Origin of the sequence: Methylocella sp. CPCC 101449, from assembly GCF_031921685.1 — a bacterium.
Classification (GTDB): Bacteria; Pseudomonadota; Alphaproteobacteria; order Rhizobiales; family Beijerinckiaceae; genus Terripilifer.
Map to the genome: position 1 here is coordinate 223858 of NZ_JAPDHU010000004.1, position 115343 is coordinate 339200.

Consider the following 115343-nt stretch of genomic DNA (forward strand, 5'->3'; position numbering starts at 1 on the left):
ATTTTGGATTTCCGTTCGACCGTCGGCTCGTTGCTTGGGCAAGTGTCGTCCCATAGCGAGCATATGACGGTGGCGGCCGACAGCCTGTCGACCATTGCTGCGGAGAGCGCGCGTCGCTCACGCCAGGCTTCGGGCTCGACCTCGGAAGCTTCCAATTACGTGACCACGGTGGCCCGTGCGTCCGAAGAACTGTCGACGGCGATCCGCGAAATCGAAAATCAGGTGGTGCGCACCCGCAACATGGTCATCGAGGCCTCGCGCACCACGGCGATCACCAGCGAGACGATCAACGGCCTGGCCGAGAAGGCGCAGAAGATCGGCGAGATCATCGGCATCATCCAGGCGATCGCGGCGCAGACCAATCTGCTGGCGCTCAACGCCACGATCGAAGCCGCCCGCGCCGGCGAGGCAGGACGCGGCTTTGCCGTCGTCGCTCAGGAGGTCAAATCGCTAGCACATCAGACGGCCCAGGCCACCGATCGCATCGCCGAGCATGTCGCCTCCATCCAGAATGCCACCACCGGCGCCGTCGAGGCGATCGGCGCCATCGGCGCCACCATGCAGCAGGCCGAAGGCTTCACCGCCGGCATTGCCGTGGCGGTCGAGGAGCAGGCGGCGGCGACCAAGGAAATTTCCCGCAGCGCCGCTGAAGCGGCGGAGGAAACCAAGTCCGTGGCCAGCCATATGGATGGCCTGAAGACGGCCGTGGGCGAGACCGACCAGGCGGCGGCGCAGGTTCACCGTTCCGCTTCCGACGTCGCTCAGCAGGCCAAACGGCTCAACGAGACGATCGAGGGCTTCCTCCATTCGGTTTCTGGAGGCTGAGGCCGGTAACACTTGTGGCTTAGCTAACGTATTGAAAATAAGCCGCATTTAAGTGCGAGATGAGCGTGCGCGCCCAACGGTTAAGCCAGTGGCGCCCCATTTTGATGCATTTTTAAGTATTTCCACCTCTTTTTGTGACCTTGTGAGTTTTTCAAGCGTTAGGCCCTTGATTCGGGTTTCGCTGAAAGAAAGGCAGAAATTGATGCGGCGTGCCATTCTTGCTGCCGGCCTCCTTCTGATCGTTCTGGGCATCGCCGCGATGGTGAATGGCTGGTCGATCGTTCAGGTGGAGCGGGGCTGGGCGCAATTCATCGCGGGCTCGATGCTATTGTCGGCTGGCGCCATTCTTGCCGCGATTTCCGTCGTCGTGGCCCGGCTCGATGTAGTGATCCAGGGTGGTCCCCGTCCGGTGCGTCGTCCTTCGGCACCGTCCTTGGCCCGTCCGCCCGTCGTCGATCGGCGGCCGCAAGGCGTGCCTGGCGCCTTGCCCAGCCCGCAGGACATGCCGCTGCCGATGCCAACGGCCATTCCCGCGCCGCTGCCGCCCTTCGTGCCCTCGCCGGTGATCGCTGAGACCGCGATGGCTGAAGCAGCCGTTCAGGAAACCAAGCTTCCCGAAATCTCCCTGCCGGACGCGCCGGTCGAGGCCCCCGTTCACGAACCGGTGGTGGCCTATGAGGCTCCGCCGCAAGAACCTGCGGTTCATGAGCCGGTACCGCATGAGCCAGCGCCGCAAGAACCAGTCTTGCATGAACCTGTCTTGCGTGAACCTGTCTTGCAAGAACCTGTTTTACACGAACCCGTCGCACGCGAGCCGGCGGTGGAAGCGCCACGGCCCGTCTCTCCGCCGGCCTATGTAGCGCCTGAGCCTCCCCCGCCGCCGGTTATCAGGCCCGAGCCTGTGCCGCCGCCTCCGGCGGAGCCGGCCCGCAAGAGCCGCATTTCCATCGGCGCATTGGCAGGGGCTGCCGGCGCCGTTGCTGCGGGCTCTCTCTTCGGTCGCCGCTCCGAACCCGCGCGGCCTGTGGAGCCGCCACCGGCGCCCGCACCTGTTGCACCGGCTGTCGAACCGCCGCGCGCTCCGTCGATTGATCCGACGGAAACATTGAAGCGTCTGGAAGCCGAGATCGAAGGCAAGTTGTTTGGTTCGGCGCCGCCGGCACCACCGCCGCCTGAGCCCGAGGCCAAAGCCGCGGAGCCGCCGCCCGAGCCCGTCGTCGAAACACCGCCGCCGGCTCTAGACGTCGTGGAGATTCACGAAGAGGCCCACGAAACGATCGAGGTTGTGAGTGCTCCCGCCAGCGCGGAGCCCGCTCCAGCGCCAGCTCCGGTGGCCGAGAAGGATGACGTCGCGTCACTGCCGGAAACGACTGAGGTCGATGAGCTGGCTTGGCTCGACGCCGCATTGCGCGGCATCGAACTGCCGAAAGAGCCGGAGTGGGTGACGCGTCCGGAAGCGGCCGAACCACCGCCGCCGGCTCCAGAGCCCGTACCTGCGCCCGCTCCAACCGCACCGCCCGCCGCTGCCGCGCCCGATCATGCCGCGATCATGCGTTCGATCGAGGAGCGTCTCGAGCACGAACTGCTCGACGATCTGCCGGCCGAACCCGCCGTGTCAGAACAAGCGCCTGTTGTGCCGGAACCGCAGCCGGAACCCGAGAGCGAGCCGGAACCTGTCTCCGAGCCCGTGCCGCCGCCGCATGCCGAAGCGCCGGCCGCCGAACCGGAGGCAGAAGCCGCGCCTGAACCGGAGCCTGCACCCGAGCCAGAGCCAGAGCCAGAGCCAGAGGCGACCATCGTGCGTCGCTATGAATCGCAGGGCGTTGTCTACACGCTTTACGACAACGGTTCGGTGGATGCCGAAACGCCGAACGGCGTGTTCCGCTTCAATTCGCTTGACGAATTGCGTGACTTCCTGACGAAGCCGGCTTGATGAGAATGCCTCACTTGATCAGTTTCGAGACCGTTCGAAACTGATCGGTGCCGGCAACCTCCAGCCATTCGAACAGAACCATCTCGGTCGTCACGATGGTCACGCCGTTTTGGCGCAAGCGTTCGAGCGCGATGACTTTTGAGTGGTCGCTGCGCGATGACACCGCATCGGCGACCACCGCCACCTGATAGCCCGCTGCCCGAAAATCGACGGCGCTTTGCAGCACGCAGACATGGCTTTCGATGCCGCAGACGACGAGCTGCTGGCGCTGATGCACGCGGCCAAGTTCGTTGATGCGCATGGCGGTCTTTGCGTCGCGGGCGCAGGAGAAATGCAGCTTGTCGAACACGAGCGCACCATTGCCTGCCGCTTCGCGTATGTCGGCGACCGTCGCGCCGATGCCTTTCGGATATTGTTCCGATATGGTGATCGGTACGGCGAGTTCACGCGCGCCAGCGCAGAGCTTTTGCACCTGGGCGATCAAGTCCTCGGGTGCCGTCATCGCCGGCAGCAATCGTTCCTGGATGTCGACGATCAGCAGTTGCGATTGATGACGGTCGAGCAGCATCTTTAAGCTTTCAGTTGATGCTTGGCCGCCATGATGGCGAAGGCATATTCGACGGCGACCTCTTCAAGCCGCGTGAAGCGGCCGGGTGAGCCGCCATGGCCGGCGCCCATATTGGTGCGCAACAGGATCGGACCGCCGCTGGTCATTTCGCTACGCAGTTTAGCCACCCATTTCGCCGGTTCCCAATAGGTCACGCGTGGGTCGGTGAGGCCGCCCTCGGCCAGGATAGGCGGATAGTATTGCGCGCGTACGTTATCGTAGGGCGAATAGCCGCGGATCGTATCGAAGGCCGTCTTGTCGGCAATGGGGTTGCCCCATTCGAACCATTCCGGCGGCGTCAACGGCAATGTGTCGTCGAGCATGGTGTTCAACACGTCGACGAAGGGAACGGCGGCGATGATGCCGGCGAAGACCTGCGGCGCCATATTGGCAACCGCACCCATCAGCATGCCGCCGGCGCTGCCGCCAATGGCGACGACATTGCCTTCCGCCGTAAATTTCTTGCGGGCAAGATGTTTGGCGCAGGCAATGAAGTCGTGGAACGTATTGGTCTTCTTTTCGAGCTTGCCGTCGAGATACCAGTTCCAACCTTTGTCGGTGCCACCACGGATATGCGCAATGGCATAAACAAAGCCACGGTCGACCAGCGAGAATATGTTGCTGCGAAACCCCGCATCGGTCGAATAGCCGTAAGAGCCATAGCCGTTGAGAAACAGCGGCGCCTTGCCGTCGATCTTGGTCTTGCGCGCATGCAGTATTGAAATCGGCACTTCGGTGCCGTCGTGCGATGTCGCATAGATGCGGCGCGTGACGTATTTTTTGGGATCGTGGCCGGAGGGGATTTCCTGGCGTTTGCGCAGCGTGCGCTCGCGCGTCGCCATGTTGTAATCCCACGTCTCCCAGGGCGTGGTCAGCGACGAATAGCTGAAGCGCAGAACGTCGGTGTCGTATTCCAGCACTTCGCCGAGATCGAGATCATAGGCTTCTTCATCGAATGCGATGGCGTGTTCGTCACCGCTGGCGATCTCGCGGATGACGATACGCGGCAGGCCATCTTCTCGTTCCGTGCGCACCAGATGGCGTGCGAAGGCGGTCATGCCGGTGATCAGACGACCAGGCTTATGCGGGATCAAATCGTGCCACTGTTCGGACGATCGGCTTTTGAGCGGCGCCTGCACGATTTTGAAATCAACCGCGCCATCCGCATTGGTGAGGATGAATAGCGTGTCATCGTGATCGCTGACATCGAAGCGCACCCGTTCGCGCCGCTCCGCCACCCGGCGTGGCTTGGGTGCGTCCTGTGTCAGATCGATGAGACGTGTTTCGGACGTCTCGTGATCGGCCACTTCGATTTCGCCGAACCGACCCGATTGTGTCTGTGACAGATGGATGAACCAGCGCGGGTTCTTCTCCTCGAATACCAATTCGTCTTTGTCGACGGATGTGCCGAGCCGATGGCGATAGACCCGATAGGGACGATGGTTCTCATCCATACGCACGTAATAGAGCGCGTTGGAATCGGCGCTCCAGACGATGGAGCCATCGGTATCGGTGATCTGTTCGCGCCGATCCCGCTCCTTGCCGGCCTCGCGAATGCGGATGGTGAAATATTCCGAGCCTTTCGTGTCGGCCGACCAGGCGATGCGGCTGTGGTCAGGCGAATGCGCCGTGGCCTCGATGTCGAAAAAGGCTTTGCCTTTGCCAAGCTTCTCGCCATCGATGAGAATTTGTTCCTTCCCGCCCTCGCGCGGCTTACGACAGGCCAAGGGATGTTGCCCACCCTTGCGATATCGATCGTAGTAAAGCCATGCACCATCGGGGGCAGGGACTTGCGAGTCGTCCTCCTTGGTGCGTCCGCGCATCTCCTTGACGAGCTGTTTGCGCAGCGTCTTCACCGGCGCCAGCACCGCATCGGCGTATTTGTTTTCGGCTTCGAGAAAAGCGCGGATCTTTTTCGGCAGTTTGGCCGGTGTTTTCAGCACTTGTTTCCAATTGTCGGCGCGCAACCAAGCAAAATCATCACTGATGTCTTGGCCGTGAAAGGTTCTCGTCAGCGGAATGCGCTCGGGTGGTGTCGGCGCCGCCCGGCGTTTCGGCTGGCTTTTGGCAGCCTTTGGGGCCGATTTGGCGGTTTTCGGCTTGCGGCGGAGCTGGGAATGCGACGGTTTCTTCATGGGCCACCCTTGTGTCCCGTCTTTGATAGCAGAAGTGCGCGATGTCGGCGGCGATCCAGCAGGATAATCCACGGTTGTGGCGCGGACAGCAGTGAAACCATGTATTTAAGTAATAGACGTTTGATCGTGTGACGATTGAAGATGAGGCGTGAAGTTTGTCTTTGACAACTTCATTTTGCCCTTTGTTGCGAAAGTATATTGCTATAAAGGTAGCTTTGTGCCTTGGTTAGTGTAAGTTTATTGCACGACATGCATTGATTCTTAGAATATTGTTTAGGTGAAAAAATCCATGAATGACACCGACGGTTCCAACTTTATCGAACTCGCGGCGGACATTGTGTCGGCCTACGTAGGTAATAACCCCGTTCCGATGACCGAGCTGCCGAATCTGATCGCGGAAGTTCATTCCGCACTGCAGCGAATTGGCAGTTCTTCTTCGGTCCCGAAGGTTGTCGAGCCGCCCAAGCCGGCAGTATCGGCCCGTCGCTCGGTCCACGACGACTATATCATTTGTTTGGAAGACGGTAAGCGCTTCAAGTCGTTGCGCCGGCATCTGCGCTCGCAATACAACATGAGCCCCGAGCAATACCGCGAGAAATGGGGTCTGCCGACGGACTATCCGATGGTGGCGCCCAATTACGCCAAGGCACGCTCCCAGTTGGCCAAAGAAATGGGCCTGGGCCAGCAGCGTCGCGGCGGCCGATAAAACCTTGCTATACTAAGATTAAAAAAGCCGCCGTGGTTCACGGCGGCTTTTTTATTTACAGTTTTACTTCTTCAAGCGGCTGTTAGCGCGGCGTTTGCTTCCCGCCGGATACGCTCCACCATGGCGCGTACGCCGTTGGAACGCTGCGGCGTCAGATGTTCGATCAGACCCAGTTGCCGGAAGATCGCCAAAGCATCGGTTTCCAGAATGTCCCGGGCGCGGTGGCCCGAATAGATCGACAGGATGATGGCGACCAGGCCGCGCACGATATGAGCATCGCTGTCGGCGAGGAAGTTCAAGACCGGTCCGTCGGCGCCATCGGCCACGTGGGTCTGCAGCCAGACCTGGCTGGCGCAGCCATGCACCTTATTGGCTTCGTTATGGGCCTCTTCCGGCAAGGGATCGAGCGTCCGGCCGAGGTCGATGACATAGCGATAGCGATCTTCCCAATCGTCGATCAGTTCGAAATCGTCGATGATGCTCTGCAGGTCGGCCATGGGCACTTGTTGTCCTTTTCTTGGCCTATATGGAAGAGCCGACGCGCTGGCGCCAGCGACAAATCGCACGCAATTCCGATATTTTTGCTGAAATTGGGCCTGCACGGTCCAGCGAAGCCAAACGAGGTGAAAGTAAAAATACTACGGTAGAAATACTATGACGCAGAGTGAGCGTCAAAATGAATGCTAGGAAATACCTATTGCAGCCGTGGACCAGTTTGCTCGGCCAGCAATTGGGCGGCATCCGCCTCGATCAGCGATTCGATGGTCAGAACCTTGCCGGCCTTGGCCGCCACGTCCCGGCACGAGCGGGGGGAGGATTGGCAGAAACGGCTGATCTCGCCGGGAACGCTCTCGGCCGCCTGGCGCACCAGAGTTGCCGCTGCCTCGCGCGGGCCGGTCACGGCACCGTCGCCGCCGCTCCAGGGAATCCAGGAGAAGACAAGACCAAGCCAGAAGACACTGCGAGCGAGAAACAACATGTCGGCTCTCTGCGCCGCCGGAATTGGCGGACATCGCGATGATGCCGACGACCCTTCAAATTGACGTCAAATCCTTCGCGCAAATCCGACACGTGTTGGCAACGGTCCGTTCACCATGGTGATGCGCAAGCGCCATAAATCGGCAAGGTCTTCTAAACCATGCAGGCAGTTTTCGGTTCTTCGCGGGCCTAAATCCGCTGCCGGAAAGGGCTTTTCGTGGCTTCGGCCGATGGCGGTTTAGGGTTCAATAAGGTCGCCCTGCGAAGGTGAGCCGTACCCGCCACTGGGGCGGAGATGGCTTACGAGTAACGGTGTGTCCTTCCTCAGCGGATTGTGGGATCGGATCGGTGGACTGGTGCACGCGAGTGTGACCCAGCCGATAGATCACATCGGCCATCGTCTCTTTATTGCCAGCCGTCTTCTGCTCGGTGCCGTGGGCCTGGCTTTCGTGCCGATCTATCTGGCGCTCTATGGTGCGCCCTCGCTTTGGGATACGGCTCTGCTGGCGCTGCTCCTGGTGCCGCCCGTCACCGCCATGATCGTATCGACGACTGGCCGGCTGTTGCTGTGTCAGAGCATTTCAGCCGCGGCCATGCTGGCCTTCGCGACGCTTCTCGGTTTGAAATCCGGCTCGCTTCATAGCGTGGCCGCCGTCTGGCTCATTCTGGTGCCGCTCGAAGCGATGTTCTCGATGCACGCCAGGCTGATCATCATGGCCTGTATCGGCGCCATTGGGGCATTGGCTGGTCTGCATTTCGCTCGTGTCACGCAATGGACGGCCGCGGCCAGCCCGTCGCAGGATCACGTCGCGGCGCTGCTGCTGGTGGTCGCCGTCATTTATGCGGGTGCCGTGGCGCTGGCCGGATTGAAATTGCACCGCGCGCGCCGCGACAGCGAGCGCAACAACGAGATTCAATATCAAGCGCTGACACAGGCGATCGGCGATTTCGTCATTCGCCTCGATCGATCCGGCGCGGTGACCTTCGTCTCCAGCGAACGTTTCGAAGGGCCGGGCCTGACGGCGCGTGACGTCATAGGGCGCGGCCTGTTCGAACGCATTCACGTCGCCGATCGTCCGGCTTTTCTCAAGGCGGTGTCCGATGCCGCGGCTTTCGGCGCGATCGCGCCGATCGAAGTGCGGTTGCGCGCCGCCGCGGTCGTCGACGATCGCGGGCAGCCGACGGATCCGTCTTTCGCCTGGATCGAAATGCGCCTGCGCCGGCTCGACCTGAAACGCGATCATGGCGTGATCGCCGTGTTGCGCGACGTCTCCTTGGCCAAACTGCATGCCGTTCAGCTTGACGAGGCCTTGCAGAAGGCCGAGCGCGCCAGCCATTGGAAAGACCGTTTCCTGGCCAATGTCAGCCATGAGCTGCGCACGCCGCTGAACGCCATCATCGGCTTTTCCGAAATTCTCGGGACTGAAGAACTTGCACCGCAGGATCCGGCGAAGCGGCAGGAATATGCCAACATCATCCATTCCTCGGGTGAGCATCTTCTCGCCGTCGTCAACTCGATCCTCGATATTTCGAAGATTCAAGCCGGCAGTTTCGACATCGTGTCGGAGCCCTTCGATCTGGCGCCGCTCATCGATCAATGCACCAAGATGGTGATGTTGAAGGCGCAGCAAGCGAATATTTCCATCGTGCAGGATGTGCCGCAGCGGTTGGACGAACTCGTCGCCGACAAACGCGCCATCAAGCAGGTGCTCATCAATCTTCTTTCCAACGCCGTGAAGTTCACGCCCAACAATGGCACGGTGACGATCGCCGTGCGTCCGCAAGGCAATGCATTGACCATCGCTGTGGCCGATACGGGCATTGGCATTCTCGCCAAGGATCTGGCGCGTCTCGGCGATCCCTTCTTCCAGGCGCGTGACAGCTACGATCGTCCTTATGAAGGCACGGGCCTTGGCTTGTCGGTTGTGCGCGGTCTCGTTGGTCTGCATGGCGGCGAAATGACGATCGAAAGCGGTCTGGGTGAGGGCACTCGCGTCACGGTGAAACTGCCGATCGATTGTCGGCAGGAGCCGGAAGCGCGTAAGGGCAAGCTCGCGACGATTGCGACGATTGCCCGCGGCCCGCTGACCCGTGAAGCCGGCCAGACCGCGGCGCGGGCCCATTCGAGTTCCAATCAGCAGGTGAAGAAAATTGCGTAATCTTGCCCTTCGCGAAGAGCCCGATTTCGACACGCCGCCGAGCCGCAATCGTGGCCGTGCCACCGCCAAGGCGCAGGCGCGTTCCGCCTCGCCCATGCGCGGATTGCTGGTGATGAACTGGCGCCGCTTTCTCATCCTCACGTCGGCGGCGCTGCTGGGGGCCGTCGTGATCAACGCGCTGTTCTTCCAGACGGCGCGTCATCCCGCGCCCTTGTTCTCCGGCGGCCATGTCGGTGCATCGACGCCCGCGCCACAGCCTGCGTCGACGGCTTCGCGTGTCGTTCCGGCCACCGAGACGCCGACACCAGCGCCGCGCCCTGCCGAAGTTGCGGCTGCGCCGCAACGGCCAGTCGCCGCGCCGAGAGGTATTTCCGATCTTATCGATCCGCCGAAGCCTGTCGCGAGCGAGCCGAGGGGCAATGACCCGATCGCGGCACTTCTCAAGGGTGCCGTGGGGCCGGGTCAGGCCCCGGCTGCGTCGACGACCACCGTGGCCCAGAGCGACCCGGCCGCCAAACGCGTGACGGCAGCGCAAAAGGCGCTGGCCAAACTCGGCTATTCCGTCACCGTTGACGGCATTTTCGGCAGCGGCACCAAACAGGCCATTCAAAAGTTTGAGCAGGATCGCAAGCTGCCGCTTACTGGCGAGATATCAGGCCGCACGCAGCGCGAACTCGCGACCCGCTCCGGCATTCAGATCAACTGATCGTGCGGCTCAAGGCTGGCATATGGGTGTCGGCCTATTTGCGCCGTTGTACGGTCGAAGGGGCTTATGCCACCTTGCGTCGTCGCGGCGCCGAGGAAGCCGGCGCCATCTTTGTCGTCGTCGATCGCCTGGATGGACAGCAAGCGCTGTTCGGTCCGGCGCCGCAAAGTGAAATTGGCGATGATGGCGTGGAGCGTCTGTGGACGCGCATGCACGCCGAAGACTGGCTGGACCCACCATCGATCAGCGCCCGTTTGCAGCGCGAGATCGCCTTCGACCCCGACATTTGGATCATTGATGTCGAGGATCGGGCCGGGCGCAATTTTCTCGACCTCGCTTCCGGCGCTTAAAATCTCGCAGTTTCGTTGAGTTTCGTGCATGCCGCTGATGTCCCGGCATGTGCGCCCGCGCACTCGTCCGGAAATGAAACTGGTGTTGACTATTTATTAACTTCCGAAACCTTTAATTAAATCGTTCTGCTTCTGCTTGCTTGAAGGAACGGTTTGGTCCCGGAGCTGGCGAAATGGCGATAGTGATTCAATTTCCGACTCCAAAACGCCCGCCGGCTGGGGGCGTGAATGCTTCTGGGACAGCGGCTGAGATTTTGTTCTTCACCGGTGTCCGTTACGAACCTACACCCGATCCCGGTGCTTCACGCCCTGGGGTAGGACAATCCACGTCGAGCCAGCGTTCGCGTAAGCGCAAGCGCCGGGCTTAGGGCAAATCGCGTTTCGATAGAAATGCGATTTTGCCGATATGCGTTGTCGTTGAGCCGCATGAGGGTCTAATCGCGGCGATTGCCTTCCGCTTCGCAAGCAATCTGTCCGATGCGAGCCCGCGCTTGCGGGCGGCTGCCAGGCTCCGGCGCCAATGAACGGACAATCACAAATCCCCGTTGCGTCGGACTGAGCAAGCGCAATTCTTGCGGCAGTTCGTCTTCCGGATCGAAAGCTTCCACCGCTTCCAACTGCGTTTGATTGAGCACGAGCACGTCGAGCCGCCCGCGCAGCGCGCCCTTGTCGGTCATCGAATAGAACGTCGTGCCAAAGCGATTGTGGAAGGAGAACAGCAGCAGGCCATCGCCCGACAAGGGGCCTCGCATGCGCAATGGCGCCTGATTGAGATCGTAACGGCAGACGGCGACCACGGTCGCCGGATCTTCGAAGGGCATCAGCGCCGAAGCGGAAGAGGGCTGCGGCAGAACGGTGATCTGGTTGAGCGGGGCCGCTTGCTCCAATCGCGCAAAGGCGTCTTTCGGCGCGAGATAGGGCATCGCCAAGATCGACGTGATGTGGACGATACCGGCGACGATGATGGCGCCGGCGATCCAAGGCGAATTGCCGATCAGGGTTTCGCGCAGGTTCGTCAGCGACTTCATGCGCAGCGTTCCTTGCGCAGAGTCGGCATGGGTGTCGTGCCGATGGACGAACTGGCGGAACTGAGTGGCGTGTCATAGAGGCGCAGCAGCAGGACGAAATCAGATGTATTGCCGAGCGGCAGCCAATTGCCGGCCCGCGCCTGACGCGAGAGGGTGATCGCAAACGAGCCATCCATGGCCCGCACGATTTCGGCCGAGGTGATGCCCGTACGCCCCGCACCGTTGTCGATCACGAGACCGCGCGGCGTCAGCGCGGTGAGTGTCCAGTAACGGGCCGGTGGAATGGGGCCGGTGACGATGTAATCGCAGGTCGGATCGAGCTTGGCGCCCGCTTCATCGGTGCGCGCCGTGAAGCTTAGGCCCTCGGCCAGGCCGAGCGGAACCTCGCCAGTGCGCGCCAGGACGGCGCGCGCATAAGGATCGGCACCGTCTGAGCCGGTTTTGGGCCAGCCGGTCCAGGGGCCGGAGCTGACGGCACCGAAACCATAACCGCGTTCGACCGCCAACCACGTCGCCGTGAGGCCAAGCGCAACGCCGATGGCAGCCGCCAGCAGCGATTTCAGAAACGTCGCCAATGCGCTTGCTCCAGAAGCAGAATCCGCTCGCGCCGCCGATTGAGTCGGCCGTGACCAAGTTACGATTGCCAGGTAACGATTGCCATGCTGGCGCGAACCATGGCAAGAGCAGGACCGAAAACGCCCGGTCGCGCAAAGGCGCGTCGGGTCATCGAGAGCCCCATAAGCGGCTCCCAGGGAGGAGTAATATTAATGATCGCCAAGATCATGAGCAGTGCCAAGATTGCTAGAGCGACCACGGTGGCCGTCGCGGCTTTTTTGCTGGCGGCAGCACCCGCCGCCGCCCAGGATGAGGCCGCCTTCTACAAAGGCAAGATCATCAAATTCGTTGTCGGCGTTGGTGTCGGTGGCGGGTTCGACACCTACGCGCGGATGATTGCGCCTTATCTTGCGCGCGAGCTGGGCGCGAATGTGGTCGTCGAAAACCAGGTCGGCGCCGGCGGCATCGTCGCGCTCAATCGCATCGCCAACTCCCCGCCCGACGGCCTGCAACTGCATATCGCCAATGGCACGCCGGCGGCGCTTGGCCAGATCGTCGACAATCAGAACGCGCGTTACGATCTGACCAAGCTGGAACATCTCGGCATTGTCAGCGCCTATCCGTGGATCTGGCTCGTCGCCAAGGATTCTCCATTCAAGGCGCCAGCCGATGTCCTGAAGCCTGGTGCGCGCGTGCGCTGGGGCGGCACCGGCCTCAATGATGGGCCGGGCGATGGCGCCGCCATCACCTGCGAGGCCCTGCGCCTCAACTGCCAGATCATCTTAGGGTATAAGGGCAGCGCCGAGATCGCTTTGGCGATGGAACGTGGCGAGCAGGATGCGCTTTACGTTTCTGATTCCTCCGCAGCGCAGATCGACAAGTCCGGCCAGGCCCGCGCTTTCCTGTCGATGGGTCGCAAACGTTCGGAACTGCTGCCCAACGTGCCGACGGTGTTTGAGTCTTTCAAATTGGACGACGATCAGATTTGGTGGCTCGATTTCCGTAATTCCATCAATGATCTCGGCCGCATTCTCGTCACCACCCAGGGCGTTCCGCCGGCCAGGCTTGCCGTGTTGCGCGCCGCCGTCAAACGGGCGCTGACCGATCCGGCTTTGATCGCCGAAGGCGAGAAGAGCCAGCGCTACATTGCCTTTCAAGAGCCGGAGGTGGCGCGCGACCTGGCGGTCAAAGCGCTTGGCACGGTGACGGCCGAGCAGCGCGAGCGCATCCGCAAAGTGGTGATGAAAGGCCAGTAACGCTTACCGCGTCGTCTGATAGTCCTTCATGTTGAGGCGGCGGGTGCGCAGCCAATAGCTGCGGCTCGCCCCCGGCCATTGCGTCACGATCTTGCCGGCGGCGGTCATGAAATAGCTCATGCAGCCGCTGGCCCAGGCAGTGGAGCGGAGCTGCTTTTGCAAATCGACATTGAATGTCGTTTGGGTTTCCGCCGCGACATTCATCTGGCGCAGTTTGCCGCGCGCGAGAGCCTGAACGCATTTGAGAATGTAATCGATCTGACATTCGATGATGTAGATGATCGATGCCGGCGCATTGGTGTTGGGGCCGTAGATCATGAAAAAATTCGGGAAGCCGTTGACCGTCATGCCAAGATAAGCTTCCGGTCCCTCTTTCCAGGCCTCGCTCAACGTGATGCCGCCGAGGCCCTGCAGCCGAAACGTCGAAAGATAGTCGGAGGGTGTGAAGCCCGTGCCATAGATGATCGTATCGACGGGATGACGTACACCGTCCGTGGTTTGGATGGCATCCGCGTGGACACGGGCGATCGGCGTCGTGACCACGTCGACATGATCCCGATCCAGCGCCTTCAAGAAATGACCTGAACGCACACCTCTCTTGCAGCCGGCATCATAGGTGGGGGTAAGCTGCTGCCGTTTATATGGATTGCTGACCTGGGCGGCGACGAAGGCGCGGGCATCTTCGCCACGCGCGGCACGAAAAGCCGGATCTTCGTGGATACGAAAAAGCTGTTCGTAGCGGCGAAAAATGCTCAACCGGTCGAACCGCCGCAGGATCGGTAGCAACCGATAGAGACGACGTTGAGCAGGGGTGAACGCAGCTTCCGCTTTCGGTCCGACAAAGGCGGGCGTGCGCTGGAAAACCGCCAGGCGCGCCGCTCGTTCAACGATTTCGGGAACGAATTGCGCGGCGCTGCAGCCGGTGCCGATCACGGCAATGCGGCGGCCGCGTGGATCGAAATCCTCATCCCAGGCAGCTGAATGAAAAGCTTCCCCTTCGAACTGCTCAATGCCGGCGAGCTTTGGAATGGCCGGCGTATTGAACAGGCCGATGGCAGAAATCAACGCGCGGGCACGCAGGGTTTCGCCCGTTTTCGTCTGTACGGTCCAGATGCCCTGGTCTTCGTCGAACGTCGCCGCCTCGACGGGCGTGTTGAAGCGGATATGCGGCGCAATCGCGTATTTGCGCAGGCAATGGTCGAAATAGCGCAGGATCTCGCTGCGCGTCCCATGCGGCCGTTCCCAATCGAAATTGGTCTCGAAGGAATAGGAATAGAGATGCGATTCCACATCGCAGGCCGCGCCTGGATAACGATTGGCGTGCCAGACACCGCCAGCACCATCAGCCCGTTCGAGAATGATGAAATCGTCGATGCCGGCGCGCTTGAGGCGGATCGCCATGCCGACGCCGCCAAAACCGGCACCGATGATAAGCGCCTGTCTGACGCCGCTTGCGGCCGTCATAGCTCATCCTCCCGCTGTTGATCTTGATCTTGCGCACGATCGCAACATTCCAAGCCGCGCAAGTCAATGCGGGATCGGCTGCCATTAAAACGCAATTGATTCTGGGCTATGGCCCATTCAACGCGTGAGTGTTTCCGGCGGCTTGGCGGAACCCAGACGCAGTATCGTGCCTTGCGGCGATATTACATCGACCTTGCGCTGCCGTTCGGCCGAGGAACGCAGCAGGCTCTCCAACGCGCCAAGCGTTTCGGAGGATTTGCGCGACAAGGTGACGGGGCGCTGCGGCTGGCCAAGGCTCGTGCCCTGGCCACCACCGCTGGCAAGCGCCGCGGCAATCGCCTCTGGGCTCGGCGGCGGCGCGCTGTAGAGCGGCTTCAGTTCGATGCCTTGATGAGCGAACTCCATGACATCGTGCCAAGTCTGTGCCGGCAAGGTGCCGCCGGTCATATTGTTCATCGAGCTTGGATCATCATTGCCGTACCAGACGGCGCCGACATAATTGCCGGTGAAGCCCATGAACCAGGCGTCCTTATAGCCGTTGGTCGTGCCGGTCTTGCCTCCCACTTTGATGCCGGGAAGAATGGCGCGGCGTCCCGTGCCGTTCTCCACCACGGACATGAGCATGGTGTTCATCTCGGCGATTTTGGCCGGCGGCACCACCTGCGTCATCGCCGCTTCGGCATCGTGATGATAGATCAGATCGCCGCGCGAATTGCGAACGTCGACAACGCCGAAAGCCGGCGCGCGCTTGCCGCCGTTGGCGAACACCGCATAAGCATTGGCATGTTCGAGCGGCGTCACTTCGCCGGCACCGATCGGCAGTGACGGCGTGTCGGTCAAAGGCGAGGTGATGCCCATGCGCCGCGCCAGTTCGACGATCTTGGCACGCCCGGCCTTGGGCGAGCCATCGCCGATGGCGATCGACAGTTTCACCGCGATCGTATTGATCGAGCGGGTGAGCGCCGAGATCAGCGGCATCGAACCAGCATAGCCGCCGCCATAGTTCTTCGGGCACCAGTTGCCGATACAGACCGGTCCGTCCGTGACGATGGTCGAGGGTTTGAATTTATTGGTCAGCAGCGCGGCCAGATAGACATAGGGTTTGAACGAGGAGCCGGGCTGGCGCAGCGCGTCGGTCGCGCGGTTGAACTGGCTCGCGCCATAGTCGCGACCGCCAATGATGGCGCGCACCGCGCCGTTGGGTTCCAGCACGACGATGGCGCCTTGCTTGACGCGATATTGCTTGCCGTATTGGCGCAGATTGTCTTCCAGCACTTTCTCGGCCTGGTGCTGAATGCCGCTGTCGAGTGCCGTGCGCACGGTCAGCACGCGGTCGTCGCCGAGCTTGCCCGCCTGCGCCAGTTTCTTCACTTCCTCGAAGGCCCAGTCGAGATACCAGTCGGGCGAAGTGGCGCGATGGCGGTCGATGGGGGAGGCGGGATTCTTGCGGGCGATGAACACCTGGCCGTCGGTCATGAAGCCGGCATCGACCAGATTTTGTAAGACGTCATTGGCGCGGGCGCGCGCCGCCGGCAGATTGATGTGCGGCGCGAATTTGGTCGGCGCCTTGAACAGGCCGGCCAGCATGGCCGCTTCCGCCAGATTGATCTCGCGTAGCGACTTGCCGAAGTAGAAATCCGCCGCCGCCTGCACACCGAAAGCGCCGCCGCCCATATAGGCGCGATCGAGATAGAGTTTCAGGATTTCGTTCTTGGTGAGGCGGGTCTCGAGCCACAGCGCCAGGAAGGCTTCCTTCACCTTGCGCTCGATGGAACGCTCATTGCTGAGGAAGAGATTCTTGGCGAGCTGCTGGGTGATGGTCGAACCGCCCTGCACCACGCCCGAGGAGCGGGCGTTGACGGTGAACGCGCGTAAAGTACCGACGGGATCGATGCCATAATGTTCGAAGAAGCGCCGGTCCTCGGTGGCGAGCACCGCCTGGATCAGGAAATCCGGGACCTGTTCGAGCGGCAGGGAATCGTCGTGCTTGATGCCGCGCCGGCCGACTTCCTCGCCATAGCGGTCCTGGAAGGTGACGGCGAGATCCTGCTTCTTCAGCCAGTCCTCGTCGCTGGTTTCCTGGAAGGCGGGCACGGCGAGCGCCAGCATCAGCACGGCGCCGGCCAGGCCGAGCGTCAGCGTCTCGCAGGCGAGTTCGACACCGGCCTTCCGCCAGCCGGAGACATGGAAGCGATCCATGAAGGCGGCAAAGGCATCGTAGCGCTGGCGGGCCTGCTGTCCGCTCTCGTAAAGGCTCGAATTGATCCAGGCGTCGAAGGCGAGAAGCGCGCGGGCGATCTTCTGGCCAAGGCCGGTTGTCTGAAAATCATCAAACACGTGCGGGGATCCCGATCCGGTCCCGTAAAATTATCGGTTCTCTATATACCACGTTGCCGAGCCCCTTGACGATGGCCTTGCCGAGGCGCATGCCCGGTCCATGCCCCAGAATGGAACAAAACCGGTTCGCAAGCCTGCCGTCGCTGCAAAACCCGCGCCCGCGGTAACCAAACCGTTTTGGAAAAAGGGGCTGGAGGCCCTGAGCCGGGCGGAATGGGAAGCCCTGTGCGACGGCTGCGGCCGCTGCTGCCTCGTCAAACTGGAGGACGAGGACACCGGCAAGATTCACTTCACCGATATCGTCTGCCGGCTGTTCGAGACAAACTCCTGCCGTTGTTCCGACTACCCCGGCCGCAAGGCCAAGGTGCCTGATTGCATCAAGCTGACCCCCAAGCGGGTGCGCGAGATCAAATGGCTGCCGCCGACCTGCGCCTATCGCCTGGTCGACGAAGGCAAGGACCTTTATCCCTGGCACCATCTGATTTCCGGCTCGCGCGAGACCGTCCATAAGGCCGGCGTCTCCCTGCGCGGCCGCGCCGGACCGTCCGAGGACGATGTTCCGGAGGATGAGCTGCTCGATCACATCGTGCGCTGGCCGGGCAAAGTACCGCCGCCGCGCAAATTTTAGCCCTTTCAGACGTGCCATTCTGACCACCGGGCGGCAGCGGCTGCCGGCCCACGATCCGGAACGCTTGACTTATTATATTATGACCATAATTTTATGTTAGCTGCATTGCACAAGGCGACCATCGAAGCCGCCGAGTGCCCCACGGAGAAGCCCCATGTCCGCTTCCGATCCGGTCGTCATCGTTTCCGCCGTCCGCACGCCGCTTGGCCGTTTTCTCGGCGATCTCTCTCCCGTGGAAGCCCCGGCGCTTGGCGCCCAAGCCATCAAGGCAGCGCTGGAGCGTGCGACCCTGGCGCCCGAACAGATCGATGAAGTGCTGATGGGATGCGTCCTGCCGGCCGGACAAGGACAAGCCCCGGCGCGGCAGGCGGCGCGCGGCGCGCATCTGCCCGATCAAGTTGGCGCCACCACCATCAATAAGGTCTGCGGCTCAGGTATGAAGGCCACGATGCTGGCGCATGATCTTCTGCTGGCCGGATCGGCCGAGATCGCTCTGGCAGGCGGCATGGAATCTATGTCCAACGCGCCTTATCTCCTGGCCAAGGGCCGCAGCGGCTATCGCGTCGGTCATGATCGCATCTTCGATCACATGATGCTCGACGGGCTTGAAGATGCCTATGAACGCGGCCGCCCCATGGGCGATTTCGGCGAGGCCGCCGTACAGGCCTATCAATTCACCCGCGCCGATCAGGATGCTTACGCCACCGAGACTTTGACGCGTGCCCGCGATGCGGTGGAGAGCGGCGCTTTCAGATCGGAGATCACGCCTGTCGCCGTGCCGGGCAAGGGCGGCGAGCGCCTCGTCGATACGGATGAACATCCACTTAAAGTGTCGCCGGAGAAGATTCCGTCCCTCAAGCCGGCGTTTCGCGCCGATGGAACGATTACGGCGGCCAGCGCCTCCGCCAATGCCGATGGCGCGGCTGCGCTGATCCTGACGCGCCGCTCCCATGCCGATCGTCACCATCTGCCCGTGCTTGCCGAGATCAAGGCGCATGCGACCCACAGTCAGGAACCGGCCTGGTATACGACCGCGCCCATCCCGGCCATTCGCAAACTGCTCGACAAGACCGGCTGGTCAGTGGGGGATGTCGATCTCTTCGAGATCAACGAAGCTTTCGCCGTGGTGGCCATGGCCGCCGCCAAGGACCTCAACATCGCGCGCGACCGATTGAACGTGAATGGCGGTGCTTGCGCGCTCGGTCATCCGATCGGCGCTACTGGGGCGCGGCTGATCGTTACCTTGCTGCATGCGCTTAAGGCGCGCGATCTCAAGCGCGGTGTCGCGGCGTTGTGCATCGGTGGCGGCGAAGCCACGGCGATCGCCATCGAACGCGTGAATTGAGAAAAGTTAGACGAGTTGATTGAGCCGCGCGATTTCTTCCTCGACGCGGCGCAAGCTGGCAACCGTCACCTGGCGTGCATCGATCTCGATGCCGATCGCTTTCAGCCGTGCGAAGGAGCGTGAAAGTGTTTCCTGCTTCAGGCCGAGCGAAGCGGCGATGTCGCCCTTGGTATAGGGCAGGCGCACCGTGCAGGTCTCGACATCCGGCGGACACAGCGACAGCAGAAAGCGCAGCACGCGCTGATCGGCGGTCTGCACTTTCAAGATTTCGATTTCATCCATCAGCGCGATGACCTTGGCCTGCGCCTCATTGATGATGGCAAAGGCGAGATCGGGAAATTCACGCGCCGTCTGGATGAACAAGGCGCCGGGCACGCGCACCACCACCGTCGGGCCAACAGCCTCCGCCGTCGTCGAATAGCGATCGCGGGCGACGACAGCGGATTCGCCGACGCTTTCGCCACGGCCGAAAATGTGGATCAGCGTTTCATCGCCATTGGCCGACAGGCGCGACACTTTGACGAAACCATCGACCACGACGATGGCCGACTGGGCCGTGTCGCCCTGGCGGAAAATGATGTCGCCTTTGGCGTGCCGCTCGATGCGTGCCGCTTGCGCCAGCCGTGCGAATGTTTCGGGCTGGAGGGCCGCGAACAGCGGCACCTGGCGCAAAACTTCCATTTCCTTGGGCAGCGGCGGCAGGGTGGCGGACATCAGATGTGTGGAACTCTCATCGGTCGTGACGAATGGATAGGATGCTGAGGCAATCTTTTGATGAACTTTGCCTCTGACGAGCCTTGTCGTGGCGGCCTCGCAGGTCAAGCGGAAAGCAGGAAATCAGAATAATTCTAAAATCTATTCTGTCCGGCCATGCTTCGCCAACAGGCGTTGGGACGCGACCAAGGCGAGACGCGCGCGCTCAGCCGCCGGCAAATGCGCATTCTTGGCCGCCGGCGCCTCGATGCTGAGGGGAATCCCGGGCGGCAGCGCATCGAGCAATGCGTTAAGCCACAGACTGCCTTCGCCGGGCAGCAGGCGCGCCGTGCGCGATTCACGGCGCAAATCCTCGACGCTGCGCGGCGTCGTCGGCAGCGGCTCGGCATCGCATAAATGCACCAATGCCAGCAGATCTTTGGGAACCGACCGCAAATCGAGCGGATGGGCGCCAGAGCGCGACAGATGAAAGGCGTCGATTAGCAGCTTGCCATTCGGCCGATCGGCCTTCGTGACAAGTTCGTAAGCCTCACTGAGAGAGCGGCACGCGCTGTAGGGATTGAATTCCACCAGGGCTTCGAGAGCGCAGGTTTCTGCCAGATCGCACAACTCAGCGAATGTCTCGGCGCGGCGCTTCTTATCGTCATCCTCCACGGGACAGACGATGTAACGGGCGCCGAGCTTGTGGCTGAAGCTCAGCACCGGGCCGAGCGATTCCAGATCCATGCCAGCCTTGAGCGGAAAGACGCCGACTTCGAGCACGCGCATTTTGGTTTGCGCGATGAGGTGCGCCAGCTCGTTCATGGCGCTTGCATCGCCGACGACGGCGACATCGGTTGGCAGCAAGGGTTGCAGGCGCAGGCCCACCGAGGTGAAGCCGGCTTCCGCTGCAGCGCGCACTTGCCCGATGGGGCCGGCATCGAGGATGGTCAGGGCGGCGAGAGAGAGAGCGTTGGAAGAGTCGTTGTCGTTCATCGTCATGTTCAGCGTGTCAATCGGGTCAGGGCTTGATCGATCCAGCCGCGCTGCGGGCCGATCAGCGCGCCTTGTGTGAGTTCGCCGCATTGTTTGCCGCCGCTGCCGCGCGACCAGACGGTGACGGCGACGACTTCGCTGCCGTCTTCCGAAAAGATCGGACCACCGGAATCGCCGGTGCAGGCGCCAAAGCCGCCATGGCGGGGATCTTCGGCCCATAGCAGGATCGAGGAAAGCGGTGCGCGCGCGGCAATGGTGCCGCTGCGCAAGGTGCCGGCCGAGCGTCCATCACCTTCGCGCGTCAAACCGAAACCGGCGATGCGGAACGTATCGCCGGTGGAAACCGATTGGCGCGACGACAGGCGTGCCGGCGACAGGGAGGCGGGCAGGGGCTTCGACAGGCGCACCAAAGCCAGATCGATGGAGCGCTGCCGCGTCTTGATCGCATCGGCGCGGAATTCCGGATGGATCACCGAGCCGTTGATGGGAATGACGGTCGGGGCGCCGCCTTCGTTGAGATAGACGGCGAGATCGCTGGCGCCATGGGCGCAATGGCCCGCCGTGAGCACGATCTCGCGGGTTAGCACCACGCCGGTACAGAAGCCGGAGGCCTTGCCGGACCGTTTGAGCAGCATCACCGTATGCGCCCCCAGTCCACCACCGTCCTGCGAGGGACCGACCAGGGCCCAGCTCGTTGCGGGGATCGACAGGAGACACAAAGAGGCCAGCAGCAGGCGGACGGATTTCATCAACGAATACTCCTTGAGGCGCTGTGTAGCCCGATGGCGCGCGGCGGCCAAATATTGATTCGAGGGCGAAGATTCGGTCGGTCGCCGCTCGATTCACCATCTTCGGCCGGTCTGTGTTCGAAATTTGCCCCAGGCGGTGGACAGAGGCCTTGGCTAACACTTTGAATTTCTTGTGATGGTGTGGGAGTTCATCTAGGGTTCAGAGGAATTGAGGCAGGATCGGGCGATGCAAATCCTGCTCGTACTGGCAATGATGGGTCACATGTCCGCGCCGCCCGCCTTGGGCGCCGAACGGGCCGCGCACACCTGTCTGTCGCCTTCCGAGACGCGCACCGCCGTGCAAGAGCGCAAGCTTGCCGATCCTTTTGCCATGCTCCGCAATGCTGCCCGCACCGCCGGTGGCGAACCGTTGCGGTCGCGCCTTTGTCGATGGGACGACAAATACGTATATGAGATGGCGCTGCTGCGTCGCGATGGGAAGGTCGTCCGCATCTATCTTGATGCCGTGGACGGCAAGCCGATTTCGCAGCCCTAGGTAATAGCGGCGCTAGGTGATGGCGGCCCTGGATAATTGAAGGAGCGGGTCTGTTGCGACTGCTGGTTATTGAGGATGACAAGGATCTGAATCGTCAGCTTGTCACCGCCTTGGAACAGGCGGGCTATGCGGTCGACACGGCGTTTGACGGCGAGGAGGGGCACTTCCTCGGCGAGACCGAGCCTTATGACGCGATCATTCTCGACATCGGCCTGCCCAAGAAGGACGGCATCACCGTTTTGGAGGAATGGCGTTCCGCCGGCCGCAAGACGCCGGTGTTGATGCTCACCGCCCGCGATCGCTGGAGCGACAAGGTCGAAGGCTTCGATGCGGGCGCCGACGATTATGTCGCCAAGCCCTTCCATATGGAAGAAGTGCTGGCGCGTTTGCGCGCCCTGGTGCGCCGCGCTGCCGGCCATGCGACGAGCGAATTGGTGTGCGGCCCGGTGCGGCTCGATACCAAGGCAGGGCGCGTCGTCGTCGATGGCAATCCGATCCGCCTCACCTCGCATGAATACCGCCTGCTTGCTTATCTGATGCATCATGCCGGCCGTATCGTCTCCCGCACCGAACTGGTCGAACATCTTTACGATCAGGATTTCGATCGCGACTCGAACACGATCGAAGTGTTCGTCGGACGCCTGCGCAAGAAGCTCGGTGTCGAAGTGCTGCAAACCATCCGTGGCTTGGGCTATCTGATCGCGCCGCCAGGCGAGCCGCCGGCTTCTCCGGCCAAATCGAGCAGATAGGCGCGATGGCCCTGCCGCGCCGCGATGCGCTGTCGATCCCGACACGTCTTTTCCTGTCCGCGGCGTTCTGGAGCGTGCTGCTGCTGCTCATCGCCGGCGCAGGCCTCGTCGCCGCTTTCCGGCAGACAACAGAACAGGCTTTCGACGATCGCCTGTCGGTTTATCTGAAAGCTTTGGTCGCCGATGTGGCGCTGAGCGGCGATGAAGCGCCGACCAGCCCTGGCCAGCTTGGCGAACCTCTGTTCGAACTCACCCGCTCTGGCTGGTACTGGCAGGTAACGCGCATGGATGGCGCCACGCCGCAGATGCGCGCGTCGCGCTCGCTCTTTGCCTCGCGCCTGCCGCGCCTCGCCGACATCGGCGTGCGCGCTGATCAGAGCGGCCTGCGCAAGGGCTATATCGAAGGGCCTGACGGTCGCAATCTTCGGATGATCGAGCGGGTCATCGATGTCGGCGATGACGGCACCTATCTCGTCCAGGTCGCGGCGACCAACGAGGATGTGGAACTCGAAATCCGCAAGTTCACGCTCACCTTGGCGCTGGCCTTTGGCATTCTGGCCCTGGCGCTCGTCGGCACGACGGCTTTGCAGGTGCGCTTCGGCCTGCGGCCTCTGCGCTTGCTGCGCGGCGAAGTGGCCGCCATCCGGCGTGGCGATGGCGAGAAGATCGCGGGGTCTTATCCGCAGGATCTTGCGCCTCTGGCCGGCGAACTCAATCTGCTCATCGCCTCGAACCGCGAAGTGGTCGAGCGCGCCCGCACCCAGGTCGGCAATCTCGCCCATGCGTTGAAAACGCCCTTGAGCGTCATCTCCAATGAAGCGACCACCGATGCTTCGCCATTGGGCGGCAAGGTGCGCGAGCAGGTCGAAGTGATGCGCGATCAGGTGACCTACTATCTCGACCGCGCGCGGCAGGCCGCCCGCTCCAGCGTGATCGGTGCCATTACCGAGGTGGAACCGTCGCTCGATGCCTTGATGCGCACCTTCGAGAAGCTGCACAGCCGGGTGGATTTCGACTTTGACGGTGCGCCCGGCCTGCGCTTTCGCGGCGAGCGGCAGGATTTCGAGGATATGGCCGGCAATCTCATCGACAATGCCGGCAAATGGGCCGCGAGCCAGGTCGCCGTACGGGCGTTCCGGCGTCCCGACGAATTCATCGAAATCAGCGTCGAGGACGATGGCCCCGGCCTGCCGCCGGAACGGCGCGAGGAGGCGATGACCCGGGGCCGGCGTCTGGACGAAACCAAGCCCGGCTCGGGCCTCGGCCTCTCCATCGTTGCCGATCTGGCAAGGGTCTATGGCGGCACTTTGCGCCTGGAAGAGGCGTCCATGGGCGGGTTACGGGCGGTTTTGCGCCTGCCGGCGGGTGAAATCGCCCCATCTTGATGAGGATGTGACCTTGTGGCGGCTTTCATTCGCCATCAAGCCATGACAGAAACCGCGCCATGATCTGGGTCGTTTTCGCTGTTCTGACCGGGCTTGCCGCGATCGGCGTTCTGTGGCCGCTGTCGCGCGCGCGCGGCGCCTCGTCGGACGGCGACACCGCTTTCTATCGCAGCGAACTGGCGGGCATCGACACCGACCTCCAGCGTGGGCTTGTCAGTGAATCCGACGCCAGGGCCATGCGTGCTGAGGCGGCTCGCCGCCTGATGCGCACCGAAGGGGCGCGCGAGGACAACGCGGCCACGTCGGGCACCACCTGGCGCCGGCGCATCGCGGCCCTGGCCAGCATCGTGATCATCGGCGGCGTGTCGCTTGGCCTCTACGCTCGCATCGGCAATCCCGACGTGCCCGACCTGCCGCTTGAAGCGCGCCGACAGGCGCCGCCGGATACGCCAGACTTGATGATGGCGATCGCCCGCATCGAAGCGCATCTGGCAAAGAATCCCGATGACGGCCGCGGCTATGAAGTGATCGCGCCGGTTTATTTGCGCCTTGGCCGTTACGATGACGCCGCCAAGGCTTGGGCCAATGTGGTGCGGACGCTGGGCGCGAGTCCGATGCGCGAGACGTCGCTGGGCGAAGCCCTGGTCTTCGCCGCCAACGGCCACGTCACGCCGGAAGCCCTTGCGGCTTTTCAACGGGCCTTGGCTCTGGCGCCGCAGTTTCAGCAGGCGCGTTTCTATATTGGCCTCGCTGCGGCGCAGGCGGGCGATAAGACGCGCGCCCGCGACATTTGGACGAAGCTCGTCGCCGAGGCACCGGTCGATGCCGAATGGGCTGGTGTCGTGCGCGAGCGCATCCGCGAACTGGGCCTTCCGGAAGCCGATGCATCGGCCGATGGCAGGCCTTCGAGCGAGGCCGGCCAGGCGATTGCCGCTCTGCCGGATGCCGATCGCGACACGGCCATTCGCGGCATGGTCGCCAATCTTGCCGCGCGGCTTGCCCAGGATGGGCGTGACGGTAACGGCTGGGCGATGTTGATCCGGGCCTATATGGTTTTGAAACAGCCCGACGATGCCCGCGCGGCACTGGCGCAGGCCCGCAAGGCTTTGGCTGATGACAACGAGGCGCGCGCCCGCGTCGAGGCCATGGCCAGCGAGTTGGGATTGGGAGGCTGATGATGACCCGCAAGCAACGCCGGCTGATCTTGATCGGCAGTGCGCTCGGCGTCCTCTTCGTTGCCGCCGGTCTCACCATGTTCGCTCTGCGCGACAATATTGTTTTCTTCTATTCGCCGGCCGAGATCGCCTCCAAGGCGCCGCCCCCTGGCACGCGCATGCGCCTGGGCGGTCTCATCAAGCAAGGCTCGATCGTACGCGGCGAAAACCGCTCCGTCACTTTTGTCGTCGCCGATGCGGAGCGCGAGGTCAGCGTGTCTTACACGGGGCTGCTGCCGGACCTTTTCCGCGAAGGGCAGGGCGTCGTCGCCGAAGGCGTGCTGGTCAGCCCGACGAGTTTCCGTGCCGACTCCGTGCTCGCCAAGCACGACGAGAACTATATGCCGCGCGAAGTGGCCGATGCGTTGAAGAAGCAGGGCCACTGGCAGCCGAACGAACCGAAGAAATGAGCGCGCCGCGATGATCGTCGAAACCGGACACTACGCTCTCGTTCTGGCCCTTGCTTTGGCGCTCGTGCAGGCGACCTTGCCGCTCTGGGGCAGCCGCAAGAACGATCCGGCTTTGATGGCCATGGCGCCGTCGGCGGCGATCATCCAATTCGTTCTCGTCGCCATCGCCTTCGGTGCGCTGACCTACGCCTATCTGACGTCGGACTTCTCGCTCGCCAATGTGGTGCAGAACTCTCATTCGCAGAAGCCGCTGATCTACAAGCTCTCCGGGGTGTGGGGTAATCACGAAGGCTCCATGCTGCTCTGGGTGCTGATCCTCGCCTTCTTCGGCGCGCTGGTCGCGGTGGGAGGGCGGCGCACGCCGCAGAATTTGCTTGCCACCACTTTGGCGGTGCAGGGCTGGATCAGCGGCGCTTTCCTGCTGTTCATTCTGCTGACGTCGAATCCGTTCGCCCGCGTGCTGCCGCCGCCAGCCGAGGGTAACGACCTCAATCCGATCTTGCAGGATCCTGGTCTCGCCATTCACCCGCCGCTGCTCTATCTCGGCTATGTCGGCTTCTCGATCACCTTCTCCTTCGCCGCCGCAGCGCTCATCAACGGCCGCATCGATGCGCAATGGGCCCGCTACGTGCGGCCATGGACGTTGATCGCCTGGATATTCCTGACGCTTGGCATCGCCATGGGCTCCTACTGGGCCTATTACACCTTGGGCTGGGGCGGTTTCTGGTTCTGGGACCCGGTCGAAAACGCTTCGCTCATGCCATGGCTTGCCGGCACGGCGCTGCTGCATTCGGCGACCGTGATGGAAAAGCGCGATGCGCTGAAGATCTGGACGATCTTCCTCGCCATCCTCGCCTTCTCGTTGTCTCTGCTCGGCACTTTCCTGGTGCGCTCCGGCGTGCTGACATCGGTGCATGCCTTCGCCACCGATCCTCAGCGCGGCGTCTTCATCCTTGCCATTCTCGTCTTCTTCATCGGTGGATCGCTGGCCTTGTTCGCCCTGCGCGGACCTTTGCTGAAAGCGGGCGGTATTTTCGCGCCGGTGTCGCGCGAGGGCGCCCTGGTGCTCAACAATCTCCTGCTGACGACGAGCTGCGCTACGGTCTTCGTTGGTACGCTCTATCCGCTCGCGCTCGAAGCGCTCACCGGCGACAAGATTTCCGTCGGGCCGCCTTTCTTCAACTACACGTTCGTGCCGCTGTTCGTGCCGATCTTCCTCGCCATGCCGCTGGGTCAGGTGCTGGCCTGGAAGCGCGGCGACCTGCTGGGTGCCGCCCAACGTCTCGTCGTCGCCTTGATTGTCGCGATCTGCGGCGGTTTGATCCTGGCCGCCATGCAGGGCGAGCCGGTGATCTCGGCCGTCTTCGCCGGGCTTAGCCTGTTCGTCATCGTTGGCGCCTTCGTCGAAATCTGGGGCCGCATCTCCGGCGGTGGATTGTCGCCGTCGGTGATGTTCGCGCGCGCCACCGGCCTGCCCTGGTCGGCCTGGGGCACAGCCATCGCTCACGCTGGCGTCGGCGTGTCGTTGCTGGGTCTTGCCGCGACGGGATGGGGTGTCGAGAAAATTCTCGCCATGCGCCCTGGCGACCATGTCACGGTCGGCCCCTACGAGCTGACCCTCGACAAGGTCGAGCCGCGCCCAGGTCCGAACTATGATGAAACCGTCGCCCATATGACGATCCGCAGCGGCGGCAACGCGATCAGCACGATCGAGCCGTCGCGTAAATTCTATCGCGCGCGGCAAATGACCACGACCGATGCCGGTCTGCGCACTTTCTCGCTCGGCCAGATCTATGCGGTGGTCACCGAACAGAACAGCAACGGCGAGATCGACGTGCGTCTCTATTGGAAACCCTATGTGGCGCTGATCTGGATCGGCGCCATCATCATGGCTCTTGGCGGCGCCATCTCGCTCGCCGATCGTCGCTTGCGTGTCGGCGTCGCACGCCGCGCGCGTCAGGCGGCGATGCAGCCGGCGGAATAGATCATGCGCGCCGCGAACCTGCTTCGCTATCTTCTTCTCGCCGTCAGCCTGTTCGTGGCTTCCACGGCTTATGCGGTCGAGCCTTCAGAAATGCTCGCCGATCAGAAGCTGGAGGCGCGGGCACGCGTGATTTCGGCGGGCCTGCGCTGCCTTGTCTGTCAGAACCAGTCGATTGATGATTCCAACGCGCCGCTCGCCAAGGATCTGCGCGTCATCGTGCGCGAACGGCTTGTCGCCGGCGATAGCGACGATGCGGTGCGTGATTATCTGGTCGCGCGCTATGGCGAATTCATTCTCTTGAAGCCGCCGCTCAACACCGGGACGATTCTGCTGTGGACCGCCACGCCGGCCATTCTGGCGGCGGCTTTGATTGTGGTCTTTCTGCGGCGCCGTCGTCCGGTGCGCGAATTGGCCGATGAGCTGACGCCGGAAGAGGCGCGAAAATTGGCTGAATTGCTGGAAAAGCGCGAAAAGTAGGCGCTTGTCGACGTTACAAAGAATTCATCTGCCGGAAATGGCGGTGAAAACTGTCGTCCCCCATCTTCTCCATCACCGCTGGCCCTCCACCAGCGCCCCTATTCAGGAGAAGCGTGAATGTCTGAGTCCCTCCTCAATCCGAAGCCGAACAAGACCGTGCGTGCGGCGCTCCTTGGTGCCGTGGCCGTGCTGGCTCTCGGTGGCGCTCTTGGCGCCGTCAATATCGCACCGCAAATCACCACCAGCGCCCATGCCGAGGCGCCGCTGGCCAATGCATCCATGCCGTCCTTCGCCGACACCATTCAGCGCGTCCGTGGCGCCGTCGTGTCGGTCAAGGTGAACATCGTTGAGTCCGCCAATGACGAAGCCGGTCCGGGCCAGGCCCCGCAGGGCATGCCGCGTCTGCAGCCGGGCGATCCGCTCGAACGTTTCTTCCGTCGCTTCGGCGAGGAAGGTCTGCCTTTCCAGATGCCGAACCAGCGTCAGCAGCAGCGTCGTGGCATCGCGCAGGGTTCGGGCTTTATCATCTCGGCTGACGGTTATGTCGTCACCAACAACCACGTGGTGAAAAACGCCCGTGGCGACGTGTCGTTGACGCTCGATGGTGGCAAGACCGTCACCGCCAAGGTGATCGGCACCGACGAGAAGACCGACTTGGCCCTGTTGAAGATCAACGAAGCCGGCTCTTATCCGTTCGTCGATTTCGCCGCCAATGCGCCGCGGGTCGGCGACTGGGTGGTGGCCATCGGCAATCCGTTCGGCCTCGGCGGCACGGTGACTGCGGGTATTGTCTCGGCCCGTGGCCGCGACATCGGCGCCGGCCCCTATGACGACTTCCTGCAGATCGATGCGCCGGTGAACCGTGGTAACTCCGGTGGTCCGACCTTCGACACCAACGGTCAGGTGGTCGGCGTCAACACGGCGATCTACTCGCCGTCGGGCGGCAGCGTCGGCATCGGCTTCGCCATCCCGTCGAGCACGGTGAAGGACGTCGTCGCGGCCCTGCGTGACAAGGGTGTCGTGGCCCGTGGCTATATCGGCGTGCAGATCCAGCCGGTGACGGCGGAGATCGCCGATTCGCTCGGCCTCAAGGACAACCATGGCGCGCTGATCGCCGAGACGCAGCCCAACACGCCGGCCGCCAAGGCGGGCCTGAAGTCGGGGGATGTCATCATCTCGGTCGATGGCCAGAATGTCGATGGTCCGCGCGACCTGTCGCGCCGGATCGCCGCTTATGGTCCCGAGCACAAGGTGAGTGTCGCCTATCTGCGCTCCGGCAAGGAGATGACCACCAACGTGGTTCTCGAAGCCCTGCCGGATCAGCAGCGCGCCGATGCCCGCCCGGGCCGCGACAATGGCCGCAGCGAGCAGCTCGACCAGAAGTTCGGTCTCTCGCTGGCGCCGGCCAGCGCCGTGCCGGGTGCCGGTAAGGAAGGTGTCGTGGTGGCCGATGTCGATCCCGATGGCGCCGGTGCCCGCATGGGCCTACGCTCGGGCGACGTGATCCTCGAAGCCGCCGGCCAGCCGGTCACCCGCCCGTCGGAAGTGTCGGCGGCTCTCGCGGCGGCGCGTAAGGACGGTCGCAAGGCGGTCCTGCTGCGCGTCAAGTCAGGCGACAACACTCGTTTCGTCGCGCTGGTCACCAACCCGGCGTCCTGATCCCCCTGGGGGATTGCTTCGACGGCAGGCCAAATGGCCTGCCGTTCGCCGTGAAAGTCCGCTATATGTCTCTCATGCGCATTCTTGTGATCGAGGACGACCGCGAAGCGGCGGGCTATCTGGTGAAATCCTTCCGCGAGGCTGGCCATCTGGCCGACCATGCGGCGGATGGCCTAGAAGGCTATGCCATGGCGCGCGAGGGCGCCTATGAAGTGCTGGTCGTCGACCGCATGTTGCCGAAGCTCGACGGTCTCTCCCTGATCGGTGGCTTGCGTGAACAGAAGGTCGAGACGCCGGTGCTGATTCTCTCGGCCCTCGGCCAGGTCGATGACCGGGTGAAGGGCCTGCGCGCTGGCGGCGACGACTATCTCGCCAAACCCTATGCCTTTTCCGAATTGCTCGCCCGCGTCGAAGTGCTGGCCCGTCGCCGCGCGGGTGCGGCCGGCGAGACCACCCAATTGCGCGTCGGCGGCCTCGAACTCGATCGGCTTGCCCACACGCTCACCCGCGACGGCAAGGACATTCCGCTGCAGCCGCGCGAATATCGCCTGCTCGAATATCTGATGCGCCACGCCGGCCAGGTGGTGACGCGCACCATGCTCCTCGAAAACGTCTGGGATTATCACTTCGATCCGCAGACCAATGTGATCGACGTGCATATTTCGCGCTTGCGCAGCAAGATCGACAAAGGCTTCGATCCGCCGCTCCTGCACACGATCCGCGGCGCGGGATATATGATCCGTGACGGCGCTCGCTAATCTATTCCGCACGACGGCGTTCAAGCTGTCGCTCGCCTATCTGCTGATTTTTTCGATCGGTGCCGGCGTCATCATCGGCTGGGTCGGCTGGAACGTGCGCCGCCTGCTCGACGAGCAGATCGCAGCGACCGTCGAAGCCGAAATCAACGGCCTGTCCGAACAATATGCCCGTGGCGGCATCCGCGTCATTGTCGATGTGATCGAGCGGCGCACGCGCCAGCCCGGTGCCTCGCTCTATCTCGTCACCAATTTCGCTGGCCAGGCTATCGCCGGCAATATCGCGCAATTGCCGTCGGGCGTGCTCGATCAGCCGGGCGTGCGTGAAACCACCTATGAGCGCCAGGGTGAACTGGGGGTCGAGCGCCGGGCGCTGGCCCGCATCTTCCTTCTGCCGGGCGGCTTCCGCCTGCTCGTCGGCCGCGACCTCGAAGATCGCGAAGCGCTGCGGCGCGTGTTCTCGCGGGCGCTGCTCACCTCGCTGTTCTGGCTGATCGTCATCGGCACGATCGGTGGCCTATTGGTCGCCCGTCGCGTTCTGCGTCGTGTCGATGGCATGAACGACAGCGTGCGCTCGATCATGAGTGGCGATCTGTCCCGCCGCCTGCCGCTGAGCCGCGCCAACGACGAACTCGAACGCCTCGCCATCAACCTCAATTCCATGCTCGATCGCATCGTCGAACTGATGAAGGGCCTGCGCGAGGTTTCCGACAATATCGCCCATGATCTGAAAACGCCGCTCACCCGGCTGCGCAATCGCGCCGAGGAAGCGCTGCGGATCGCGCAGACACCGGATGAATTCCGTGGTGCGCTGGAAAAGACCATCGAGGAATCCGATACGCTGATCCGTATCTTCAACGCGCTTTTGATGATCGCGCGGATGGAGGCGGGTAGCGAGATCGAGGGCAAGACCGATTTCGACGCCGGCGATGTGGCGCGCGATCTCGTCGAGCTTTACGAACCCGCCGCCGAAGATGCGCAGATGCGCATCGAGACCGACATTGGGTCCGGCTTGACCGTTCATGGCAGCCGCGAATTGATCGGCCAGGCGCTCGCCAATCTCATCGACAATGCCTTGAAATACGGCGCTTCGCCCAATGCCGATCACCCCTCGATCGTCCGTGTCAGCGCCGCCGCCGAAGGCGGCCAGGTGCTGCTGCGCGTTGGCGATCGTGGCCCCGGCATTGCCGCCTCCGAGCGCGAGCATGTGCTGGGGCGTTTCGTCCGGCTCGAAGGGTCAAGATCCCGGCCGGGATCTGGCCTTGGACTATCGCTTGCGGCGGCGGTCGCCCGTCTGCACAATGGCGAAATCAGAATCGAGGACAACGCGCCGGGATTGCTTGTGACGCTCGTCATACCAGCGGCCGCCGCCCCGCCTGTCCAGACGGACAAGACGCAAGCGGACAGGACGCAGGTGGATAAAACGAATGAGCGCAACGAAAAAACCACCGTCGAAACCGCGAGATAGCCGACGCCGCAAGCCCGCGGCCGAACAGATTCGGATCGATGACCGCGCTCTGGCACGGCGCCTTGTCACCGCACCGCTCGCCAAGGGTGAGACGGCCACACGCAAACTGGCCGATCTTGACGGTGATCTGTCCTTCGGCACCGACGCGGAAACCGCCGTCAAGATCCAGGCGCTGCTGCTCGGCGTGGCGGAGCATTCGCCCTATCTCTGGGGCCTTATCGCCAGCGACACTGATCGGCTGCGTGATCTTCTGACGAGCAATCCGGAAGACCGCTTCGCCGACTGCCTGGAGCGCATGCGGGTTGCCTGCGATCTGGCCAATGACGACGAGGTCGTTCTGCAAGCTTTACGCAAAGGCAAGCAGGAAGGCCATTTGCTGATCGCGCTCAGCGATCTCGGCGGCGTCTGGCAGGTCGATGCGGTGATGGCCGCCGTGTCGCGTCTTGCCGATACGGCGACGATCGCCGCCACGCGCCATGCCTTGCGGACGGCTCATCATGCCGGGCGGCTGAAGCTCGCCAATCCGGTGCAGCCGGATGAGGCCTGCGGTCTCGTGCTCCTGGCGCTCGGCAAGCACGGTGCCGGCGAATTGAACTATTCGAGCGACATCGATCTCGTCGCTTTTTTTGATCCGGAAACGCCGGCGCTCGACGATCCGTCCGAGAGCACACGCATTTATGTGCGCATCACCCAGCACATCGCCAAACTGCTGCAAGAGCATACGGGCGACGGCTACGCTTTTCGGGTCGATCTGCGCTTGCGGCCCGATCCCGGCTCGACACCCGTCGCCGTGTCGCTGCCGGCCGCCTTCTCCTATTACGAATTGCTCGGCCAGAATTGGGAGCGCGCCGCCTTCATCAAGGCGCGGCCTGTGGCCGGCGAAATCGCGCTGGGGCAGGCCTTTCTGAAGGACCTCACGCCCTTTATGTGGCGGCGTTATTTCGATTATGCCGCCATCGCCGACATTCATGCGATGAAACGGCAAATTCATGCGGTGCGTGGCTTCGCCGAGATCGCTGTCGCCGGCCACAACATCAAGGTGGGGCGCGGTGGCATCCGCGAAGTGGAATTCTTCGTTCAGACCCAGCAATTGATTTTCGGCGGCCGTCGCCCACAACTGCGCGGTCCGCGCACGCTCGATATGCTCAAGGAGCTCGCCACCGACGGCTGGATCACGCCAGATGCGGTGACGGAGCTGAGCGCCGCCTATCGTTTCCTGCGCGAAATCGAGCACCGGCTGCAAATGGTGGCCGATGAGCAGACCCAACGCCTACCGGCGGAAGCCACGGTGCTTGAAGGCTTCGCGCAATTCTGCGGTTATCGCGATGCGGCGGCTTTCGGCGACGCGCTGCTGGCGCAATTGGCCTGTGTCGAAAGCCACTATGCAAGGCTCTTCGAGGCCGAGCCGGAATTATCTTCCAGTGTCGGCAATCTGGTGTTCACCGGCGTCACCGACGATCCCGAAACCTTGGAAACCCTATCGAAGCTCGGCTTCGCCAATCCGGCCCTGGCGGCCGAGACCGTGCGTGGCTGGCACTTCGGCCGCCGCCCGGCCATGCAAAGCGCTCGCGCCCGCGAAGTGTTGACAGCGCTGGTGCCGGCTTTGCTCGAAGCCTTCGCTGGCAGCGGCGATCCCGATGCGGCATTGCTCGCCTTCGACAATGCGCTGATGCGCATGCCCGCCGCCGTCGAATTGTTCTCGATCCTCAAATCGAACGACAAGGTGCGTGAACTGTTCGCCGATATCCTTGGCGGCGCACCGCGCCTTGCGCAGGTGGTGTCTCTGCGCCCGCACGTGCTCGACGCCGCGATCGATCCGGCCCATAGCGCGACGCGGCCTGGCGAGAGCCGTTTCGAGGCCCGCGCACGGCGCATTCTCGAGACGGCGCGGGACAGCGAACAGTTCATGGACGACTGCCGCGATCTGGCGCAGGAAGAAATGTTCGTGATCGGCATTCGCTTTCTGGCCGGCACCATTTCGGCGGAGGAAGCGGGCAATTTCTACAGCGCATTGGCGGACGCGTTACTGCGGGCGGCGTTGCAGCATGTGGAGAGCGCCTTCGCCGCCGATCATGGTGTCGTGCCGGGTGCGCGTTGCGCCATCGTCGGCATGGGCAAGTTCGGCTCGCGCGAGATGACGGCGGCTTCCGATCTCGATCTCATTTTGATCTATGACTATGACGATGAAACGCCGGAGTCCGATGGCGCGCGGCCGCTGCATGCCGCGCAATATTACGCCCGCCTGACCAAGCGGCTCGTGGCCGTGCTGACCTCGGCAACCCGACGCGGCAAGCTCTACGACGTCGATCTCAGATTGCGTCCCTCGGGCGGCCAGGGGCCGGTGGCAACGCGCTTCACCAGCTTCGTCGACTATCAGCAGAACGAGGCGGAAACCTGGGAGCACATGGCCCTGGTGCGGGCACGTGTCATCGCCGGCGATTCCTCGCTCGCTGAGGCGATCACAGCGGCGCAAACGGCGATCATCCGGCAGCCGACCGAAGAAAAGATCTTGCGAACGGATATCGCGGCCATGCGCGGGCTCATCGCCCGCGAGAAGGGCGAGAGCGATCCGTGGGATTTGAAACTGGCGGCGGGCGGCATCATCGATGTCGAATTCATCGCCCAATATCTGGTGCTGGCCCATGCGCCCGAGCATCCCGAGATCATTGATGCCTCGACCATCGGCGTGCTGCGCAAGGCGACGGCGGCCGGCCTGTTGCCGCCGGGCGATGGCGAGCAATTGACCACCGCTTGCACGTTCTATCAGGCGGTGACGCAGATGATGCGGCTTGCCATCGAAGGTCCTTTCGATCCGACCAAAGTGGCCTCCAGCGTGCTGCGTCGCATCGCTTCGAGCGTCAACCTGCCGGACTTCGGCCGTGTCGAACTGATGCTGACTGAGACGCGCAGCGAAGTGCGCAAAATCTTCACGCGTTTGATCGGAGCGCCGGGCAAAGCCGCATCGGCCAAGAAATAGGAAATGGGAATAGGATCAGGCGCTTTCGGACTGCGCCGCCGGCGGCGCGGGGGCCCGGGTCACGCGCGCCATGGCCTTCAATGCATTCGGCGGCAGCGGCAGGCGGATGCGCACGATCGTGCCGACATTCTCGGTGGAGCGCAGGCGCATCGAGCCGCCATGCAGCTCCGCCAATGAGCGGGCGATGGCCAGCCCAAGGCCCGAGCCTTTGGAGCCGTTCTCCAGGGGCGCATTGATCTGTTCGAACGGGCGGCCGATTCGGACCAAGGCTTCCGCCGAAATGCCGCAGCCCGTGTCTTCCACATAGATGTTGATGGCACCGTCGATCATCCGGCAGCGCACGCCGACGCGTCCGCCCGAGGGGGTAAAGCGGATCGCATTGCGCAACAGCTTGCCGAGCACCCGTTCGATGGCATTGCGGTCGGCGCTGACGTGAACACCGGGGCAGGTCTCGCTCGTCAGCGTGACATTCTTGCGTTGCGCGTGATCGGCCACGCTTTCGACCGCCGCCGTGATGGCGAGAGCGATTTCGAATTCGGTCTTGCGCAGTTCCACATGGCCGGCTTCGAGCGCTGACATTTCCAGAACGTCGGCGATGATGCTCAGAAGATGCTGGCCGCTTTCGCGTATGTGGCAGGCGTAATCGAGATATTTCGACGAACCTAATGGCCCGAACGTCTCATGCTCCATCACCTGCGAGAAGCCGATGATGGCATTGAGCGGCGTTCGCAGCTCATGGCTCATATTGGCGAGGAATTCCGATTTGACGCGGCTGGCGAGCTCGGCTTCGGCCTTCTGTTCGAGATAGCGTTCCGCCATGTCGGCGAGCTGACGCGCCTGCACTTCCAGGGTCTGGCGTGACTTTCGAAGATCGGCGACGGTGGCCATCAGTCGGCGTTCGGAATCGAGCAGCTTCTCCTCGTGCTGTTTGTGCACGGTGATGTCGGAGCCAACCGAAACATAGCCGCCGTCCTTCGTCGCCCGTTCGTTGATCTGCAACCAGCGGCCGTCGGCGAGCTGCGCCTCATAAGAACGCGCACCGGGCGTGGCGCCCGGTTGCGATTGCGCGGCGACGATGGGAATTTCGGCTTGCGCCAGGATGTCCTCGACCGCTGTCCCCTCGCGCGTATAGTCGGGTGGCAGGCCGTAGAGTTTCATGAAGCGCGCGTTGCAGGCGACGAGGCGGTCATCCACGTCCCAGAGCACGAAGGATTCGGAGATCGATTCAATCGCGTCCTGCAAGCGCACACCGGCCGTGCGCGATTTCTCGGCGAGGCTGCGATGTTCGGTCATGTCGAGCGCGACGCCGATCAGATGCGGCGTCGCCTCCGGGGACTGGCGAACGATTTCGGCGCGCGCCCGCAGCCATAGCCAGCGGCCGTCGCTGTGACGGACGCGGAACGTCCGGTCGATGGTACGCGGTCGCGAGGTGAGCAGCACTTTCGCGATCTGGCTGAGGTTGAGGTCGGCGGGATGGATCAGGGCGGCCACGTCGCCGACGGAGAGGAAGCCGCCATCGGGCTGCAAGCCGATCAGCTCGTACATCGAGTCCGACCACATGATCCGCCCGCGCGACAAATCCCAATCCCACAGGCCGCAATGGCCGTGGTTGAGGGCCATGTCGAACTTGCGGCCGAGTTGTTCGCATTGAGCGGAGGCGCGGCGCGCGCGGTTCGCCTGCCAGAAATAGGCAAAGGCCAGCGCGCCGATGACGACGGCAGATAGAACGCCAAGCACGCCAGGCAAAAGAGCGGCGCGGCGCCAGTCGGCAACGGCTTCCGTCACGGGACGGATCACGAAGGCCTGGCCAGAAATACTTTTCAATGTGTAGGCGCCCGCGAAGACCTCGCGTCCATCGGCGAGATGGGTGCGCACGACGCCGGCGCGCTCGCCGAGGATCGACAACGGCTGCGCATCGCCCAACAGATCGCTCGTCGTGCCCTGAACCGTCGGCGTGGAGGCGATGATCTGCCCGGCCGCATTGCTGATCAAAACGATCGTGCCCTTGAGCGGTGCATGGGTGCGCAGCGCGCCGGCAAGCAGGTCCGTTACGTTGGATGGATTGGCGTCTGTATGGTCGAGGGAAAGAGCGACGACGGCGGCGGTGAGTTCGATGTCCGAAGTGGTGCTTTGAAAGGCTTGTCCGCGAATTTGAAGAAGAGAAAGAAAGCTGGCCGATAAAAGGATCAAACAGAAAAGGGCGGCTGCTGCGGGGGCGATTAGGCGGAGTGCGCTTTCCAGACCGCTTCGATCTGGTCCACCACTCGCTTTTGGAATCGCATGCGCTGCCGTTCTGGATGAATCCGCGTAAACGGATTCCTCCAGCACGCTTGCACGTGCCATGAATGGCCCCCTCGACTTGAAACTTTGTCCGCCGCCATGTGCCGCATCGCGTCGAATCAGGGCCAGTTGAATCCCGACGGGCTGATTTGTCCAGCCCTTTAACGATTCATTTACGAAATTTTTGCCGCACTCATAGTGTTCAGCCGTTTGAGCGAAAAGATCAAACGTCTCAAAGCCGTGTCAAAACAAGTTAAATCGCGTTTCAGTCGAAACGCGATCGGCTTATGCGAGTGATCGTGTGACGATGTCGCGAACGTCGGCGGACAGGTCGTTATGCGCCGCGATCCGCTTCAGCGCGGCCTCGGCCGCCGCGCGGCGCTTCGCCTCTAATCCCTTCCAGGAGCGGAAAGCGACGAGCAGGCGCGCCGCCACCTGGGCGTTGCGGCGATCGACATCCAGCACCACCTCGGCCAGGAAGTCATGGCCGGAGCCGTCGGCGGCGTTGAACTGGGTCGGATTGGCCATGGCGAAAGTGCCGACGACCGAACGCAGCCGGTTCGGATTGGTCATCGAGAAGGCCGGATGAGCCATCAGCCCGCGCACACGCGCCAAAGCTTCGCCGTCCGGGATCATCGCTTGCAAGGCGAACCATTTGTCGATGACGAGATGGTCGTTGGCGAAGCGCTGATAGAAAGCCGCCAGCGCCGCCTCGCGCTCGGCCGGGGCGTTGAGCGCCAGAATGCTCAGGCTGCCGAACATGTCCGTCATATTGTCGGCGGTTTCGAACTGGTGCTTGGCGCGGCGTGCGCCTTCGGCCGGATCGCCGGCGGCGATCAGATCGAGGGCCATCAGCCGCATGCTGCGGTTGGCGGAACCGGCCGCATCGGGCGTGAAGGGCGCGGGCACCGAGAGTGCGTCATGGATGGCCATGAGCGCTGGCAGGTTCATCTGCCCCAAAGTGCCGCGCATGTGCTGGCGGGCGGTGCGGATCGCATCGGGATCGACATCGCTGGCGATCTCGCGGGCTAGATCCAGTTCGCTCGGCAGATTGATGGCGAGCGCGGCAAAGGCCGGATCGGCCTTCCAGCCGTCGATGACGCGGCCGAGCGCCTGGCAGAAGCGGGTCGGGTCCGCCGGCGCACCGCCGCCTCGAATCGCCGCCACGGACGCCTGCATCAGCCGGGTGGCCGAAGTCTGCGCCGCCTGCCAGCGATTGAAACTGTCGCTGTCATGGGCGAGCAGGGTCAGCAAAGCGTCCTCGCTCCAGTCGAACTCGAGCCGCACCGGCGCGGAGAAGCCACGCAGAATGGAAGGCACTGGCTTCTGGGCGAGATTGCGGAAGACAAGCCGGCGTGCGCGTCCCGACAGTTCGAAGACGCCGCGCGCGATCTCCTCGGCGCTGGCGCCATTCGCCTCATTGGGGCCCGGCATATCGAGGGACGCCTCGCCATCAGGAGTGACGAGACCAATGGCAATGGGCAGGATCTGCGGCAGTTTGAGCTGCTGGCCCGGCGTCGGCGGGCAGGATTGTTCGAGCTCCAGTGTATAGGTCTGCGCGCTCTCGTCGTATTTTTCGCGCACGGTCAGAACCGGCGTGCCGGCCTGGCTGTACCAGCGCATGAACTGCGTCAGGTCGCGGCCGCTTGCCTCGGCGAAACAGGCGATGAATTCTTCGACGATCGCCGCCGTGCCGTCATAGCGCTCGAAATAAAGATCCATGCCGCGGCGGAACGCATCGGCGCCGATGAATTGCTTCAGCGTGCGAATGACCTCGGCGCCTTTCTCGTAGACGGTTGGCGTGTAGAAATTGTTGATCTCGTGATAAAGCTCCGGCCGCACGTTATGGGCCAGCGGGCCGGCATCTTCCGGAAACTGCGTGGCGCGCAGATTGCGTACGGCACCGATGCGCTGCACGGGACGCGAGCGCTGATCGGCGCTGAATTCGTGATCGCGGAAGACGGTGAGGCCTTCCTTCAGGCAGAGCTGGAACCAATCGCGGCAGGTGATGCGATTGCCGGTCCAGTTGTGGAAATATTCGTGCGCCACAACGGTCTCGATACCGGCATAATCCGTGTCGGTCGCCGTGTCCGGCGAGGCCAGGATATATTTGTCGTTGAAGACATTGAGCCCCTTGTTCTCCATCGCGCCCATGTTGAAGTCGGACACGGCGACGATGTTGAACACGTCGAGATCATATTCACGGCCGAATTGTTCTTCATCCCAGCGCATGGAACGTTTCAAACTGTCCATCGCATAGGCGGCGCGGTCGCGCTTGCCATGTTCCACATAGATGCCGAGCCCGACCTTGCGCCCGGACATGGTGGTGAAACTGTCGCTCAGCACATCGAGGTCACCGCCGACCATGGCGAAGAGATAGCAGGGTTTTGGGAACGGATCGTTCCACACCGCATAATGCCAGCCGTCCGCAAGATCGCCTGTCTCGACGAGATTGCCATTGCCGAGCAGGATAGGCGCGTCGCTGCGCTGCGCCTCGATCCGCGTCGAATAGACGGAGAGAACATCCGGCCGATCGAGGAAATAGGTGATGCGGCGAAAGCCTTCCGCTTCGCATTGCGTGCAATAGGCGGCCCCCGAGCGATACAAGCCCATGAGCTGCGTATTGGCGGTCGGATCGACCGTGGTTTCGATGTCGAGCGTGAAGGGCTGACGTGGCGGATCGAACAATTCGAGTTGATCGGGGCCGATGCGGAAGCTGTCTTGCGCGGGCGGCGTGCCGTCGATCCCTACCAGTTTGCCGTTGAGGCCGTCGCCATCGAGCAGAAGCGGAGCACCGGCCTTGCCCTTGGGATTGGGGCGCATGGTCAGCCGCGCCCGGACCAGCGTTTCATGCCGGTCGAGGCGGACGACGAGATCGACTTTGTCGATCAGGTAGTCAGGCACGCGGTAGTCGGCAAGGCGGACGGGGCGGGCGGTATCGGTACGCATGTGGACTCGCTCTGCAAGGGTTCAAAACATTTATGGGGTCTGAACCGCAGAATGCAAGTTGGGCCGATTCAGGGCACGCCCGAGGGAATGCCAAGAGCGCGGCAGACCGCATCGGTCAATGCGCCGACATAGCTTTTCATCGGCTTGTCGATACGGCCATAGAGCTTGAAAACAGCAGGTTGGATGACCATTCCCAGGGCCATGGCGGCCGCCGCATTGGCGTCATCGACGACAATGTCGCCCATTTTATAGGCCCGCTGCATGATCTGACGCAGGGTTTCGACCACATTGGCCTCATCGCTCACCCCGGCCAGATGATCGTGCTGTTTCAACAGAATGAAAGAGAACACAGCCGGCTGCTCATCGAACAACGTGCAGAAATGTTCGACGAGCTGGCGCACCGTCTGCCGGAACGGCTGTTGCCGCGCGCCGATCTCGGTGACGGCTTCGGCCAGCGCGCCATAGTGCAGCAGGAAGACCTCGCTGACGATTTCATCCTTGCTGCGGAAATGGCGATAGAGCGCGGCATCGACGATGCCGACGGCCAGCGCGATGTCGCGGATCGACGTGCCCTCGACACCTTTTTCGGCAAATAGGCTCAGCGCCTCGGTGAGGATGCGATTGCGGGTGACAGCGCCTTTGCGCAGGGGAGCGGAAGCCGTTGTCATCTCAGGCCGCTCCCGCATTGGCGGTGATATTCGCCTTCACCATCCGATCGAGTTCGACATAGTCGGTCTTGCCGGAGCCGAGCAGCGGCAAAGCCGGCACGATCAGGAGTTCGGAGGGAAACATCAGTTCGTTGGCGCCACGCGCTTTCATGAAGGTCTGGACCTCCGTACGAGAGGCGTCGGCTTTGGTCGTCACCATGACGAGGCGTTCACCTTTGCGCGTATCGGGCACGGCGACGACGCAGGGCGGATTCTCTGGCCACATCGGCGCGCACATCTGTTCGATGGCCGCCAGTGATACCATCTCGCCGGCAATCTTGGCGAAGCGCTTGGCGCGGCCCTTGATCGTCACGAAGGTCATCGGATCGACGGTGACGATATCGCCCGTGTCGTGCCAGCCTTCGTGCGGCGGCTCCAGCACGCCGGGCTTGTCGGCGCGATAGTAGCCCATCATGACGTTCGGACCTTTGACGTGCAGGCGGCCGCCCTCGGTGATGCCGGGCACCTGTTCGAGGCGATAGTCGATGCCCGGCAGCAGGCGGCCGACGGTACCGTTGCGGTTGAACATGGCGGTATTGACCGCCAGCACTGGCGCGGTTTCGGTGATGCCATAGCCTTCGAGAATGCGTAGGCCGAACTTCTCCATATAGACCTTGCGCGTCGTCTCCTTCACCGGCTCAGCGCCACCGACGAGATAGCGCAGCGAGCGGAAGTCGTAAGGATTGGCCGTGCGCGCATAACCGTTGAAGAACGTGTCGGTACCGAAGAGGACGGTGGCATTGCTGCCATAGACCAATTCGGGAATCTGCCGGTAGTGCAGGGGCGAGGGATAAAGATAGCACTTCATGCCCGACAGCATCGGCAGGAGCATGCCGCCGAGCAGGCCGAAGGAGTGGAACACCGGCAGCACGTTGAAGATCACGTCAGCGGGCGTGATGTCGAAGCGCGCATCGATCTGCGCGATATTGGCCATGAAATTGCGATGCGACAGCACGACACCTTTCGGCGCGCCTTCCGAGCCGGACGTGAAGAGCACCACGGCCGGATCGTTGGGTGAGCGCTGTTCCAGCGCCTTGCCTGCGGTGAACAGCGAGCGCAGCTTGTCGCCGGTGCCGACTGTCGTCGCGATATCCTCTAGGTGGATCACCTTGGTCGTTTTCGCCAGTTCGGCGGCAACCGCACCAAGATTGGCCTTTTCGAGGAAGGCGCGCGAGGTGAGGATGGAGCGCACGCCGGCGGCCTTGCAGGCGGCTTGAAGATTGGCGACGCCGGCCGTGTAGTTGAGCATGGCGGCGACGCGGCCGGCCGATTGCAGGGCGAAGAAAGTGACAGCCACCGCATTGGCATTGGGCAGCATCACGCCGACGCATTCCCCGTTTTGGGTCAGCGGCATCAGCTTGCGGCCCAGGATGTCGGTGCGGATCAGGACATTGCGGCCGTTGAGCTTGCCCGACAGCGGATCTTCCAGCATCACCTTCGACTTGCCGCTCTCGCGGATGGAGTCGACAAGGGCCTGCATCAAGGTCTTGTCGATGTCGGTGGTGCGGAAGATCAAATCCGACATCACGTCATAGAGGGCGGCGCCAGCGGCCTGGCGGCGTTTGCGGCCGCGCAGATCTTCCGGCAGCGTCAGCTTGCGTGGCTCGAGGAAGGTGACGCGCACCTTCGGGAACAGGCTACGGCGCACGAAGCCACGCGGCAGGCGGGTGAAGGGCGTGCGCTCCAACCCTTCCAGGCGCACGGGCACCACCATGGCGTCGGCCTTGTCGGCGATCATCGCTGCGCCGTCATAGATTTTCATCAAGGCGCCGGTGACGGTGAGGCGGCCTTCCGGGAAAATCACCAGCCGATGGCCAGCCTTCACCTCGTTGATCAGGCCGCGCGTCGACAAAGGCTTGGTCGGGTCCATCGGATAGCTGCGGGCGATGCCGAGGAATGGCTTCACCCACCAGGCCTTGGCGATCTGCCAGTCGATGGCGAAGACCGGCTTGTCATCGAGCAGCGACATCATCACTGGCGCGTCGAGGAAAGACAGGTGGTTGACGGCGATGACGCAACGGTCGCCGGCCTTGGCGACATTTTCCATGCCGCGGACTTCGATACGGAACACCAGTTTGAACAGCAGCCGCAGGACATCGCCGACGAAGGAGCCGGGCAGGCGGACGAAGAGATAGATCGCGGCGCCGACATTGAGCGCACCGAGCAGGATCAGCAAAGCCGGTTCGGTGATGCCGAACAGGCTTGTCTGCAAGATCGCGGTGAGAAGCGCGCCGCCGACCATGAACAAAGACGTGACGATATTGACGGCGGCGACCACGCGGGCGCGGCGATCAACGCCAGCCCAGGCCTGCACGGCGGCGAAGGCCGGCACGACGAAGAAACCGCCGGCGATGGCCACACCCGCCACGTCGATGGCGATGCGCAGGCCCATCGCGCTGGTCAGGAACGTCACCATGTCGATTTCGCTCGCCGCATGGGGCAGCGACAGGGTGGTCCAGCCGAGGTCGATCAGAAAAGCGGCCATGGCAAGCGCCGCTAATGGCACCGGCAGCAGGACGATGCGGCCATGGGCGACGATGGCGGCGCCGATCGAGCCGACGGCGATGCCGATGGCGAACAGCGCGTTGATGGTGGTCTCAACGTCGATGCCCCCGCCGATGCGATGTTTGATCAGCACCGGCACAAGCGACAGACACACGGCGCCCGTCATCCAGAACCAGCTCACCGCTAGGCCGCCGATCCAGATGCGGCGGTCGTCGCGCAATTCGCTGGCGAGCCGCCATGTGGAGCGCAGGATGTTGCGGTCGGCGCGCAGATTGGGCGCAGCAACTTCAGTCGGCGGAATGGCGCGGCTGGACAGCCAGCAGGCGAGCGCGACGATCATCAATTGTACGACGACGCCGGACGGATCGCGGCCGTGCGAGGCGGCATACCCGCCAACGATGATGCCAAGCAGGATGGCAACGAAGGTCGCGCCTTCGATCAGCGCATTGCCGGCCGGCAGCTCGTGGGTTTCCAGATGATCGGGCAGGATGCCGTATTTGATCGGCCCGAACAGAGCGGCGATGACGCCAAGGCCGAAGAGCGCCGCATAGAGCAGGGGCAGGGACGAGAACCAGAAGCCGGCGGCGGCGACCATCTGCACGAAGATCTCGGCGAACTTCAGCCGCCGGGCGATCAAAGCCTTGTTATGGGAATCGGCTATTTCGCCACCGAGCGCCGACAGGAAAATCGAGGGCAGAACGAAAATGCCGACCGCCAATGTCACAAGGGCGCCGGTTTCCTCGGCGCCCAGTTTGAACAGGATCAGCATCGCCAGCATGTTGCGGACGAAATTGTCGTTGAAGGCAGAGAAGAACTGACACCAGAACAGCGGCCAGAACCGGCGCGAGGTCAAAAGTTCCGCGAACATGCCCGCCTCCCAAAATTTCGGTCGCCCTGGGTTTCAAAAAGGCTCCCAAAAAGTAAGTGAATATTCACTCACATATTTTGAGACGCCTGTCAATGGGCCTGGGCAGGAGCGGGGAGGGGATCAGGCGCCGTAGGGTTCGGCATGGCCAACGATGCGGGCGACGTCCGTGAATTGGGTTTTGACCCGCCGGTCGAGCAGATCGACCGCTTGGTGCACATCCTCAATGCTCGCCTCCGCCGTGGCGCGGCAGTGGTAATTGACGATGAGACCGGCGGGCGTCTGGCGGGCACGCACGTCGTGGACGTCGGAAATCACCGTCGAGGCGCTCGCCGCCTCTTGGAGCGTGGCGGCGATGGCGGCGGTGCGTTCCGCGGGCGCGTTCTCGCCATGCAGTTCACGGGCTTCCATCGGCTCGATATGGGTGTCGACTTCGATCTCCGGTCCGAGTTCGTCGCGGATCGCCGCCTCAAGCTGCGAGGCGACGTCATGGGCGGCGCCCAAAGTCATGCGACCGTCGACTTCCAGGTCGAAGCCGATCGAGCGAATGCCGTCGACCTCCTGCAAGGTGACGTGATGCACCATCAGGCGCTTGCGCGCCGCCGTGATCATCACCCGCTCAAGCACGGTCTCGTCATTGAGCGCACGCGAATTGGCGATCACCACCAGAGCCGCTTCGGGCAGGGCGGCGGTGATGCGGTCGGTGATCTCCTGTTTGATCGTCATGATGCGTTCGACCGGCAGCGTACGCGCCACTGCCACGGCCACTTCGCCGATCAGCATCGCGCCGGATTGGCGGAGGCGGATATCTTCGACATCGGCGACGCCGGGCACACGCTCGACAATCGTGCGCACTTGGTCGGTCAGCCCGTCCGGCGCCTTGTCCATCAACGTGTCGATCGTCCGGCGGCCAAGCCGATAGCCGGCGATGAAGATGAAGAGAGAGACTCCGATGGCGGCGAAGGAATCGCCGCGCTGAAAACCATAACTCACCGCGATCAAGCCGATGCTGACGCAGATCGAGGCGACGAGGTCGCTGGAAAAATGCATGGCGTCGGCGGCCAATGCTTCGCTCTTCGTCTCGCGGGCGATTTTGGCGAGCGAGCGCCAGCGCACCGCATCCACCACGATCGACACGCCGAGCACGGCGAAGACGATCCAACTCACCTCGACGGGCGTGCTGGCATGGCCCATCAGCCGCTGGATGGCTTCATAGAGCACGCCGCAGGCGAGCACGATGAGCAGGCCGGTTTCGGCCAGCGCAGCCACCGCCTCCACCTTGCCATGGCCGTAGTGGTGTTCCGCATCGGCCGGGCGGTCGGCGGCGCGCACGGCAAAAAGGGTGAGGATGGTGGCGCCGGTGTCGATCAGCCCGTGCAGGGCCTCCGACAGCAGCGCCAGGGAGCCGGACAGCAGCCCGGCGACGAGTTTTCCCAGGGTCAGGAGGGCGCTGGCGGCGACGGAAGCCGCTGCCGCGCGCTGTTTGCGCGCCGCGGCGTCGTTGGTGGCTTCGGAGACGGTCATACTGGCGTCAGCACCCTATTTCTTCCATAGTACCCTCATACGCAACTTTGCGCCGGCCGGGAATTCTGCCGGCGGTCTTCTGGAGAATTGGATGCGCTATTTGCACACGATGGTTCGCGTTGCCGACGTCGACGCCTCGCTCGATTTTTACTGTAATAAGCTGGGGCTGGTCGAAGTGCGCCGGATCGAGAGCGAGCGCGGCCGCTTCACCCTCATCTTCCTGGCAGCGCCGCAGGATGCCGAGGCCGCCAAGGCCAATCAGGCGCCGCTCGTCGAACTTACCTATAATTGGGATCCGGAGGCCTATACCGGCGGGCGCAACTTCGGCCATCTCGCCTATCAGGTCGACGATATTTACGCCGTCTGCGACAAGCTGATGAAGGCCGGCGTGACGATCAATCGCCCGCCGCGTGACGGTCGGATGGCGTTCATCCGTTCGCCCGACAATATTTCGATCGAGCTTCTGCAGAGCGGGGCCGAACTGCCGCCGGCCGAGCCCTGGGCTTCCATGCCCAACACCGGCGTGTGGTAGTCGTCACCACACGTAAAAAAGAAAAGCCCCTCGCGACGGTGTCGCGAGGGGCATTTTTTAGAGTGGCTGCAATTTACCAGTAGCGGCGATAGACCCGCCGCCGATAGTAGCGCGGCCGATAATAATAGCGGGGCCGGTAGTAATAGCGCGGGCGCCGATAATAATAGTAACGCGGCCGGCGATAATAATAGAACTGCGCGTCCTGTGCGCCTTCAGCCGGCACATCGGCATCGGCAACGACTTCGGGAGCCTGTTCCGGCTTCACGTCGGGGCGCGGCGCGGCGGATGCCTCGTTGCCGGCGCCCAAAACGGGAACCAGAACGGCGGCGCCGCCAGCGGCGAAAAGCGCTCTCAGAAAATATCTGCGATCCATATCTATCTCCTTTTCGCGGTTTCCCGCCCATACATATGCTTCGCCGCACATGAATGTTCCCCTAGAGCGGCAAGAATGGCAACGAAATTTGTCAAAGATGTGCGCCAGCGCACATCGTCGAGCAAAGCGAGAGGCGGCTGAAGGTTAACACGACGGGTATTCGAGAGATCGTGGCCCGATGGAAATGGCTTTGCTTAAATTGCCACGCCCAATTGCCATGTCCGAGAATCGACGCCCCTGTCCGATTGTGCGAGAACGTCGTCAGGTCAATTCCAACAGGGGGAACCAGATGTCCGACCTTACGCTCGATCAAGCCCAGACCATCGTTCGCGACGCGCTCGCCCATGCCCGCAAGGGCAAGTTTAATGCGCTTGCCATTGTCGTGCTCGACGCACGCGGCGCGCTCAAGGCCAGCGCCTCGGAAGATGGGACGAGCCTGATGCGCTGGAAGGTCGCCTTCGGCAAGGCTTATGGGGCGGTGGCCTGGGGCGCCGGCAGCAAGCGCATCGAAAAGCTGGCGGCCGATCGCCCGCATTTCTTCGGCGGCGTCGCCCATCTCGCCGAGGGCGGTATCCTGCCGGTCGGCGGTGGCGTGCTGATCCGCGACAAGGACAATCGCATTCTCGGCGCGGTCGGTGTCTCCGGCGACACGTCCGACAACGATGAACTGGCCGCCGCGACCGGCATCGCCGCCGCCGGCCTCGTCGCTGACGGTGGCTGATCGCCGAAGCATTTTTGAAGCATTAAAAGAAATAGCGATCTAAAAAGAAATCCTGGCCAATCGCGTTTCTGTAGCAGCGCGATTGGCTTTGATGCACCGCAATAGCCGCGAAAAGACCTTATTCCACGCGTTTTGCGTCATGTTAACGTCAGCATTCGTCTCTAAACACCATGCTCAGACCAACGGATGCGGTGCTTTTGACTGGATCCGGCGGGGGCCGTGGGGGCCGAACGAGAAATGGAGAGGCACATGGAGATCGAAGAGATCGTCGCCACATGCTCGCTTCCCCCGGTCGCGTCAGCGGCCGTTCGCTCGATCGGAGGCGACTTCAGCAAACGTATGAACCTGCTGGCTGCGGCGGCGGGTATGTCGGACGGTGAATTCGTGGCCTCGATGGTGCGGAGCTTTGGGGAAACTTTTGACGATTGCGATCGTCGCGGCCTGAAACGGGCCATGAAACGGTCGCCGATGCCGGTCCTTGCCGGCCTGCGCTTGATCGTCGAGGCTGCTCTTGATGACGAAGGGGAAGCCTTTTGGCGTCGCGAGGAACGTGACGCCGGCAGGAACTGCGTCCGCTGAAGCGTCGAGACATTAGAAATATTAACGCAACGGGCGAGAGCGATCTCGCCCGTTTCTTTTTGGCTCATGGCGGCCGAACTCAAGCGCCGGAATCAGGCGCTGAAATCAGACTTGGGCGTGGCTGACCGGCCCTTCGGGGAGGGGCGGGGCTGCCTGTGTTTCCGCCGGCCGCGGCGGCTCCTTGATGCGGAACCAGGTGACGTAGAGGGCGGGCAGGAAGAGCAGCGTGATCGCTGTGCCGGCGATGATGCCGCCCATCATCGCATACGCCATCGGCCCCCAGAACACTTCGCGGGCGATGGGGATGAGCGCAAGGCTCGCGGCAGCCGCGGTCAAGGCGATCGGCCGCATGCGGTGTTCCGATGCCTCGATGACCGCCGTCCATTTGTCGACGCCCTCGGAGATCAATTCCTCGATCTGCATGATCAGGATCACCGAATTGCGGATCAGAATGCCGATCAGCGCCAGCACGCCGAGGATGGCGACGAAGCCGAGCGGCGCCCCTGAAGGCACGAGTGCGGCAACGACGCCGATCAGCCCGAGCGGCGCCACCGCGACCACCAGGAACAGGCGCTGGAAGCTCTGCAGCTGGATCATCAGGATCGTCGCCATGACGAAGAGCATGAGCGGCACAACGGCGGCGATCGGCCCCTGGCTCTTGCCGCTTTCCTCGGCGGTGCCCGCGATATCGACCGCATAGCCCGGTGGCAGTTTGGCGCGGAAGGCCTGCACCGCCGGCTCGAGCTCCTTGACCACCGTATCGGGTTGCACCGTGCCGAGCACACCGGCCTTGACCGTGATCGTCGGCAACCGGCCGCGCCGCATGATCGTCGGTTGTTCGAGGCTGTATTGCAGCCGCGCGATGGCGGCGAGCGGAATGGACTCGCCATTGCCCGAGGGAATCTGCAGATTTTGCAGGGTCTTGACCGAACCACGCTCGCTGGCTTGGGAGCGGCCGATCACATTGATGAGGTAAGTGTAATCGAGCACCTGCGTGATCGTCACGCCGCCGACGATGCTGTTGAGCGACTGGGCGATATCCTGGGAGGAAATCCCAAGCTGGCGCGCCTTGTCCTGCATGACGTCGACACGCACCACCCGGGCCGGCTCCATCCAGTCATAGGTCAGAAGGCTAAGGTTTGGATTGCCGTCAATCGCGCCGGCAAAACTCATGGCGAGCGAGCGCACGGTTTCCACATCCGGCCCGCTGACGCGGTATTGGATCGGCCGTCCGACGGGAGGACCAAGTTCCAGCGTCTTCACCAGAGCGTCGGTGCCGACGAATTGCTCGCGCAGGATCTTTTCCAACCGGGGCTGCAATTGGCGCCGTGCTTCATAGCTTTTGGCGACGATGATGATCTGGCCGAAATAGGGGCTGGGCTGCTGCACGTCGAAGGACAGCACGAAACGTCCAGCACCCTGGCCGATATAGGTGCTCCAGTGATCGATCTCCGACGCTTCCTTCAGAGCCATCGCTTCGAACCGCTCCATCTCGGCGCGTGTTTCCGCGATCGAACTGCTCTGCGGCAGGTTCCAGTCGACGATCAGTTCGGGCCGGTCGGAGGAGGGGAAGAATTGCTGCTGCACGAACCGCATGCCGACAAGCGACAGCAGAAAGAGCAGAACGGTGGCGGCGATCGTGATCCAATGATGGCGGACCGACCAGATCAGCACGTTGGAAAAGAGTTTATGGAACCGGCCGGGTTCCTGGGAATGTTTCTTCATCGTCTCCGGTAGAAGGGTGACACCGATGAGCGGCGAAAAAATCACCGCAACGACCCAAGAAACCAAAAGCGACACTGCGAGCACCACGAACAGGGTGAACGTGTATTCGCCGGCGCTGCTCGAATTCAGACCGATCGGAATGAAGCCGGCGACGGTGACCAGCGTACCCGTCAACATCGGAAAGGCCGTGGAGATGTAAACGAAAGTCGCGGCCTTGCGCAGCGAATCCCCCAATTCGAGCCGGGTGACCATCATTTCCACGGCGATCATCGCATCGTCGACCAGAAGACCCAGCGCGATGATCAAGGCGCCCAGCGAAATGCGCTGCAGCGAAATGCCCATATATTCCATCACCACGAAGGTGATGGCGAGCACGAGCGGGATCGAGAGAGCGACCACCATGCCGGCGCGCATGCCCAGGCTGACGAAGCTCACCGCCAGGACGATGATCACCGCCTCGAACAGCGCGCGCGTGAAACCTGACACCGCTTCCTCGACCACATGCGGCTGGTCGGCCACCAGATGCACGCCGACGCCAATCGGCAGTTCGGCGGTGATCTTCTTCATTTCCTCGGACAGGCCTTCGCCGAATTTCAGCAGATTGGCGCCGGGCTTCATGCCGATGGCGAGACCGATGGCGTTCTGGCCGTTATAACGAAACAGCGCGGTTGGCGGATCCGTATAACCGCGCCGGATCGTCGCCACGTCGCTCAAACGGAAGAAACGATTGTTGACGCGCAGATTGATGTCTTTGAGGCTGTCTTCCGAGGTGAACTGGCCGGAGACACGCACGATGATCCGCTCCGGCCCGGCCTGGATGACGCCCGACGGCGTGATCGCGTTTTGCGCCTGCAGGCTTTGGATGACCTGCTGTTGGTTGATACCGAGTGCCGCCGTCTGCCGCGTAGAAAATTCCAGATAGATGGCTTCGTCCTGCGCGCCGATCAGATCGACCTTGCCGGCGTTGGGAACGGTCAGGATGCGCGAGCGCGCCATTTCAACATAGTCGCGCAGCTGTCGCAGCGTCAGCCCGTCGGATGTGAAGGCATAGATATTGCCGTAGACGTCGCCAAACCGGTCATTGAAAAACGGACCTTGCACGCCTTGCGGGAAGTTGCCGCGGATATCGTTGATCATATTGCGGATTTCGACCCAGGTCGGCCGCACCTTGGCGGCCGGAGTATCCGCTTTGAGATTGACGAAGATGATCGACTGACCGGGCGTTGTGATCGAGCGGCTGAAATCGAGCGTATCGAGTTCTTCGAGCTTCTTCTCGATCCGGTCGGTCACCTGCGTCACCTGATCGTTGATCGCAGCGCCCGGCCAATTGGCCTGAATGATCATCGTCTTGATGGTGAAGGTCGGATCTTCCTCGCGGCCAAGATTCAAATAGGAGAAGACGCCGGCCAGGGTGAAGACCAGCATGAAATACCAGATCATCGAACGGTGGTTGAGGGCCCATTCGGAGAGGTTAAACCCTTTCACGGCTGAGCCTCCCCATTGATCTTCACTTTCTGGCCCGGTCGCAGACTATGGACACCCGCGATGACCACGCGCGCTCCTGCTGTGAGGCCGCCGCCGACGATGATAGTGCCGTCCTCCTTGCTGGCGACGGTGATGGCCTGCAAGGCGACGGTCGAGTTCGCGGGATCGACGGTCCACACCGATGCCTTGCCGTCGTTCTCAACCAGGGCTGTGAGCGGCAGCGAGATGGATGGTTTGACCGCGACATCGCGTGTGACATTGACCGTCGAGCCCAGGCGTAGGCCTACGGGCGGATTGGCCAGATTGAGTTTGACGCGGCGCGTCCGCGTGACGGCATCGGCCTGGGGCGCGATTTCATAAACGGAGCCAACCGCTCGGACCGTAGGGGCCGATTGCAGCACGACGTTGAACTCGGTGCCCGTCGTCAGGCCCGCCGTCAACTGATCGGGAATATCGACCACGGCAATCCGCTGGTCCGATCGCGCCACCGTCACCACCATCTGGCCTGCCGAAACGACCTGGCCCACTTCGGCGCCGACGGAGGTGACGACGCCGTCAAAGTCGGAAAAGAGCTGCGAATAGGTGAGTTGCTCTTCCGCTTTGGCCAGGGCTGCTTGTGCCTGTTCGACACCCGCTTGGGCGGAGTCGCGCACCTGCAACGCTGCGTCATAGGTCGACTGCGGCGTATTTTTCGATTGCAGCAGAGTGCGCTGCCGTTCCTCATTGCCCGCGGCATTGGAAAACTGGGCTTCGGCGCTGGACAGGTCGGCGCGCGCGGCCTGGACCTGCAATTGCAAAGTTGTCGGATCGAGCGAGGCGATCGTCGCGCCTTTGGTGACCACGCTGCTGACATTGACGTTGCGGGCGATCAGGCGGCCGAGTAGGCGGAAGGAGAGGGGCGCGCTGATGCGCGGTTCAATGGAGCCGACGAAGCCCTGTTCGCTGTCACTGCGCGGCTGCACGACAACCGACAGAACAGGTCGCACGATTTCCGGTTCGTCTTTCTTTTTATCGTTGCAGGCGGCCAACGGCAGCGCCAGGCTGAGCGTCAGCAGGGACAGGAGCTTCGTCCTCATGGTGCGCTCCCCTGGGCGATCTCGACGATCTGACCCGGCCGCAGCAATTGAGCGCCGGCGGTCACCACTTGCTGGCCGCTCGCCAAGCCTTTGCTGATCGCAACATTGCCGAAATTATAGTTGAGCACGGTGACGGGCGTCAGCGTCACGGCGCGTGTGCCTTGATCGATCGTCCAGACGGCTGGTTTGCCTCTGTCTGAAAACAAGGCCTGCCATGGCAGGATCACGGCTTGAGTGCCATGCAAAACGGTCGAGCCGGCGACGATCGCCCCGAGCGTCATTTCCGGCGGCGTGTTGGGAATGGTGACTTTGACGCGGATCGTGCCGGACGTGGGGTCGATCACCGGGGCCACCTCGCGCACCGTACCCGGCGCCTTGATGCGGGGATCGTTGAGCAGGGTGACAATGACCTGCGGATTGGGCGACGAGGCGGCGACGAGCGCTTCGTCGACGTTGAAGACCGCATCGCGATCGCCATCCTCGGCGAGGGTGAAGACGGTTTGCGCCGCCTGGACGACTTGTCCGGTTTCGACGCTGCGCGCGGTGATGATTCCGGCTTTCTCAGCCTTCAATTCCGTATAACCCAGCGCATCCTTCGCATTTTGCAGCCGGGTGCGGGCCGACTGGAGCGAGCTTTGCGCCACGCGCATGGCCTGCTCGGCCTGATCGTATTCCCGGCGGGTTGTGAACCCTTGGTTCAACAAGGTCTGCTGGCGCTGAAAAGTGGTGGAGGTCTGAGTGACCTGCGCCTGCGCGGAATCGACGGCGGCCTGGGCGGAGCGAATGTCCGATTGTTGTTCCTGCGGATCCAAACGGGCGAGCAACGTGCCGGGATTCACGTGATCGCCGACTTCGACGAACCGTTCCGCCATGCGGCCGCTGGTACGAAACGAAATCTGGCTCTCGATTCGCGCCGCGATGACGCCCGTGAGGGAAATCGCAGGGGTGTAGTCGGTGATGGCCACATCGGCCGCCCGCACCCGCACGAGAGGTTTGGGGGTGGTCGGCGTCCGGTCCTGGCAGCCCGTCAGCGCCAGAGCCGCGGCGACAGCCAAAAAGATTGAGAGACGTTGTGTTCCCGGCTGAAGTCGTCGGCCTGTCGGCCCTGGCCAGTTCGGCACGTGTGCATCCTCTCACCATCCGCAAGCCAATCTAGGCCAGATATTTGCGAGAGGTAAAGCGGGCGTGGCCAAGGTTGTGGATGGACGACCTCGGCGCGTCGCTAAAATTTCATCGAAATGTCGTTTTGTTCGACGGAGTAGAAAGGCTTAATCGCGGACGCCGACGACGAAGCTCACCACCGTCGCGCACGACCCGCCGATGTTCAAAGTCGCGAGCGTCTTGGCATCGTCGATCTGGTAATCGCCGGCCTTGCCGGTCACTTGCCGCGCCGTGTCGAGGATCATGCGCGCACCCGTCGCGCCGACTGGATGGCCGCCGCCGATCAATCCTCCCGACGCGTTGATGGGGATACGCCCGCCCATTTCGATGTCTCCGCTTTCCACGGCGCGCCAGCTTTGACCGGGCGGCGTCAAGCCGAAATGATCGATTGCCATATATTCCGTGGTGGTGAAGCAATCGTGGGTCTCGATCCCGTCGAGATCGTCGGCGCTGCCGATGCCAGCGCGCCGCCAGGCATCGGTGATGGTTTCACGCACATGCGGAAAAACATAATCGCTGTCGCGGCTGCGCTCGATCTTGTCGAGAAATTTGAGGCCGGCATTGCGATGGCCCCAGCCGAGAATACGCGGCAGGCTTTCAAGGCGCAGGCCGCGGCGATCGGCATAGTCCTTGGCGACGCCAGCCGATGCGAGGATCACCGCCGTGGCACCATCGGTGATCTGTCCGCAATCCTGGCGCCGCGTGCCGGGCTCGATGACCGGATTGGCATTGTCGTCGTCGGTAAAGCTCAATTCGTTGAATTGCCATTGCCGCGTTTGCGCATTCGGATTGCGCTTGGCATTGCCATAGTTGATCTCGGCGATACGGTTGAGATGGCGTCGGTCGAGCCCATAGCGTCGATCGTATTCGCCGGCCAGTCGGCCGAAGACGGCGGGCCACATGAAGCGGCAGTCGATATTCTCATGACCTTGCCACGCGGCGGCGTTCTGGTTCTGTGACGAGACATCGCCAGGCAGATTTTTCAATTCCTCGACGCCGAGCACCAAGGCGCAGCCATAGCGGCCGGCTTCGATCTCGGCCATGGCGGCAAGCGCGGCGAGCGAACTGGATGCGCAGGCGCCTTCATGCCGCATCGCGGGCACGCCCCAGAGGTTAGGGACGACCTGCGCCACCATAGCACCCAGATGCGCCTGTTGGCGCTGCACTTCGCCAAAGGCATTGCCGACATGGATGGTTTCGATGGCGGAGGCATCGAGTGCTGCGTCGGCGAGCGCGCTTTCGGTTGCCACGCGCACCATGTCGGAAATGTCCTGGCCTTCGCGCGACCATGCCTTGGCGAAATCGGTCTGGTGTCCGCCGAGAATATAGATCGGCTCAGCCATGCTGCTCTCCCCGCGTTTGGCTCTTCTCGGTCGCCAGCCATTGCCGCATCAGGCTGGCAAGTTCGTCCGGACGCTCGAAGGGTAAAAGATGCCCGCATTGCTCGACGAAGGCAACGTGCGCCGTTGGAATCAAGCTGGCGATTTCTTCCGAGAAAGCAGGCGGGCAGACCACATCCTCGCGGCCGCAGGCGATGAGAACGGGACGATCGAGATCGCGCAGCAGCGGGCGCAAATCCGGCCGATCGATAACCGCCTGGCGTTGTCGCACATAGGTGACCGGACCGACCTCGCGCCACATCTGCGTAGCGATCGCCTCCAAGGCCGCATCGCCGTGGCGCGACGGATGCGTGGCGGCCGGAAACATGCGGGCCACCAGGCTCTCGAAGTTACTGGGGACGTTGTTTCCGGTGCGCGCGAAAGTCTCGTGTTCTTTCTGATCGGCGGGACAGGCGCCCGAGCTGATGAAGGCAAGCCGCGACACGCGATCCGGCGCGCGTTGCAAGACCGCCTGCGCCACCCAGCCGCCCATGGAAAACCCGGCGACGGCGAAGGGGCCGTCCGGTAGGGCGGCCAGAACCCGATCGGCCATCGCACCGATACTGTCCTCGTCGGGAAAAAGCGGAATATGGACGTCCGCCACATCGGTGAGGGCTGGCGCCACGGCGCTCCATACCGTGGCATTGTTGAGCATGCCGGGAATGAGAACGAGAGTTTGCCGGCTCATGTCTCTGCCCCGACCCTCTCGGCCATCAGTTTGCGCAAAACCGTCTTGTCGATCTTGCCGACGGCCGTGCGTGGCAGGGCCTCGAGAATAACAAGATGTTCGGGCTGTTTGAACAAAGCGATGCCGCAGGTTTCGCGCAAGAACGCATTGAGCTCGGCCAGCGAAAGGGACGCGCCGTCGCGCAGTGCCAGAGCCAGAGCGACCTTCTCACCAAGGGTCGCATCGGGAATGCCGACCGCCGCGGCCTCCATCACCGCCGGATGGGAGATGGCGAGGCTTTCTACCTCTGCCGTCGAGATATTCATGCCGCCGCGCACGACGATATCCTTCAGGCGTCCGACGAAACGATAATATTGCTGTTCGTTGCCGGCGATTTCGAACAGATCGCCCGTGCGCGCGAAACCCTCGTCGTCGAAAGCGGCGGCTGTCAGATCGGGAGCATTGAAATAGCCCAGAAACGTGAAGGGGCCGCGATGGTGCAGTTCGCCCGGCCGCCCCGATGCTTCGATGACGGCCCCGGTTTCCGGATCTTTCAGCTTGCTTTCGATGCCGCGGGTGATCGACAGGCACCACTGGCGCCCGTTGCCATAGCGTGGAAAGTAAGCGGCACGATCTTCGGCCTTGGGCATATCCTGCGGCGTGCTGGCAAGCAGCGTACCCTCGGTCGAACCGAAGACGTTGAGGAGATCGACGCCGAAGCGATCGCGATAGAGGGTGATCAGATGGGCGGGCAATTGCGCCGAGCCCGAACTGATGGTGCGCAGCCGGCCGAGATCGCGGCGGCTCTGGATCGCCGGATGTTCCGCCATTTTCACCAGCATGGCCGGGGCGCAGCCGGTGAAATCGATGGCTTCGCTGAAAATCTGATCGACGAAGACATCCAGTGAAAACGGATGATGATTGACCAGCGTGCCGCCCAGTTGCAACCAGGGCGACAAGGTGGCCGTCATCGCGCCGATGGTGACGACGGGACGGCCGTTGAGAATGCGGCAGCCCGGCTGCAAATTGGCGGTTTCGACGATCATCGGGGCGATGGCGAGCCACTGCGAATGGCTGCGCGCCACGCCTTTGGGCCGGCCCTCGCTGCCCGATGTCCAGCATAGACACACGATATCGTCGGCTTGCGCGACGCTGACAATCGGTGCGGATGCCTTGTCCATCTCGACAGTCAGATCGATCGCATTTGCGCAGGCGCCGATGCTGAACAGTGTGATCGCAGCATCCTGTGCAATGGTCGAGGCCATCGCGCCGAAATCGTGCCGGCCGATCCGTGGCGTGATGACGAGTGCGCGGGCGCGGACGTGGTTGACCACATAGCCGACGTCGCGTTCGCGATATTGTGTCGGCACCGGCGAGACGATGGCGCCGAGACGAGCGGCGGCGAAGTAAAGCGCGATGATTTCCCAGGTATTGGCCATCTGCGCGACGAGAACGTCATCCGCGCCGATGCCGTTGCGCGCCAGCGCGCTCGCGAGCCGTTCAACGGCGGCGCCAAAATCGGCCCAGGTCAGCCGTGCCGGCGTCAGGCCATCGATTTCCTGGCGATTGGGCGGATCGACGATCGCCTCCTGATCGGGCCGCTCCCGCATATGGCGCAAGAGATGCGCGTCGAGGGTCGTATCCGGCCACCAGCCAGCGTCGCGAAAGCGTTGCGCTGTTGCGGCATCGCAAATTTTCATGCCGTGACCTTTTTCAGGACATGTCCCGCAGCTTGGCGCAGACCTCGCCAAGGGTCGTTCACTTCGGCAGCGAGGGCCGCGTCATAATCGCGGCCGATGTCGGCGATGGCCTCGGCCGTGCTGCGGATCGCTTTCACCTCTTCGACGCTGTGCCCGGCCGACCACAGATCGCGCCAGGCTTTCTGGTCCTCCGCCGCCGTCGTCATGTCGAATTTGCTGCGCGCCTTGAGATTGTCCGGATCGAGACCCGCGGCCACCAGGCTCGGGCGCAGCTTGTTTGCATAGGCGCCGGTGATGGCATTGGTGCAGATGATGTCGGAGAACTGGCTGTCGACCACCATCTGCTTGTAGCCCGGCTGCGCGAGGCTTTCGTCGGTGGCGATGAAGCGCGTGCCCATATAGCCGAGATCGGCGCCCATGGCTTGAACGGCCCTCAAATGCCGGCCGGAGGTGAGGCCGCCGGCAACGACGATGATGCCATCGAAGAAAGAGCGGACACTTGCCACGAAAGCCGGCGCCGTCATCTGTCCTGTATGGCCGCCGGCGCCTGAGCACACGAGCACCAGTCCATCAACACCGCTTTCGGCGGCCTTGCGGGCATATGTCGGCGTGTTGACGTCGGCGAAAACCAAGCCGCCATAACCATGCACCGTATCGACGACCGCCTTCGGCCCGCCGAGCGCGGTGATGATCAGCGGCGCACGATATTTGACGCAAAGATCGAGATCCGGCGTCAGCCGCTTGTTGGTGGAATGAACCACGAGATTGACGGCCCAGGGCGCCGCCGGTCGGCCGGCGTGTCGGGCATCGCTAAGGCGCGTCGTCAGATCGTCAAGCCAAGTGTCGAGAATATCGGGCGAACGTGCATTCAACGAAGGCAGGGCGCCGATGGCGCCGTTCAGGCACGCAGCCGCGACGAGATCGACGCCCGAGACGAGAAACATCGGCGCGACGATCAAGGGCAGTTGCAGCCCGTCGGTGAGGGTGGCGGGCAATGGCCGGTTGGTCATGAGGCGTCCTGCATCTTTACGGGGTGAGGAGTTCGGCCGGCGCCCAGAAGGCATGGGCGCCGGTCGGCACTTGATGGGGCAGGAGGATGCGCGCGATTGGCCCCTTGGTGATGTCCTGGGCGTCAAAGATGGCGCATTCGCCTTTGCCGCTGTTGAGATTGGTGACGAAGGTCAGGAGATAACCGTCGTCCTCACTCTTGCCGTGTGGCCGGGGCGCGAAAGGCGCTTCGCTGATGTAGCAGCCCTTCGGCATCATATAGGTCTGGGTTTGGCCGGTCTGAAAATCGTATTTCTTCAAGCCTTCGAGCAGCCAGAAGCCTTTCGCCGGCACGGCGTTGTAGCTGTAGCGATACGGACGGCCGCCGAGGTCCGCATTGGTCATCGGAAATTCCGTGACCTGATCGTCGAGATATTCTTCCTTCGTCTGGCCAGTCTTCATGTTGAAGCGCCAGCGGTGCATGTGGGTTTCCTGCAGATGCATGTCGAGCATCGCCATCATGCGGGCATAGCCTTCTTTCGGGAACGGCGTGAGGTCCGGCACCGGATTGGTCTGGATACAGCCTTCCATGACCACGTCGTCGCCCTCTTCATAGCAGTTGGCGAGGTGCAAGATGTAGCAGGGCTTGGCTTCGAACCATTTGATCTCATCATTGGTGCCAAAGCGCGGAATGATACCGAAGCGCGCCGGCACATTACGGTGGAAGGCCAGGCGATGCGCGCCTTTGGCCAGGAACTTCTCGTCGAAGAACATCGGCAGGTCGTGCAGGATCGAATAATTGCTCGTGAAGCCGAGGTCATGCGGCCAGCGCGGGCCGGGCAGTTCGATCGGTACGTAATGGACCAGCTTGTTGTCCCGGTCGACGACGCCGTAGTTCATATAGGGATGACGTTCGCCATAGTTGAAGAACATCATATGGCCGGTCGCCTGGTCGTGTTTGAAATGCGAACAGATGCCATAAGGCTGCACGTCCAGTGCCCAATTCTCATCCGGCCCAAACGTGTCCAAAGTGATCGGATCGAGCCGGTAGGGCTCGCTGCATTGGGACATGGCGACGATGACCTTACCGCCGTGGACGATGATATCCGTCCCCGCATTGTCCTTCATCTTGCCGATGCTGCCCCAGCCGCGCCGCGTGCCCTTGCGCGGCTCGATAATGCCGGGCCAGAGCGATTTTCCGGCGCCCTGTTCGGCGAGAAAGCCGACGGTGCGCGTATAGCGATTGCGATAGGCCGCCTTGCCGTTCTCAAGATGAATGGCGTGCACCATGCTGTCGCCATCGAAGGGATGAAAGCGGCCGATCGGTTCATGCACCTGATTGTGGCCGTTGCGCAGATAAACGCCGTGGAGATCGCGCGGAATCTCACCGACGACCTCGAGATCGGGCGTCGTCACCGTCCATTCGGTGTCGCAAGGCTTCCAAGCTTCGTTGAGATAAGGATTTTCATTGGGGTAGACGATGGTGCTGGGAAACAGGGTCGAGGTTTTCATGACGGAACTCCAAGCTCCAAGCGTCAAACGGCGAGATTTTCAACGAGCATGACGGCGGCGACGCCGGCCGCGCCGGCGATGCCCACGAGGCCATAGCGGCCGTTGCGGCGCTCGAGTTCGTCGAGCAGCGTGCTCACCAGCATGACGCCGGTGGCTCCCATAGGATGGCCAAGCGCGATGGACGAGCCGTTGACATTGAACCGCTCCAGCGGAATGCCGAGCGTATGGATGTAATGCAGCGTCACGGCGGCGAAGGAATCGCGCACCTCGAAAAGGTCGATATCCTCGATCCGAAGACCCGTGCGATCCAGGCATTTGCGCGTCGCTTCCACGGCACCGGTCTGGGTGATCGCGGTGCAGGCCTCGCTCCAGCCGAGAATGCGGGCGCGTGGCTTCAGGCCCAGATTTTTCATTGCTTTTTCTGAAACGACAAGCGCCGCCGCCGCGCCATCGGCCATTTGCGGCGAATTGCCGACGTGATGCACGTGGCTGATTTCGCCAAGTTCAGGGAAGAGGGCGCGCAGACGATCATCGCCACCCTTGGCACCAACCTCGATGAAAGCCGCATCTCGGGCCGCCAGTTTTTCACGGGTGACGTCGCTGCGCACCGTCTCGTCGGCTTCGAGAACGATCGCGCCTTCCGCATTCTTGATGGGTGTCAGCGCGCGGCTGAACCGGCCGTCGGCCTTGGCGGCGGCAGCGCGGCTATGGGAAAGAAAGGCGTAATCGTCGCATTGCTCGCGGCTGAACCCATGTTGGGTGGCGACGAGATCGGCGCTCAGGCCGATATGAACGAAATTGGTGCGCTTGGCGACGTCCTTGTCGGTGAACAGCGCACCGTTGTCGCCAAACATCGGCACGCGCGACATCATTTCGACGCCGCCGGCAACCACCGCGCCGTCATTGGCGGCAGCTTGCGCGGCCGCGAGATTGACCGCCGAGAGGCCGGACGCGCAGAAGCGATTGAGCGTCATGCCTGAGAGATTGGGGCTCCAGCCGGCATAGAGCGCCGCCGTCTTGCCGACATTGGCGCCCTGGTCGCCACTCTGGGTCACGCAGCCGACGATAAGATCGTCGAGCCGTTCAGGATCGAAACCCACCCGTTCCTGCAAAGCGGTCAGTGTTTGCGCCAGCAGATGGACGGGTTTCACCCCGGCCAAGGCGCCGGTCGGCTTGGCGACGCCGCGCGGGCTGCGCACTGCATCAACGAGATAGGCATCCATGGCACGTCCTCCACTGACAATGTAACTTCATTTATTGAAGTAAACAAGCGGGGCGTGTCCCCACAGAGAAATAACGCCCATATCGCGCGATCAGGGGATCAGTTGCACCGTCTGGCGCTGCAGGTGCTCGTGGCAGTGGCTGCAATTGAGGCTCGGACGCAGCGTCGCTCCGCATGTGGTGTGCAAGATGCGGAAGTTTTCCGGATGGGCGGTCAGCCAGCGATTGCCCCAATCGACCGTGAAAATCACGATGGAGAACAGCTCCAGGCCTTTTTCGGTCAGGCGGTAGAATTTGCGGCGTGGCGTCTCGTCGTGGCTCTCTTTGCGCAAAATGCCGAGCGTGACGAATTTCGCTAGCCGGTTCGACAGGATGGCGGGCGGAATGGCCAAGAAGAGCCGCAGCTCGTCAAAACCGTGCTTGCCGAGAAACAGCGCGCCCAGCAGCATATTGCTCCAGCGGTCGCCGATGATCTGCAAGGTCTGACTTTGCAGGAATTTGCTGCGCCCTCCACGGCCCACCGCATTGGAGCGGCGCGTGTTCGGCACGTTCACCAGTTTGGCGGCCAAAGCGCTGGACCGCGTTGCAATCATTTCCAGCCGCGTATCGCGGGCCGTGACCTTTTCGCCGCAATGGGTGCAGATCAGGACCGGATGCGTCGCATGGCCACAGCTCGTGTGCAGGATCATCGACGTAGTCTTGCCGCGTCGCCCCTTGGCATAACGGGCTTCCCAATCCCTGATCGAAATCAACAGCGTCCAGAGTTCCAGGCCACGGTCGGTCAGCCGATATTCGCGATGCACGCCCTGGGGCGCCGCCGGCTGCCGTTCGAGGATCTGATAGGAGACGAGGCGGCTCAGGCGATCGCTGAGAACCGGCTCGGGAATCGGCATGCCCTCGCTGGTGAAAAGCTCGCGCCATTGGCTATAGCGCCGCGCCCCGCGAAAGGCATGCCGCAAAATATGCAATGTCCAAGCATCGCCAGTGACCGCCTGGGCCAGGCGGGCCGGGGTTATCAATTGTGCGGACTTGTCCTTGCTCACCACATGCGATCCGAAAAGCTCATTGAGTTCTTAACTGAGTCCCGCCGGGGAATGAAGCAGCGTCATCCGCATGAGAATTGAAGAGTTCAATTATCTGCGGACAAAGGGCTTGCAATTATCACTTCAATAAATGAAGTTTAAGGCGAAATCCCTTGGAGTACAGCATGACCAAGCCGGCCATCCCCGATCACAGCGTCACCGGTGCAGGCGATATCACCATTGTCCTCCTGCACGGCGCGTTCGGCGCCAAGGACTATTGGCGGGCGCAGATCCAGGCCTTGGTGGCCGCCGGCTATCGCGTGCTGGCCTGGGATGCACCGGGCTATGGTTTGAGCCCCTTGCCGCATCCTTTCTCGGTCGAGGTCGCCGCCGAGGCGCTTGGCCGCCTGCTCGATGTCGCGGGCGGGACGCGCAATGTGCTTGTCGGCCATTCCATGGGCGGCATGATCGCGCAACGCGCCTTTGGCCTGTTTCCGGATAAAGTCGCCGGTCTCATACTGTCGGCGACGAGCGCTGCCTTCGGCCGGCCCGACGGCGAGTGGCAGCAGCAATTCGTCCGCGATCGTGTCGCGCCGCTCGATGCGGGGCAAAGCATCGCCGAATATACGCCCGGCATGCTGCGCCAGATGATGGGATCGAACGCGCATGGGTCGGCCGTCGATCTGGTGATCGGCACCGTCGGCACGATGCGGGAAGAGACTTTCAGGGCCGCTGTTACGGCCATCGTCCATTACGACGGCCGCGACATCTTACCGAAAATCAATGTGCCGACCCTGTGCATCGCGGGCGAGGGGGATCGCACGGCGCCTGCTGCCGTCATGGAGAAAATGACGACCAAGATCGCCGGCGCCGAATATGTCTGCATGAAAGGCGTCGGTCACTTCGGCTGGGCCGAGCAGCCGGAGGCTTTCAACGACATCGTCCTCGACTTTCTCCGCAGGCGATTTTGAATCAGACTTTGATCACTGCACATAAGTGCCGCCGTCGACGATCATCGTCTCGCCGGTCATGTAGCGCGAGGCCGCGCCCAGCATGAACAGGATCGGCCCAACCATGTCGGCGGCCACGGCGACGCGCTTCAGCGGCACGCGTTTCGCGTAAAGCGTCGGGTCCATGTCGTCGAAGACTTTCTCACGGCCCGTGCCGCCGACGAGAAAGGCCGTGTCCGTCAGTCCCGGCGCCAGCGCATTGACGCGCACGCGCGGCGCATTTTCGCGGGCCAGACCCTTGGTCAGCGCGACGATCCCGGCTTTCGCGGTCGAATAGTGGACATAACCGCCATAGACATCCAGTCCGAGGGTAGAGGTGACATTCACCATCGCCGCCTGCTTGCCCTTGTGCAGGAGAGGCAAGGCGGCGCGGGCGCACAGAAATTGGTTGCGCAGATTGCCGGCCAGAACCTCGTCGAAGATGGCGACCGGCAGTTCGGCGATCGGATGGAAGCCCTTCATGAAACCGGCGAGATTGACGAAGCCGTCGAGATGGCCCCATTGCCATTCGAGATCAGCGAAAGCGCTGACGACGCTGTCTTCCTTGCTGCCGTCGATGGCGCTGACGACGACGCCGGCCGGCGGCGCGTGCTGTTCGATCGATGTCGGCAAGTCGAGCACTGCGACCTCAACGCCCGTATCGAGCAAAGCACGGACGAGCGCACGCCCCATCCCACCGCACCCGCCGACGACGGCGATACGGGCGCCGGCGGCCGGGCCCAGGCGGGAAAAATCGATCGCGGGTAGGTCGCTCATGCTTTCCAAGCTCCACATAGACAAGAAAACGGCGCCGCGAGGGAACGCGGCGCCGGCAATCGGGAGTATGCTTATTTCGGGTCGATCATGCCGCTGACCGGCATCCAGACGCCGTTCTTGACCTGGCTGACCTGCACGGTTTCCGGATCGATGTGATTATTCTTGAACCGCTTCGGTCCATAGAAGATCGGGCTGCCGCTATAGGTCGACTCTTGCAGGCCCTTGACCACTTTGTCGGCGGTGAGATCGCGGCCGGCGGGTTGCAGGCCGAATTTCACGAACCAATCCGTATAGGCATAGGCCAGGAACGCGTTCTCGTCCGGTTCGATCTTGAACAGCTTGCGATATTTTTCCTGCCAGACTTTGACATCGGCCGGTTCGCTGCCCGGCGGCCAGATATACCAGGTGCCGATGCCATAGAGGCTCTCTACCGCGCCCTTGCCGATTTCGGCGACGACGATCGTCCGTCCCGGAATGGTGGTAACGACCTTGACGCTGTCCCAGCCGAGTTTCTTCACCTCCGACATGACGCCGACCGTCTCGCGCGTCAGGGTCGCAGCCAGGATTACGTCGACATCGGCGGCCTTCATGCGCGCCACTTGCGATGAAAAGTCGATATCGCCGACCTTGTAGGAGGCTTCGGCGGCGAGCTTCATGCCGCGCGCTTCCAAGGCGGCGACGACGCCGATCTTGGTCAATTCGCCCAGCGGGCCTTCCTGAAAGATGAAGCCGACCTTCTTGGCTTTGTTCTCGTCGATCATCCAGCCAAGGCCGGCCTTGGCCGTCGTGTCATAATCGGCCGTCGTCGTGAACAGCAGCGGGCTGCGGCCGGAAATCTTTTGCAACACGGCCGCTGCCGCCCAGGGCGAGAAATAAACGACGCCGGCATCGACGGCGCGTTTGACCACGGCGGCATTGGTGCCGGAGCCGAAGGCATTGACGATGGCGAAAACGCCGTCGCTGCGGATCAGCTTGTCGACGGCACGCACCGCGAGCTGCGGCTGGCTGCCGTTGTCCTCGACGATGAGACGGACTTTTCGGCCGTTGATGCCGCCAGCTTCATTGGCTTCATCGAAGCGCATCTGCATGCCATTGCGCAGTTGCGGCATGGCCGCCGCTACTGGGCCTGAAAGATCGAGATGGGTGCCCAATACGATCTCGGTGTCGGTCACGCCGGCCGCGCGTGCGAGGCCTCCCAGTCCCGTCAACAGGGCGCCAGCCAAAGCGCCCGCCAGTATTGCCGTTTTCAAGCGCATCATCCCCTCCGTTACGATGTTCAACCCTCAACCCTGGTACATAGTCTCGATCAAAGTGGCATATTTCTTGGCGACCGCGCGGCGCTTCAATTTCATCGTCGGCGTGAGCTCTTCGTCTTCCGCCGTCAGCAGATCCTCGATGACACGAAAATCCTTGATCTGCTCGACCCGCGCCAGTTTGCCGTTGACGCTCTCGATCTCGGTGCGCACCAGCGTCTGCACTTCGGCGGTCTGGGTCAGGCTCTTGAAATCCGTGTAGGGCACCTGCTTATCCTGTGCGAATTTCGCGACATTGTCCTGGTCGATCATAACCAGGCAGGTGAGATATTTGCGGCCATCGCCGACGAGCATGGCATCAACGATATAAGGGCTGAACTTGAGATCGTTCTCGATCTGGCTCGGCGTGATGTTCTTGCCGCCCGAGGTGATGATGATATCCTTCAGCCGGTCTTTCACCCTCAGATAGCCGTCCGCGTCGATCTCGCCGCAATCGCCCGTGTGCAGCCAGCCGTCGTCATCGATCGCCTCGGCGGTCTTCTGCGGCATGTGCCAATAGCCCTGGAAGACATGCGCGCCGCGCACCAGGATTTCATCCTCGGCGCCGATCTTGAGTTCGGTGTTGTCGACGCCGAGGCCGGCAGTGCCGACGCGGATACCATCGGCGGGCATGGCGGTGGCATAGCCGGTGGTTTCGGTCATGCCATAGGCTTCGAGCAGATTGATGCCCATGGCCATGTACCATTTGATCAGTTCCGGCGGCACGGGCGCGGCCCCCGTCGTCGCGACCTTGATGTTCTGCAGGCCGAGGAATTTGCGCACGTTCAGCAAGGCGACGAATTGCAGAGCCGCGAAACGCCAGCGCCGCCAGCCCGAGACCGGGCGTTTGGCCATGGTCGCCTCGGCGATGGAAGCACCGTCAGCGACGGCCAGCGCATAAATCTTGCGCGCCATAGGCATGGCGTCGCGCAGAAACAGCTCGATCTGGGAATGCATCTTTTCCCAGAAGCGCGGCGGCGCAAAGAGCATATGCGGCACCACTTCGCGCATGTCGTTGAACACAGTGCCGGAATTTTCCGGGAAATGCACGATGACGCCGAGGCGGAGCTGATTGAATACGGTGCCCATGCGCTCGGCGATATGGCAGAGCGGCAGGAAGGAAATGGAATGATCTAACTCGGCGACGGGCAGATGCCGCGCGATCGCCTCCAGTTGAAACATTACATTGCGATTGGAAATCATCGCGCCCTTCGGGGCGCCCGTCGTTCCCGACGTATAGACCAGGAAGGCCGTATCGGCCTGGTCTGCGATGTCGATGGCTTGCTCGAAGGCTGCGCCTTGCGTTTTCGCCAGTTCGCGACCGCGCGCCAGGAAGGTGGAGAAGGGCAACACCTGCGGGTCGGAAAAGTCGCGCAATCCGTCCCAATCCATCACCACGATCGTGAGCAGATCGGGGCACTTCGGCCGGATCGCCAGGGTCTTGTCGAGCTGTTCCTCGTTTTCGACGAAGATCGTGCGGGCGCCGGAATTGGTGAGGATATATTCGATCTGATCGGGCGAAGAGGTCGGATAAATGCCCGTGCCGATGATGCCGACGCACTGCGCGCCCATATCGGCGAAGAGCCATTCGGGACGGTTCTCGGCGAGGACGGCGATGACATCGCCACGCGCACAGCCCGTGTCCAGCAGAGCGAGGCCAACGGCACGCGCATCGGCGTAATATTCGCCCCAGGTCTGCGAATGCCAGATGCCCTTGCGTTTCTGACGCAGAGCCGGCCGATCCTTCCAGTCCCGGCAGCGCGCGCGAAACAGCCGCGTCGGCGTGTCCTCGCCCGCGACCGTGATGAGGCTCTGCGGTGCCGATGGTGTTTCGACGCGCTGGGCTGCTATTACCGCCATGTCTTGCGCCTCTTCCACCGCTGCATGCGTCCGTCCGCTCCCGTCGTCGCGCCCGTCCCGAGGTAGAACTCTTTGACGTCCTGTTTCTGCATCAGCTCTTCGCTGAGACCAGCAGCGACGATCCTCCCAAGCTCCATGATATACGCATCCTGCGCATTCTTCAGCGCGATGGCGGCATTCTGTTCGACGACCAGGATGGTCGTCTTGGTCTCGGCATTGACGCGGCCGATGATGGAGAAAATATCCTTGGTGATGAGCGGCGACAGGCCGAGCGACGGCTCGTCGAGCAGGAGCACGCGGGGCCGCGACATCAGCGCCCGGCCGATGGCGAGCATTTGTTGTTCGCCGCCGGAAAGCAGGCCGCCATTCTGGCCGGTGCGTTCGCGCAGGCGCGGAAACCAGTCGAAAATCTGCTCCAGATCGTCGTTGAGCCCGGCTTTGTCGCGCCGCGCCACAGCACCCATCATCAGGTTTTCGCGCACCGTGAGAAAGGGAAACACCTGCCGCCCTTCCGGCACCAGCACGACGCCGCGCCGGGCGATTTCGTCGGGATCGAGCCCCTGGATCGTCTGGCCGTCGAATACCACCGATCCTTTGAACGGATCGATCACGCCGGCGATGGTGCGCAGCAGGGTCGATTTGCCGGCACCATTGGCGCCCAGGACGGCGACGATCCGCCCTTCATGGACATCGAGACTGACACCGCGAATGGCATTGATCGGACCGTACCAGGTCTCGATATTGCGGATGCTCATCAGGGGTTCGCTCATGTCGATCACGTCCCGAGATAAGCGGAGATGACGGTGGGGTTGGACTGCACCTCGTCCACCGCGCCGATGGCAAGGACTTGGCCGGCATTCATGCACATGACGCGATCGGCCGCTTGCGAAACGAGCGACATGTCATGTTCGATCATGATCACGGTCATGCCGAGGTCGCTGCGGATATCGTCGATCCAGAAGGCGAGGTCGCGCGCTTCTTCGGGATTGAGGCCGGAAGCAGGTTCGTCGAGCAGCAGCAGTTTGGGCTGGGTGGCGAGCGCGCGGGCAAGTTCGACCACTTTGCGCACGCCATAGGGCAGGGCCGAGACGAGGCTGTTGCGATACGGCGCCAGTTCCAGGAAGTCGATGATGTCCTCGACACGGGCGCGCGATTCCGCCTCCGCCCGGCGAATGTTGGGCAGCCAGCAGATTTCAGAAATCAGATTGCCATAGGGAAAGCGATGGCGGCCGAGCAGCAGATTGTCGATGACGGCCGCGCCTTCGAACAATTCGATGTTCTGGAACGTGCGGGCGATGCCATAATCGACGATGCGATGTCTGGGAACGTTGGTGATGTCCTTACCGTCGAAATTGATGCGCCCCGAACTGGCGTTGAAAACCCGCGTGATCACGTTGAATACGGACGTTTTGCCGGCGCCGTTAGGGCCGATAATCGCGAACACCTCTCCCTGCGCGACATCGAAGCTGAGGTCACGAATCGCGCGCACGCCACCGAAGGAGAGAGAGACGCTGTCGACTGAGAAGTAGCTCATCGATAGCGCTCCGAATGCATATAGGTCTTGCCGCGCCGGAAGGTGTTGCGGCGGTAGAGCGGGAAATTCTCGAAGAGAATTTTCAGCTTCAGCCAGCGGCCGTTGAGGCCATTGGGTTCGAACATAACGAAGAGAGCGAGGATCAGGCCGAAGACGAAGGTTTCGAGGCCGAATTGCGAGGAGATGCTGGTCGGCAGCAGCGGCTTGATCTTGGAGATCAGCGTTGGCAGCATGCCGATCAGCACCGCGCCGAAGATCGCGCCGCGCAACGAGCCAAGGCCGCCGATCACCACCATCAGCACCAGTTCCATCGACAGCATCACGCTGAAGCCGTCAGGTGTCAGGAATTGCAGGTGATGGGCGAGCAGGGCGCCGGCGATGCCGGTGACGAAAGCGGAAATGACGAAGGCCAGAACCTTGTAGCCGCCAACCCAGATGCCGAGCGTGGCGGCGGCGGCCTCGGAATCGCGCACGCCGATGAAGGCCCGGCCCGTGCGCCCGCGCATCAGATTGATCAGGCCGAGTAGAACCGCGACTAGGATGACGAGGCAGAGGAAGTAAAAGCCCTTGAGCGAGCTCAAGTCATAGCCAAAGAGCGAGGGCGGCGACACGGGAATGCCCGTGAACCCGCCGGTCACGTCTTTCCAGCGGCCGATGATCTGCTCGGTCAACATGGCATAGGCCAGCGTCACCATGGCGAGATAGAGGCCAGAGACGCGGATGGCCGGCAGGCCGATGATGAGGCCGACGAAGCCGGTGAGCGTCGCGGCGCCCAGAATGGAGGGAATGAAGCCGATGCCCTGGTCGAGCAGCAAGGTGTGGGTATAGGCGCCGATCGCCATGAAGGCGGCGTGGCCGAGCGAGACCTGGCCGGTGAAGCCGGTCAGTACCATGAGCGCCAGGCTGGCGATGCAAACGATGAACAGATAGCTCAGTTCGCCGACATAATAGGCCGGCAGCAGCCAGGGCGCGAGGATAAGTGCCATCGCCAGCGCGCCATAGCAAAACCATTGCGAACGATAACGCAGCAACTGCTGGGCGTCGCTGTAGGAAGTGTCATAGGCAAACCGCATGTTACACCCGCCGTCCGTGTGCTTCGCCGAGGAGGCCGCGTGGCCAGAGGATGAGAACGGCGATCAATATCAGCTGCGCCGACATTTCCTTGGCGCCGTCTGGCAGATAGACGCCGGCGAATTGTTCGATCAGACCGATCAGCAGGCCGCCGAGAATGGCGCCGGGAATGCTGCCGAAGCCGCCGAGCACGAGCGCGGCGAGCCCTTTGAGCACGACGAACCAGAGACTGATGTCGACGAGGGCGATGGGCGCCAGTAGCAGGCCGGCTACGGCGGCCATGGCGGCGGTGAGCGCCCACACAAACGAGTTCAGACGCTTGACGCGGATGCCGCAGAGATAGGCGGCGAGCTGATTTTGCGAGGAAGCTTGAATGGCGACGCCAAGCTGGGTGTAGCGCAGAAAGAGAAACAGCAGCGCGGTGACGATCAGCGCCGCCGCGAGAATGACGAGATTGAGATCGGTTACGACGATGGGGCCGATATGGGTGATATGGCCGGTCCATGGTGTCGGATAGCTGCGCGATGTCGGCCCAAAGCCCATGCTGACCAGGCCGCGCAACATGAAGGCGAGCGCGATGGTGAGCATCACACCGGCGAACTGCGGTTGCCCGACGATCGTGCGCATCACATGTCGATCGAGGACATAGCCGAGCAGGGCAGCGATGAGGATGGTGATGAGGGCGGCCGGCCAGAACGGGATGCCGGCGACGACGATCAATCCCCAGCCGATGAAGGCCGACATCATCAGAATATCGCCATAGGCGAAATTCAAAACTTCAGTTGCCTTGTAGGTCAACACGATGCCAAGAGCGACCAAGGCGTAGATCGAGCCGATGGAGATCCCGTTGAGGGTCAACTGAAGGATCTGCACGACCTGGGCATCCATCGGCGATTCCCTTAGTTCGGTTTCTTGCGGGCGCTGGCCGCGTCCAGATGCATATCCTTGAGCAAGCCATCGAAGGCCGCGTTCGATGAACTGTAGGCGACGCCTGCCTTGTCGCGGATTTCGTCGAACACGGCGGCCATGTTGCGGCCCACCCCGTCGGCGCTTTGCGTTTCGACCGGAAAGCCGCGGCGGAAGTGACCCCCGCCGGCGATGATGACTTCGCCATTGGCGGTGCAGTCTTCGCTGGCGAGCCAAAGCACCATCGGCACGACCTGTTCCGGGCTGAAGCGTTCGGCGATCTCGCCGGAAAGATAGGCCGACGTCATTTGCGACAGCGCATAGGGCGAAATGGCATTGGCTTTGATGCCGCGTGCCGCGCCCTCGGCGGCGAGGCTGCGGGTGAGGCTTTCGATGGCGCCCTTGGCGGCGCCATAAGCCGTCAGGCCATGATTGCCGAAGCGGCCGGCGCTCGACGTGGTGGTGACGATGCGGCCATAGCCGTTCTCGCGCAGGATCGGCCAGGCCGCCTGCAAGAGATGCAGCGTGCCGTAGAAGCCGACATCGAAAATGGTGCGGAAGTCCTCGGCCGATGTCTTGTGAAAGGCGGCGGCCTGCGGCACGGCCGCGTTGGCGACGACGATGTCGAGCCGGCCGAAGGCGGTAAGGGCGGCCTGGACCATGTTCTCGCCAGCCTGCGCCTGTTCCACTTCGTCGTAATTGGCGATGGCGCGGCCGCCACGCGCGCGAATGCTGGCGACGACTTGCGCGGCCGAGGTTTGTTCGTCGCTTTCGCCTTGATGGCGACGGTTGTTGACGACGACGGCGGCGCCGCGTTCCGCCAGGCCCAGCGCATAGGCGCGGCCAAGGCTCTTACCGCCGCCGGTCACAATCGCGACACGACCTGAAAGGTCCGTCATCGTGTCGTCCCCTCCGCTTATTACTTCAATTAGTGAAGCAGGGTATCGGTGGCCCTGCGGGTTGTCAATCTTGCCGCGCCGTCCGAACGCGCCAAGACGTGCTGCAAAAGGCTCTTGTTGTTGCCATCGTTTCTGTGCATTTGATTGAAGAGACACCGTTGATTTGCGCGTTCATGACCACCATCGCGTCGCTTGCGTTGCACTCGAACCCACGGAGCGGAACCGAAATCGTGGATCAGAAATTGATAGATGCGATTTTGGGAAATCCGGTCGCGCGTGCTTTCGCCATCATGGGCGACACCTGGACACAGTTGATTCTGCGCGATGCCTTTTTCGGTGTGCATCGCTTCTCCGATTGGCGCGAAAGTCTCGGCCTGCCGCGCAGCGTTCTGTCCGATCGGCTGACGCGCCTCGTCTCCTCCGGCCTTCTCGAATTGCGCACGCGCGAAGGCGGCGTGCGCACCGAATATGGCCTCACGGCGATGGGGCTCGATCTTTTCGGTGTGTCGGTGATGCAGGGGCAGTGGGATCGGCTCTATGCGCCCGAACCGCTGCGCAACCGCTATGCCCTGGCCTTTTTCGACCGCGAAAGTGGCAAGCGTGTGCGCTTTGCCGTGCTCGACCGGCCGCATGGCAAGCCGGTCGATCCGCGCCGCATCACCTATACGCGCGGTCCGGGCATTGAAGAGCGGCGCCTGCCGGTGAGTTCCAGGCGACGTCGGCTGGAAACGGGCAGGGGCGAACTGCCGATCGAGCGTTCTGTCGAAATCATCGGCGATTATTGGAGCGCCGCCATTTTGTCGGCGGCCTTCTTCCGCCTGCGCCGGTTCGATCAGTTCACCCAGGTGCTGAACATTTCCTCGAACATTCTCACTGAGCGGCTCAACCGATTTGTCGCCAATGGCATATTCGAGAAACATCCCTATCAGGATGGACCGATCCGCTTCGAATATCGGCTGACGCCAGCAGGGCTTGGTCTCTATCCCGTGATCCTGGCGCTCTATGGCTGGAGCGAGCGCTGGTTGTGCGACTTCGACAACCCGCCGATGAAACTCATCGATCGCGAAACCGGTGAACGCATCACGCCGGTCGTCTGCAATGTCGCGACGGGTGTGCCGGCGGACGCCAAGCGCATTCGCTGGGAACGCGAAGACATGCGCGCTGCCGCGCGCCGCTGACAGATCCGTCTTATCCTGACGCAAAACCATCCCTCCCAGGGGTTCGCATGCATTAGCTTGCATTAATGGACTAATTTTGCAAGTCTCCCATTCGCAACTCTTGCACAACTCTCGCAAGTCTTTCGCACGCGGTTCTGTTGAAGCCGCGTGCGGGCCGCGGGAACAACGCGATCCGAGTGGGGAGGATTGGCCGTGAACCTGATTCTGCAAATGCTGATCGGCTGGTGCGTGATCGCGGCGATCTGGTTGCTCGTCATGCCGAAGGATACGCGCGGCAAAGCTTGGCACTACGTTCATGCTGCCGTACCGTTAATTGTCCTGCTCGTTGCCTGCGGCTTGAGCGACGGTCTCCTGCGCGATGTGCTGACCGTTTGGGCGACCGCCGGCATTTTCATTCTGTTGGGTTTGGTCGCGACATGGGCCATCGGCACGGCTTTGCGTAACCACGGCATCATGGACGTCGCCTATCCGCTGCTACCGTTCGGCGCCGCCTGTTTCATGGCCTATCTCTTCCGCGCCAATTTCACTTGGTGGTCGGGCCTGCTTCTGGCCATGGCGGCGGCGTGGTCGTTGCGGCTTGCCTTTCAAACGTATCACGACAATATTGGTGAAGAACGCCAGCCCTATGCCACCTGGCGCAAGCGGGGCGGCAACTTCTGGCTGTGGTGGAGCTTCTTCCAAATCCATGTGTTGCAAGGCGTCCTGATCTGGATATGGAGTGCCCCCTTCGCCTTTGCGTTCGGCACGCCGAGCCCGCAGATGGTCTGGCCGGCTGTTCTGGGCGTTCTCGTTTGGTTGGTCGGCTTCCTCTTTCAATCCTTCGCCGATCTTCAGCTCCGCCGTTTCAAGGAGAACCCGGCCAATCGCGGTGGTTTGCTGCAAACCGGCGTGTGGAGCGTCATGCGCCAGCCGAATTACTTTGGCGAAGCCGTGATGTGGTGGGGTTATTTCGTCTTCGCCCTCGCCAATCCCTATGGCTTCCTCACCATCGTCTGCCCGGCTTACGTCACCTGGTTCATGGGCTATGGCTCGGCGGGGCGATTCAAGGAAATGCATATGAGCCGCACGCGCCCGGACGTCTGGGCGGCCTATGTCGCGCGCACGCCGCGTTTCTTCCCTTGGCCCAGGCCTGCCGGAAAATAGTTGCCTGCCGGAAAATAGTTGCGACAGCATGTTTCTTATAACTTGCGTTAACAGACCAAAAGTGGTTAGCTGAAACAAGAGCCGGGATGGGGCTCGATCAGTGGAGGAGGGATGAGATGGCGGAACTCGGCCATAACTCGGATAACGTCAACGCGCGCAATCCCTACCTGCAAGGCTTCTTCGCGCCGGTCAGCGATGAGGTCACGGTGCTGTCGCCGAAAGTCATCGGCGAAATCCCGCGCGATCTTCATGGCGCCTATGTGCGCAACGGACCGAACCCCACTCACATGCCGACGGACCTGCATCATTGGTTCGACGGCGACGGCATGTTGCATGCCGTCTATTTCGAGAACGGTAAGGCGGAATATCGCAATCGCTACATCCGCTCGAAGGATCATCTCGCCGATCTGAACGGTGGCTGCGGTGCTGGCGGCGTGTTGCTGCCGGCGCATCGCGAACGCGGCGAGAAAGTTTACAAGGACACGGCCAATACCGACGTCGTCATCCACAACGGCCAGTTGATGGGTCTGTGGTACATCTCCGGCACGCCCGTTCGCGTTCATCCGCGCACGTTGGAGACGATTGGAGACGAAAGCTTCGGCGGCAAGCTGCCGCGTCACGTCTCGGCCCATTCCAAGGTCGACAACGTCACCGGCGAATTCGCCTTCTTCGACTATTCGCTGTACGAGCCCTGGATGAGCTTCGGCGTCGTCAGCAAGGACAATGTGCTGACCAATTTCGACCGTGTCGAACTGCCGGGTCCGCGTCTGCCCCATGATATGGGCCTGACCGAAAACTATATCATTCTGCATGACCTGCCGATCGTCTTCACAGAACAGGGTCTGCGGCAGAACCTCTGGCGCATTCAGCAGCGCAATCAGCCGGCCCGCTTCGGCGTGGTGCCGCGCAACGGGCGCGGCAGCGACATCCGCTGGTTCGAGACCGACCCATGTTATATCTATCACGTCACCAATAGCTGGGAGGATGGCGACGACGTCGTCATGCACGCTTGCAAAATGGTGCCCCATGGCTATGGCCCTAATGCGGCCTATGGCGATTATGCCGCCATGGTGGCGGTACTGAAGCTGCATGCGGTGCCTGTGGAATGGCGCATGAACATGCGCACAGGCACCGTCAAATTCCGCCAGCTCGATGACGCCTTCGGCGAGTTTCCCGTGATCAACCAGGATTATTCCGGCCGCAAGTCGAAATGGTCTTATCACGTGTCAATGGCACCAAGCGAACTGCTGCTGTTCGACGGTTTGTTCAAATACAATCTCGAGACCGGCGCGCGGCAGGGCTATAAATTCGAGCCAGGCTGGTTCGGTTCCGAAGCCGCCTTCGCGCCGCGCATCGGCGCCAAGGACGAAGACGATGGTTACGTCGTGACCTTCGTCCAGGCCGCCGATCGCAGCCATTCGGAAGTGCAGATCATCGACGCCAAGAATTTTGAGGATGGGCCGGTTGCCCGCGTGGTTTTGCCGGTGCGCGTCCCCAATGGTTTCCACGCGACATGGGCGCGTGGCGACCAGATCGCGGCGTAAGGCTCATGGACGCCTATATCTACGACGCGCTGCGCACGCCGCGCGGCAAGGCGCGGCCCGATGGCGGCCTCGCCGCCATTCCGCCGCACGAACTCGTCAAGCAATTAGTCGATGGTCTTGAAGAGCGGATTCCCGGTGCGCGGCAAAGCACCGAGGCCCTGGTTCTCGGCTGCGTCGGCCAGATCGGCGCGCAGGGCGGCAACATCGCCTTGATCTCGAAACTGCACGCCGGTCTACCCGATGGTGTCAGCGCTCAGGTGATCAACAATTACTGCGTGTCCGGCCTGAGCGCGATCGGTCAGGCAGCGGCCTTCGTCTCGGCAGGCACGACGCCCGTCGCCATGGCCGGTGGCGTCGAATGCATGTCGCGCGTCACCTTCATGGCGGACAAAGCCGACTATTATACCGATATGAATTTTCCGCTGCGCACGCGCTATGTGCCGGTGGCGCTCGCCGCCGATCGACTGGCGACGGTGGAGAACATTTCGCGGGCCGATCTCGACGCGGCAGCTCTGCGCTCCAATCAACGGGCCGGTGTGGCGGAGGCCGATCCCGTGCTGATGAAATCGCGCATCCCCATCAAGGATGCGCAGGGCGCGCCCGTGTTGGCGCGCGATGAATGCGTGCGGGCGCAGACATCAGAAAGCCTCGCCGGTCTGCAGGCGGCCTTCGGTCCTGTTGCCGATGCCTATCGCGCCGCGCTGGAAGGCGAAGTGCTCGATCATCGCCACACCATCGCCCATGCGCCGCCGATGTGCGACGCGGCTGCCCTGGCGGTGGTTGCGGGCCGCGATGCCTTCGATGTGACGCCGCGCGCGCGCATCGTCGCCTATGCGGACGCGGGCGGTGATCCGCAGGCCTCCTTGCTGGCCGGTTTTGCCGCGATGGATAAGGCCTTAGCGCGCGCCAATCTGTCGCTCAAGGACATGGATCGCATCGAATTCATGGAGGCCTTCGGCGTCACCATCGTCAAATTCCTGCGCGACTACGACGTTGATCCCGACAAGGTGAATGTCGCCGGCGGACATATGTCGCGCGGTCACCCGCTCGGCGCCAGCGGGGCGATCCTGCTGTCGTCGCTGCTGGATGCGCTTGATGCGGCGAAGGGACGTTACGGCCTCGTCGTCACCACCGGTGCTTCCGGTGTCGGCTCCGCCATGGTCGTTGAACGTTTGGTTTGAAAACGGAAGGCGCCACCGTGGACGTGCAAACCCATAAGGCCGCTTTCGATGCTCTGCTGGAACGCCACGCACCGCTGATGGCGGCGGCGATCGAGGCCGTGCAAACGCGCCGCAGTTGGAGCCCGTATAAGGATTCGCCGAGCTCCAAAATACATGGGGCCGAAAAGCCCGAAGCTGGCCGCAAGGCTTTCGAGACGCAGCGCGGAAAACCGTTCCGGCTCGATCAGCCGGGTATCATTGGCCGCGTTGGCAATGAGATTTCACCCTATACCAACGAAGCCCTTGGGATCGATTATCCGCGAAGCGATCCGGGAGCGCTGATCGCCGCCGCGCAAACAGCGATGGACGACTGGCGCGAGGTGGCGCCACGGGCGCGCATCGCTTTGTGCTGCGAAATGAGCCATCGGCTTTACGAGCGCAATTTCGAAATGGCCCATGGCATCATGCATGTCACCGGCCAAAGCTATACCCAGGCCTTCAGCGGCAGCGGGCCGAATGCGCTCGATCGTGGCATCGAGGCTTTGGCCTATGCGGCGAAAGCCATGGCCGATGTGCCCGAAAGCGCGACCTGGCACCGAACCTTCGGCCGCGAGGACGTCGCCCTGGAGAAAACCTATCGGCTGGTGCCGCGCGGCATCGGCCTCGTGATTTGCTGCGCTTCGTTCCCCACATGGAATGCCTATCCGGCGATGTTCGCAAGTCTCGCCACCGGCAATGCGGTGATCGTCAAGCCGCATCCGATCGCCATCCTGCCGATGGCCATCGTCGTCCAGACTTGCCGCCAGGTGCTCGCCGACTATGGCCTTGATCCCAATCTGGTGACTCTGGCGACGGATACGCTGGACGCGCCGGTGGCGCAGAGCTTCATCGATCATCCGGCGGTGCAGATCATCGATTTTACCGGCAGCCCGCGCTATGGCAGCCATCTCGAGCGCACGGTGACGGGCAAGCTGCTGTTCACGGAAACAGCCGGCGTCAATTCGGTCGTCTTGCAGTCGGCACAGAATCTAGCCGAGACCGCCCGCGCCATTGCCCGCGCCGCCAGCCTGTTCTCAGCGCAGATGTGTACGAGCCCGCAGACGGTCTATATCCCGAAGGACGGTATCGTCGCTGATGGTGCTCACGCGTCCTTCGATGACGTCGCGCAGGCTTTGGTTGCCGCAATCGATGAGATCGCGAACGATCCTGCCATGGCCGCTGGCATCATGGGCGCGGTTCAGGCGCAGGCGAGCGTCGATCTCGTCAAGAGGTTGGAGCATAGCCTGGATGCCACGCCGGGCGCTCGCGTCCTGCGCTCGGCCCAACCTTATGCCCATCCGGACTTTCCCAAGGCACGCACGCTGACACCGCTCGTTGTCGCCGTCGATCCTTCGCATCAGGCGCTTTACGCGGAGGAGCATTTCGGGCCGATTCTGTTCCTGATCGCGGCAGAAGATGGCGATAAAGCCGTGGCGGAGGCCGCGGGCCTCGCGCGGGAGCGCGGCGCTATTTCCTCTTATCTCTATGCGACGGATGAAGATTTCATCGATCGCTCCGTCGGTGCCTATGAGAGGGTGGGCGCCAATCTGTCGATCAATCTGCATGGCGCCATGTGGATTAATTTCGCCGCCGCTTATAGCGACTATCACGTGACCGGCTTGAACCCGGCTGGCAATGCCTGCCTCGCCGATCTCGCCTTCGTCGCCGGGCGGTTTCGGATCGTGCAACGGCGACGGCCGATGGCTCAGGCTCATGGGATGGATGGCCAACAATGATTCTCGTGTCGGAGGAAAGAGCCAAGGATTTTAAATCCAAAGGCTGGTGGGGCGAGCGGCGCCTGTTCGACCTGTTTGACGAACACGTGCGCGTGCGCCCGGAAGCGGAAGCCTGTGTCGACCCGCCTAACGTCGCTGTCATCACCGGCGAGACGCCGCAGCGCCTGACCTGGGCCATGCTCGACGACCAGGTGACGCGTCTCATGGCGGTTCTGCGGGGCAGGGGTATCGCGAAGGACGATGTCGTTTTGGTGCAGCTCGCCAATACGGTCGAATTGTTCGTCGTCTATCTCGCATGCATGAAACTGGGTGTGATCGCCACGCCGGTCGCGATCCAGTATCGCGAGCATGAACTCGCCCATGTGGCGGACAAGACCGACGCCAAGGCCGTGATCACATCGGTGCGCATCGGCAAACATGCGCATGGTGACATGTTCGCGCGCCTGGCTGCGAAACTGCCGAAGCTCCAAGCTGTCCTGACCTATGGCGGTGCCGTCGAAGGCACGCATGATCTGCGGGCATTGCTGGCTGGCGTCGATGCCACCGGCCGCCTACAAGCCCTGGCGGCGGCGGAAGCCGCAGCGATCAGCGCCGACGACATTGTCACCATCTGCTGGACGTCCGGCACCGAGGCTGCGCCAAAAGGCGTGCCGCGCAGCCATAACGAATGGTTCGTCGTCGGCGAAATGGTCATCGCCGCCGCTTATCTGCGTCCCGGCGCGCGTCTCCTCAATCCCTTCCCCATGATCAACATGGCCGGCATTTCCACCGGCTTCTCGGCCTGGCTGGTGCTTGGTGCCACCATGGTCCAGCATCAGCCTTTCGATCTCGACGTCTTCTTGCAGCAGATTCGCGACGAGAAGATCGAATATACGGTGGCGCCGCCGGCCATTCTCAATCGTCTGCTGCACAACGAACAGCTTCTGGCCGGCATCGACTTCAACATTCTCTCGCGCTTGGGTTCCGGTTCCGCGCCGCTCTCGGAATGGATGGTGCGCACTTGGCATGAGCGTTATGGCGTCGAAGTGATCAACTATTTCGGCTCCAACGAAGGCGCCTCTTTCGCCGGCACGCTGGCCGATATTCCAGATCCCGCCGAACGGGCCGTGTTCTTTCCGCGCTTCGCGCCGCAATTCAAATGGGATTTCGCCTATGCCGATCAGGTCGCGACGCGGCTTGTCGATCCGGCGACCGAGGAGGAAATCACGGAGATCGGCGGTCTCGGCGAATTGCGCGTCAAGGGCGCGCCGATCTTCTCCGGTTACTGGCGTTCGGTGGAGCAGAATGCCCGCGCTTTCGATGCGCGGGGCTGGTATCGCACCGGCGATCTCTTCGAACTGGCCGGCGAGCGTGGCCAGTTCTTTCGCTTCATGGGCCGCCTGAAGGACATCATCATCCGTGGCGGCATGAATATTTCGGCCGAGGAGCTGGAGGGCCATCTCGCCGGTCATCCGAAGGTGGCTGAGGTGGCGATCGTCGGCATTCCCGATCAGATCATGGGCGAACGCATCTGCGCCTGTATCGCGCCGCGCGGCAACGAAGCCCTGTCGCTCGAAGAGATCAATCGCTTCCTGCTCAATGACAAGCAGGTGGCGATCTACAAGCAGATCGAACATCTGAAAATTTTCCCGGCTCTGCCGCGCAATCCCGTCGGCAAGCTCCTCAAGCGCGAACTGCGCGCGCAATTGGCAAGCGAGAAAGCCGCATGAGCAAGCCTTTCCCCTTTCAACTCAGACTGCCGGTCTTTGCCGCGCCGATGTTTCTAGTGTCCGGCGTCGATCTCGTGGTAGCCGCTTGCCGTGCCGGTGTGATCGGCTCCTTCCCCAGTTCCAACTGCCGCACGGTGGAACAGCTCGACCAGTGGATATCGGACATTCGCGCGCAACTGGCCACCACGACAGGCACGCGCACGGCCGCGCCTTGGGCGCTCAATCTCATCACCCATTCCACCAATGCCCGGCTGAAGGACGAGCTGGAACTGGTTGCACGTCATAAGCCGCCGATTGTCATCACGGCGCTTGGCTCGCCGCTGCCGGTGATGGACGTGGTCAAAAGCTATGGCGGCATCGTCATCGGCGATGTGGTGGACATCCGCCTAGCGCGCAAGGCCGTGCAGGCTGGCGTTGATGGTCTTGCCTGCATCTGCGCCGGGGCCGGGGGCCACACCGGTCATCTCTCACCTTTCTCCTTCGTCTCGGCGGTGCGCGAATTCTTCGATGGCTTCGTCGTCGTCGGTGGCGGCATCACCGATGGTGCTGGCCTGGCTGGCGCCATCGCCGCCGGTGCCGACTTCGCTTATCTCGGCACCCGTTTTCTTGCCGCGCGCGAAAGCATGGCGGTCGATGCTTATAAGCAGATGGTGGTCGATTGCGGGCCTGACGATCTCGTCATCTCGTCGGCAGTCAGCGGCACGCCGGCCTCCTGGCTGAAGCCGAGCCTGATCGCCTGTGGTATCGACCCGAACGCGCCGGCCGGCGCGCCGCCGCGCAGCTATACGACCGGCGAAAGTTCGCTCAAGCGCTGGCGCGACACCTGGGCGGCGGGCCAGGGCCTGGGGAAAGTGCGTGCCGTCGAGCAGGTGGATGAGATCGTCGATCGCCTCGATCACGAATATGCCGCCGCCATCGATCGCTTTCGCGCGCATGCCTACGAGCCAGCCTGATGGACGATCACACGGGTCTGCCGGCTTTTCACTTCGATCGAACGAAGAGCGGCCTTGAGGTCGCGCAGGACTGGATCGCTCAGGGCTATGTGTCCGGCTTCAGCGGCGCGCTGCGCATCAAGCCGGTTTGGGCGCAGCGGGGCGCGGCGCGTTTTACCTGCGCCGTTGAGAGCCGGCATTCCAATTTCGTCGGCCTGGTGCACGGCGGCGTGGCTGCGGCCCTGGTCGATATGGCCGCCGGCACGGCGGCCATGACTTTGATCGGGCCAGGCGAAACCATTCTCACGGTGGACATGTCCATCCGTTACCTTAATCCGGCACCGCTCGCGGTTGAAGAGCTGACGGCCAACGCGGTCGTCACCTATCACGACGCCCGCAAGGCGATCTGTGACGCCAAGGTCACCGATCCCGCAGGCAATCTCATCGTTCTCGGCACCGCTCACATCGCGTTGCGTCCGGCCAGAAAGGCCAAGGAATCCTAAGTTTCAACATCAGGGGAGCAGCGCATGCGCAAGGTCGTGCAATGGGCCACGGGATCGGTTGGCAGAACGGCATTGCGCCGCATCATCGATCATCCCGACCTGCAGCTCGTCGGCCTCCTGGTGCATGATCCCAAGAAAGCCGGCCTTGATGCAGGTGATATTGCCAAGCGGCCGAAAACCGGTGTTCTCGCCACCGACAAATTCGAGGACATTCTGGCGCTTGATGCCGATGTGGTGATCGATGCCTCGCTGATCAGCATTCCCTATGAGAAGCAGAATGAGAAGATCGCCAAACTCCTGGCGAGCGGCAAGAATGTCATTTCGCCGAACGGCTTTTTTCTGCCTGACGTGCAGGGCGAGGCCTATGCTAGTCCGTTGCGCGAGGCGGCATTGGCCGGCAAGGCGACGCTGGCGGGCATTGGCTTCAACCCGGGCTTCGTCGCCGAGCGGTTGGCCGTGATGGTGACGGGCATTGTCGCCAAGCTCGATGCGATCAGATGTTTCGAAGTGGTCGACGCCTCGCCCGCGCCCTCGCCGGGACTCGTCTTCGATGTGATGGGCTTCGGCTCCGATCCGGCGAAGGTCGATGTGACCAAAGGGCCGATCGCCAAACTCTACGATATCTATTTTGCTGAGACGCTCACCTATGTGGCGCAGGCGCTTGGCACGACGCTGGCGACCATGACGCCGGATCACGAAGTAACGCTTGCGCCGCAGGACATTCAGGTGAAAGTCGGCACCTTGCCGCGCGGCACGGTCGCCGCCACCACCTGGCGCTGGCAGGCCACCTTCGCCAACGGCGTGAAGATGACCCATTCAATTCTGTGGACCTCGTCGCCGGCTCTGCATGGCGAGACCGACGAGGCTCATTGGCGCGTCGAAATCGACGGTCGCCCCAACGTGCGTTTGTCGCTGGCGCTCACCGACCCCAATCCCGCGGCGCCTCTCTCGCGCCCAACGATGGACGCGACGGCGGCGCTGATGATCAGAGCCATTCCCGACGTCTGCGATGCCGCGCCCGGCTTCTATCGCCTGCCGGTGGTGGCGCCATACGCGACGCGGTTGGCGTAATCACCCCTTCATCAATTTCAGCACCGCTTTCGACACTTCGGTGTCGGCCTTGTTCAGCTCTTCCGGCACTTCAAAATGGTTGCGGCCTGATAGCACGATGCTGCCGGCAAGTTTGCCCATGCCGGCGAGCACCGTCGTGAATTCTCTGGAGTGGCGTTGGAATTCCGGGGTTTCCTTGTCGCCGTGAACGACGAGAACCGGGAAAGTGATCTGCTCGAGATGCCGCATCGGGCTCAGCGCCACCACTTCCTCCGACGAGAGTTTCACATAGGAACTGCGCTGCGACAGCATCACCGGATAAAGATCGTACATGCCGCTCATCGGCACCGCGCCCTTCAAGAGATCGGCAGGCCCGCCAAACTTCGTCCAATCGGTGGTGGCGATGACGCCGCAGAGATGCCCGCCGGACGAATGGCCCGAGACGAAGATGCGGTTGGGGTCGCCGCCGAAACGGGCGATGTTCTTATGTACCCACACCATCGCGGCGCGGCACTGCTGCGCCATGTCGGGCAGGCGCACGGCCGGAATGACGGCGAAGTTCAGTGCCACATAGATACAACCGTTCTCGATGAAAGTCGGCGCAGGTGCCGAAGCATCATCCTTGGTCAAAGCGCGCCAGGCGCCGCCATGAATGAACACCATGACCGGCAGATCTTTGGCGCCCTGAGGCGCGAAAATATCCAGCGTTTCTGCTTCGGTAGGTCCAAACTTCTCTGTCTTTGGCGGATATTTCTGGCGGACCGCGGCGCTGTCGGTGGCATAGCGCGCGATCACTTCTTTCGAATTCGGCGCCCATTTCGCCTGGTCATAGGCGTCATCGAGTTCTTGCTGCGTGTAATTCAGAAAAACACCGGCGGCCGAGGCCTGCGTGGACATAGCGAGCGTGGCTCCCAACATCAGATTGAAATGACGACGATCCATGATCGATTCCTATACGTGAATGGTTCGAAGCTCACAGATTGGATGCGACTTCGCAAGAGCTGCGAAGAAAGCTCATTCGACCGTCGCGCCCGACGTCGCGATCAAACGCTCTTTGATCGCCAGGTCATCCTTGATGAACTGCGCGAAAGCCTGCGGCGTGCTGGCGACGCCGGTAAAGCCCAATCCCGCCACGAAACGTTTGTTGAAGTCCGGATCGGCGAGGGTGGCAGCGACGTCCTTTTGAATCGTGTCGATGATCGCAGGAGGCGTGCCAGCCGGTGCGAACAGGCCGAACCACGACAGCGGATCGACTTCCGGATAACCCGCCTCCGCCAATGTCGGCACGTCGGGGAGGGCGGGCAGGCGCTGCTTGCGCCCGATTGCCAGAGCCTTGAGTTGCTTGGCTTCAAGCATGCCAAGCGCCGCCGGGCCGCCAAGCGTCATCTGTACGTCGCCGGCGATCACCGCCTGCAGGGCCGGCGCGATGCCCCGGAACGGCACTTGGACGATCTGAATGTCAGCCTGCTTTTTCAGCGCCTCGAACAGCAGATGCGGCTGGCTGCCATTGCCATAGGAGGCATAATTCAACGCGCCAGGTTTCGCTTTGGCGAGCGCCACCAGTTCTTGCAGCGTGTTGGCTTGAACGGAAGGATGCACCAGCACCATCTGGTGCAGATCGGCCAATTGCGTGATCGGCGCCAGATCCTTGATCGGATCAAACGACATCTTGCGGAACAGGAATGGGTTGCTGGTGATCGAGGAATCGCTGGTGAACAGCAGGGTCGTGCCATCGGCTGGCGCACGCGCCACATATTCGCCGCCGATCATCGTGCTGGCACCGGGCCGATTGTCGATGATGACCGACTGACCCCATTTCCGGCCCAGACTGTCGGCCACCGCGCGCGCAAGGCCATCGACACCGCCGCCGGCCGGATAAGGCACGATCATGCGGACCATTTGCTTGGGAAAGTCCTGCGCCATGGTCAGCGTCGGCGACAGGAGAAGGGCGGCGAGCGGCAACAGGAAACGGCGAGACAGCATCATGATCAAACCTCAAAAACAACGGCGACGCCGCTCGCCTGTTCGGCGGGCACGACGAGACGTTCGCCAACTTCAGCGGGCGTGAAACCCTTGGCCAGCAGTCGCTCGCGCACGGCGCGCAGGTCTGGCGCGCGAAAGCTGACGGCCGCGATACAGGGCACTGGAGCAAAGAGCGTGCCGGGCAACAGTGCCGCGGCATCGCGCCAATGCACCAGGGTCAAGCGCGATCCGAGTGCGAAGTCGAAACGGGCGACACGGCCCTCTCGTACGAGCGGTGCGCCGATATAGCGGGTATAGCGATCGCTGAAGCGATCGAGATCGTCGACGACGACGATGGTATCGACGAGTTTCGTGCAGCCGTTTGGATGAACGATGTAGCGCGGCTGATAGATGTATTCCGGTGTCAGATGACGCGCAGACTGGATGTAACCTTCCGGCGAGTCATTCGGCGCGAATTGCACGCGCTCGAACTTCGCGGTTTTGACGCCGTCCGGTGTGTCGATGTCCCGTTGCAATGGGATGACGCCGGATGTCTCGATCTGGCTGGCATGCAGTCGCTGGTCGACGGCATGCGGGTTTTCCGAGTTGAAACAGATGATATGCGCGCCTTGATGGCGAGCCAGGAAATTGGCGATGCGTGGCGCCTGCTGTTTCGGATTCTCGCTGCCCAGAACTTCGAGATAATTGTCAGCGAACATGATGCAGCGATTGCCGGAAGCCAGGGGCTTCACCGTATCGCCGGGCTTCCAGGCCGCCGACTGCGGCGAATAAGGCGTCAGTTGAAAGCCCATCGCTTCGAAAGTGGCGGTGGCCAAAGCTAGATCGCGCACGGCCATGCCGACATGATTGATGTGGTCGAAATCCACCTGCTGCATCGTTCCCAGCGTCTCCTCTTTGAAAATATTCATCGCACTTTCGCGATTGGAGACGCAACGCGAAGGCGATGCTGACTTATAGGTGTAGGTGCTAGATTTATTGCTATGGCGTATAGCCGGCAGCTCGCCTGGTCCGTTACGGCCGCTATCGCGATGGCCACGGTGGCTGCAAAAGCATGCAACTGCTTGATTGATGGGCATTCTTTGCCCGATGTGCAGGGGGCTTTCTAAACGCTGCCGGATTGGCGTATATGAAGCGAAATCGATAGAGAAGTGTAAGTGTCTCAATCCAAGTGGAAATTTTCCGTCGCCCCGATGATGGACTGGTCGGACCGGCATTGCCGGTTCCTCCACCGTCTGCTGTCGCGCCGCGCGCTGCTCTATACGGAAATGGTGACCACCGGCGCGATCCTGTTCGGGCCGCGCGAGCGCTTGCTTGGCTATCATCAGGCCGAACATCCGGTGGCCTTGCAGCTCGGCGGCAGCGAGCCCGAGGCTTTGGCGCAGTGCGCGCGCATCGGCGAAGATTTCGGCTATGACGAGATCAATCTCAATTGCGGCTGCCCGTCCGATCGCGTGCAGAACGGCGCCTTTGGCGCCTGCCTGATGCGCGAGCCCGATCTCGTTGCCGCATCCGTGGTGGCGATGAAGGCGGCCGTGAACATCCCCGTCACGGTCAAATGCCGGATCGGTGTCGATGATCAGGAGCCGCGCGAGGCTTTGTGGACGATGGCGCAGAAGCTGCGCGCCGCTGGTGTCGATGCGCTGGTCGTCCATGCGCGCAAGGCCTGGCTGAAGGGCCTTTCGCCGAAGGAAAATCGCGACATCCCACCGCTCGATTATCCCCTCGTGCATGCTTTGAAGCGCGACTTTCCGGGGATGCCGATCGCCATCAACGGCGGTCTGCGCAGCATGGACGTCATCAAGGCGCAGCTCGAAGAAGTCGATGGCGCGATGGTCGGCCGCGAAGCCTATCATAACCCCGGCATGCTGCTTGAGGTCGATCCGGAGCTGTTCGATGAAGCCGCGCCCGTTGCCGATGCCTTCGAAGCGGTGGCTTTGATGGAGCCCTATATCGCTGATGAACTGGCCAAAGGCGCTCGTCTGTCGGACATCACCCGTCACATGCTCGGTCTCTTCGCCGGCATGCCAGGCGCGCGTGCCTTCCGCCGTCATCTGGCGACCGAGGCGGTCAAGCGTGGCGCTGGCCTTGATGTGCTGCGGGCGGCCGCCGCGCATGTGAACCGCGACGATTCCGCGCAAGACGCTGCCTGACTTCGCCCGATAAATGTGCATCACGAAGCGATGCTTGGCCTTGCGCCCGTTGCCGCAATGCCGCAAAGGTCGCGCGCATTGACCCGTCGACTGGCAAGCGGGCCTGAAAACAAGCGCAAAAATAAAACCGAGGTCCAGGAATGACGATTTTGGGAATGCCGCTGCACGATTTTGCTTTGATGGCGGCGGGAATGATTGCCGCAGGCGCGATTACGGGGCTTCTGGCGGGTGTGTTCGGCGTCGGCGGCGGAGCGGTCATCGTGCCGGTGCTTTATGAAATCTTCCGCATTCTCGGCGTCGGCGATGATATACGCATGCCGCTGACGATCGGTACGTCGCTCGCCATCATCGTGCCGACGTCCATCGTCTCCTTCCGCAGTCATAAGGCACGCGGCCAGGTGGATATGTCGGTCCTGCGCGTCTGGGCCGTGCCGGTGGTGATCGGCACGATCCTTGGCGCACTCGCCGCGCGTTGGGTGCCTTCAAACGTCTTCAAGATCGTCTTCATCGTGGTCGCGGGCTTGTCGGCCATCCGTCTGCTCAGCGGTTTTCCCTTCCGCCTCGGCAATGACTTTCCCAAGGGCATCCTGATGCGGGTTTACGGTTTCGTCACCGGCGTGTTGTCGGCGCTGATGGGCATTGGCGGCGGACAGATCTCCTCGATGTTCATGACGCTCTACAACCGGCCGATCCATCAGGCGATCTCGACATCCGCCGGCATGGGCGTGCTGATCGCCGTCCCGGGTGCCATCGGCTATGCCATCGCCGGCTACGACAAGACAGGTCTGCCGCCGTTTTCGATCGGCTATGTCTCGTTTCTCGGCATTCTTTTGTTGGCGCCGATCAGCGTTTTGACGGCGCCGCTCGGCGTGAAGCTGGCGCATGCCATGTCGAAGCGCACGCTCGAAGTTGCGTTCGGTCTGTTTCTTTTGACCGTGTCGGCGCGCTTCGTCGTCAGTATGGTGACGGGTTAGACGCGGCTGCTGCGCATGCCGTTGACGGTTTTCACATCAGGTTTCTTGGTGAATTGGCGATAGGCCGGTGTTTCCACGCCATAGAGCGCGACGCGGCCCTTGTCGTCATGATGCAGGCCCCAGCCGAATTGTTTGACCAGCGGCGAGCAGCGCAGGCAGGCTTTCGGTTTCGAGAAAAATTCGAGGCGCGCCTGTTTCCATTCCGATCGTGGAATTTGCGCGCGCTCCGCGTGGGTGAGAAACAGCACATCGTCGCTGGTCAGGCCATAGGGCTTGTCGTGCATCAGGCGATGCTGGATCGCGGCGATGGTGCCCGCTTTCTCCGGCACGATGCCGTGTTTGGCCGTGCTGTCAGATGAAGCGAGGATGAAGGTGTTCACATAATTGGTGGACTTCATGACTTCTGTCTCACAGCGGCGGCGAGGGAACGATAGAGGCGTGGATCGCTCGATTGCGCCACGTTGAAGCGCAGAAAGCGATGCGCGGTTTGCGACAGGCTGAACGCATTGCCCGGTGCCAGCACGATATTGTCCCGCAGACACATGCGCGTGACCTCCGCGGCATCGACGCCTTCCGGCAACATACACCACAGAAACATGCCAGCTTGTGGCAGTAGCCAGGGGGTGACGCCGAGGGGTTTAAGCCGCGCCGCCGTCTCGGCGCGGGCCGCGGCCAGGCGGGTGCGCAGGCCGTCCACATGTTTGCGGTAGCTGCCGTCGGTGAGCAAAGCCAGCACCAGTTCGGAGGCGAGCCGTCCGGCGCCGAAACTGGTGGCGATCTTCAGATCCACCAGCCCCTCGATCCAGTCGGGCCGCGCGGCGATGAAGCCGCAGCGTACCGAGGCCGACAGCGTCTTCGAGAAACTGCCGATATGGATGACCTTGTTCAAACCGTCGAAGGCGGCGAGCCGGGGCGCCGGCGTCTGTTCGAAATCAGCGAAAATATCGTCTTCGATAATGGTCAAACTCGCCTGATCGGCCAAGGTCAGCAGCCGATGCGCGATCACGGGCGAGAGCGTCGCGCCGGTCGGATTGTGAACGGCCGAATTGGTGATGTAGAGGCGGGGGCGATGGGTCGTCAGCGCTTGCGCGAACAGATCGATATCGGGGCCATCGGGCCGATAGGGCACGCTGACGATCTTGGCGCGATGGGCCCGCAGCAGCGCATGAAAATTGAAATAGCAGGGGTCGTCGATCAAAACCGTATCGCCGGGCTCGATCAGAAAGCGGCAGAGAAGATCGATCGCCTGCGTACCGGAATCGGCGAGCATGATCTGATCGGGTGAGACGACGATGCCATGTTCGCTCATACGGCGCGCGAGAAGCTGGCGCAGCGGCGGCAGGCCAAGGGGCACGCCATAGTCGGTCAGCGCCGCGTGCGGCGCGCGCGACAGGCTGCGCAAGGCGCGCCGGATCGCCTCTTCCGGCATCCACGCGGGCGGCAGCCAGCCACAGCCGGGCTTGAGGATGTCATCGCCCGCATCGAGCGACTGGCGCGAAATCCACAGCGGGTCGATTTCGCGGTCGAGCTTCGGGCCAAGTTCGGCCAAGGACAGCGGTGCCAGGGGCGCGGCAACATAGAAACCGGATCCTGGGCGCGAGCGGATGGCCCCTTCCGCCGCCAGGCGTTCATAAGCCTCGACCACCGTCGAGATCGACACGCCCATGGTCTTGGCGAAAGCGCGCACCGAGGGCAGGCGCGCGCCAGGGGTCAGGCTGCGCACGGCGATCCGCTGCGCGATCGCCTGCATCACGGCTGATATCCGCGTGCCGGCGCCGTCGCGCGCTATATCGACTGATGTGTCCATCTGTACTGTATCAAAGACCATAACAGTTCAGATAGATTGTACTGTATTGTCCCTGGTTGTTCCAGCCCGTCGCGCCGATAGAGGCTCGACGAGGTGTGCAATGGACAAGACGGCGACGGCCTGGATCAACGGTTTTCTTGGTGTGCTGATTTTCAGCGGTTCCCTGCCGGCAACGCGGGTGGCCGTGGCTGATTTCGATCCGGTCTTCCTCACCGTCGCCCGTGCCGCTCTGGCGGGCGTGCTGGCGCTTGGCCTCCTGCTGATTTTCCGTGAGAAGCGGCCCGAGCGCGGCGATCTGCTGTCGCTGTTCATCGTCTCTCTCGGCGTCGTCGTCGGCTTTCCGCTGCTCACGGCTCTGGCGCTGCGTCACGTCACGTCGGCCCATTCCATCGTCTTCGTCGGATTGCTGCCGTTGGCGACGGCGATTTTCGGCGTGTGGCGGGGCGGCGAACGTCCGCGTCTTGCCTTCTGGCTGTTCTCCGGCCTCGGCAGTGCTTTCGTCGCGGGCTTTGCGCTGGCGCAAGGGGTGACGGCGTCACCGTTGGGCGATGCGCTGATGCTGGCGGCCATCGTCGTCTGCGGCCTCGGCTATGCGGAGGGCGCGCGCCTGTCGCGCAAGCTCGGCGGCTGGCAGGTCATCTCCTGGGCGCTGGTTCTGTCGTTGCCGATCATGTTGGCGCTCGCGGCATTCACTTGGCCGAGCTCCTTCACCCATGTGAGCGAACCGGCGTGGTTGGGCCTGGCTTATGTGTCGCTGTTCAGCATGCTCATCGGCTTCATCTTCTGGTATCGCGGCCTGGCGCTCGGCGGCATCGCCGCTGTCGGCCAGTTGCAATTGCTGCAACCCTTCTTCGGTCTGGCGCTGGCGGCAACCCTGCTGCATGAGGCGGTGAGCCCGTGGATGCTGCTGGTCACGATCGCCGTGGTCGCCTGCGTGGCCGGTGCGAGAAAATTCGCGCGATAGGGGCCGGTCAGCCGGATTGTTTCTGCCAGAGCCGATAAAGCTGATCCTCTTCGGCCTCATCCGGCGGGCTGTGCTTGATCGACAATCCACTCTGCTGATCGAGCGGCTTCATCAGTTCGACGGCGATCGCCGCCGTCGACAGGCCGAAAGGCTCGGCCTGGGCGTTGGAATAGGCAAAGGTGACATCGCGAATGCCCGACATGCGCATGGCGGCGAGACACATTGGGCAAGGCTGGCCGCTGGCATAGACCGCGCAGCCCTCAAGGCGCGGCGTTCCCAGCGCTTTGCCGGCGGCGCGTAGCGCCAGAAGTTCGGCATGGGCGGTGGGATCATTGTCGGCAAGCAGGCGATTGACGGCGCGCGCGACGATCTCGCCGTCTTTCACCACCACGGCGCCGAAGGGGCGTCCGCCCTGGCGGACGTTCTCGCGGGCGAGCGCGATGGCTTCATCGAGAAAGCGCTTGGTCATGGGGTGCTCGCTGTTGCAGAAAGGGGGGCGGCGAAGAGCAGCAGATTGCCATCTGGATCCTGGACGATGAAATCCCGCGTACCCCACGGTTGCGTTTTTAACGGCTGAAAGAAAGTCGCGCTGTTGGATTGAAATTCAGCGCACAGCGCTTCGATGTCGGCAGCCGCCGCCGCCACGGTGAAAGATACGGAAAGCAGTTGCTCGCGCTGGCGCAGTGCTACGTCGATCACTGGCTCGTCGACGTGACGCAGGTTTACTGCCGCTCCGTCGCGCTTGACCTGCGCATAAAAGGGTGGCGTGCCATAGGTAAAGGCCACCGCGAAGCCGAGCTTTTCAACGAAGAAATCGCAGGAGGTTTTGATGTCGGCGACGAATAATTGCGGTTCGGCGCTGGCAATGAAGGTTTTTGCGGCTTGATCCTGATGGCCGGCCAAATCCCTCTCCTCAATTCGTTCGCGACAAGGCGACAAGATAATCGGCCAAACCCTCCGGATAAAGCGCCAGCCCGGACGCTTTGAGTTCGTTAAGGTTGACCCATCTCGCCTTCCAAGTCAGGCCATTGTCTTCGGCAAAGACGATTTCGTCTTGCTGATAAAGTGCCTGGTCAGCCAGCGCGACATCGGCGGCGAAAACAATTTCGTGTCCGAGCGCGCCTTCGTGCGTGTAAATATTCTCGAACACATGCCAGGGGCCGTGAATGGTGATGGCCGTGCCGAGTTCTTCCCTGAATTCGCGATGCAAAGCCTGTTCGCGGCTTTCGCCATATTCAATGGAGCCGCCGAGCGGGCGTACGCCCTTGACGAGCCCGGTGTCGGTTTCCACTTCCGCGGCGAGCAGCCGCTTGTCGCGCCACACGAGACCGAGCACTTTGACGCGAATAGCCGATGGTGGTCGCCAGAGCGTCATGGCTCATATGCCCCGCAGCACAAGCCTGTCTTTCTCGACATTGAAGCCCGCCAGCCTGTCGAGAAAGGATTGGCCGAGCAGGCTTTCACTCAAGGCGCCCGGCCGTGCAACGAGCGCGCGCACGCGGCGCACCGTGATGTTTCCCACCGTCAGGGCTTCGAGATAATAGGGCGCCGCCATCGCGGTGCCATTGGCGGTCGAAACGCGCACCGTGTAATTCAGCCCTGACAAATCGACGCCCATGCGCTGCGCATCCTCCGATGTCAGCACCACGCTGGACGCCCCTGTGTCGAACATCATCGTTACCTTGGTGCCGTCGGCAATGGCGTCGAAGCCGAAATGGCCGTCGCGGCGGCGCACCGCGATGGCCTCATCCGCCCCGGCTTTCGGCGTGCGGCCCGGCACCAATCCGTCCATCACCCGTGAGGAGACGCCGGCGAATTCCTGCCGGAACGTATAGCCGGTGATGACGATGCCGAAGATCGCCACCCAGGCCAGCGCCTGCAGCACCGTGGTGGAGAGCCGGCCGCGATGCTCGCTGAGATACCAGCCGACATTGGCGAGGGCGACGAGGCTGAAGGCCAGCACGGCGGCGAAAGCACCGGGCGATAGGCCGAATATTTTTGCATCGATCATGGTGCCGCCGACGGCGAAAGCGATGGCGACGGCAATGACAATCAGTACGAATTTCATATCGAACCAAATGTTTAAGATGAAAACCGCGAGAATAATCGGTTTTAGACAGGATTTTGTGTCAGAAAAGCCAGTAGAAATCCAATTTCGGCCAATTGCTGGGCCGCGCCCGCGACATCGCCGGTCTGGCCGCCGATCTGCGCCCGCGACAGTGTGGTGACGGCGAGCGCGCCGGCCGCCGCCACTACACTTGCTACCAGCACCACATGCAGGCCGGCTTGCGGAACACCGAAGAGCAGGGCCACCGCCGCGCCACCGCCCAGTGCGGTGACGAAGGCGTCGGTCGTCGGCCGGCCGGCGGCGCTGGCCGCGCCATCCGTTCGTGCCGGCGGCAAAGCGAACAGCGGCATCAGGCCGAGAGGGCGCGAGAGGGCGGCGGCGGCGATCAACAAACCGGCGGCCCCAAAACTGCTACGCTCGATGAGGATCGCCAAGGCGGCCCAGCGCAGGCCCAGCGACAGGATCAAGGCCACGCCGCCATAGGTGCCGATGCGGCTGTCCTTCATGATCTCGAGCTTGCGCGCGCGTTCCGCGCCGCCGCCAAAGCCGTCCGCCGTATCGGCAAGCCCGTCTTCGTGAAACGCGCCCGTCGTCATCACCAGGGCCACCAGCGCGAGACCAGCGACGATCACAGCCGGCAGCCCGAGGCCATGAGCTATCATCACCACCACGGCGGCGGGCAGCGCGATGATGAGGCCCGCTAAGGGCAACACGCGCGCCATGCGCGAAACATCAGGCATCGCATGCGGCGATGTTTCAAAGGTCAACACTGGCACCGGCAGGCGCGAATAAAACCGCAGGCAAGAGAGCAGGTCGGAAAGGAGTGCCGCCATGCCCGTTATTTCTTCTCCAGCAAAATCTGACCCTGATTTTTCAGGAAGCCTTCGATCTTGTCGGCCAAGGGCGCGAGCAGCCATGGCAGAGCGACAGTGACCACCGCATTGGTCGCGTCGATATCGAGCGTGCCGTTGAGGCTCTGCCCCAATGCGCCGACCGAAATATCCGCGTGCGAGCCGGTCCAGCGGATATCGTGGCTGGAGAGTTTGTCCTGATATTGTGTGAAAACCTTGCGGATGCCGGCATCGGCCTTCTGCTGGGCCTCCAGGGCGCTCATGCCATGGGGAAAGGACAGCGTGATATTGCGGGACATGGGAAGCTTTCTAGGGCCGTTTGCGATTGAATTTCATAGCAGATTTGGCGCGGCCTTTTACAGGCCTGGCCGACTTCGCGCAGCGGATAGTCAAAATTCCTAATAGCGACAATTAGATCTTTTCTATTCTGGACGAAATTTCCGCCCGCTACACCTGCGATCCACGGCTGCAATCGACAGGGAGGATCGCGTGACCAACGGAGAAACACTCACCCGGGTGGGGCCCGGCACGCCTATGGGCCGGCTCATGCGGCAATACTGGGTACCTGCGCTCCTCTCCAGCGAGGCGATTGCTGATGGTCCCCCCATTCGCCTGCGGCTTCTGGGCGAAGACCTGCTGGCCTTTCGCGATACCTCCGGAAACGTTGGGATCGTCGAACATCAATGCGCCCATCGCTGCGCGTCGCTTTTCTTCGGGCGCAACGAGGAAAACGGCATACGCTGCGTCTATCACGGCTGGAAGTTCGATACCAACGGCAGATGTCTCGACGCGCCAAATCTGCCTGATGATTCCTCCTATCGGGAGAAGGTGCGCATCAAGGCCTATCCGACAAGAGAACATCTTGGCATCGTCTGGGCCTATATGGGCGATAGCAAGGATCCGCCCGATCTGCCAAAAGCGCCGGCGCTTGGTCTTGATGCAAACGATGTCAGCGTCTGGTGCGCGCTGCGGCCATGCAACTATCTGCAGGCGCTTGAGGGCGATATCGACACCTCTCATCTGGGCTTTTTGCACGGCGGCAAGGTGGAGGGGGATGATCCTGCTGTTGCCAATCGCGCGCCGGAATATCATGTCACCGATACGGAATGCGGCGTGATGTATGCCGCTTATCGTGATGCTCCGAATGGTGATCGCAATTGGCGCTTCGGGCAATTCAATTTGCCGTTCTTCACGCAGCCTCCGCCCGTTCCGCTCGGTCAGGAACCGGCGCTACGCGCTTTCGTGCCGATGGACGATACGCATACGATGTTTTTCTCCATCACCAGTAAGGCGCATACGCTGTCGGCGATCGACAATCCGGCCAAGAAGACACTTCTCGGCGGCGGGCCAGGAATTTCTTTCCTCTATGATTATCTGCCCAACACCACCGATTGGTACGGCCGTTGGCGATTGAAGCAAAACATCGACAACGATTATCTGATCGATCGCGAGGTGCAAAAGCACCTCAGTTACAGCGGTATCGAAGGGGTCGAGATTCAGGACATGGCCATCAGCGAAAGCATGGGGCCGATCGTCGATCGCGACCGCGAGCATTTGGCGCCCAGCGATATCATGGTCGTGCGCACGCGCCGATGTCTGCTGCGTGCTGCGAAGGAGCTGATGGAGCAGGGCAAGGTGCCGCCAAGCGCGCAAAATCCGGATGCCTATCGCCGGGCCTGGGGCGGCTTCGCAAACTCGTCCACCGACAAGAATTGGCTTGAGGTCTTCGAGGAGGCGGTAATGCGCGCCGATCGGCCGTTGCCGGCGGTGTGACGATGCAGCGGCTCCGGCGAATGCGCGGGTCAGGGCGAAGCCGCCAGCGCTGTTGCGAGAACCGGCCGACGATGAGATCATGACTGGCACCGCGTGAGCGTGGATGCCGAACACGTGGTCGATGCGGGAGGCGGCCGATGGATTTCAGGGGGCTCGACCTCAATTTGCTGCTGCTGCTCGACGCGTTGGTGCAGGATCCCAATCAATCGCGCGTGGCAAAAAATCTGAAGATCAGTCAGCCGACAGTCAGTGCCTCGCTCGCCAAGTTGCGGGCGCTGCTCAAGGACGATCTGATCGTCAAGTCAGGCGCGGGGTTTCTACCGACGCCGCGGTTGCTGAGCATCGCGCCGGCCATCAAGCAGATTCTCAATGTTCTGAACGAGGAGATCATAGGGCAGGGGGAATTCGATCCGTCTTTCGAGACGCGTCCGCTCATCATAGCGACATCCGATGTCGGCGAGATGATTCTGCTGCCGAATTTGATCGCCAAACTGAAAATCGTCGCGCCACACATGCCGATCCGTTCAGTTGTCGTAAAGCCGGCCGAATTAGAGGAAGCCTTGGGAGAGGCCAAGATCGATATCGCCGTCGGCTATTTTCCCGACATAACCCAATCGACCATTTACCAGCAGCTCTTGTTCGAACAGGGCTTCGTCTGCCTGGTCGGCGATGATCATTCGCAGATTGGCGATTCATTGTCGCTCGAGCAGTTTCTGAACTGCGATCATATCGTCGTCACGCATGAAGGCCGCAGCCAGGAGATATTCGAGAACAATTTGAAGAAACTGGGCCTGAAGCGGCACATGGCGGTGCAGGTTCCGCACTTCCTCAGCGTGCCTTTCATGCTGGCTTCTTCCGATTTGATCGTCACCGTGCCGCGCGTCATGGGGCTGCGGCTGGTCTCCTACAGGCTCAAAATGCTGGATCCGCCCATGCCGACGCCCCTGATCCCGGTCAAGCAATTTTGGCATCGGCGTTTTGCCAGCAATTTGCGGTCGATCTGGATTCGCGAGACGATGGTCCTGTTATTTCAAGGCAATACCTTCGGAACCTGAAGCACGGCCAAGCCTCTTTGCAATTGCCGGCGCGCCCGCTACACCGTGCGGCACGTTCTGTCTCCAACCTCAGTATTCCCATGACCTTCAGTCCCACCGCTTTGCCTTTCGATGATATTCGCGCGCTGATGGCGCAATTGCCCCCGGCCGCCGAGGAATGCGTCGATCTGGTGCGGGCACGGGACCGGGAACTGGTGAAACCGGCCGGTGCGCTGGGGCGTATGGAGGACATCGTCGAATGGCTGGCCGCTTGGCAGGGCCGCTCGCAGCCGGCGGTCCTGCGCCCGCTGGTGGCGGTCTTTGCCGGCAATCATGGTGTCGCGGCCCAGGGCGTCTCGGCTTATCCGCAGGCGGTGACGCGGCAGATGCTCGACACGTTCGCCGCCGGCGGCGCGGCGATCAACCAGATCTGCGCGACCTTCGACATCGGCCTCAAGGTTTTCGATCTGGCGCTCGATCTGCCGACGGCCGACATCACGCAAGAGCCGGCGCTCGATGAAAAGGCGGCCGCGGCGACGTTCGCTTTCGGCATGGAGGCGATTGCCGGGGGCACCGATCTTCTGTGCCTAGGCGAAATGGGAATCGCCAATACGACCATCGCGGCGGCGATCTACTATGCGCTCTATGGCGGCAGCGCGCAGGACTGGGTTGGTCGCGGCACCGGCGTCGACGATGCCGGCTTCGCCCGGAAGGTCAGCGCCGTCGAGCGCGCCGTGGCGCTGCATAAGGCGCATCTGAGCGATCCGCTGGAGGTGATGCGCCGCTTGGGTGGTCGCGAAATCTGCGCCTTGGCGGGCGCCATCATCGCGGCCCGCATGGAACGCATTCCGGTGATCCTCGACGGTTATGTGGTGACGGCCGCCGCCGCCATCCTGCATGCGCTCGATCCTTCTTCGATCGATCATTGTATCGCTGGCCACGTGTCGGCCGAAGGCGCTCATGCCGAAGTGCTGCGCCGGCTCGGCAAGAAACCTCTGCTCGATCTTGGCATGCGCCTGGGCGAAGGCAGTGGTGCGGCGCTGGCCGTGGCGGTCGTCAAAGCGGCGCTCGCCTGCCACAACGACATGGCGACGTTCGAACAGGCGAAAGTGGCGTCGAAGCCGAATTAGAGCTTCCGCCGAAGCGCAAAAAGCAGCGGATTGACAAAGCTGCATACGGCGGCCTCACTATGTCTCACCAACATGGGAGGACGTCGCGGTGCTCGAGCTTTATCATGCGCCTATTTCCACGTGCAGTCAGAAGGTGCGGCTGGTCCTGGCGGAAAAGAACCTGCCATGGAAGGGGCACACGATCGTCTTCGCCAACGGCGATCATGTGAAGCGAGACTATCTCAAGCTCAATCCCAATGGCGTCGTGCCGACCTTGATCGATGGCGGCGACCCGATCATCGATAGTTCCGTCATCAACGAATATCTGGAAGACGTCTATCCGCAGATCTCCGTTCGCCCGAAGGATGCCAAGGCCTGCGCACGCATGCGCGCGTGGCGCCAGTATATCGACGAAGTGCCGACCCCGGCGATCCGGCCGCCGTCGTTCAATGCCTATTTCGTGCCGATCTGGGCCAAGATGACCGACGAGCAGTTCGAGGCCTATGCTGATCGGCTGCCGCTGCGGAAGCATTTTTACAAGAAGATGGGCCGTACCGGCTTTAGCGAACAGGATATCGCCGAGGCTTTGGAGAAATTGCGCCAGACGCTCGAGCGCATGGAGCGTTCGTTGACGCTTGGCCCCTGGCTCAACGGCGATGACTATACGCTGGCGGATGTCAGCATCACGCCGACCATCGTGCGCATGGAGGATCTGGGCCTCTCGTCCATGTGGAGTGATCTGCCCAAGGTCACCGATTGGTACGACCGGATCAGGCTGCGGCCGAATTTCGACGTGGCCTACATGCCCGGATCGCGCGTTCTCGGCCCGAGCTGCTGAAACACGGCCTCCTTACAGGGAGGGGGCACGTGATGTCGCGAGATATCGTGACAAGAAGCTTTACTTTTTGTCGAGAAACTCTCGCACAAGCGTGACGGTCGCCTTGGGGTTTTCTTCCATGATCCAGTGGCCAGAGGCAGGTACGATGCCTTCGCTCACATTGCTGGCGCCGTCGCGCATCACGGTGGCCATCATGAGACCGAACGACTTTTCGCCGCCGAGCGCAAGGACTGGCATGGCGAGCTTGCCCTTGGCGAGGAAGGCACGGTTGTCGATCGCGTCTTGATCGAAGGCCGCGAATTGCGCGAAGCCGGAATGCATGGCGCCCGGCAAGGCGTAGAGCTTGGCATAGTGCTGGCGCGACGCTTCGGTGAAATTCTTCGGGTTGGCGGAGAATTCGTTCCAGAAGCGGTCGAGGTAGATGCGTTCGCGTCCAGCGACCAGACGCTCCATGTCCGGGCCGCCGAAACGGAAGTGCCAGAGCAGGGGATTCTTGAGAATCTCCTCCCACGGGCCGACGCCAGGCACCGGCGCGTCGATGAGGACGAAGCGATTGACCCGTGTCGGATTGAGGGCCGCAAAGGCAAAGCCGACCATGTTGCCGATGTCGTGGGTCACCAGATCGGCGCGCTCGATCTTGAGAGCGTCAAGCACGCCGGAGACGTCGCCGGCCTGGGTCTTCTTGTCGAAACCACCAGCCGGCTTTGACGAAAGGCCGAGGCCCCGCAGATCCGGTACAATGACCGTATGATCGCGGACGAGATCCGCCGCCAAGGGCGCCCACATGTCGCCTGTTTCGCCGTAGCCATGCAAAAGCACGACCGTCGGCCCTTTGCCGCCCACGCGGACATGCAGTTTGGCACCATTGGTTTCTATCGTTTGAATGCGAAACGAAGACGGGAAGGGTGGCACCTGCGCCCCGGCCGGTAACGCAGACCCGACGATTGCGCCCAGCGCAAACATGCCGATGAAAGCTTTGAACATGATCGCCCCCGTCAACGGGGCAGCGATCGCATGATCGCCGCTGCCAGCCCCGCTGGATTGCGGAGGCTAGCACCTCACCACGGCCGGTGCATGCGGCTTCGAGCGTTCAGGCTCAAGCCGAAATCATCGCAAGGCGACGAATGCGTCAAATCAGGAAGTTGAGAGCGGAAGCGGCTAAGAGAAGGAACGCATTTTCGCCGGTTCGGCCGGCGGATAGGCGAAGGCACCGACCAGCTTTTCCATGAAGATGAGCGTGCGGCGGTTGTTCATGCGCTCGCGCTTCAATTCGCGATAGCCGAGTTTCTGGCACAGCCGCACGGCCTGTTCATTCTTCTCGCCGGCATAAAGCTCGAAGCGTTGCGCATCGGTGAAATGCGCTTCGAACTGTTGCACCAGTGCGCTGGCGATGCCACGGCGCTGATAATTGGGATCGACGATGAGACGTTCGACGAAAACCGTCGATCCAACCTGGAAGCCTCTGACCGAGCCGACGATCTGTTGTTGCGGCGTCTGCATTTTAAGGAAAATGGTGCGCTCGAAATCAGCGGCCAGGTTTTCCAGCGTCTGGGTCATCGGCGAAATGACAGGGCCGTCATAGAGCCGGGCCGTGTTCTGATAGGCGAGTTTCTGCAGGGCGAGGATGGCAGCCGCGTCCTCGACTTGGGCCAGTCTGATTTCCATCGCTTCCCTGCACCTTCTGACACATCAATCTGTGGTGGTTGGCGTCGCGCATGGGCGATATGCCAGAACCTCCCGAGCCCCTTCCACACGGTTCGTGCGGCGGAAGTGCGACCCCCATATGGAGATATTTATGCAGGTGTTCAAGACGGCAATGCTGTCTTGTTGCTCAGAAGTTTAACGGGCTACGATTGTGCAGCGCAATCTGAGAAGTCTTCTAAAATGGATGATCTGGCAGATGTCTGTCGCGACGAGATATAACAATGCGATGGCCGCTTTGTCATTGAACTGTTGCGAAAGAAAAGCCCGACGTTGAGACGTCGGGCATCCGAATATCATCTACTGATTCTATGTCGTTCTCAGCGCGCCGGCGCGTGCCAGTCTCGCGGCTTGACCACTTCGCCGGAGCCGGGATCGAAGGTGATCTCGATTTCGGCGCCGTTACGGTCGAAGCCTTCGATCTTCCAGCAGCCCTTGCTGCGTTTGGCTTTGTTCACCGCATAACCGAGCGTCTCCGCCTGCTGTGTCGCGGCCTCGAGCGTCGTCATCTTGCCGCTTGCGGCGGCCGCGCAAGACGGGCTGTCGGCGAGCGCGCCTTGGCTCACGAGAACAACCGGCAAAATCATCAGGGCGATAGAGCGCATATGAATATTCCTTTCGTGTTGCGGGAGGGATTTTGCACGGCCCACCCGCTGGAAGGCTGACAGGGACCGTCAGCGAACTGTCAGGCACGATATGGTTGTTGGCGCACAGTTGTTTTCGACCATGGAGTTCTTTCATGCAAGCGGCGATCGTCATTCTCTTCCTGGCTGCGCCCATTCTCGCCGGTATGTCGCTGAGCTTGGAGGGCTTCGTCGTCTTCCTGCTGCTCGCGGCCTTGGTCGCCGGTCTCTCGACCTCGCAGGACGAGGAAGACGAAGCGAGCCAAGAGAGGGGTCGGAGTGCGGCGTTTGGCGGCCGTGTGCCGCCGGCCTATACGGTTAAAGTCAAATCCGCGCGGATGAACGTTCCTGTCGGGACGGCCATATCGTCGCAGTTTGCGGCCCCCAAGCCGATCTTCCATGCGCCCGGAAAAAGCGCATGATGGGGTCATGATGCAATTTTGGTTTCGAAGCGGGTCCCCCGATGGGTCTTAAGTTTCTGACGGCCGGTCTGATTGTCGCAGCAAGCCTTCTGGCCGTGCAGCACGTGCAGGGCTCGGACTGTGACGGCGGGCAGAATTGCGCGCTCGATGCCCGCAAGCAGGGCGAAATCCGCCCGCTGTCGGAAGTGCTGGCGGTGGCACGGCAGCATCTGCCGGGCGAAGTCATCAAGATCGAGCTTGATCGAGAAGACGGCGTGTGGGTCTATGAGATCAAGATCCTGACCCCGAAGGGGCGTCGGCGTGAGATCGAGATCAACGCGCAGACGCTCGAAGTTATCAAAAGCGACAAGAGCGATTGACCGTGCGCATATTGGTGGTGGAAGACGAACCGCGCATTGCCAAGGATATCAGCGACGGTCTGACGGCCGCCGGATATGTCGCCGAAGTCGCGCGCGACGGCGAAGACGCGTGGTTTCGTGGCGAAACCGAAAATTACGATGCGATCGTTCTTGATCTTGGTCTGCCACGTCTCGATGGCCTGTCGGTGCTGAAGCGATTGCGTGCGGCGGCGGTGACGACGCCGGTTTTGATTTTAACCGCACGGGACGGGTGGCGCGAAAAGGTCGAAGGCATCGATGCCGGCGCCGACGATTATCTGACCAAGCCCTTTCGCATCGAGGAACTGCTCGCGCGCCTGCGCGCCATCACCCGCCGTGCCGCCGGCCATGCCTCGTCGCTCGTCAGTGTCGGCCCTCTGGAAATCGATACGCGCGCGCAAAGCGTCAGCGTTGACGGCAAGGCCGTGGCGCTGTCGGCGCTGGAATATCGATTGTTGTCCTATCTCGTTTTGCATCGTGGCCGCGCGGTTTCGCAGACCGAACTGCTCGATCATATTCATTCCGGCGATAGCGACCGCGATACCAATGCGGTGGAAGCACTCGTCGCGCGGCTGCGCCGCAAGCTCGGTGCGCCGGTGATCGAGACGCGGCGCGGCTATGGCTATTGCATTGCCGCGGATGGGCCATGAAAAGCCGTTCGCTCGTCGTGCGCCTGGCGGCTCTCGCGGCCGCCTTGATCGTTCTGGCTCTGACTTTGGCCGGGCTGGGACTTGCAACCATTTTCGATCGCGAACTCGATCGGCGAGCGGAAAGCGAACTGTCGCAGATCGTCAGGATTCTGGCAGGACAAGTCACCCTCGATCAAAATGGCGCGCCGATCGGCAATCTGGCTTTGCCCGATCCGCGTTTCTCCGAACCCTATAGCGGTGTCTATTGGCAAGTGGCGCCAGCGACGGGCAGCCATCTGCGCTCCCGTTCGCTGTGGGATTTCGAATTGGCGGTACCCTCGGATGCCTCGCCCGGCGAAAGGCGAACGATCGATCTGAGTGGGCCGAATGGCAGCCGCTTGATTGCCGTAACGCAAACCATCGCGGTATCGAAAGGCGATCGCGATGGTGAAGCCGAAACCCCTGTTCAGGTGACGGCGGCGCTCGACCGTAGCGACCTGGCCTCGGCGCAGCGCTCGTTCCGCAATCTGCTCGTGCCGTCGCTGGTGGCGCTGGGCCTGTGTTTATCGCTCGCCATGTGGCTGTTCCTGCGCCTGGCGCTGCGTCCGCTGCAGGGGCTCGCGCGAGGCTTACAGCAGATCCATCTTGGCAAAGCGCGCGCCCTGCCGGGCGCTTTTCCCACTGAAGTGCAGCCGGTGGTGGATGATCTCAATCGCTTGATCGCCTTCCAGGATGCGGCGGCGGAGAAGGCGCGGGCGCGCGCCAGCGATCTTGCCCATGGCTTGAAGACACCGCTCGCCGTTCTTGATGCGCTGTCGCGTCAGGCGCAAGGCGAGGGCCGTACCGAACTGTCAGGCGCCATCAACGAACAGACGAGTTTGATGCAACAGCAGGTCAATCGCGCGCTGGCTCGCGCCCGCGCCGGCTTCGTGAGTGCTTTGCGCCGGGCGACCATGCCCGCGGCACCCTTGGTCGAAAAACTGGCCGGCGCCTTGCGTCGCCTGCCATCCGAGCGGCCGCTGGACTGGGACGTGTCGGTGGCATCCGGCGCGGTGTTTGCCGGCGATGAAGCGGACTTCATGGAAATGCTCGGCAATGTGCTGGACAATGCCCGCAAATGGGCGCGTGGGCATATCCGCTTTACGGTTGCGATGATCGGCGGCGCCACGGTCTTCACGGTGGAGGACGATGGTCCTGGCTTGGAGGCCGAACAGGCCGCGCAAATCGAACGCGGTCGCCGTTGGGACGAGACGACGCCGGGAACAGGCTTTGGTCTCGCCATCACGCGTGATCTGGTTGAATCTTACGGTGGCACGCTGACGCTCGACCGTTCCCCGCTTGGCGGATTGCGCGTGACCTTATCGATCCCCGCGCGATGACGTATTGAGCGTCTGTCGCCGAAACTCCGGAATTTGCGAGAGCAGCACTTTCAGGGGATCGACAGTCCACGCCTTGGTCATGAAGTCGCGATGATCGGCAGAGCCCGCATCGACGAACCAGAGACTGCCAGGCGACAAGACGCTTGGGCGACCATCGCGGCCGGTGAGACCATGGGCTGCCAGCTCTTTCCTGAGCGCTGCATTGTCGGCGCGCGCCGCTGGACCATAGGCACTGAGCAGGAAGGCATCATTGCGCTTGGTCACCAGCCAGGTGACGAAACGGGCGCGCTCGTCGAGCCAGGCATCGAGCAGGATGACGCCATGAATGCGGGACGCCGCGCCGCCAATTTGTAAGGCATAGGCGGCGGCTTCCGCGCCGCTGCCATAAGCGACGAGGATGATCGGCATGGAGCGGAACACGGCGCCGCCATCTCTCGACAATTCGCCGAGCCGCGAAGCAGCCTCGTTGAGAAAGTCGTTGAAGAAACCCGGCTCCCAGAAACGCCCGGCGGCGCTGTCGATCGCATCGAAGGCCAGTTGCGGCGCGACGAGCGCACCGTTTAAGCCGGAGGCGTCGAATTGCGCGGGGATATGTTGGCGATTGCGGAGATCGCGCGTGAGCTGGCTGCGTTGGCCATGCAGAAAGACGATCAGTGCTGCGGGCCGCTGTGCGTCGAACCCGGCGCCAAGATGCAGCAACACGCGTTTGTCCGTATAAGCATTATCCGGCGTGAAGCCGCCGCGGGGCGCGAGGCGGCCACGCCGCCCATCTTTCGTGGTATCGAGGAATGGCGTCTCGCGCCCAGGTGCGCGCCCGCTATAAGGAAAAGGCGAGGCCAGGAATTCGACGATCTGCGTTATGCCGGTTGGCGCGCGCCCCTTGCCGTCCGGCTTTTGCGGCTGTCTCGCCTCGCTCCCGCGTCGGCTCTGTGCCAACGCCGGCGAAACATGGCTGGTGAAAAGCCACGGCGCGGCGGTCAGCAGCAACGTCAGATCGCGTCGCGACGGATTCATCCCATCAACCCTTGCGTTCCCCTCGCGCGTTCAGCGCAGCGAACAAGATCAGAAGGGTTATAAGATAGGGAAGCCGATCGTGGAACGGGATACCCGCCGCGATAAAATTCTTGCGACGGGTAGGATGTGCCGCTGCGAAGCTTATGGCGCCGCCATCATTGCGCGCGCCGCGTCGCGAAACCGTCGACGAGACTCATCGCGCGCATAAAACATATGGCCGCCGGGATAGACTTCGAAGCGTAGCCGTTCGGCCGGGCCGATCTGCGCCATTTGGTCGAGCACCATCTGGGTTTCGAAATAAGGCGTCACGAGATCTGTCAGGCCATGAGCGATGAGCACGCGCAGGCGCGGATCGAGCGCCAGAGATTGCGACAGATCGTTCACCGCCTCTTGCTGCCTGTTGCCCCAGTTCCACGACCGCGAAGCTTGGTCGTTGATGAAGAAATAGCGGCCATTCTCGACATTCCAGCCCAGGCGATTGTGGAACATGTCGACCATGGCCTGCGTGATCGGGGCATGCAGGCCAAGCCGCATCTGGTCGTCGGCTTCAGGACGTGGCGAGCCGGGGAAGGGATCGAGCCCGAGCACCGCGCCATCATAGAGGGACGCGATCTTGCCATTGGCGCGCGCCGTTTCGGCTGCGAATGTCGAGGTGGTGATGCGGCCATTGCGCCGCGCCACGAGATCGACGTCGAGGCCGGTAAATTCGGAGACGTTGCGCGTCAATCGCGACAGCGCGTCCGCATCCTTCAGGCCGCGCATCAGATCGGTGATGAAAGGCCCGCGCGCATAATCTTCGACCGCTTTCAAGCTGCTGCGCTCGATCGTGCCTTTGCGCTCCAGCGCCGTTGCCGCCATCGACGGCAGGCCGGCGGCCAGGCTCAGCGGGCTGTTGCGCGCATTGAAGCGGCGGAAGTCGAGCACGGGTGAGATCAGCACCAGCCCGTTGACGCTGACGCCCTGATCGGTGGTGAGCTGATGGGCGATCTTGGGCGCGCGAAAGCCGCCATAGCTCTCGCCGGCGATATATTTGGGCGAGAAGCTGCGGCCGTTGGCTTCGGTCCAGCGCCGAATGGTGGTGGCGAGCGAGGAGATGTCGCCATCGACACCCCACAGACGCCGGCGCACGTCCTCGCCGCCGATGACGCGGCTATAGCCGGTGCCGGCCGGATCAATAAAAACGAGATCGGTGAATTCGAGCCAGCTCTCGTTATTGTCGAGCGGTGCCGGATCGGCGGTCGGAAAGGCCGCATCCGCGTCCATGCGCAGCCGCCACGGGCCAAGCGCACCGAGATTGAGCCAACCCGAGGCATAACCAGGACCGCCATTGAAGGCGAAGGTGACAGGCCGCGTGCGCTTGTCGGCACCCGCGAGCTGGAAGGCGATATAGCTGATGTCGGCGATCGGACGGCCGCTCTCGAGATCGTTGAGCCGGATCGTCCCGGCCGTGCCGGTGAATTCGGTGGTCTTGCCGTTGATGTCGACGCGATGCGTCGTCGTGCGGTCGGCGGGCAGAGGGCGGACTTCGGAGCGCGCCTCGCTCGCCGGCTGGGCCTGTTCCGCCGGCCGCCCGCCGCGGTTGGCGGCTGGCCGTTCGCGCACGTTGCTCTCGGCGGGCTGCGCATGGGCGGCCGGGATGGCGAGAAGGCTGCTGGCGAATGTTGCGAAGAGGGCGAAGAGAATGGAGGCGCGGTGGGGGGAGTTCTGCCGAAGTGATTTCTGCAAGGTCATGTTCCTACCGTTTCCCAGGGAGCATCATCGCATCATAGGCGGCGATCCTGCGCAATTTCTGTGCGCGGATTATGGCGGTCAAAATCGCGTGTTCAGGGCGGTACGGTTAAGCCGGCGTGGAATTCTGTTCCTCTGCTGTGGCAGCCTGGGCCACGGCAACGGCGAAGTTTTGTGCCGCGCGCGTCGCGGCTTCGCCAATGGCGATCAAGGCAGGGGTCTCTTCGTTGGCAGGCACTTTCCGTGCGGCGAGATTCGCGTCACGCAGGCTTTGCCAATGGGAGGTGGCGAGCGCCCGCATTTCTTCGGCCGATCGTCCCGATGTCGTCTGAATTTCAACCGTCAGCAGATCGAAGCGATCCTTGCCGTGCAGATAGCTCCAGCCTATCAACTGACTGTCCGGCAAAGCGGCAACGAGGACGCGCAGCAATTCCTCCACGGCGACACGTTCGGCCGCGCCCAGCAGCGGTTCGCTATGCGCCAGCGATATGCTGATGGTCTGGACGTGCGGGCCGTCGGCCTGCCGTCGGAAGCCGGGCGGCCCCGCATGGTCGAGCAACACCTGATTGCAGAGGAAGACGCAGCGGTTGCAGATGGCGGTCGCGCCGGGGCCGGCAATGATCTGCTCGACGTGAAAGCGGTTCTGTCCGCAGAAAGAACATACGGCGGTGTTATTGCCTCGTCCCGTCAGCAGCGACCAGGCGCCGCTCAGTCGCGTCTTGAAGTCCATTCCATCTCCATTGTCGTCTAAGCAAGATTCAGAGCCAGTTCACGGCTTCTTCTTGTAAAGTCCCGTGAACATCACGCCATTGCCGCCACAGCGATCATTGTCATCGACGATGAGAAAATCACCCATCAGGCGCAGCCGGGCCCGGCATGTATCCGCCGCCGCACTCGCATCTGGCTTTTCAGTGGGCGCTTTGTCACCGTTGTAATGGTCGTCGACATAGCCAGCCGTTTTATCGTCGCCGTTCGGTGAAAGAAAGGCCGGCCCGTTGAGTGTCCCGCTGTTATATGAAGGCGGGCCGCGATTGATGTCACCGGAGACGATCACATAATCATCCGATCCCGGCTTGATCTCGATCAATCCGGTGTAGCCATTGCTCCAGGAGCCATAACCGGCGCGGCTGTTGAGCTTGTCCTCGGGAAAGGAGGGAATGCCGAGGCTGCCGAGATCGACGAAGCCGCTGCTGAGCTTGCCGGCTTTGGAGAAATAATGGACGCAGGCGATGCGCTTGTTGTTGATGGACGTAACGAGGAGCTTGTCACCGCCCACGACGAAACCGGGCAACTGACAGCTTTCCTCGAGCGATGGACAACCGGGCTTGCTGGGGCCGTCGATGAAGTGGAGGCGCTTGACGTCCTCCTTGACCGTACGCAGCGCAAAGGTTGACGTCGGTTGGCGCGAAGCAAAAGAGGCGGAGCAATAGTTCTCATCCTGTGCTTGCGTGCTGGCGTTTACCAGGAGGGTAATGCTCAACAATGCGACGAAAATCTTGCGCTGGTGGGTCATCTGTTGTTCTCGAACCGCGGGCCTTAACCGAATTTCACAATGAATCTTGTCGCAGCGTCAATCAATGCTTTCGGCCCACGTTGCGTATAGAATACGCTTCGATCCACGACGGTTCCATGTTCGGAGAACGAACCCCATGAAAGTTTCCGTTTTGGCCGGCTGTCTTTGCCTTTTCGCCACGACGGCCTTCGCCTGTGATGATGCGCGCCTCGAGCGATTGCTGCGCCAGCCTTTGCCGAACCGGGCCAGCGCGCAGTTCGATGCCTCGCAGATGCAATCGTCGGAAGGGGCGACCTGGAAAATCTATGCCGGCCGAGGCAAACGCCTGCTCCGTCAAATCGTCCGTCGCGATGGGGCGGAGAGCGGTTGGGTCGAGACGCGCCTGCTGATCGTCACGCCGTCTCACTATGCGATCACACGCACCCAGGCGACCTTTTCCGCGCCGTCTTATGCCATTCCAGGCGCACGGGTGATCCGTGAGGTCAAGGACATCTACGTCTATTGCGACGGCAAGCTGGCCTTGCCGAAGGAGGGCGACATGTCGGCTTATGTCGCCGCCGCCGCACAAGCCAAGGCCATCTTCAGCGCACCGGAAGTGGCATCCTACGTATCTGTTCTGAGGCGCTGAGAGGGGATTACCGTGGCCTGGGTCTGGCCTGGCCGGTGAGGAAGTCCTGGATCTGCTTCTGCCCGTCAAACGTCTGCCAGTTGAGATTCAACGCATAGACATCGATCGGCGTGCGCGCGTTGTATCTTTCTCTCGGCAATGGCTCGCCGACCGCCAGCCGGCGCAGCGAGATGAGGCCAATGAGCGGCGAAAAATCGCTGATCGGCGTGCCTTGGATATCGAGCGACCACAATTGCGTCAGTTGTTTCAGCGGTCCGATGTCTTGCACGTCGGTTCGCGCCAGGACGAGATTCTTCAATTGCACGAGCCCGGCGAGGGGCGTCACGTTGCTGACCGGCGTGAAGGCGACCGACAAGACCATCAGGCTCGTGGCCTCTTTCAGTGGCGCCAGATCGCTCACATGGGTGGCATCGGCGCGCAGGTCTTCGAGCGCGCGCAAGCCGGCCAGCGGTTCGAGCGAGGTGATCTGCGTATAGCCGACGTCGAGCCGCATCAGCTTGCTCAGTTTGGCGATCGGCATCAGGTCGCCGACCGGCGCGCTCTGCAAAAGCAGGGTGGTCAACGTGCTGGTGTCAGCGATGGGAGAGAGATCGGCGACCTTGGTGTGCGATAGGTCGAGCGAGACCAGTTTCTTCATCTCCGCCAGCGCGGCGATGTCCTTTAGCGGCAGATCCGAGAGCCACAGGGTTTCGAGATTGGTCAGCGGCCGCAAACCCTCAAGATCGCCCAGACGGGTCTGGCGCAGATCGAGCTGGTTCAGGCGCGGCAGGCCGGCGAGCGGCGCGAGGTCGTAGACGCGGCTGCGGGCCGCGAAGACGGCGCGCAGGTTCGCCAGTTTCCGCAGCGGCGAGAGATCTTCGATGGAGGTGTCGGAGATGTCGAGTTCTTCGAGCGTCTGCAGAGCGGCCAGGGCCGACAGATCGGTAATGCCCGTGCCGTTGATCAGCAGTTTCTTCACCGCCGTCAGTTTCGCCAGCGCCGAAATATCGGTGAGCACGGTCAGTTCCGACAGGTCGACGGTTTGCGCATCGATCTGCACGGGCTGCCCGCCGACGCGGATCGTCTGCGCCTCGCCCGGCGTCAGAACGAAGAACCCGGCCAACAAGGTCAGGACAAGGGCCACCAGCCGCATCACTGTTTCTCCCCGGTCCGCTCACGAACCCAGGCTAGAGCCTGCGCCTCGACCCGTTTGATCCAGGCATCCTTGCAATCGCTGTAAGCGTTCATATCGTCCGGGTGAAGACCGCGACAGCGGGCTTTTTCCTGATCATAAGCCTGGGCGAGCGCGGGGCGAGCGGTCAGATAGTCGCGGAACGCCAGATGTCGGGTGATTTCCGGCGACCCCTGCGCATAGCCATGCAGATGAACGAGCCGGCGTCCGGTGACGGGATCGCTCTTGCGGCAATAGCGCCGCCCCGGCAGGCCATATTCGCCCCACCATTCATAGCCCAGGGCCTCGACGGTTTCGCGGCACGCATCAAGCGCCGCGAGATCGGTCGCCACCGGAATCAAATCGATGATCGGTTTGGCATGAATGCCCGGAATCGACGTCGAACCGATGTGATGAACGCCGATGAGCACCGGACCGAGCGCCTCCGTCAATGCCGCGCTTTCCCGCGCCGCGTCTTGCGCCCAGGAGGGATCATGCGGCTGCAATTCGACTTTAACCGGGGGCGACACAACAAGTTCCTCTCGAACACATCGACGATGGCGTTCGCCGGCCATCGAGCAGGTCGCCATGGATGATTTATAAATTATAGCTTGATTTTGAGTCAATCGTAAAAATCAAGACAATCTAGATTTCAGGATTGTGCTGGATTTATGGCGAGGGCGGCCGTGGCCGGTTGTTGTTGTGGCAACCGGGCGAGCAGATCGGTGTCGATGTCGAGCCGCTGCTTCAACTCCAACTGACCCCTGGGTGTGACCAGCAGACGACGGGAGTCCTTCGCCCGGCGCAGCCAGCCCCGCGCGATGAAATTGGCCAGCAGATCCCGGCCGAGCGGTCCAGCCAGATGATAGGTGCGCTCCGTCCAATCGAGGCAGGGGCGGGCGATCCCCCGTCGCGTCGGTTTCAGGTTCTGCGTGTCGATGCCGATGGTTTCGAACCAAAGGACGCCCTGTGGCGTCAGGTGGAATCGCTGATCGTCCGCCATGGCGATGCAGCGGCGGCTTTGCAGGGCCTGCGTCACGGCAACGCCGATCTGGCCGGCGAGATGGTCATAGCAGGAGCGGCAGAAGCGTAGCTCGCGCCCTTCCGCGCTCAGAGCCGGGCGCTTCACGGGCTGGTGCGCGGCGAGCGTTGCCAAATGTTCCAGCGCCTGCGCCACCCGCGGTCCGGCAAGACGATAATAACGATGGCGCCCCTGCGCCTCGCACGCCACGAGGTGGCCGGCGAGCAATTGCGCCAGATGCGAGCTCGCCGTCTGCGGCGTCACGCCCGAAACCTCCGCCAATTGGCCGGCCGGATAGGCGCGGCCGTCGAGCAGAAATGTCAGCATGCGCGCCCGCGCCGGATCGGCGATGAGGGCCGCAGCGGTGGAGAAACCGGCAGCAAATGTCATGGTCCTGCTCCCGAATGGAAGGACGGGGAGACTGATCCTAGGGGCAACGCAGTCATCATGCTTCGGTTGCTGTCGAAACATGTCAGCACGGTGAGGTCTAACGTCCGCGCTCCTTTTGGAGACCGACCATGCCCGACGACCGTCATCGCGTGCAAACCTTGCACACAACCTCTTATGATCTGCGGCTCGCGACACAACCGCCGCGCGAAAAGCTGGCGCTGATCACCCTCTGCTTGGCGGTTCTGGTGGCCCAGGTCGATACCGCCGTCGCCAATCTCGCCGTCGTACCAATAGGCACTGCTTTTCAGGCCCGCGCCGGCGCGCTGCAATGGGTGATCGACAGCTATAATCTGGTCTATGCGGTGCTGCTGCTGACCGGTGGCCTGCTCGCCGATCTCTGGGGCCGTCGGCGCATGTTCATGATCGGCGTCGGCATTTTCACCCTGGCCTCCTTGGTCTGCGCTTTCGCGCCTTCGGTAACGGTCTTGATTGCCGGACGTGCGGTGACGGGCCTCGGCGCGGCCCTGATGATTCCGGCCTCCTTGGCGATCATCCGTGTCACCTGGACCGATCCGGCACGACGCGGCCGCACGCTCGGCATCTGGGCCGCATGCAATGGCCTGGCGATGGCCATCGGCGCCACGCTCGGCGGTGTGCTGATCCATCATTTCGGCTGGCGCAGCATTTTTCTCGTCGTCATTCCGCTTGGTCTCATCGCCATGGTATTGGCGCCGCTCTCGATCCGCGAGACCTCCGATCCGCAGGGGCGCGATTTCGACGTGACGGCACAGGTCCTCGGCGCGCTCGCGATCGCTGGCCTTGCCTTTGCCGCGATCGAATTTCACGAAGCGCCGTTGATGGGCGGCATGGCTTTCGTTGTGGCGCTGATCGCTCTCGTCTTGTTCATCAATGTCGAAGGCCGGCGCGGGGCAACGGCGTTGGTGCCACTCGATCTGTTTCGCTCGAAAATCTTTACGAGCGCTTTGGCTGCGACTGCGGCGATGACCTTCGGCATGTATGGCGCGCTGTTCCTGATGCCGATGACCTGGCAGGCGACCGGCCGTTTCGATGCGACAGGCGCTGGCCTGGCGCTGATGCCCATGGCGCTGGTGTTCGTTGCGACATCACCGTTCTCCGGCGGGTTGGCGGCGCGCTTCGGCAATCGCCCCCTGGCGACGGGCGGTGTCGCCATCATCGCGTCGGGCCTGGCCCTGATCGCCTTGTCAGCAGGTGCACCGTCCGTCCTGGGGGCTGAGATTGGCCTCGCGCTCACAGGGCTTGGCATGGGCTTCGCGACGGGCCCGCTCACGGGCGCGGCCGTTGGCGCGGTGCCGGCGGCGCGGTCGGGAACAGCGAGTGCGCTTCTCAATGTCGCGCGTATGGTCGGCGCCAGCATGGGCGTCGCGCTGCTCGGGGCTATCCATGTGATGGCGGGGGCTGGTGCGACGGGCCTACGCGTCGCCATGCTCACGGGCGCTGGCGTGCAAGTCTGCGCCGTGCTTCTGGCCTGGCGCGCTTGGCGCCGGGCCGAGCAGGCGTAATGCTCTTATTCTGCTTCGAGGCTGGCCTCGACCAAAGTTGCCGTGCGCCGATAATGCGCCGCCAGCAGTTCGATGGCGCGGGCTTCCTCGCGCGCCAGTGTCGCATCCATGATTTCCCGATGTTCGAGCGCCACGTCGCGCGGCGTTCCCTTCGGCGTGCGGCCGGTCAGGGTCGGCTGGCGATAGCGTTCGGTTTCGGCATAGAGCTTATCGGAGAGATCGAGCAGGCGCGGCGAGCCGCAGACGTCGATGAGCGCGCGGTGAAATTCGTAATGGCTGGTCTCGATTTCCTGCGCTTCTTCGGCCGAGGGCGGCGTCGTGCGCGTCGCTAAACGCTTGGTCTTGAGATTGAGGGCGTGAAAGGCGGCGACGATCCGGGCTTCCCAGGCATCATCGCCGGCGGCGATGGCGCGGCGCAGCGCTTCGCATTCGACGAGCACGCGGGTCTCCACCGCGTCCCACATTTGCGCGGCCGAGAAGGGCGCGACGGAGAAGCCGCGCAACGGCGCCGATTGCACCAGGCGCTCGCTTTGCAGCCGGTTGAGTGCCTCGCGCAGCGGTGAAAACGAGAGGCCGTAGCGGGCGCGCAGCACCTCCAGTCGCAACGGTTGACCTGGCGCGAATACACCGCCGATGATGTCGCGGCGCAGATCACGATAGGCGGTGTCCACCAAGGTCAAGGTTTCCGATCCCGTCCGGTCATTTTCGACGGCCGTGGCGGTGAGGCGTCTAGACGGCACATTTTCCTCCTGGTCTGGTGCTAGAATAGGCGGTCTGCGGAAAAAATCACCTAAAATCGTCAATCGTCACGAAAAAGATTGATTCTTTCGAAAATCCTTCCTAGCCTTTGAGCAGATCAGGATCGAGCGAGGATCAGGCCATGAGCGCCGAAAAAAACCAAGAGCAAGGACGGCACGACCAGTATCGCGAGGAAGTCGCCGGTCGCGCCAATGTCGAGGATACGCCCGAGCTGATCGCCTATTACAAGGATCTCGAACGGCTCGAGACGGCGGCGCTGTGGACCGTCGCCAATAAGATCGAGCCGTGGGAGCCGAAGTCGGCCTCCGTGCCGGTGTTGTGGCGCTATCGTGACCTACGCGAACACGTCTTGCGTTCGGTCGAACTGGTCTCGCCGGAGAAGGCTGGCCGTCGCGTCATCTATCTCAACAATCCCGGCCGCAAGGACGATGCCGCCGCCGTCGGCTGGCTCTATTCCGGCTTGCAGGTCATGCATCCGGGCGAAGTCGCTTCCGCCCACGCCCATTCCGCTTCGGCGCTGCGCTTCATCATGGAAGGCGCGGGCGCCTATACGATCGTTGACGGTCACAAGATGACGCTCGGTGCCAATGATTTCGTGCTCACGCCCAATGGCACCTGGCATGAACACGGTGTCGAGGCCAGCGGTTCGCCCTGCATCTGGCAGGACGGTCTCGACATTCCGCTCGTCAATGCGCTGGAAGCCAATTTCTATGTCGTCCATCCCGATCTGCAGCAGGCTGTCGGATATGCGGTCGACGATATGAGCAAGACCTGGGGCAATCCGGGCCTGCGTCCGTCGACGGGCGATTGGTCGAAGGGCTATTCGCCGCTGCTCAAATATGAATGGGCGCCGACCTATGAAGCGCTGACGCGCTTTGCCGGCACCACCGAAGGCTCTCCCTTCGATGGCGTGATGATGAATTACGTCAATCCGGTCACCGGCGGTCCGGTCATGCAGACCATCGGCGCCAGCATGCAGATGCTGCGGCCCGGCGAGCGCACCAAGGCGCATCGCCATACCGGCAGCTTCATCTATCAGGTGGCCAAGGGCAGTGGTTTCTCGATCATCGGCGGCCGCCGCTTCGATTGGCAGGAGCGCGACATTTTCTGCGTGCCGTCCTGGGCTTGGCACGAACATGCCAATGGCTCCGACAAGGACGATGCCTGTCTCTTCGCCTTCCATGACCTGCCGGTCATGCAGGCCTTGGGCCTCTATCGCGAGGAAGCCTTCCTCGACAACCGCGGCTATCAGCCGTCGGTGAACTAACCTAACCAACGAAAGAACATCCATGCGTCTTGTGACTTATCGCGCCTCGGTCGAGGCGCCCGCGCGTTTGGGCTTCATCGATGGCGATTATGTCGTCGACGTCGCCATGCTGGGAGATTCCCTCGGGCTTGATTTGCCCGACACCATGCTCGATCTCATCGATCTCGGGCCCCTGGCGGTGACGCAATTGCAGGATGTCGTCGATCAGACGCGGCCGTCCTGGCCGATCGGCGCGGCGCTGCCGCTCGTCAATGTCAAATTGCTCGCGCCGATCCCGCGTCCGCGCAAGAACATCTTCGGCATTGGTCTCAATTATGTCGAACATGTCGCGGAATCGAGCCGCACCCTCGACACGTCGAAGGATCTGCCCAAGCAGCCGGTAATTTTCTCCAAGCCGCCGACCACGGTGATCGGCCCGGGCGATGCCATCGAGCACAATAAAGCGATCACTCAACAGCTCGATTGGGAGGTGGAACTGGCGGCCATCATCGGCCGTACCGCCAAACGCGTCGAGAAGGACAAGGCGCTTGATTACGTGTTCGGCTACAGCGTCATGATCGACGTCAGCGCGAGAGACAACCGTCGCGCCGGCCAGTGGATCTATTCCAAGGGCATGGACACCTATGGCCCCTTCGGTCCCTGCATCGTCACCGCCGACGAAATTCCCGATCCGCAGGCACTCGATCTGTGGCTGACGGTCAATGGCGTGATCAAGCAGAAGTCGAACACCAAGCACATGCTGTTTGACGTGAAGACGCTGATCTCCGACATTTCCGCTGGCATCACGCTCGAGCCTGGCGACATCATCGCCACCGGCACGCCGGAAGGTGTCGGCGCCGGCCGCAATCCGCAGGAATGGCTGTGGCCCGGCGACGTGGTCGAAGCCTATGTGGAGAAGATCGGTCAGATCCGCCATCCGGTGGTCGCGGTCTAAGAACCGGCGGGAAAGCAAGGGAACAGGACAGCCATGACGACATATAAAGCCGCGGTCGCCCAGGCCGCTTCCTTTCCCGAAGACCCTCGTGCCTCCGCCGAGAAGGCGGCGACGATGATCCGTGAAGCCTCGCAAAATGGCGCACGTCTCATCGTCTTCCCCGAAGCCTTCATCGGCGGCTATCCCAAGGGCGCTTCCTTCGGCGCGCCCATCGGCATGCGCAAGCCGGAAGGTCGCGAAGCCTTCCGCGCTTATCATTCCGCCGCCATCTCACTCGATGGCGAAGAGGTCGCGACGATCGCCGCGGCGACGGCCGAAACCGGTATGTTCGCGGTGATCGGCTGTATCGAGCGCGACAAGG

The 115343-nt window shown here is 62.2% G+C and carries 106 protein-coding genes (2 of these 106 only partly in view); 49 read left to right on the top strand and 57 right to left on the bottom strand.

Annotation, left to right across the window (positions count from 1 at the left end):
* On the top strand, nt 1–825 hold the 3' portion of the coding sequence (locus OIM99_RS25710) for a methyl-accepting chemotaxis protein (RefSeq protein ID WP_311853376.1). It extends 504 nt beyond the left edge of the window; the window shows 825 of its 1329 coding nt (coding positions 505–1329); its start codon lies off the left edge, out of view; the stop codon is at nt 823–825.
* 202 nt (nt 826–1027) lie between these two features.
* The gene (locus tag OIM99_RS25715; protein WP_311853377.1) at nt 1028–2758 is read left to right on the top strand and encodes a hypothetical protein; all 1731 of its coding nucleotides are present in this window, start codon (nt 1028–1030) and stop codon (nt 2756–2758) included.
* A gap of 10 nt (nt 2759–2768) precedes the next feature.
* Here the strand turns inward: OIM99_RS25715 and OIM99_RS25720 are convergent, their stop codons facing one another.
* Entirely contained in the window at nt 2769–3326 is a 558-nt protein-coding gene (locus OIM99_RS25720; protein ID WP_311853378.1) for a hydrolase, read from the bottom strand.
* Nucleotides 3327–3328: 2 nt separating this feature from the next.
* Entirely contained in the window at nt 3329–5500 is a 2172-nt protein-coding gene (locus OIM99_RS25725) for a S9 family peptidase (RefSeq protein WP_311853379.1), read from the bottom strand.
* 289 nt (nt 5501–5789) lie between these two features.
* On the opposite strand from OIM99_RS25725, the gene OIM99_RS25730 reads away from it, so the two are divergent.
* Complete coding sequence (locus OIM99_RS25730; protein WP_311853380.1) at nt 5790–6206, top strand: MucR family transcriptional regulator; 417 nt, start codon at nt 5790–5792, stop codon at nt 6204–6206.
* Nucleotides 6207–6277: 71 nt separating this feature from the next.
* Here the strand turns inward: OIM99_RS25730 and OIM99_RS25735 are convergent, their stop codons facing one another.
* Together OIM99_RS25735 and OIM99_RS25740 are read right to left on the bottom strand one after the other, a co-directional pair.
* Nucleotides 6278–6703, bottom strand: a complete 426-nt coding sequence (locus tag OIM99_RS25735; RefSeq protein WP_311853381.1) for a SufE family protein — start codon at nt 6701–6703, stop codon at nt 6278–6280.
* A gap of 197 nt (nt 6704–6900) precedes the next feature.
* Nucleotides 6901–7185 carry a hypothetical protein gene (locus OIM99_RS25740; RefSeq protein WP_311853382.1) on the bottom strand — a complete coding sequence of 95 codons (285 nt, stop codon included), beginning with the start codon at nt 7183–7185 and terminating at the stop codon, nt 6901–6903.
* A gap of 367 nt (nt 7186–7552) precedes the next feature.
* Here OIM99_RS25740 and OIM99_RS25745 point away from each other — a divergent pair, with 367 nt between their 5' ends.
* Genes OIM99_RS25745 through OIM99_RS25755 form a run of 3 tightly spaced genes read left to right on the top strand, consistent with a single transcriptional unit; the run spans nt 7553 to nt 10399 of the window.
* Nucleotides 7553–9343 (top strand): PAS domain-containing sensor histidine kinase, encoded by a 1791-nt coding sequence (locus tag OIM99_RS25745; RefSeq protein WP_311853383.1) that lies wholly within the window; start codon nt 7553–7555, stop codon nt 9341–9343.
* On the top strand, nt 9336–10049 hold the full coding sequence (locus OIM99_RS25750) for a peptidoglycan-binding protein (RefSeq protein ID WP_311853384.1): 714 nt from the start codon (nt 9336–9338) through the stop codon (nt 10047–10049). The genes OIM99_RS25745 and OIM99_RS25750 overlap by 8 nt, the downstream gene beginning before the upstream one ends.
* A 2-nt stretch (nt 10050–10051) precedes the next feature.
* Nucleotides 10052–10399 carry a DUF1491 family protein gene (locus OIM99_RS25755; protein ID WP_311853385.1) on the top strand — a complete coding sequence of 116 codons (348 nt, stop codon included), beginning with the start codon at nt 10052–10054 and terminating at the stop codon, nt 10397–10399.
* Between the two features lie 434 nt (nt 10400–10833).
* On the opposite strand, the gene OIM99_RS25760 is transcribed toward OIM99_RS25755, so the two are convergent.
* Nucleotides 10834–11427, bottom strand: a complete 594-nt coding sequence (locus tag OIM99_RS25760; protein WP_311853386.1) for a hypothetical protein — start codon at nt 11425–11427, stop codon at nt 10834–10836.
* Nucleotides 11424–12002, bottom strand: a complete 579-nt coding sequence (locus OIM99_RS25765; RefSeq protein ID WP_311853387.1) for a DUF1214 domain-containing protein — start codon at nt 12000–12002, stop codon at nt 11424–11426. Before OIM99_RS25765 ends, OIM99_RS25760 begins: the two co-directional genes overlap by 4 nt.
* Nucleotides 12003–12194: 192 nt before the next feature.
* On the opposite strand from OIM99_RS25765, the gene OIM99_RS25770 reads away from it, so the two are divergent.
* Nucleotides 12195–13238, top strand: coding sequence for a tripartite tricarboxylate transporter substrate-binding protein (locus tag OIM99_RS25770; RefSeq protein ID WP_311853388.1), 1044 nt, complete (start codon nt 12195–12197; stop codon nt 13236–13238).
* Nucleotides 13239–13241: 3 nt separating this feature from the next.
* On the opposite strand, the gene OIM99_RS25775 is transcribed toward OIM99_RS25770, so the two are convergent.
* Together OIM99_RS25775 and OIM99_RS25780 are read right to left on the bottom strand one after the other, a co-directional pair.
* Complete coding sequence (locus tag OIM99_RS25775) at nt 13242–14702, bottom strand: NAD(P)/FAD-dependent oxidoreductase (protein WP_311853389.1); 1461 nt, start codon at nt 14700–14702, stop codon at nt 13242–13244.
* A 117-nt stretch (nt 14703–14819) separates the two neighbouring features.
* Nucleotides 14820–17039, bottom strand: coding sequence for a PBP1A family penicillin-binding protein (locus OIM99_RS25780; RefSeq protein WP_311853390.1), 2220 nt, complete (start codon nt 17037–17039; stop codon nt 14820–14822).
* A 100-nt stretch (nt 17040–17139) separates the two neighbouring features.
* On the opposite strand from OIM99_RS25780, the gene OIM99_RS25785 reads away from it, so the two are divergent.
* The gene (locus tag OIM99_RS25785) at nt 17140–17667 is read left to right on the top strand and encodes a YcgN family cysteine cluster protein (protein WP_311853391.1); all 528 of its coding nucleotides are present in this window, start codon (nt 17140–17142) and stop codon (nt 17665–17667) included.
* A gap of 154 nt (nt 17668–17821) precedes the next feature.
* On the top strand, nt 17822–19012 hold the full coding sequence (locus OIM99_RS25790; protein WP_311853392.1) for an acetyl-CoA C-acyltransferase: 1191 nt from the start codon (nt 17822–17824) through the stop codon (nt 19010–19012).
* 6 nt (nt 19013–19018) lie between these two features.
* On the opposite strand, the gene OIM99_RS25795 is transcribed toward OIM99_RS25790, so the two are convergent.
* From OIM99_RS25795 to OIM99_RS25805, 3 genes are all read right to left on the bottom strand, one after another.
* On the bottom strand, nt 19019–19726 hold the full coding sequence (locus OIM99_RS25795) for a Crp/Fnr family transcriptional regulator (protein ID WP_311853393.1): 708 nt from the start codon (nt 19724–19726) through the stop codon (nt 19019–19021).
* Nucleotides 19727–19867: 141 nt separating this feature from the next.
* Entirely contained in the window at nt 19868–20701 is an 834-nt protein-coding gene (locus OIM99_RS25800; protein WP_311853394.1) for a sugar phosphate isomerase/epimerase, read from the bottom strand.
* 8 nt (nt 20702–20709) lie between these two features.
* The gene (locus OIM99_RS25805) at nt 20710–21450 is read right to left on the bottom strand and encodes a trypsin-like serine protease (protein ID WP_311853395.1); all 741 of its coding nucleotides are present in this window, start codon (nt 21448–21450) and stop codon (nt 20710–20712) included.
* A gap of 226 nt (nt 21451–21676) precedes the next feature.
* Between OIM99_RS25805 and OIM99_RS25810 the strand changes: the two genes are divergently transcribed.
* The 11 genes from OIM99_RS25810 (at nt 21677) to OIM99_RS25860 (ending at nt 35063) form a co-directional block, all read left to right on the top strand.
* On the top strand, nt 21677–21985 hold the full coding sequence (locus tag OIM99_RS25810; protein ID WP_311853396.1) for a hypothetical protein: 309 nt from the start codon (nt 21677–21679) through the stop codon (nt 21983–21985).
* Nucleotides 21986–22038: 53 nt separating this feature from the next.
* Nucleotides 22039–22734: a response regulator transcription factor gene (locus OIM99_RS25815; RefSeq protein WP_311853397.1), complete on the top strand. Its 696-nt coding sequence runs from the start codon at nt 22039–22041 to the stop codon at nt 22732–22734.
* Nucleotides 22735–22739: 5 nt separating this feature from the next.
* Nucleotides 22740–24119: an ATP-binding protein gene (locus OIM99_RS25820; RefSeq protein ID WP_311853398.1), complete on the top strand. Its 1380-nt coding sequence runs from the start codon at nt 22740–22742 to the stop codon at nt 24117–24119.
* 59 nt (nt 24120–24178) lie between these two features.
* Nucleotides 24179–25294, top strand: coding sequence for a c-type cytochrome biogenesis protein CcmI (gene ccmI, locus OIM99_RS25825; RefSeq protein WP_311853399.1), 1116 nt, complete (start codon nt 24179–24181; stop codon nt 25292–25294).
* Between the two features lie 2 nt (nt 25295–25296).
* The gene (gene ccmE, locus OIM99_RS25830; protein ID WP_311853400.1) at nt 25297–25743 is read left to right on the top strand and encodes a cytochrome c maturation protein CcmE; all 447 of its coding nucleotides are present in this window, start codon (nt 25297–25299) and stop codon (nt 25741–25743) included.
* Between the two features lie 10 nt (nt 25744–25753).
* On the top strand, nt 25754–27727 hold the full coding sequence (locus OIM99_RS25835) for a heme lyase CcmF/NrfE family subunit (protein WP_311853401.1): 1974 nt from the start codon (nt 25754–25756) through the stop codon (nt 27725–27727).
* 3 nt (nt 27728–27730) lie between these two features.
* Nucleotides 27731–28204 (top strand): cytochrome c-type biogenesis protein, encoded by a 474-nt coding sequence (locus tag OIM99_RS25840; RefSeq protein ID WP_311853402.1) that lies wholly within the window; start codon nt 27731–27733, stop codon nt 28202–28204.
* A 117-nt stretch (nt 28205–28321) separates the two neighbouring features.
* Nucleotides 28322–29863, top strand: a complete 1542-nt coding sequence (locus OIM99_RS25845) for a Do family serine endopeptidase (RefSeq protein WP_311853403.1) — start codon at nt 28322–28324, stop codon at nt 29861–29863.
* Nucleotides 29864–29937: 74 nt separating this feature from the next.
* Nucleotides 29938–30621 carry a response regulator transcription factor gene (locus OIM99_RS25850; RefSeq protein WP_090709087.1) on the top strand — a complete coding sequence of 228 codons (684 nt, stop codon included), beginning with the start codon at nt 29938–29940 and terminating at the stop codon, nt 30619–30621.
* Nucleotides 30605–32086, top strand: a complete 1482-nt coding sequence (locus OIM99_RS25855; RefSeq protein WP_311853404.1) for an ATP-binding protein — start codon at nt 30605–30607, stop codon at nt 32084–32086. The genes OIM99_RS25850 and OIM99_RS25855 overlap by 17 nt, the downstream gene beginning before the upstream one ends.
* Nucleotides 32046–35063: a bifunctional [glutamine synthetase] adenylyltransferase/[glutamine synthetase]-adenylyl-L-tyrosine phosphorylase gene (locus OIM99_RS25860; RefSeq protein WP_311853405.1), complete on the top strand. Its 3018-nt coding sequence runs from the start codon at nt 32046–32048 to the stop codon at nt 35061–35063. The genes OIM99_RS25855 and OIM99_RS25860 overlap by 41 nt, the downstream gene beginning before the upstream one ends.
* A gap of 15 nt (nt 35064–35078) precedes the next feature.
* Here OIM99_RS25860 and OIM99_RS25865 read toward each other — a convergent pair whose 3' ends face one another.
* The 5 genes from OIM99_RS25865 to OIM99_RS25885 all read right to left on the bottom strand — a co-directional run bounded on the left by OIM99_RS25865 (nt 35079) and on the right by OIM99_RS25885 (nt 45893).
* On the bottom strand, nt 35079–37253 hold the full coding sequence (locus tag OIM99_RS25865) for an ATP-binding protein (protein ID WP_311853406.1): 2175 nt from the start codon (nt 37251–37253) through the stop codon (nt 35079–35081).
* Between the two features lie 375 nt (nt 37254–37628).
* Complete coding sequence (gene pepN, locus OIM99_RS25870; protein ID WP_311853407.1) at nt 37629–40292, bottom strand: aminopeptidase N; 2664 nt, start codon at nt 40290–40292, stop codon at nt 37629–37631.
* 68 nt (nt 40293–40360) lie between these two features.
* Nucleotides 40361–40960 (bottom strand): TetR/AcrR family transcriptional regulator, encoded by a 600-nt coding sequence (locus OIM99_RS25875; protein ID WP_311853408.1) that lies wholly within the window; start codon nt 40958–40960, stop codon nt 40361–40363.
* A gap of 1 nt (nt 40961) precedes the next feature.
* The gene (locus tag OIM99_RS25880; protein WP_311853409.1) at nt 40962–44372 is read right to left on the bottom strand and encodes an acyl-[ACP]--phospholipid O-acyltransferase; all 3411 of its coding nucleotides are present in this window, start codon (nt 44370–44372) and stop codon (nt 40962–40964) included.
* A gap of 120 nt (nt 44373–44492) precedes the next feature.
* Complete coding sequence (locus OIM99_RS25885; RefSeq protein WP_311853410.1) at nt 44493–45893, bottom strand: cation diffusion facilitator family transporter; 1401 nt, start codon at nt 45891–45893, stop codon at nt 44493–44495.
* Between the two features lie 91 nt (nt 45894–45984).
* Between OIM99_RS25885 and OIM99_RS25890 the strand changes: the two genes are divergently transcribed.
* Nucleotides 45985–46425 (top strand): VOC family protein, encoded by a 441-nt coding sequence (locus OIM99_RS25890; RefSeq protein WP_311853411.1) that lies wholly within the window; start codon nt 45985–45987, stop codon nt 46423–46425.
* 73 nt (nt 46426–46498) lie between these two features.
* Here OIM99_RS25890 and OIM99_RS25895 read toward each other — a convergent pair whose 3' ends face one another.
* Nucleotides 46499–46798 (bottom strand): hypothetical protein, encoded by a 300-nt coding sequence (locus tag OIM99_RS25895; RefSeq protein WP_311853412.1) that lies wholly within the window; start codon nt 46796–46798, stop codon nt 46499–46501.
* A 289-nt stretch (nt 46799–47087) separates the two neighbouring features.
* Here OIM99_RS25895 and OIM99_RS25900 point away from each other — a divergent pair, with 289 nt between their 5' ends.
* Both OIM99_RS25900 and OIM99_RS25905 read left to right on the top strand, forming a co-directional pair.
* A complete protein-coding gene (locus OIM99_RS25900) occupies nt 47088–47519 on the top strand; it encodes a heme-binding protein (RefSeq protein ID WP_311853413.1) in 432 nt (143 codons plus the stop codon).
* Between the two features lie 249 nt (nt 47520–47768).
* Nucleotides 47769–48098 (top strand): hypothetical protein, encoded by a 330-nt coding sequence (locus OIM99_RS25905; RefSeq protein WP_311853414.1) that lies wholly within the window; start codon nt 47769–47771, stop codon nt 48096–48098.
* Between the two features lie 105 nt (nt 48099–48203).
* On the opposite strand, the gene OIM99_RS25910 is transcribed toward OIM99_RS25905, so the two are convergent.
* The 10 genes from OIM99_RS25910 to OIM99_RS25955 all read right to left on the bottom strand — a co-directional run bounded on the left by OIM99_RS25910 (nt 48204) and on the right by OIM99_RS25955 (nt 62054).
* Entirely contained in the window at nt 48204–51308 is a 3105-nt protein-coding gene (locus OIM99_RS25910) for an efflux RND transporter permease subunit (protein WP_311853415.1), read from the bottom strand.
* Nucleotides 51305–52384, bottom strand: a complete 1080-nt coding sequence (locus OIM99_RS25915) for an efflux RND transporter periplasmic adaptor subunit (protein WP_311853416.1) — start codon at nt 52382–52384, stop codon at nt 51305–51307. The genes OIM99_RS25910 and OIM99_RS25915 overlap by 4 nt, the downstream gene beginning before the upstream one ends.
* Nucleotides 52381–53505 (bottom strand): efflux RND transporter periplasmic adaptor subunit, encoded by a 1125-nt coding sequence (locus OIM99_RS25920; protein ID WP_311853417.1) that lies wholly within the window; start codon nt 53503–53505, stop codon nt 52381–52383. Before OIM99_RS25920 ends, OIM99_RS25915 begins: the two co-directional genes overlap by 4 nt.
* A gap of 147 nt (nt 53506–53652) precedes the next feature.
* Entirely contained in the window at nt 53653–54888 is a 1236-nt protein-coding gene (locus tag OIM99_RS25925; protein ID WP_311853418.1) for an acetyl-CoA acetyltransferase, read from the bottom strand.
* Nucleotides 54881–55612 (bottom strand): alpha/beta hydrolase, encoded by a 732-nt coding sequence (locus OIM99_RS25930; protein ID WP_311853419.1) that lies wholly within the window; start codon nt 55610–55612, stop codon nt 54881–54883. The genes OIM99_RS25925 and OIM99_RS25930 overlap by 8 nt, the downstream gene beginning before the upstream one ends.
* Nucleotides 55609–57291: a class I adenylate-forming enzyme family protein gene (locus OIM99_RS25935; RefSeq protein ID WP_311853420.1), complete on the bottom strand. Its 1683-nt coding sequence runs from the start codon at nt 57289–57291 to the stop codon at nt 55609–55611. The genes OIM99_RS25930 and OIM99_RS25935 overlap by 4 nt, the downstream gene beginning before the upstream one ends.
* The gene (locus OIM99_RS25940; protein WP_311853421.1) at nt 57288–58301 is read right to left on the bottom strand and encodes a nitronate monooxygenase; all 1014 of its coding nucleotides are present in this window, start codon (nt 58299–58301) and stop codon (nt 57288–57290) included. The genes OIM99_RS25935 and OIM99_RS25940 overlap by 4 nt, the downstream gene beginning before the upstream one ends.
* A gap of 16 nt (nt 58302–58317) precedes the next feature.
* A complete protein-coding gene (locus OIM99_RS25945; RefSeq protein ID WP_311853422.1) occupies nt 58318–59790 on the bottom strand; it encodes a carotenoid oxygenase family protein in 1473 nt (490 codons plus the stop codon).
* Between the two features lie 23 nt (nt 59791–59813).
* The gene (locus tag OIM99_RS25950; RefSeq protein WP_311853423.1) at nt 59814–61013 is read right to left on the bottom strand and encodes an acetyl-CoA C-acyltransferase; all 1200 of its coding nucleotides are present in this window, start codon (nt 61011–61013) and stop codon (nt 59814–59816) included.
* 90 nt (nt 61014–61103) lie between these two features.
* Nucleotides 61104–62054, bottom strand: coding sequence for a helix-turn-helix domain-containing protein (locus tag OIM99_RS25955; RefSeq protein ID WP_311853424.1), 951 nt, complete (start codon nt 62052–62054; stop codon nt 61104–61106).
* A 164-nt stretch (nt 62055–62218) separates the two neighbouring features.
* Here OIM99_RS25955 and OIM99_RS25960 point away from each other — a divergent pair, with 164 nt between their 5' ends.
* Nucleotides 62219–63004 carry an alpha/beta hydrolase gene (locus OIM99_RS25960; protein ID WP_311853425.1) on the top strand — a complete coding sequence of 262 codons (786 nt, stop codon included), beginning with the start codon at nt 62219–62221 and terminating at the stop codon, nt 63002–63004.
* A 12-nt stretch (nt 63005–63016) separates the two neighbouring features.
* On the opposite strand, the gene OIM99_RS25965 is transcribed toward OIM99_RS25960, so the two are convergent.
* From OIM99_RS25965 to OIM99_RS26000, 8 genes are all read right to left on the bottom strand, one after another.
* Complete coding sequence (locus tag OIM99_RS25965) at nt 63017–63799, bottom strand: SDR family oxidoreductase (RefSeq protein ID WP_311853426.1); 783 nt, start codon at nt 63797–63799, stop codon at nt 63017–63019.
* 71 nt (nt 63800–63870) lie between these two features.
* Nucleotides 63871–65055, bottom strand: coding sequence for an ABC transporter substrate-binding protein (locus OIM99_RS25970; protein ID WP_311853427.1), 1185 nt, complete (start codon nt 65053–65055; stop codon nt 63871–63873).
* Nucleotides 65056–65082: 27 nt separating this feature from the next.
* Nucleotides 65083–66951, bottom strand: a complete 1869-nt coding sequence (locus OIM99_RS25975; RefSeq protein WP_311853428.1) for a long-chain fatty acid--CoA ligase — start codon at nt 66949–66951, stop codon at nt 65083–65085.
* Nucleotides 66942–67721 carry an ABC transporter ATP-binding protein gene (locus OIM99_RS25980; protein WP_311853429.1) on the bottom strand — a complete coding sequence of 260 codons (780 nt, stop codon included), beginning with the start codon at nt 67719–67721 and terminating at the stop codon, nt 66942–66944. The genes OIM99_RS25975 and OIM99_RS25980 overlap by 10 nt, the downstream gene beginning before the upstream one ends.
* A 5-nt stretch (nt 67722–67726) precedes the next feature.
* A complete protein-coding gene (locus tag OIM99_RS25985; RefSeq protein ID WP_311853430.1) occupies nt 67727–68485 on the bottom strand; it encodes an ABC transporter ATP-binding protein in 759 nt (252 codons plus the stop codon).
* Nucleotides 68482–69558, bottom strand: coding sequence for a branched-chain amino acid ABC transporter permease (locus OIM99_RS25990; RefSeq protein ID WP_311853431.1), 1077 nt, complete (start codon nt 69556–69558; stop codon nt 68482–68484). Before OIM99_RS25990 ends, OIM99_RS25985 begins: the two co-directional genes overlap by 4 nt.
* A gap of 1 nt (nt 69559) precedes the next feature.
* Nucleotides 69560–70444 carry a branched-chain amino acid ABC transporter permease gene (locus OIM99_RS25995; protein ID WP_311853432.1) on the bottom strand — a complete coding sequence of 295 codons (885 nt, stop codon included), beginning with the start codon at nt 70442–70444 and terminating at the stop codon, nt 69560–69562.
* An 11-nt stretch (nt 70445–70455) separates the two neighbouring features.
* Nucleotides 70456–71361: an SDR family NAD(P)-dependent oxidoreductase gene (locus OIM99_RS26000; protein ID WP_311853433.1), complete on the bottom strand. Its 906-nt coding sequence runs from the start codon at nt 71359–71361 to the stop codon at nt 70456–70458.
* A 230-nt stretch (nt 71362–71591) separates the two neighbouring features.
* Here OIM99_RS26000 and OIM99_RS26005 point away from each other — a divergent pair, with 230 nt between their 5' ends.
* The 9 genes from OIM99_RS26005 (at nt 71592) to OIM99_RS26045 (ending at nt 82376) form a co-directional block, all read left to right on the top strand.
* A complete protein-coding gene (locus OIM99_RS26005) occupies nt 71592–72539 on the top strand; it encodes a helix-turn-helix domain-containing protein (protein ID WP_311853434.1) in 948 nt (315 codons plus the stop codon).
* Between the two features lie 192 nt (nt 72540–72731).
* Nucleotides 72732–73682, top strand: coding sequence for a DUF1295 domain-containing protein (locus OIM99_RS26010; protein WP_311853435.1), 951 nt, complete (start codon nt 72732–72734; stop codon nt 73680–73682).
* Nucleotides 73683–73798: 116 nt separating this feature from the next.
* Nucleotides 73799–75226: a carotenoid oxygenase family protein gene (locus tag OIM99_RS26015; RefSeq protein ID WP_311853436.1), complete on the top strand. Its 1428-nt coding sequence runs from the start codon at nt 73799–73801 to the stop codon at nt 75224–75226.
* A 5-nt stretch (nt 75227–75231) separates the two neighbouring features.
* Complete coding sequence (locus OIM99_RS26020) at nt 75232–76407, top strand: acetyl-CoA C-acyltransferase (protein ID WP_311853437.1); 1176 nt, start codon at nt 75232–75234, stop codon at nt 76405–76407.
* A gap of 17 nt (nt 76408–76424) precedes the next feature.
* Nucleotides 76425–78161, top strand: a complete 1737-nt coding sequence (gene paaN, locus OIM99_RS26025; RefSeq protein ID WP_311853438.1) for a phenylacetic acid degradation protein PaaN — start codon at nt 76425–76427, stop codon at nt 78159–78161.
* Nucleotides 78158–79870, top strand: a complete 1713-nt coding sequence (locus OIM99_RS26030; protein WP_311853439.1) for a class I adenylate-forming enzyme family protein — start codon at nt 78158–78160, stop codon at nt 79868–79870. The genes paaN and OIM99_RS26030 overlap by 4 nt, the downstream gene beginning before the upstream one ends.
* Complete coding sequence (locus OIM99_RS26035; RefSeq protein WP_311853440.1) at nt 79867–80823, top strand: nitronate monooxygenase; 957 nt, start codon at nt 79867–79869, stop codon at nt 80821–80823. Before OIM99_RS26030 ends, OIM99_RS26035 begins: the two co-directional genes overlap by 4 nt.
* The gene (locus tag OIM99_RS26040; protein ID WP_311853441.1) at nt 80823–81305 is read left to right on the top strand and encodes a PaaI family thioesterase; all 483 of its coding nucleotides are present in this window, start codon (nt 80823–80825) and stop codon (nt 81303–81305) included. The genes OIM99_RS26035 and OIM99_RS26040 overlap by 1 nt, the downstream gene beginning before the upstream one ends.
* Nucleotides 81306–81329: 24 nt before the next feature.
* Nucleotides 81330–82376, top strand: coding sequence for a hypothetical protein (locus OIM99_RS26045; RefSeq protein ID WP_311853442.1), 1047 nt, complete (start codon nt 81330–81332; stop codon nt 82374–82376).
* Here OIM99_RS26045 and OIM99_RS26050 read toward each other — a convergent pair whose 3' ends face one another.
* The 3 genes from OIM99_RS26050 to OIM99_RS26060 form a co-directional block, all read right to left on the bottom strand.
* Nucleotides 82377–83297, bottom strand: coding sequence for an alpha/beta hydrolase (locus OIM99_RS26050; RefSeq protein WP_311853443.1), 921 nt, complete (start codon nt 83295–83297; stop codon nt 82377–82379).
* 72 nt (nt 83298–83369) lie between these two features.
* Nucleotides 83370–84341, bottom strand: a complete 972-nt coding sequence (locus OIM99_RS26055; RefSeq protein WP_311853444.1) for a tripartite tricarboxylate transporter substrate binding protein — start codon at nt 84339–84341, stop codon at nt 83370–83372.
* Nucleotides 84342–84343: 2 nt separating this feature from the next.
* Nucleotides 84344–85246 (bottom strand): VOC family protein, encoded by a 903-nt coding sequence (locus OIM99_RS26060; RefSeq protein ID WP_311853445.1) that lies wholly within the window; start codon nt 85244–85246, stop codon nt 84344–84346.
* Between the two features lie 246 nt (nt 85247–85492).
* Between OIM99_RS26060 and dusA the strand changes: the two genes are divergently transcribed.
* Both dusA and OIM99_RS26070 read left to right on the top strand, forming a co-directional pair.
* On the top strand, nt 85493–86488 hold the full coding sequence (dusA, locus tag OIM99_RS26065) for a tRNA dihydrouridine(20/20a) synthase DusA (RefSeq protein ID WP_311853446.1): 996 nt from the start codon (nt 85493–85495) through the stop codon (nt 86486–86488).
* 140 nt (nt 86489–86628) lie between these two features.
* Entirely contained in the window at nt 86629–87462 is an 834-nt protein-coding gene (locus OIM99_RS26070) for a sulfite exporter TauE/SafE family protein (protein WP_311853447.1), read from the top strand.
* Here OIM99_RS26070 and OIM99_RS26075 read toward each other — a convergent pair.
* Nucleotides 87459–87860 (bottom strand): DUF6157 family protein, encoded by a 402-nt coding sequence (locus OIM99_RS26075; RefSeq protein WP_311853448.1) that lies wholly within the window; start codon nt 87858–87860, stop codon nt 87459–87461. The genes OIM99_RS26070 and OIM99_RS26075 overlap by 4 nt on opposite strands.
* Nucleotides 87857–89269, bottom strand: a complete 1413-nt coding sequence (locus OIM99_RS26080) for a PLP-dependent aminotransferase family protein (RefSeq protein ID WP_311853449.1) — start codon at nt 89267–89269, stop codon at nt 87857–87859. Before OIM99_RS26080 ends, OIM99_RS26075 begins: the two co-directional genes overlap by 4 nt.
* Before the next feature lie 100 nt (nt 89270–89369).
* Between OIM99_RS26080 and OIM99_RS26085 the strand changes: the two genes are divergently transcribed.
* Nucleotides 89370–90233 (top strand): DMT family transporter, encoded by an 864-nt coding sequence (locus tag OIM99_RS26085; protein ID WP_311853450.1) that lies wholly within the window; start codon nt 89370–89372, stop codon nt 90231–90233.
* Nucleotides 90234–90240: 7 nt separating this feature from the next.
* Here OIM99_RS26085 and OIM99_RS26090 read toward each other — a convergent pair whose 3' ends face one another.
* The 6 genes from OIM99_RS26090 to OIM99_RS26115 are packed head-to-tail and all read right to left on the bottom strand — an operon-like array spanning nt 90241 to nt 93451.
* Nucleotides 90241–90702, bottom strand: a complete 462-nt coding sequence (locus tag OIM99_RS26090) for a nucleoside deaminase (RefSeq protein ID WP_311853451.1) — start codon at nt 90700–90702, stop codon at nt 90241–90243.
* Entirely contained in the window at nt 90699–91136 is a 438-nt protein-coding gene (locus OIM99_RS26095; protein WP_311853452.1) for a VOC family protein, read from the bottom strand. Before OIM99_RS26095 ends, OIM99_RS26090 begins: the two co-directional genes overlap by 4 nt.
* A gap of 10 nt (nt 91137–91146) precedes the next feature.
* A complete protein-coding gene (locus tag OIM99_RS26100; protein ID WP_311853453.1) occupies nt 91147–91608 on the bottom strand; it encodes an NUDIX domain-containing protein in 462 nt (153 codons plus the stop codon).
* A 3-nt stretch (nt 91609–91611) separates the two neighbouring features.
* Nucleotides 91612–92301 (bottom strand): TIGR02281 family clan AA aspartic protease, encoded by a 690-nt coding sequence (locus OIM99_RS26105; protein ID WP_311853454.1) that lies wholly within the window; start codon nt 92299–92301, stop codon nt 91612–91614.
* A 44-nt stretch (nt 92302–92345) separates the two neighbouring features.
* Nucleotides 92346–93134, bottom strand: coding sequence for an adenosylcobinamide-GDP ribazoletransferase (cobS, locus tag OIM99_RS26110; RefSeq protein WP_311853455.1), 789 nt, complete (start codon nt 93132–93134; stop codon nt 92346–92348).
* Nucleotides 93135–93139: 5 nt separating this feature from the next.
* The gene (locus OIM99_RS26115; protein ID WP_311853456.1) at nt 93140–93451 is read right to left on the bottom strand and encodes a polyhydroxyalkanoic acid system family protein; all 312 of its coding nucleotides are present in this window, start codon (nt 93449–93451) and stop codon (nt 93140–93142) included.
* 190 nt (nt 93452–93641) lie between these two features.
* Between OIM99_RS26115 and OIM99_RS26120 the strand changes: the two genes are divergently transcribed.
* From OIM99_RS26120 to OIM99_RS26135, 4 genes are all read left to right on the top strand, one after another.
* Nucleotides 93642–94925 carry a Rieske 2Fe-2S domain-containing protein gene (locus OIM99_RS26120; RefSeq protein WP_311853457.1) on the top strand — a complete coding sequence of 428 codons (1284 nt, stop codon included), beginning with the start codon at nt 93642–93644 and terminating at the stop codon, nt 94923–94925.
* A gap of 137 nt (nt 94926–95062) precedes the next feature.
* Nucleotides 95063–95980 carry a LysR family transcriptional regulator gene (locus OIM99_RS26125; protein ID WP_311853458.1) on the top strand — a complete coding sequence of 306 codons (918 nt, stop codon included), beginning with the start codon at nt 95063–95065 and terminating at the stop codon, nt 95978–95980.
* Nucleotides 95981–96060: 80 nt separating this feature from the next.
* Nucleotides 96061–97089 carry a nicotinate-nucleotide--dimethylbenzimidazole phosphoribosyltransferase gene (cobT, locus tag OIM99_RS26130; protein ID WP_311853459.1) on the top strand — a complete coding sequence of 343 codons (1029 nt, stop codon included), beginning with the start codon at nt 96061–96063 and terminating at the stop codon, nt 97087–97089.
* An 88-nt stretch (nt 97090–97177) separates the two neighbouring features.
* Entirely contained in the window at nt 97178–97906 is a 729-nt protein-coding gene (locus tag OIM99_RS26135) for a glutathione S-transferase family protein (protein WP_311853460.1), read from the top strand.
* Nucleotides 97907–97966: 60 nt separating this feature from the next.
* Here the strand turns inward: OIM99_RS26135 and OIM99_RS26140 are convergent, their stop codons facing one another.
* The 3 genes from OIM99_RS26140 to OIM99_RS26150 form a co-directional block, all read right to left on the bottom strand.
* Nucleotides 97967–98890: an alpha/beta fold hydrolase gene (locus OIM99_RS26140; protein ID WP_409371566.1), complete on the bottom strand. Its 924-nt coding sequence runs from the start codon at nt 98888–98890 to the stop codon at nt 97967–97969.
* Nucleotides 98891–99064: 174 nt separating this feature from the next.
* Nucleotides 99065–99571 (bottom strand): GNAT family N-acetyltransferase, encoded by a 507-nt coding sequence (locus OIM99_RS26145; protein WP_311853461.1) that lies wholly within the window; start codon nt 99569–99571, stop codon nt 99065–99067.
* Between the two features lie 356 nt (nt 99572–99927).
* A complete protein-coding gene (locus tag OIM99_RS26150; RefSeq protein WP_311853462.1) occupies nt 99928–100212 on the bottom strand; it encodes a PepSY domain-containing protein in 285 nt (94 codons plus the stop codon).
* A 134-nt stretch (nt 100213–100346) separates the two neighbouring features.
* Between OIM99_RS26150 and OIM99_RS26155 the strand changes: the two genes are divergently transcribed.
* From OIM99_RS26155 to OIM99_RS26170, 4 genes are read left to right on the top strand one after another with little or no spacing between them, the layout of a single operon-like run.
* Complete coding sequence (locus OIM99_RS26155) at nt 100347–100652, top strand: hypothetical protein (protein WP_311853463.1); 306 nt, start codon at nt 100347–100349, stop codon at nt 100650–100652.
* 41 nt (nt 100653–100693) lie between these two features.
* A complete protein-coding gene (locus OIM99_RS26160; RefSeq protein ID WP_311853464.1) occupies nt 100694–101011 on the top strand; it encodes a PepSY domain-containing protein in 318 nt (105 codons plus the stop codon).
* A 2-nt stretch (nt 101012–101013) separates the two neighbouring features.
* Nucleotides 101014–101679 carry a response regulator transcription factor gene (locus OIM99_RS26165; protein ID WP_311853465.1) on the top strand — a complete coding sequence of 222 codons (666 nt, stop codon included), beginning with the start codon at nt 101014–101016 and terminating at the stop codon, nt 101677–101679.
* On the top strand, nt 101676–103037 hold the full coding sequence (locus OIM99_RS26170; protein WP_311853466.1) for a HAMP domain-containing sensor histidine kinase: 1362 nt from the start codon (nt 101676–101678) through the stop codon (nt 103035–103037). Before OIM99_RS26165 ends, OIM99_RS26170 begins: the two co-directional genes overlap by 4 nt.
* Here OIM99_RS26170 and OIM99_RS26175 read toward each other — a convergent pair.
* The 4 genes from OIM99_RS26175 to OIM99_RS26190 form a co-directional block, all read right to left on the bottom strand.
* Nucleotides 103017–104051, bottom strand: a complete 1035-nt coding sequence (locus OIM99_RS26175; RefSeq protein WP_311853467.1) for an alpha/beta hydrolase — start codon at nt 104049–104051, stop codon at nt 103017–103019. The two genes, OIM99_RS26170 and OIM99_RS26175, sit on opposite strands and share 21 nt — an antisense overlap.
* A gap of 141 nt (nt 104052–104192) precedes the next feature.
* Nucleotides 104193–105776: a S10 family serine carboxypeptidase-like protein gene (locus OIM99_RS26180; RefSeq protein WP_311853468.1), complete on the bottom strand. Its 1584-nt coding sequence runs from the start codon at nt 105774–105776 to the stop codon at nt 104193–104195.
* 112 nt (nt 105777–105888) lie between these two features.
* Nucleotides 105889–106509, bottom strand: coding sequence for a ClpX C4-type zinc finger protein (locus OIM99_RS26185; RefSeq protein WP_311853469.1), 621 nt, complete (start codon nt 106507–106509; stop codon nt 105889–105891).
* 39 nt (nt 106510–106548) lie between these two features.
* Nucleotides 106549–107292 (bottom strand): hypothetical protein, encoded by a 744-nt coding sequence (locus OIM99_RS26190; protein WP_311853470.1) that lies wholly within the window; start codon nt 107290–107292, stop codon nt 106549–106551.
* A 136-nt stretch (nt 107293–107428) separates the two neighbouring features.
* Here OIM99_RS26190 and OIM99_RS26195 point away from each other — a divergent pair, with 136 nt between their 5' ends.
* Nucleotides 107429–107920: a hypothetical protein gene (locus OIM99_RS26195; protein WP_311853471.1), complete on the top strand. Its 492-nt coding sequence runs from the start codon at nt 107429–107431 to the stop codon at nt 107918–107920.
* Between the two features lie 7 nt (nt 107921–107927).
* On the opposite strand, the gene OIM99_RS26200 is transcribed toward OIM99_RS26195, so the two are convergent.
* From OIM99_RS26200 to OIM99_RS26210, 3 genes are all read right to left on the bottom strand, one after another.
* The gene (locus OIM99_RS26200) at nt 107928–109052 is read right to left on the bottom strand and encodes a leucine-rich repeat domain-containing protein (RefSeq protein ID WP_311853472.1); all 1125 of its coding nucleotides are present in this window, start codon (nt 109050–109052) and stop codon (nt 107928–107930) included.
* A complete protein-coding gene (locus OIM99_RS26205; RefSeq protein WP_311853473.1) occupies nt 109052–109600 on the bottom strand; it encodes a GrpB family protein in 549 nt (182 codons plus the stop codon). Before OIM99_RS26205 ends, OIM99_RS26200 begins: the two co-directional genes overlap by 1 nt.
* A 122-nt stretch (nt 109601–109722) precedes the next feature.
* Entirely contained in the window at nt 109723–110481 is a 759-nt protein-coding gene (locus OIM99_RS26210) for a winged helix-turn-helix domain-containing protein (protein ID WP_311853474.1), read from the bottom strand.
* 128 nt (nt 110482–110609) lie between these two features.
* Here OIM99_RS26210 and OIM99_RS26215 point away from each other — a divergent pair, with 128 nt between their 5' ends.
* Nucleotides 110610–112022: an MFS transporter gene (locus tag OIM99_RS26215; RefSeq protein WP_311853475.1), complete on the top strand. Its 1413-nt coding sequence runs from the start codon at nt 110610–110612 to the stop codon at nt 112020–112022.
* Nucleotides 112023–112027: 5 nt separating this feature from the next.
* Here the strand turns inward: OIM99_RS26215 and OIM99_RS26220 are convergent, their stop codons facing one another.
* A complete protein-coding gene (locus OIM99_RS26220; protein WP_311853476.1) occupies nt 112028–112762 on the bottom strand; it encodes an FCD domain-containing protein in 735 nt (244 codons plus the stop codon).
* 140 nt (nt 112763–112902) lie between these two features.
* Here OIM99_RS26220 and OIM99_RS26225 point away from each other — a divergent pair, with 140 nt between their 5' ends.
* The 3 genes in view from OIM99_RS26225 to OIM99_RS26235 are tightly spaced (at most 33 nt apart) and all read left to right on the top strand, a layout consistent with a single transcriptional unit that may run on beyond the window.
* On the top strand, nt 112903–114048 hold the full coding sequence (locus OIM99_RS26225) for a cupin domain-containing protein (protein ID WP_311853477.1): 1146 nt from the start codon (nt 112903–112905) through the stop codon (nt 114046–114048).
* A gap of 22 nt (nt 114049–114070) precedes the next feature.
* Nucleotides 114071–114982, top strand: coding sequence for a fumarylacetoacetate hydrolase family protein (locus OIM99_RS26230; protein WP_311853478.1), 912 nt, complete (start codon nt 114071–114073; stop codon nt 114980–114982).
* A 33-nt stretch (nt 114983–115015) separates the two neighbouring features.
* A protein-coding gene (locus tag OIM99_RS26235) for a carbon-nitrogen hydrolase family protein (RefSeq protein WP_311853479.1) crosses the window boundary here: on the top strand, nt 115016–115343 show its 5' end (the start). The gene runs 620 nt beyond the window's last position; the window shows 328 of its 948 coding nt (coding positions 1–328); the start codon lies at nt 115016–115018; the stop codon falls past the right edge of the window.

Bases quoted from the DNA above. Each gene is read 5' to 3' on its own strand.
- OIM99_RS25995 (WP_311853432.1), bottom strand. From the start codon at position 70,444: ATGGATGCCCAGGTCGTGCAGATCCTTCAGTTGACCCTCAACGGGATC.
- OIM99_RS26170 (WP_311853466.1), top strand. From the start codon at position 101,676: ATGAAAAGCCGTTCGCTCGTCGTGCGCCTGGCGGCTCTCGCGGCCGCC.
- OIM99_RS26050 (WP_311853443.1), bottom strand. From the start codon at position 83,297: ATGGATCGTCGTCATTTCAATCTGATGTTGGGAGCCACGCTCGCTATG.
- OIM99_RS25875 (WP_311853408.1), bottom strand. From the start codon at position 40,960: ATGACAACGGCTTCCGCTCCCCTGCGCAAAGGCGCTGTCACCCGCAAT.
- OIM99_RS26190 (WP_311853470.1), bottom strand. From the start codon at position 107,292: ATGACCCACCAGCGCAAGATTTTCGTCGCATTGTTGAGCATTACCCTC.
- OIM99_RS25845 (WP_311853403.1), top strand. From the start codon at position 28,322: ATGTCTGAGTCCCTCCTCAATCCGAAGCCGAACAAGACCGTGCGTGCG.
- OIM99_RS26125 (WP_311853458.1), top strand. From the start codon at position 95,063: ATGGATTTCAGGGGGCTCGACCTCAATTTGCTGCTGCTGCTCGACGCG.
- OIM99_RS25935 (WP_311853420.1), bottom strand. From the start codon at position 57,291: ATGAAAATTTGCGATGCCGCAACAGCGCAACGCTTTCGCGACGCTGGC.
- OIM99_RS26015 (WP_311853436.1), top strand. From the start codon at position 73,799: ATGGCGGAACTCGGCCATAACTCGGATAACGTCAACGCGCGCAATCCC.
- OIM99_RS25930 (WP_311853419.1), bottom strand. From the start codon at position 55,612: ATGAGCCGGCAAACTCTCGTTCTCATTCCCGGCATGCTCAACAATGCC.
- OIM99_RS25770 (WP_311853388.1), top strand. From the start codon at position 12,195: ATGATCGCCAAGATCATGAGCAGTGCCAAGATTGCTAGAGCGACCACG.
- OIM99_RS25760 (WP_311853386.1), bottom strand. From the start codon at position 11,427: ATGAAGTCGCTGACGAACCTGCGCGAAACCCTGATCGGCAATTCGCCT.
- OIM99_RS26210 (WP_311853474.1), bottom strand. From the start codon at position 110,481: ATGACATTTGCTGCCGGTTTCTCCACCGCTGCGGCCCTCATCGCCGAT.
- OIM99_RS26140 (WP_409371566.1), bottom strand. From the start codon at position 98,890: ATGTTCAAAGCTTTCATCGGCATGTTTGCGCTGGGCGCAATCGTCGGG.
- ccmI (WP_311853399.1), top strand. From the start codon at position 24,179: ATGATCTGGGTCGTTTTCGCTGTTCTGACCGGGCTTGCCGCGATCGGC.
- OIM99_RS26100 (WP_311853453.1), bottom strand. From the start codon at position 91,608: ATGACGCTCTGGCGACCACCATCGGCTATTCGCGTCAAAGTGCTCGGT.
- OIM99_RS25735 (WP_311853381.1), bottom strand. From the start codon at position 6,703: ATGGCCGACCTGCAGAGCATCATCGACGATTTCGAACTGATCGACGAT.
- OIM99_RS25965 (WP_311853426.1), bottom strand. From the start codon at position 63,799: ATGAGCGACCTACCCGCGATCGATTTTTCCCGCCTGGGCCCGGCCGCC.
- OIM99_RS26020 (WP_311853437.1), top strand. From the start codon at position 75,232: ATGGACGCCTATATCTACGACGCGCTGCGCACGCCGCGCGGCAAGGCG.
- ccmE (WP_311853400.1), top strand. From the start codon at position 25,297: ATGACCCGCAAGCAACGCCGGCTGATCTTGATCGGCAGTGCGCTCGGC.
- OIM99_RS25800 (WP_311853394.1), bottom strand. From the start codon at position 20,701: ATGAACGACAACGACTCTTCCAACGCTCTCTCTCTCGCCGCCCTGACC.
- OIM99_RS26185 (WP_311853469.1), bottom strand. From the start codon at position 106,509: ATGGACTTCAAGACGCGACTGAGCGGCGCCTGGTCGCTGCTGACGGGA.
- OIM99_RS26000 (WP_311853433.1), bottom strand. From the start codon at position 71,361: ATGACGGACCTTTCAGGTCGTGTCGCGATTGTGACCGGCGGCGGTAAG.
- OIM99_RS25890 (WP_311853411.1), top strand. From the start codon at position 45,985: ATGCGCTATTTGCACACGATGGTTCGCGTTGCCGACGTCGACGCCTCG.
- OIM99_RS25730 (WP_311853380.1), top strand. From the start codon at position 5,790: ATGAATGACACCGACGGTTCCAACTTTATCGAACTCGCGGCGGACATT.
- OIM99_RS26145 (WP_311853461.1), bottom strand. From the start codon at position 99,571: ATGGAAATCAGACTGGCCCAAGTCGAGGACGCGGCTGCCATCCTCGCC.
- OIM99_RS25790 (WP_311853392.1), top strand. From the start codon at position 17,822: ATGTCCGCTTCCGATCCGGTCGTCATCGTTTCCGCCGTCCGCACGCCG.
- OIM99_RS26090 (WP_311853451.1), bottom strand. From the start codon at position 90,702: ATGACCAAGCGCTTTCTCGATGAAGCCATCGCGCTCGCCCGCGAGAAC.
- OIM99_RS26080 (WP_311853449.1), bottom strand. From the start codon at position 89,269: ATGGACACATCAGTCGATATAGCGCGCGACGGCGCCGGCACGCGGATA.
- OIM99_RS26085 (WP_311853450.1), top strand. From the start codon at position 89,370: ATGGACAAGACGGCGACGGCCTGGATCAACGGTTTTCTTGGTGTGCTG.
- OIM99_RS25725 (WP_311853379.1), bottom strand. From the start codon at position 5,500: ATGAAGAAACCGTCGCATTCCCAGCTCCGCCGCAAGCCGAAAACCGCC.
- cobT (WP_311853459.1), top strand. From the start codon at position 96,061: ATGACCTTCAGTCCCACCGCTTTGCCTTTCGATGATATTCGCGCGCTG.
- OIM99_RS26115 (WP_311853456.1), bottom strand. From the start codon at position 93,451: ATGTCCCGCAATATCACGCTGTCCTTTCCCCATGGCATGAGCGCCCTG.
- OIM99_RS26175 (WP_311853467.1), bottom strand. From the start codon at position 104,051: ATGAATCCGTCGCGACGCGATCTGACGTTGCTGCTGACCGCCGCGCCG.
- OIM99_RS25980 (WP_311853429.1), bottom strand. From the start codon at position 67,721: ATGAGCGAACCCCTGATGAGCATCCGCAATATCGAGACCTGGTACGGT.
- OIM99_RS26030 (WP_311853439.1), top strand. From the start codon at position 78,158: ATGATTCTCGTGTCGGAGGAAAGAGCCAAGGATTTTAAATCCAAAGGC.
- OIM99_RS25975 (WP_311853428.1), bottom strand. From the start codon at position 66,951: ATGGCGGTAATAGCAGCCCAGCGCGTCGAAACACCATCGGCACCGCAG.
- OIM99_RS25720 (WP_311853378.1), bottom strand. From the start codon at position 3,326: ATGCTGCTCGACCGTCATCAATCGCAACTGCTGATCGTCGACATCCAG.
- OIM99_RS26160 (WP_311853464.1), top strand. From the start codon at position 100,694: ATGGGTCTTAAGTTTCTGACGGCCGGTCTGATTGTCGCAGCAAGCCTT.
- OIM99_RS25985 (WP_311853430.1), bottom strand. From the start codon at position 68,485: ATGAGCTACTTCTCAGTCGACAGCGTCTCTCTCTCCTTCGGTGGCGTG.
- OIM99_RS25900 (WP_311853413.1), top strand. From the start codon at position 47,088: ATGTCCGACCTTACGCTCGATCAAGCCCAGACCATCGTTCGCGACGCG.
- OIM99_RS25805 (WP_311853395.1), bottom strand. From the start codon at position 21,450: ATGAAATCCGTCCGCCTGCTGCTGGCCTCTTTGTGTCTCCTGTCGATC.
- OIM99_RS26060 (WP_311853445.1), bottom strand. From the start codon at position 85,246: ATGAATATTTTCAAAGAGGAGACGCTGGGAACGATGCAGCAGGTGGAT.
- OIM99_RS25895 (WP_311853412.1), bottom strand. From the start codon at position 46,798: ATGGATCGCAGATATTTTCTGAGAGCGCTTTTCGCCGCTGGCGGCGCC.
- OIM99_RS26040 (WP_311853441.1), top strand. From the start codon at position 80,823: ATGGACGATCACACGGGTCTGCCGGCTTTTCACTTCGATCGAACGAAG.
- OIM99_RS25740 (WP_311853382.1), bottom strand. From the start codon at position 7,185: ATGTTGTTTCTCGCTCGCAGTGTCTTCTGGCTTGGTCTTGTCTTCTCC.
- OIM99_RS25905 (WP_311853414.1), top strand. From the start codon at position 47,769: ATGGAGATCGAAGAGATCGTCGCCACATGCTCGCTTCCCCCGGTCGCG.
- OIM99_RS26075 (WP_311853448.1), bottom strand. From the start codon at position 87,860: ATGAAGTCCACCAATTATGTGAACACCTTCATCCTCGCTTCATCTGAC.
- OIM99_RS26070 (WP_311853447.1), top strand. From the start codon at position 86,629: ATGACGATTTTGGGAATGCCGCTGCACGATTTTGCTTTGATGGCGGCG.
- OIM99_RS26150 (WP_311853462.1), bottom strand. From the start codon at position 100,212: ATGCGCTCTATCGCCCTGATGATTTTGCCGGTTGTTCTCGTGAGCCAA.
- OIM99_RS26225 (WP_311853477.1), top strand. From the start codon at position 112,903: ATGAGCGCCGAAAAAAACCAAGAGCAAGGACGGCACGACCAGTATCGC.
- OIM99_RS25860 (WP_311853405.1), top strand. From the start codon at position 32,046: ATGAGCGCAACGAAAAAACCACCGTCGAAACCGCGAGATAGCCGACGC.
- OIM99_RS25960 (WP_311853425.1), top strand. From the start codon at position 62,219: ATGACCAAGCCGGCCATCCCCGATCACAGCGTCACCGGTGCAGGCGAT.
- OIM99_RS25925 (WP_311853418.1), bottom strand. From the start codon at position 54,888: ATGGCTGAGCCGATCTATATTCTCGGCGGACACCAGACCGATTTCGCC.
- OIM99_RS25775 (WP_311853389.1), bottom strand. From the start codon at position 14,702: ATGACGGCCGCAAGCGGCGTCAGACAGGCGCTTATCATCGGTGCCGGT.
- OIM99_RS25810 (WP_311853396.1), top strand. From the start codon at position 21,677: ATGCAAATCCTGCTCGTACTGGCAATGATGGGTCACATGTCCGCGCCG.
- OIM99_RS26055 (WP_311853444.1), bottom strand. From the start codon at position 84,341: ATGATGCTGTCTCGCCGTTTCCTGTTGCCGCTCGCCGCCCTTCTCCTG.
- OIM99_RS26195 (WP_311853471.1), top strand. From the start codon at position 107,429: ATGAAAGTTTCCGTTTTGGCCGGCTGTCTTTGCCTTTTCGCCACGACG.
- OIM99_RS25850 (WP_090709087.1), top strand. From the start codon at position 29,938: ATGCGCATTCTTGTGATCGAGGACGACCGCGAAGCGGCGGGCTATCTG.
- OIM99_RS25950 (WP_311853423.1), bottom strand. From the start codon at position 61,013: ATGGATGCCTATCTCGTTGATGCAGTGCGCAGCCCGCGCGGCGTCGCC.
- OIM99_RS25970 (WP_311853427.1), bottom strand. From the start codon at position 65,055: ATGCGCTTGAAAACGGCAATACTGGCGGGCGCTTTGGCTGGCGCCCTG.
- OIM99_RS25940 (WP_311853421.1), bottom strand. From the start codon at position 58,301: ATGACCAACCGGCCATTGCCCGCCACCCTCACCGACGGGCTGCAACTG.
- OIM99_RS26045 (WP_311853442.1), top strand. From the start codon at position 81,330: ATGCGCAAGGTCGTGCAATGGGCCACGGGATCGGTTGGCAGAACGGCA.
- OIM99_RS26230 (WP_311853478.1), top strand. From the start codon at position 114,071: ATGCGTCTTGTGACTTATCGCGCCTCGGTCGAGGCGCCCGCGCGTTTG.
- OIM99_RS25840 (WP_311853402.1), top strand. From the start codon at position 27,731: ATGCGCGCCGCGAACCTGCTTCGCTATCTTCTTCTCGCCGTCAGCCTG.
- OIM99_RS26200 (WP_311853472.1), bottom strand. From the start codon at position 109,052: ATGCGGCTGGTGGCCCTTGTCCTGACCTTGTTGGCCGGGTTCTTCGTT.
- OIM99_RS25915 (WP_311853416.1), bottom strand. From the start codon at position 52,384: ATGAGGACGAAGCTCCTGTCCCTGCTGACGCTCAGCCTGGCGCTGCCG.
- OIM99_RS25715 (WP_311853377.1), top strand. From the start codon at position 1,028: ATGCGGCGTGCCATTCTTGCTGCCGGCCTCCTTCTGATCGTTCTGGGC.
- OIM99_RS25990 (WP_311853431.1), bottom strand. From the start codon at position 69,558: ATGCGGTTTGCCTATGACACTTCCTACAGCGACGCCCAGCAGTTGCTG.
- cobS (WP_311853455.1), bottom strand. From the start codon at position 93,134: ATGGCGGCACTCCTTTCCGACCTGCTCTCTTGCCTGCGGTTTTATTCG.
- OIM99_RS25885 (WP_311853410.1), bottom strand. From the start codon at position 45,893: ATGACCGTCTCCGAAGCCACCAACGACGCCGCGGCGCGCAAACAGCGC.
- OIM99_RS26155 (WP_311853463.1), top strand. From the start codon at position 100,347: ATGCAAGCGGCGATCGTCATTCTCTTCCTGGCTGCGCCCATTCTCGCC.
- OIM99_RS26105 (WP_311853454.1), bottom strand. From the start codon at position 92,301: ATGAAATTCGTACTGATTGTCATTGCCGTCGCCATCGCTTTCGCCGTC.
- OIM99_RS26215 (WP_311853475.1), top strand. From the start codon at position 110,610: ATGCCCGACGACCGTCATCGCGTGCAAACCTTGCACACAACCTCTTAT.
- OIM99_RS25835 (WP_311853401.1), top strand. From the start codon at position 25,754: ATGATCGTCGAAACCGGACACTACGCTCTCGTTCTGGCCCTTGCTTTG.
- OIM99_RS25785 (WP_311853391.1), top strand. From the start codon at position 17,140: ATGCCCCAGAATGGAACAAAACCGGTTCGCAAGCCTGCCGTCGCTGCA.
- OIM99_RS25795 (WP_311853393.1), bottom strand. From the start codon at position 19,726: ATGTCCGCCACCCTGCCGCCGCTGCCCAAGGAAATGGAAGTTTTGCGC.
- OIM99_RS25945 (WP_311853422.1), bottom strand. From the start codon at position 59,790: ATGAAAACCTCGACCCTGTTTCCCAGCACCATCGTCTACCCCAATGAA.
- OIM99_RS26035 (WP_311853440.1), top strand. From the start codon at position 79,867: ATGAGCAAGCCTTTCCCCTTTCAACTCAGACTGCCGGTCTTTGCCGCG.
- OIM99_RS25820 (WP_311853398.1), top strand. From the start codon at position 22,740: ATGGCCCTGCCGCGCCGCGATGCGCTGTCGATCCCGACACGTCTTTTC.
- OIM99_RS25880 (WP_311853409.1), bottom strand. From the start codon at position 44,372: ATGTTCGCGGAACTTTTGACCTCGCGCCGGTTCTGGCCGCTGTTCTGG.
- pepN (WP_311853407.1), bottom strand. From the start codon at position 40,292: ATGCGTACCGATACCGCCCGCCCCGTCCGCCTTGCCGACTACCGCGTG.